98 protein-coding genes, 1 tRNA gene and 4 riboswitches (1 of these 103 only partly in view) are annotated in these 115,343 nt (G+C 63.4%); of the genes, 39 read left to right on the top strand and 60 right to left on the bottom strand.

What is annotated here, in order from left to right; translation table 11 throughout:
- The 9 genes from BLW08_RS00715 to BLW08_RS00675 all read right to left on the bottom strand — a co-directional run.
- A protein-coding gene (locus tag BLW08_RS00715; RefSeq protein ID WP_254779606.1) for a DUF5107 domain-containing protein crosses the window boundary here: on the bottom strand, positions 1-124 show its start. Its footprint begins 1,814 nt before the window's first position; only the first 124 of its 1,938 coding nucleotides appear in the window; its start codon is at positions 122-124; the stop codon falls past the left edge of the window.
- Positions 125-126: 2 nt separating this feature from the next.
- Positions 127-3,162, bottom strand: a complete 3,036-nt coding sequence (locus tag BLW08_RS00710; protein WP_091322790.1) for a glycoside hydrolase domain-containing protein — start codon at positions 3,160-3,162, stop codon at positions 127-129.
- A 150-nt stretch (positions 3,163-3,312) separates the two neighbouring features.
- A complete protein-coding gene (locus tag BLW08_RS00705; RefSeq protein WP_091322789.1) occupies positions 3,313-4,071 on the bottom strand; it encodes a copper homeostasis protein CutC in 759 nt (252 codons plus the stop codon).
- Between the two features lie 35 nt (positions 4,072-4,106).
- The gene (locus tag BLW08_RS00700) at positions 4,107-4,523 is read right to left on the bottom strand and encodes an acyl-CoA thioesterase (protein ID WP_091323279.1); all 417 of its coding nucleotides are present in this window, start codon (positions 4,521-4,523) and stop codon (positions 4,107-4,109) included.
- A gap of 74 nt (positions 4,524-4,597) precedes the next feature.
- Positions 4,598-6,676 (bottom strand): ABC transporter ATP-binding protein, encoded by a 2,079-nt coding sequence (locus BLW08_RS00695; protein WP_091322788.1) that lies wholly within the window; start codon positions 6,674-6,676, stop codon positions 4,598-4,600.
- Entirely contained in the window at positions 6,673-8,406 is a 1,734-nt protein-coding gene (locus tag BLW08_RS00690) for an ABC transporter ATP-binding protein (RefSeq protein ID WP_090820325.1), read from the bottom strand. Before BLW08_RS00690 ends, BLW08_RS00695 begins: the two co-directional genes overlap by 4 nt.
- 227 nt (positions 8,407-8,633) lie before the next feature.
- Complete coding sequence (locus tag BLW08_RS00685) at positions 8,634-10,745, bottom strand: MDR family MFS transporter (protein ID WP_091322786.1); 2,112 nt, start codon at positions 10,743-10,745, stop codon at positions 8,634-8,636.
- Positions 10,746-10,754: 9 nt separating this feature from the next.
- A complete protein-coding gene (locus tag BLW08_RS00680) occupies positions 10,755-11,237 on the bottom strand; it encodes a MarR family winged helix-turn-helix transcriptional regulator (RefSeq protein WP_090820329.1) in 483 nt (160 codons plus the stop codon).
- A 173-nt stretch (positions 11,238-11,410) separates the two neighbouring features.
- Positions 11,411-12,310, bottom strand: a complete 900-nt coding sequence (locus BLW08_RS00675) for a LysR family transcriptional regulator (RefSeq protein ID WP_091322784.1) — start codon at positions 12,308-12,310, stop codon at positions 11,411-11,413.
- Between the two features lie 94 nt (positions 12,311-12,404).
- Here BLW08_RS00675 and BLW08_RS00670 point away from each other — a divergent pair, with 94 nt between their 5' ends.
- Entirely contained in the window at positions 12,405-13,433 is a 1,029-nt protein-coding gene (locus BLW08_RS00670) for an MBL fold metallo-hydrolase (RefSeq protein ID WP_090820333.1), read from the top strand.
- A gap of 34 nt (positions 13,434-13,467) precedes the next feature.
- Entirely contained in the window at positions 13,468-14,802 is a 1,335-nt protein-coding gene (locus BLW08_RS00665) for an MFS transporter (RefSeq protein WP_091322782.1), read from the top strand.
- A gap of 63 nt (positions 14,803-14,865) precedes the next feature.
- On the opposite strand, the gene BLW08_RS00660 is transcribed toward BLW08_RS00665, so the two are convergent.
- Both BLW08_RS00660 and speB read right to left on the bottom strand, forming a co-directional pair.
- Complete coding sequence (locus tag BLW08_RS00660) at positions 14,866-16,569, bottom strand: thiamine pyrophosphate-binding protein (RefSeq protein WP_091322781.1); 1,704 nt, start codon at positions 16,567-16,569, stop codon at positions 14,866-14,868.
- Positions 16,566-17,636 carry an agmatinase gene (speB, locus tag BLW08_RS00655; protein ID WP_091323277.1) on the bottom strand — a complete coding sequence of 357 codons (1,071 nt, stop codon included), beginning with the start codon at positions 17,634-17,636 and terminating at the stop codon, positions 16,566-16,568. Before speB ends, BLW08_RS00660 begins: the two co-directional genes overlap by 4 nt.
- A 229-nt stretch (positions 17,637-17,865) precedes the next feature.
- Here speB and BLW08_RS00650 point away from each other — a divergent pair, with 229 nt between their 5' ends.
- Both BLW08_RS00650 and BLW08_RS00645 read left to right on the top strand, forming a co-directional pair.
- Positions 17,866-19,839 (top strand): APC family permease, encoded by a 1,974-nt coding sequence (locus tag BLW08_RS00650; RefSeq protein WP_091322778.1) that lies wholly within the window; start codon positions 17,866-17,868, stop codon positions 19,837-19,839.
- 205 nt (positions 19,840-20,044) lie between these two features.
- A complete protein-coding gene (locus tag BLW08_RS00645) occupies positions 20,045-20,950 on the top strand; it encodes a DUF559 domain-containing protein (protein WP_091322777.1) in 906 nt (301 codons plus the stop codon).
- A gap of 23 nt (positions 20,951-20,973) precedes the next feature.
- Here BLW08_RS00645 and BLW08_RS00640 read toward each other — a convergent pair whose 3' ends face one another.
- Entirely contained in the window at positions 20,974-21,549 is a 576-nt protein-coding gene (locus BLW08_RS00640; protein ID WP_024819844.1) for a helix-turn-helix domain-containing protein, read from the bottom strand.
- Between the two features lie 266 nt (positions 21,550-21,815).
- Here BLW08_RS00640 and BLW08_RS00635 point away from each other — a divergent pair, with 266 nt between their 5' ends.
- Both BLW08_RS00635 and BLW08_RS00630 read left to right on the top strand, forming a co-directional pair.
- Positions 21,816-23,351 carry a sodium:solute symporter family protein gene (locus tag BLW08_RS00635; RefSeq protein ID WP_175538530.1) on the top strand — a complete coding sequence of 512 codons (1,536 nt, stop codon included), beginning with the start codon at positions 21,816-21,818 and terminating at the stop codon, positions 23,349-23,351.
- Positions 23,352-24,197: 846 nt separating this feature from the next.
- A riboswitch (SAM riboswitch) is annotated at positions 24,198-24,317 on the top strand.
- Positions 24,318-24,334: 17 nt separating this feature from the next.
- Entirely contained in the window at positions 24,335-24,634 is a 300-nt protein-coding gene (locus BLW08_RS00630; RefSeq protein WP_091322775.1) for a hypothetical protein, read from the top strand.
- Here BLW08_RS00630 and BLW08_RS00625 read toward each other — a convergent pair.
- The gene (locus BLW08_RS00625; RefSeq protein ID WP_090820347.1) at positions 24,631-24,816 is read right to left on the bottom strand and encodes a hypothetical protein; all 186 of its coding nucleotides are present in this window, start codon (positions 24,814-24,816) and stop codon (positions 24,631-24,633) included. The two genes, BLW08_RS00630 and BLW08_RS00625, sit on opposite strands and share 4 nt — an antisense overlap.
- 230 nt (positions 24,817-25,046) lie before the next feature.
- On the opposite strand from BLW08_RS00625, the gene BLW08_RS00620 reads away from it, so the two are divergent.
- The 3 genes from BLW08_RS00620 to BLW08_RS00610 all read left to right on the top strand — a co-directional run bounded on the left by BLW08_RS00620 (position 25,047) and on the right by BLW08_RS00610 (position 28,285).
- Entirely contained in the window at positions 25,047-26,249 is a 1,203-nt protein-coding gene (locus tag BLW08_RS00620; protein ID WP_091322773.1) for a VIT1/CCC1 transporter family protein, read from the top strand.
- An 84-nt stretch (positions 26,250-26,333) separates the two neighbouring features.
- A complete protein-coding gene (locus BLW08_RS00615; protein ID WP_175538529.1) occupies positions 26,334-27,227 on the top strand; it encodes a matrixin family metalloprotease in 894 nt (297 codons plus the stop codon).
- 122 nt (positions 27,228-27,349) lie between these two features.
- Positions 27,350-28,285, top strand: a complete 936-nt coding sequence (locus BLW08_RS00610) for a matrixin family metalloprotease (RefSeq protein ID WP_091322770.1) — start codon at positions 27,350-27,352, stop codon at positions 28,283-28,285.
- Here BLW08_RS00610 and BLW08_RS00605 read toward each other — a convergent pair.
- The gene (locus BLW08_RS00605; RefSeq protein ID WP_175538528.1) at positions 28,282-29,427 is read right to left on the bottom strand and encodes an LOG family protein; all 1,146 of its coding nucleotides are present in this window, start codon (positions 29,425-29,427) and stop codon (positions 28,282-28,284) included. The genes BLW08_RS00610 and BLW08_RS00605 overlap by 4 nt on opposite strands.
- A gap of 70 nt (positions 29,428-29,497) precedes the next feature.
- On the opposite strand from BLW08_RS00605, the gene BLW08_RS00600 reads away from it, so the two are divergent.
- Positions 29,498-30,289: a gamma-glutamyl-gamma-aminobutyrate hydrolase family protein gene (locus tag BLW08_RS00600; protein ID WP_091322768.1), complete on the top strand. Its 792-nt coding sequence runs from the start codon at positions 29,498-29,500 to the stop codon at positions 30,287-30,289.
- A gap of 122 nt (positions 30,290-30,411) precedes the next feature.
- Entirely contained in the window at positions 30,412-33,351 is a 2,940-nt protein-coding gene (locus BLW08_RS00595) for a chitobiase/beta-hexosaminidase C-terminal domain-containing protein (RefSeq protein ID WP_091322767.1), read from the top strand.
- A gap of 137 nt (positions 33,352-33,488) precedes the next feature.
- On the opposite strand, the gene sucD is transcribed toward BLW08_RS00595, so the two are convergent.
- The 6 genes from sucD to BLW08_RS00565 form a co-directional block, all read right to left on the bottom strand.
- Entirely contained in the window at positions 33,489-34,391 is a 903-nt protein-coding gene (gene sucD, locus BLW08_RS00590) for a succinate--CoA ligase subunit alpha (protein WP_090820359.1), read from the bottom strand.
- 12 nt (positions 34,392-34,403) lie between these two features.
- On the bottom strand, positions 34,404-35,573 hold the full coding sequence (sucC, locus tag BLW08_RS00585) for an ADP-forming succinate--CoA ligase subunit beta (RefSeq protein ID WP_090820361.1): 1,170 nt from the start codon (positions 35,571-35,573) through the stop codon (positions 34,404-34,406).
- 274 nt (positions 35,574-35,847) lie between these two features.
- Positions 35,848-36,537 carry a hypothetical protein gene (locus BLW08_RS00580; protein WP_090820363.1) on the bottom strand — a complete coding sequence of 230 codons (690 nt, stop codon included), beginning with the start codon at positions 36,535-36,537 and terminating at the stop codon, positions 35,848-35,850.
- An 8-nt stretch (positions 36,538-36,545) separates the two neighbouring features.
- Positions 36,546-38,009 (bottom strand): putative Ig domain-containing protein, encoded by a 1,464-nt coding sequence (locus tag BLW08_RS00575; protein ID WP_175538527.1) that lies wholly within the window; start codon positions 38,007-38,009, stop codon positions 36,546-36,548.
- Positions 38,010-38,206: 197 nt separating this feature from the next.
- A complete protein-coding gene (gene pcrA / locus BLW08_RS00570; RefSeq protein WP_090820367.1) occupies positions 38,207-40,750 on the bottom strand; it encodes a DNA helicase PcrA in 2,544 nt (847 codons plus the stop codon).
- Between the two features lie 69 nt (positions 40,751-40,819).
- On the bottom strand, positions 40,820-41,473 hold the full coding sequence (locus BLW08_RS00565) for a response regulator transcription factor (protein WP_175538526.1): 654 nt from the start codon (positions 41,471-41,473) through the stop codon (positions 40,820-40,822).
- Between the two features lie 86 nt (positions 41,474-41,559).
- Here BLW08_RS00565 and BLW08_RS00560 point away from each other — a divergent pair, with 86 nt between their 5' ends.
- Genes BLW08_RS00560 through BLW08_RS00550 form a run of 3 tightly spaced genes read left to right on the top strand, consistent with a single transcriptional unit; the run spans position 41,560 to position 44,563 of the window.
- Positions 41,560-42,786 (top strand): sensor histidine kinase, encoded by a 1,227-nt coding sequence (locus tag BLW08_RS00560; protein WP_091322763.1) that lies wholly within the window; start codon positions 41,560-41,562, stop codon positions 42,784-42,786.
- Positions 42,783-43,928 carry a hypothetical protein gene (locus tag BLW08_RS00555; protein ID WP_090820373.1) on the top strand — a complete coding sequence of 382 codons (1,146 nt, stop codon included), beginning with the start codon at positions 42,783-42,785 and terminating at the stop codon, positions 43,926-43,928. Before BLW08_RS00560 ends, BLW08_RS00555 begins: the two co-directional genes overlap by 4 nt.
- On the top strand, positions 43,922-44,563 hold the full coding sequence (locus BLW08_RS00550) for a response regulator transcription factor (protein ID WP_091322761.1): 642 nt from the start codon (positions 43,922-43,924) through the stop codon (positions 44,561-44,563). The genes BLW08_RS00555 and BLW08_RS00550 overlap by 7 nt, the downstream gene beginning before the upstream one ends.
- On the opposite strand, the gene BLW08_RS00545 is transcribed toward BLW08_RS00550, so the two are convergent.
- From BLW08_RS00545 to BLW08_RS00515, 7 genes are all read right to left on the bottom strand, one after another.
- On the bottom strand, positions 44,537-46,201 hold the full coding sequence (locus BLW08_RS00545) for a glycan biosynthesis hexose transferase WsfD (RefSeq protein ID WP_091322759.1): 1,665 nt from the start codon (positions 46,199-46,201) through the stop codon (positions 44,537-44,539). The two genes, BLW08_RS00550 and BLW08_RS00545, sit on opposite strands and share 27 nt — an antisense overlap.
- Positions 46,194-47,075 carry a septum formation family protein gene (locus BLW08_RS00540; protein ID WP_091322757.1) on the bottom strand — a complete coding sequence of 294 codons (882 nt, stop codon included), beginning with the start codon at positions 47,073-47,075 and terminating at the stop codon, positions 46,194-46,196. Before BLW08_RS00540 ends, BLW08_RS00545 begins: the two co-directional genes overlap by 8 nt.
- Complete coding sequence (gene xrtS / locus BLW08_RS00535) at positions 47,065-47,655, bottom strand: exosortase S (RefSeq protein WP_175538525.1); 591 nt, start codon at positions 47,653-47,655, stop codon at positions 47,065-47,067. Before xrtS ends, BLW08_RS00540 begins: the two co-directional genes overlap by 11 nt.
- A 5-nt stretch (positions 47,656-47,660) precedes the next feature.
- A complete protein-coding gene (locus BLW08_RS00530; RefSeq protein ID WP_091322753.1) occupies positions 47,661-49,022 on the bottom strand; it encodes a glycosyltransferase family 2 protein in 1,362 nt (453 codons plus the stop codon).
- A gap of 91 nt (positions 49,023-49,113) precedes the next feature.
- Positions 49,114-49,296: a hypothetical protein gene (locus tag BLW08_RS00525; protein ID WP_090820384.1), complete on the bottom strand. Its 183-nt coding sequence runs from the start codon at positions 49,294-49,296 to the stop codon at positions 49,114-49,116.
- A 42-nt stretch (positions 49,297-49,338) separates the two neighbouring features.
- The gene (locus BLW08_RS00520; RefSeq protein WP_091322751.1) at positions 49,339-50,655 is read right to left on the bottom strand and encodes a PVV-CTERM domain-containing choice-of-anchor G protein; all 1,317 of its coding nucleotides are present in this window, start codon (positions 50,653-50,655) and stop codon (positions 49,339-49,341) included.
- A 142-nt stretch (positions 50,656-50,797) separates the two neighbouring features.
- Complete coding sequence (locus tag BLW08_RS00515; RefSeq protein WP_090820387.1) at positions 50,798-51,643, bottom strand: inositol monophosphatase family protein; 846 nt, start codon at positions 51,641-51,643, stop codon at positions 50,798-50,800.
- Between the two features lie 33 nt (positions 51,644-51,676).
- Here BLW08_RS00515 and BLW08_RS00510 point away from each other — a divergent pair, with 33 nt between their 5' ends.
- Positions 51,677-52,303: a hypothetical protein gene (locus tag BLW08_RS00510; RefSeq protein ID WP_090820389.1), complete on the top strand. Its 627-nt coding sequence runs from the start codon at positions 51,677-51,679 to the stop codon at positions 52,301-52,303.
- On the opposite strand, the gene BLW08_RS00505 is transcribed toward BLW08_RS00510, so the two are convergent.
- Positions 52,242-53,069 carry a DUF998 domain-containing protein gene (locus BLW08_RS00505; protein WP_091322749.1) on the bottom strand — a complete coding sequence of 276 codons (828 nt, stop codon included), beginning with the start codon at positions 53,067-53,069 and terminating at the stop codon, positions 52,242-52,244. The genes BLW08_RS00510 and BLW08_RS00505 overlap by 62 nt on opposite strands.
- 51 nt (positions 53,070-53,120) lie before the next feature.
- Positions 53,121-53,930: a DUF998 domain-containing protein gene (locus BLW08_RS00500; protein ID WP_091322747.1), complete on the bottom strand. Its 810-nt coding sequence runs from the start codon at positions 53,928-53,930 to the stop codon at positions 53,121-53,123.
- A gap of 107 nt (positions 53,931-54,037) precedes the next feature.
- Between BLW08_RS00500 and BLW08_RS00495 the strand changes: the two genes are divergently transcribed.
- The 3 genes from BLW08_RS00495 (at position 54,038) to BLW08_RS00485 (ending at position 54,971) form a co-directional block, all read left to right on the top strand.
- Positions 54,038-54,110 (top strand) — tRNA-Arg (locus BLW08_RS00495).
- A gap of 1 nt (position 54,111) precedes the next feature.
- Positions 54,112-54,570 carry a DUF6314 family protein gene (locus BLW08_RS00490; RefSeq protein WP_090820395.1) on the top strand — a complete coding sequence of 153 codons (459 nt, stop codon included), beginning with the start codon at positions 54,112-54,114 and terminating at the stop codon, positions 54,568-54,570.
- The gene (locus tag BLW08_RS00485; protein WP_091322744.1) at positions 54,567-54,971 is read left to right on the top strand and encodes an NUDIX hydrolase; all 405 of its coding nucleotides are present in this window, start codon (positions 54,567-54,569) and stop codon (positions 54,969-54,971) included. Before BLW08_RS00490 ends, BLW08_RS00485 begins: the two co-directional genes overlap by 4 nt.
- Here the strand turns inward: BLW08_RS00485 and BLW08_RS00480 are convergent.
- Both BLW08_RS00480 and BLW08_RS00475 read right to left on the bottom strand, forming a co-directional pair.
- On the bottom strand, positions 54,968-56,881 hold the full coding sequence (locus tag BLW08_RS00480; RefSeq protein WP_091322741.1) for an ABC transporter ATP-binding protein: 1,914 nt from the start codon (positions 56,879-56,881) through the stop codon (positions 54,968-54,970). The two genes, BLW08_RS00485 and BLW08_RS00480, sit on opposite strands and share 4 nt — an antisense overlap.
- Positions 56,882-56,883: 2 nt before the next feature.
- Positions 56,884-58,545 (bottom strand): ABC-F family ATP-binding cassette domain-containing protein, encoded by a 1,662-nt coding sequence (locus BLW08_RS00475; RefSeq protein ID WP_091322739.1) that lies wholly within the window; start codon positions 58,543-58,545, stop codon positions 56,884-56,886.
- A 210-nt stretch (positions 58,546-58,755) separates the two neighbouring features.
- Here BLW08_RS00475 and BLW08_RS00470 point away from each other — a divergent pair, with 210 nt between their 5' ends.
- From BLW08_RS00470 to BLW08_RS00440, 7 genes are all read left to right on the top strand, one after another.
- The gene (locus tag BLW08_RS00470) at positions 58,756-59,478 is read left to right on the top strand and encodes a hypothetical protein (RefSeq protein WP_091322737.1); all 723 of its coding nucleotides are present in this window, start codon (positions 58,756-58,758) and stop codon (positions 59,476-59,478) included.
- Entirely contained in the window at positions 59,475-60,182 is a 708-nt protein-coding gene (locus tag BLW08_RS00465) for a hypothetical protein (RefSeq protein ID WP_090820403.1), read from the top strand. Before BLW08_RS00470 ends, BLW08_RS00465 begins: the two co-directional genes overlap by 4 nt.
- Before the next feature lie 240 nt (positions 60,183-60,422).
- A complete protein-coding gene (locus BLW08_RS00460) occupies positions 60,423-61,238 on the top strand; it encodes an amino acid ABC transporter substrate-binding protein (protein ID WP_091322734.1) in 816 nt (271 codons plus the stop codon).
- Positions 61,239-61,898, top strand: coding sequence for an amino acid ABC transporter permease (locus BLW08_RS00455; RefSeq protein ID WP_090820407.1), 660 nt, complete (start codon positions 61,239-61,241; stop codon positions 61,896-61,898).
- Positions 61,885-62,688, top strand: coding sequence for an amino acid ABC transporter ATP-binding protein (locus tag BLW08_RS00450; protein ID WP_091322730.1), 804 nt, complete (start codon positions 61,885-61,887; stop codon positions 62,686-62,688). Before BLW08_RS00455 ends, BLW08_RS00450 begins: the two co-directional genes overlap by 14 nt.
- Before the next feature lie 28 nt (positions 62,689-62,716).
- Positions 62,717-63,625, top strand: coding sequence for a flagellar basal body-associated FliL family protein (locus BLW08_RS00445; protein ID WP_091322728.1), 909 nt, complete (start codon positions 62,717-62,719; stop codon positions 63,623-63,625).
- A gap of 3 nt (positions 63,626-63,628) precedes the next feature.
- The gene (locus BLW08_RS00440) at positions 63,629-64,702 is read left to right on the top strand and encodes a hypothetical protein (protein WP_254779605.1); all 1,074 of its coding nucleotides are present in this window, start codon (positions 63,629-63,631) and stop codon (positions 64,700-64,702) included.
- An 85-nt stretch (positions 64,703-64,787) separates the two neighbouring features.
- Here BLW08_RS00440 and BLW08_RS00435 read toward each other — a convergent pair whose 3' ends face one another.
- From BLW08_RS00435 to BLW08_RS00390, 10 genes are all read right to left on the bottom strand, one after another.
- On the bottom strand, positions 64,788-67,814 hold the full coding sequence (locus tag BLW08_RS00435) for an alpha-mannosidase (protein WP_091322726.1): 3,027 nt from the start codon (positions 67,812-67,814) through the stop codon (positions 64,788-64,790).
- 127 nt (positions 67,815-67,941) lie between these two features.
- Positions 67,942-68,853 carry a formate dehydrogenase accessory sulfurtransferase FdhD gene (gene fdhD, locus BLW08_RS00430; RefSeq protein ID WP_090820415.1) on the bottom strand — a complete coding sequence of 304 codons (912 nt, stop codon included), beginning with the start codon at positions 68,851-68,853 and terminating at the stop codon, positions 67,942-67,944.
- 1 nt (position 68,854) lies between these two features.
- Complete coding sequence (locus tag BLW08_RS00425) at positions 68,855-71,167, bottom strand: FdhF/YdeP family oxidoreductase (RefSeq protein ID WP_091322723.1); 2,313 nt, start codon at positions 71,165-71,167, stop codon at positions 68,855-68,857.
- A gap of 51 nt (positions 71,168-71,218) precedes the next feature.
- Entirely contained in the window at positions 71,219-72,565 is a 1,347-nt protein-coding gene (locus BLW08_RS00420) for a molybdopterin molybdotransferase MoeA (RefSeq protein WP_091322721.1), read from the bottom strand.
- The gene (locus tag BLW08_RS00415; protein ID WP_091322720.1) at positions 72,562-73,458 is read right to left on the bottom strand and encodes an NTP transferase domain-containing protein; all 897 of its coding nucleotides are present in this window, start codon (positions 73,456-73,458) and stop codon (positions 72,562-72,564) included. The genes BLW08_RS00420 and BLW08_RS00415 overlap by 4 nt, the downstream gene beginning before the upstream one ends.
- A 42-nt stretch (positions 73,459-73,500) precedes the next feature.
- Complete coding sequence (locus tag BLW08_RS00410; RefSeq protein WP_014920921.1) at positions 73,501-74,001, bottom strand: HNH endonuclease; 501 nt, start codon at positions 73,999-74,001, stop codon at positions 73,501-73,503.
- A 217-nt stretch (positions 74,002-74,218) separates the two neighbouring features.
- A complete protein-coding gene (locus tag BLW08_RS00405) occupies positions 74,219-74,992 on the bottom strand; it encodes an NlpC/P60 family protein (protein ID WP_090820422.1) in 774 nt (257 codons plus the stop codon).
- A 100-nt stretch (positions 74,993-75,092) separates the two neighbouring features.
- A complete protein-coding gene (locus BLW08_RS00400) occupies positions 75,093-75,773 on the bottom strand; it encodes a C40 family peptidase (protein ID WP_175538550.1) in 681 nt (226 codons plus the stop codon).
- Between the two features lie 70 nt (positions 75,774-75,843).
- Positions 75,844-76,011: riboswitch (cyclic di-AMP (ydaO/yuaA leader) on the bottom strand.
- Positions 76,012-76,149: 138 nt separating this feature from the next.
- Positions 76,150-76,980, bottom strand: coding sequence for a M23 family metallopeptidase (locus BLW08_RS00395; RefSeq protein WP_090820427.1), 831 nt, complete (start codon positions 76,978-76,980; stop codon positions 76,150-76,152).
- 4 nt (positions 76,981-76,984) lie between these two features.
- A riboswitch (cyclic di-AMP (ydaO/yuaA leader) is annotated at positions 76,985-77,226 on the bottom strand.
- Between the two features lie 195 nt (positions 77,227-77,421).
- Complete coding sequence (locus BLW08_RS00390) at positions 77,422-78,117, bottom strand: iron-dependent transcriptional repressor DtxR (RefSeq protein ID WP_091322717.1); 696 nt, start codon at positions 78,115-78,117, stop codon at positions 77,422-77,424.
- Between the two features lie 304 nt (positions 78,118-78,421).
- Between BLW08_RS00390 and serC the strand changes: the two genes are divergently transcribed.
- Positions 78,422-79,552, top strand: a complete 1,131-nt coding sequence (gene serC, locus BLW08_RS00385) for a phosphoserine transaminase (protein ID WP_090820431.1) — start codon at positions 78,422-78,424, stop codon at positions 79,550-79,552.
- A gap of 130 nt (positions 79,553-79,682) precedes the next feature.
- On the opposite strand, the gene BLW08_RS00380 is transcribed toward serC, so the two are convergent.
- The gene (locus tag BLW08_RS00380) at positions 79,683-80,276 is read right to left on the bottom strand and encodes a DUF3027 domain-containing protein (protein WP_091322716.1); all 594 of its coding nucleotides are present in this window, start codon (positions 80,274-80,276) and stop codon (positions 79,683-79,685) included.
- A gap of 4 nt (positions 80,277-80,280) precedes the next feature.
- Positions 80,281-80,664 (bottom strand): cold-shock protein, encoded by a 384-nt coding sequence (locus BLW08_RS00375; RefSeq protein WP_090820714.1) that lies wholly within the window; start codon positions 80,662-80,664, stop codon positions 80,281-80,283.
- Between the two features lie 225 nt (positions 80,665-80,889).
- On the opposite strand from BLW08_RS00375, the gene BLW08_RS00370 reads away from it, so the two are divergent.
- From BLW08_RS00370 to BLW08_RS00350, 5 genes are all read left to right on the top strand, one after another.
- Entirely contained in the window at positions 80,890-81,105 is a 216-nt protein-coding gene (locus tag BLW08_RS00370; RefSeq protein WP_091322715.1) for a hypothetical protein, read from the top strand.
- Between the two features lie 53 nt (positions 81,106-81,158).
- Positions 81,159-83,630, top strand: a complete 2,472-nt coding sequence (locus tag BLW08_RS00365) for a helicase-associated domain-containing protein (protein ID WP_090820437.1) — start codon at positions 81,159-81,161, stop codon at positions 83,628-83,630.
- Positions 83,627-85,285, top strand: coding sequence for a DNA repair helicase XPB (locus BLW08_RS00360; protein ID WP_091322713.1), 1,659 nt, complete (start codon positions 83,627-83,629; stop codon positions 85,283-85,285). The genes BLW08_RS00365 and BLW08_RS00360 overlap by 4 nt, the downstream gene beginning before the upstream one ends.
- A 203-nt stretch (positions 85,286-85,488) precedes the next feature.
- Positions 85,489-85,962, top strand: coding sequence for a hypothetical protein (locus BLW08_RS00355; protein WP_091322711.1), 474 nt, complete (start codon positions 85,489-85,491; stop codon positions 85,960-85,962).
- A 12-nt stretch (positions 85,963-85,974) separates the two neighbouring features.
- Positions 85,975-88,077, top strand: coding sequence for a multicopper oxidase family protein (locus tag BLW08_RS00350; RefSeq protein ID WP_091322709.1), 2,103 nt, complete (start codon positions 85,975-85,977; stop codon positions 88,075-88,077).
- Between the two features lie 51 nt (positions 88,078-88,128).
- Here BLW08_RS00350 and BLW08_RS00345 read toward each other — a convergent pair whose 3' ends face one another.
- Complete coding sequence (locus tag BLW08_RS00345) at positions 88,129-88,350, bottom strand: hypothetical protein (RefSeq protein WP_091322707.1); 222 nt, start codon at positions 88,348-88,350, stop codon at positions 88,129-88,131.
- A gap of 59 nt (positions 88,351-88,409) precedes the next feature.
- On the bottom strand, positions 88,410-89,345 hold the full coding sequence (locus BLW08_RS00340; protein ID WP_091322705.1) for a LysR family transcriptional regulator ArgP: 936 nt from the start codon (positions 89,343-89,345) through the stop codon (positions 88,410-88,412).
- Between the two features lie 68 nt (positions 89,346-89,413).
- Between BLW08_RS00340 and BLW08_RS00335 the strand changes: the two genes are divergently transcribed.
- From BLW08_RS00335 to BLW08_RS00320, 4 genes are all read left to right on the top strand, one after another.
- Complete coding sequence (locus BLW08_RS00335) at positions 89,414-90,049, top strand: LysE/ArgO family amino acid transporter (RefSeq protein WP_091322704.1); 636 nt, start codon at positions 89,414-89,416, stop codon at positions 90,047-90,049.
- Positions 90,050-90,170: 121 nt separating this feature from the next.
- Positions 90,171-90,881: a response regulator transcription factor gene (locus BLW08_RS00330; protein WP_026543233.1), complete on the top strand. Its 711-nt coding sequence runs from the start codon at positions 90,171-90,173 to the stop codon at positions 90,879-90,881.
- Positions 90,882-90,883: 2 nt separating this feature from the next.
- Complete coding sequence (locus BLW08_RS00325) at positions 90,884-92,347, top strand: sensor histidine kinase (RefSeq protein WP_090820450.1); 1,464 nt, start codon at positions 90,884-90,886, stop codon at positions 92,345-92,347.
- Between the two features lie 156 nt (positions 92,348-92,503).
- Entirely contained in the window at positions 92,504-92,794 is a 291-nt protein-coding gene (locus BLW08_RS00320) for a WXG100 family type VII secretion target (RefSeq protein WP_091322702.1), read from the top strand.
- Between the two features lie 230 nt (positions 92,795-93,024).
- On the opposite strand, the gene BLW08_RS00315 is transcribed toward BLW08_RS00320, so the two are convergent.
- From BLW08_RS00315 to BLW08_RS00295, 5 genes are all read right to left on the bottom strand, one after another.
- Positions 93,025-94,137: a ribonuclease HI family protein gene (locus BLW08_RS00315; protein ID WP_091322701.1), complete on the bottom strand. Its 1,113-nt coding sequence runs from the start codon at positions 94,135-94,137 to the stop codon at positions 93,025-93,027.
- 210 nt (positions 94,138-94,347) lie between these two features.
- Positions 94,348-95,973 carry a chaperonin GroEL gene (gene groL / locus BLW08_RS00310; protein WP_091322699.1) on the bottom strand — a complete coding sequence of 542 codons (1,626 nt, stop codon included), beginning with the start codon at positions 95,971-95,973 and terminating at the stop codon, positions 94,348-94,350.
- Between the two features lie 326 nt (positions 95,974-96,299).
- Positions 96,300-96,503 (bottom strand): cold-shock protein, encoded by a 204-nt coding sequence (locus BLW08_RS00305; RefSeq protein ID WP_011773737.1) that lies wholly within the window; start codon positions 96,501-96,503, stop codon positions 96,300-96,302.
- 173 nt (positions 96,504-96,676) lie between these two features.
- Positions 96,677-97,291 carry a LytR C-terminal domain-containing protein gene (locus tag BLW08_RS00300; protein WP_091322698.1) on the bottom strand — a complete coding sequence of 205 codons (615 nt, stop codon included), beginning with the start codon at positions 97,289-97,291 and terminating at the stop codon, positions 96,677-96,679.
- A gap of 49 nt (positions 97,292-97,340) precedes the next feature.
- Positions 97,341-97,652, bottom strand: a complete 312-nt coding sequence (locus BLW08_RS00295) for a DUF3263 domain-containing protein (protein WP_175538549.1) — start codon at positions 97,650-97,652, stop codon at positions 97,341-97,343.
- A gap of 130 nt (positions 97,653-97,782) precedes the next feature.
- Here BLW08_RS00295 and BLW08_RS00290 point away from each other — a divergent pair, with 130 nt between their 5' ends.
- Entirely contained in the window at positions 97,783-98,553 is a 771-nt protein-coding gene (locus tag BLW08_RS00290) for a uracil-DNA glycosylase (protein ID WP_090820460.1), read from the top strand.
- 186 nt (positions 98,554-98,739) lie between these two features.
- Positions 98,740-99,579 carry a siderophore-interacting protein gene (locus BLW08_RS00285; RefSeq protein ID WP_091322696.1) on the top strand — a complete coding sequence of 280 codons (840 nt, stop codon included), beginning with the start codon at positions 98,740-98,742 and terminating at the stop codon, positions 99,577-99,579.
- A gap of 59 nt (positions 99,580-99,638) precedes the next feature.
- On the opposite strand, the gene BLW08_RS00280 is transcribed toward BLW08_RS00285, so the two are convergent.
- The 9 genes from BLW08_RS00280 to BLW08_RS00240 all read right to left on the bottom strand — a co-directional run bounded on the left by BLW08_RS00280 (position 99,639) and on the right by BLW08_RS00240 (position 111,926).
- Positions 99,639-101,126: a threonine/serine exporter family protein gene (locus BLW08_RS00280; RefSeq protein ID WP_090820464.1), complete on the bottom strand. Its 1,488-nt coding sequence runs from the start codon at positions 101,124-101,126 to the stop codon at positions 99,639-99,641.
- 27 nt (positions 101,127-101,153) lie between these two features.
- Positions 101,154-102,470: a peptidoglycan bridge formation glycyltransferase FemA/FemB family protein gene (locus tag BLW08_RS00275; protein ID WP_091322695.1), complete on the bottom strand. Its 1,317-nt coding sequence runs from the start codon at positions 102,468-102,470 to the stop codon at positions 101,154-101,156.
- 111 nt (positions 102,471-102,581) lie between these two features.
- A complete protein-coding gene (locus BLW08_RS00270; protein ID WP_091322693.1) occupies positions 102,582-103,670 on the bottom strand; it encodes a lipid II:glycine glycyltransferase FemX in 1,089 nt (362 codons plus the stop codon).
- Positions 103,671-103,789: 119 nt separating this feature from the next.
- Entirely contained in the window at positions 103,790-104,611 is an 822-nt protein-coding gene (locus tag BLW08_RS00265; RefSeq protein WP_091322692.1) for a DNA/RNA non-specific endonuclease, read from the bottom strand.
- Between the two features lie 38 nt (positions 104,612-104,649).
- Positions 104,650-106,062 carry an L-serine ammonia-lyase gene (locus BLW08_RS00260; protein ID WP_091322690.1) on the bottom strand — a complete coding sequence of 471 codons (1,413 nt, stop codon included), beginning with the start codon at positions 106,060-106,062 and terminating at the stop codon, positions 104,650-104,652.
- 291 nt (positions 106,063-106,353) lie between these two features.
- A complete protein-coding gene (gcvH, locus tag BLW08_RS00255) occupies positions 106,354-106,740 on the bottom strand; it encodes a glycine cleavage system protein GcvH (protein WP_090820475.1) in 387 nt (128 codons plus the stop codon).
- Positions 106,741-107,027: 287 nt separating this feature from the next.
- On the bottom strand, positions 107,028-108,176 hold the full coding sequence (gcvT, locus tag BLW08_RS00250) for a glycine cleavage system aminomethyltransferase GcvT (RefSeq protein ID WP_090820477.1): 1,149 nt from the start codon (positions 108,174-108,176) through the stop codon (positions 107,028-107,030).
- A gap of 9 nt (positions 108,177-108,185) precedes the next feature.
- A complete protein-coding gene (gene gcvP / locus BLW08_RS00245) occupies positions 108,186-111,032 on the bottom strand; it encodes an aminomethyl-transferring glycine dehydrogenase (protein WP_091322688.1) in 2,847 nt (948 codons plus the stop codon).
- Positions 111,033-111,195: 163 nt separating this feature from the next.
- Positions 111,196-111,293: riboswitch (glycine riboswitch) on the bottom strand.
- A 93-nt stretch (positions 111,294-111,386) separates the two neighbouring features.
- On the bottom strand, positions 111,387-111,926 hold the full coding sequence (locus BLW08_RS00240; RefSeq protein ID WP_090820481.1) for a TetR/AcrR family transcriptional regulator: 540 nt from the start codon (positions 111,924-111,926) through the stop codon (positions 111,387-111,389).
- Between the two features lie 72 nt (positions 111,927-111,998).
- Here BLW08_RS00240 and BLW08_RS00235 point away from each other — a divergent pair, with 72 nt between their 5' ends.
- Complete coding sequence (locus tag BLW08_RS00235; protein ID WP_091322687.1) at positions 111,999-113,549, top strand: MFS transporter; 1,551 nt, start codon at positions 111,999-112,001, stop codon at positions 113,547-113,549.
- Between the two features lie 88 nt (positions 113,550-113,637).
- Here BLW08_RS00235 and BLW08_RS00230 read toward each other — a convergent pair whose 3' ends face one another.
- Positions 113,638-114,453 (bottom strand): sigma-70 family RNA polymerase sigma factor, encoded by an 816-nt coding sequence (locus BLW08_RS00230; protein ID WP_090820485.1) that lies wholly within the window; start codon positions 114,451-114,453, stop codon positions 113,638-113,640.
- Positions 114,454-114,666: 213 nt separating this feature from the next.
- Between BLW08_RS00230 and BLW08_RS00225 the strand changes: the two genes are divergently transcribed.
- Complete coding sequence (locus BLW08_RS00225; RefSeq protein WP_139244841.1) at positions 114,667-115,290, top strand: hypothetical protein; 624 nt, start codon at positions 114,667-114,669, stop codon at positions 115,288-115,290.
- Positions 115,291-115,343 lie beyond the last annotated feature (53 nt).

The following is a 115,343-nucleotide window of genomic DNA, read 5'->3' as shown; positions in this document are numbered from 1 at the left end:
CGCCCACGGTGTAGGGCTGGTCCAACTCGGCGGCCACCACCGGCAGGGGGTTCAACGGCCCGACGTCCGCCATGGTCAAGGAGATGGTAGTGACGGCGAGGTTGGAGGTTGCTGTGTCTGCCACGTTCAGAATCCGATCACGAGAAGGAGGCCGCGCTGCGGCGCGAGGGTCATGGGGTGGCCCGGCGCATAGGCCGCGGCTGATTGGAAGCCGCGGATTGCCGGGGCGTCCATGCGGGTGGCGGCAGCTTCGTCGTCGAATATCAACGTCACGTCCTCAGTGTGCTCGGCCCATGACGCCAGCGCCACAACCATTCCGCGGTCAGTCATCCAGGTAGTGGCAAGGACGTCCGGGTGGCTGGTCCGCACTGGTGCTTGGGGGTCCCAGAAGCCAATCATCTGAGCATGCTCAAGGTCATTGGCTGCCCAGAACTCCCATAGAGGGCGGTTGTCCACGGCGGGCGCCCGGCCAGTCATGCCAAACACCATGCCCCGCCACGGGTTGCCTCCGCCCTCCAACATCTCGCCCATGAGGCCAAAGGGAATGCCGGACAACTCCACCAACCAATAGTCGGGATCCGTGGTGTCATAGTCGAAGTACTCCCCCAGCCACAGCCTGTCCACATAGGGCAGCTGTTCCATGTACAGATTGGCCGACGACGCGTACCCGTCGTGGGCTGTGAACTGGTTGGCTGAGTGGAGGTCGATCTCAGGGCCGTCCACCCCGCGCTCCACGCAGGCACGCTCAAGGACCTTGCGGACGCGCAGCATGGCGTGCCGGTCATAGGCAACGTCATCCAGGTAGATGCCGTCGATCCCGTTCTCACCCGTGGCCAGTTCCTGCAGGCTGCGTACATAGAAGTTCTCCCAGCGGGATTCGCCCGTGGTGACCACGGCTATGTCCTCCACATTGGGAGCGAACCACGCGGACACGTAACCGCTGCCGGCATGTTCCTGCAACCAAATGTGGCCTGCCCCTGGACCGTCGCTGAAGATCTCGTGGTCCAGTTGGAGCAACGGCAGCAGCTCCGGGCTATGGAACGTCAGCTCGCGGACCGTGTTGTAGATCTTGGCCCTGAGTCCTTGCCGATGGCACCTCGCTACATACTCCTTCAACGAATCCTGAGAAAGCAGGGGGTCGTTGATGTACGGCGCCGGGGCTGTGGCGTGGTGGATATTGACCACTGTGGCGCCCGCGGTCTTGATGATGGCCGGGTGGGCGGGCTCATGGAAGTAGCGCTTGGACAGATGCTTGCCGGGTTCGATCGGTTTGAAAGGAGTCAGCAGCAGACGGAAGGTGAAGTCCAGGGTCTCTCCCGCAGGGAGGGTTCGGGCACCGCTGAAGGCATGCAGCGTCACGGCGTCCTCCGTGGTCTGTAACGTAACGCCTCCCCGGACCCCGTCCTCCTGTCGATGAGCCCACGATTTTGGTTCCACCAGCGGCTTCTCCCGGTAGAAATTGGTATTCAGCGGCCGCTGGTAACTGTCATCCCGCAACGACAACTGAAGTCCGGCGTTCACCCCGCCCAACCAGAGCGCATCCTGGTTCTTGCTGGCAACGTCCCAGGCCCAGTGGAGGGTTTCGGGCCGACGCCCGCCCGGAACGCCCAAGCCCATGGCCAGGGGAACCGCGGACTTAAGGAACCTAAGATGCAAGCCGACGTCGTTCACGTCAAGAGTCTTCCCAGGCACCAGGCGGAGAGCGTACGTAACTGCGCCATCGGCGTCGAGGACTCCCGTCAACTCCAGCGCCACCGCCGCGGCACCGTCCCGCCAGCCAGTCCAATGGCAGCGCCACGTCACCCGCGCCGGACCGTCAACGGTGAACCCGATCGGCGAGAATTCCCAAGCGATCCCGTCGATGTCCAGCTTCATTGGAGTGTCAAAAAGCTCGACGGCGGGACCATCCGTGGAGGTCACAGCTGCCGTGAACGTGGACGTCACCTGGGCCGGAAGCCCCGATTCCGCCAGCCGCAGGGTCCTGCCCAGGATTCCCAGCGTTGCGGACGATTCATCCACCGTAATGGCGGTGAACGGCGCCACAAGCTCCGCATCCTGGGCCACAGCCGAGTCCAGCCATGCAAGGCGCCGCAGGAATCGGGGATCGCCGAAGCCACCTTCAAGAATCGCCGGATCTGAATCTTCGCCGGCCTCCACGTCCAGCGTGACGTCGATGGTCCGGGGCGGCTCCCCCGCTGCATGGATGGTGACCACCGTTGAGTACGTGGTTCCTGCCGCGTCCCGCGGGACCGGGAGGACCACGTAAAGGGCCCGCACCGTTCCGGCCGGAACGCTCAAGGCCCTGCGCCAGGGTTGGCCCAAGCGGTCCACTCCGTCAGTGTTGATGCAGTGCCCGCCCTCCGGGGAGTCCACCTCGACGCAGATGCCATGAAGTTCCTTCTGCGCATACAGTCCCAGCTGAACCACATAGTCCTCGCCGGCCTGTGCAGTCCCGTGGAACGTGTCCGAGGGGCCGCCAATCACCCAGTGCGCCGGCAGGTCCGACTGCATCGACACTGCATTCAGGCGGTCTTCGGGGAACACCAGGAATGCTTCCTCAGAATGATCCGCCTGGAGTCTTTCCAGTTCGTCCACGCGGGCCGTGAAGTTCATCGGTGCGAAGGAGTCGCGCTCGCTGGCGGCCTCGTAACGGAGGACCGTTGCTTCGGGCAGCCCGGCTTGCCCTGCAGGTGCCCAGGGAGAACGGCCGACGGCGGCGGCCCATGCAGGGTCCGCGGCCGGGCGTTGCGGGAGGTACTGCGCCTGGGGATAGTGGGGCTTCCCCAGCATCGCGTAGGGCAGGTAGTAGGCGAAATAGATTCCGGGGCCGTCTATGGCTTGGAAGACGAGGGTTCCGGACTCCTTGGTGGCCCGTTCCACAACGACGTTCCGGACCCTGGTTCCTGAGCTTTCGGAGACAACAATGACCTCCACCGCTGCAGGATCCTTGTCCTGCCGCCGCCATGGCAGCACCACGCTGTGGGCTTGACCCACTCCGGCCCCCTCACCCAGGACTTCCATGACGAACCGGTGGTTTCCGTAGAGCAGTTTGTCCCACTCTCCGATACCGCAGGCCACCTCCGGATGGCCTGTTGTCCTGCTGTTTTGGGTACGAGGTGGAGGGAACATGACGGCCGGTGAAACCGGCGAGGGCAGCGGCATCGCTGGGACTCCTGAAGGTAGCTTCCGGGGCTTTCCACCGAGTTGGTGAATCCTTACATCATCCCGGCGTTCCACGGAATCGTAAAGGGTCATTACGATGCGTACTCACTGGCATTTGCCCGCCCTTTTGACTGGACGGGGAGGGTTGTTTCAGCGTGCCAGATTCAGGGCGTTCACCATCGCCCTGGCGGCCCGGACAACCTCGCGGTCGGTGACTGTGTAGGCCGTGGGATCGCTGCCGTCCTGCGCTCCGAGGGAGATGGCTCCTTCCCCGAGGGTGGAAACGGTCTTCTTGGCGGAAAGGTGCACCGCCGAGAGGCCCGCACGGTGCATGGCCGGGATGTCGTCCAGGGATAGCCCGCCTCCGGCCATGATCTGCAGGGCACTTCCGGCGCGCTCTGCCATGGTGGTCAACGCAGGCAATCCGGCCCCTGCCGTGGCTGCGTGTCCCGAGGTGAGCACCCTGGTGAAGCCGAGCTCGAGCAACTGATCCAGGGAAGCCATGGCGTCTCTTGACTGGTCAATGGCCCGGTGAAAGGTCAATTGGGCTTCCGGGTTGGTGTTCCGGGCGGAATCAACCAAGCGTCGAACGGCCGGAACATCCACGTCTCCTGCCGGAGTGAGGGCTCCCACTACCACCCCGTGGGCTCCTTGGGCCAGCAGGTGCCGGATTTCATGCGCCATGGTGTCCACGTCGGATGCGGAGTACTGGAAATCGCCGGGCCTGGAGCGAATGAGTGGATGGATTTCCAAACGTCCGTCCACGTGCTCCATGCTGGCTTCCATGAGACCTTGACTGGGTGTAATGCCGCCCAGTTCAAGGCTGCTGCACAGTTCGATGCGGTTGGCTCCCTCGGCGGCGGCAGTACCCGCACCGGCAGCGCTGACGACGGCGATTTCAAGTTTCATGCTGAAACTCTACGGGCAACTCGATAGGAGCCGAGCTACCCGCGGTACTGCTCCAGCTTTTCCTTTTGCTCGGGTGAGAGCCGCAGGACCCGACCCGTGGCTTCGGCAACGAAGGCCAGATGCGTACTGGCTTTGACGCAGTCCTCCCGGGTCACCGGGTCCTTGATGACGTAGTGGAGATCGAAGCTGGCGCCCTTGATGGCGCCTACCCAGATCTCCACGGCGGCCGGAATGTTGCGGTACTCAAGCGTCCGGACATAGCGGACCTTATGCTCCACCACGAGGGTCATGGTGCCCTCTTCAACATCGTTGAACAGGGCGGCCGGTGGTTCCACACCGGGAAGGCCCGCGCCGCGCGGTGGCCCGAAGGCTGCGATGCGGGCTTCCTCCAGCATGCGGACGATCTGCACGTTATTGATGTGTCCATAGGCATCCATGTCACCCCAGCGCATGGGCACCAGTACCTCTATGCGCCGGGGTGCCATGGATTCGTGGACGTTCACTCCGGTGCTCAGTGAATCCGAGCTCAGCTGTGCACCGCCGTCGAATCGTCAACGGCCGTTTCTTCCTCACCCGCGAACTGGGACATGTACAAGCGGTAGTACGCGCCCTGCAGGGTCAGCAAGTGGGCGTGGTTGCCCTGCTCCACGATCTTGCCGTTTTCCATCACCAGGATGGTATCCGCGTCCCGGATGGTGGAGAGACGGTGGGCGATCACGAAGCTTGTCCGGTCCGTACGGAGGGCAGCCATGGCCTTCTGCAGCAACAGCTCGGTACGGGTATCCACGGAGCTCGTAGCTTCGTCCAGGATCAGCAACGAAGGATCTGAGACGAAAGCACGGGCGATGGTGATGAGCTGCTTTTCACCGGCACTGACGTTGTTGCCTTCTTCGTCAATGATGGTCTGGTAGCCGTCCGGCAGTGCACGCACAAACCGGTCCACGTAGGTGGCCTTGGCCGCCTCCATGATCTGTTCTTCTGTGGCATCCAGCTTGCCGTACTTGATGTTGTCGTAGATGGTCCCGCCGAACAGCCAGGCATCCTGTAGCACCATGCCCACCTTGGACCGCAGTTCAGCGCGGCTGAGGTCCTTGATGTCCACGCCGTCCAAGGTGATCCGTCCGGCGTTGAGCTCGTAGAAACGCATCACGAGGTTCACCAGAGTGGTTTTGCCGGCACCCGTGGGGCCAACAATGGCAACCGTGTGGCCCGGTTCCGCGCTGAAGGACAGGTCCTCGATGAGCGGTTTGTCCTCTACGTAGCTGAACGAAACATGATCGAACTCGACGTGGCCGTCGGTTTTGGAGGGCAGGTGTCGCGTTCCGGTCTCCTCAACCTCTTCGTCAGCGTCAAGGAACTCGAAGACGCGCTCAGCAGAGGCAACACCGGACTGCAGCATGTTGGCCATGCCGGCAATCTGGCCCAAAGGCTGGGTGAATTCACGCGAGTACTGGATGAAGGCGGTGGCATCGCCCAGGCTCATGGAGCCGGAGGCAACACGCAAGCCACCCACAACGGCAATGCCGACGTAGGACAGGTAGGACACAAAGTTCATTGCCGGGAAGATCACGCCGGAAACGAACTGTGCACCGAACGAGGCTTTGTACAGTTCGTCGTTCTTCTCGTCGAAGCGCTGCAGCATGTCTGCGTCCCGGCCGAAGACCTTCACGAGGTCGTGACCGGAGAACGATTCCTCGATCTGACCGTTCAGCGCACCGGTGTTCTTCCACTGTGCGGCGAAGAGCTTCTGGCTGCGGGCACCGATCACGCCGGCCACGATTCCAGAGAGCGGCAGGGCGATCAACGCGATCAGCGCCAATTCCCAGGACACGATGAACATCATGACCGTGATGCCCAGAACCGTCAGCACAGAGCTGACCAGTTGCGAGAACGCCTGCTGGAGACCCTGCTGGACGTTGTCGACGTCGTTGGTCACGCGGGACAGGATGTCGCCACGCTGCCGGGTGTCGAAGTAGTTCAAGGGGAGTCGGTTGAGCTTTGCCTGGACATCGTTGCGGAGCTTCTTGATGACCCGCATGACGATCCTGTTGAGCAACCAGCCCTGGGCCCACAGGAAGATGTTGGCCACGAAGTACATCAGGAGCACGATCGAAATCAGGAACGTCAACTTGGAGAAGTTGATCCCGTTGGTGAGCTCCATCTTGGACACCATGTCCGCAAAGTTGCCCTGGCCCTGCTGGCGCATGAGCTCCACGAACTGTTCCTGGGAGACCCCTTCAGGGATCTGCTTACCCATGACGCCGCCGAAGATCACGTCCATGGCGCTGCCCAGAACCTTGGGAGCGATGACGTTGAGGACCACGGATACCACCACGAGGCCGATGACGATGTACACGCCAACGCTTTCCGGCTTCAACAGGCCCATGAGTCGCTTGGCCGATGGCCAGAACGCCTTTGCCTTCTTGGCCGGAACATCGCCGAACATGCCGCCATCGGCTTCTGTGGGGACGTATTCCTCTTCTACGAAGTCTTCGTCCTCAAGCAGCTCGGTTGCGACCTCTGCCTCGGCCGTAGCCTTGGCGTCCTTGGCGGCCTCTGCCTTGGCAGCCCAGCCACGCTTCTTCTGCTGGTTCTGCTCGCTCATGCCACTTCCTCCACGCTCAGCTGGGATTCAACGATTTCCTGGTACGTGGGTGACGTTTCCAGGAGTTCGTCGTGCGTTCCGCGGTCAACAATTCTGCCGTTATCCAGGACAAGGATTTCGTCGGCATCCGCGATGGTAGAGACGCGCTGGGCAACGATGATGACCGTGGCGTCCCGGGTTTTGGCCTTCAGGGCCTTTCTGAGCCTGGCGTCTGTAGCAACGTCCAAAGCGGAGAACGAGTCATCAAACAGATAGACATTCGGTTTGGTCACCAACGCCCGGGCAATGGACAGCCTCTGGCGCTGACCACCGGATACATTGGTGCCTCCCTGGGCGATACGGCGGTTCAGGCCAGAGGATTTTTCCTCAACGAAGCCCTTGGCCTGTGCTGTTTCCAGCGCATCCCACAGTTCCTCATCCGTGGCGTCGGGCTTGCCGAAGCGCAGGTTGTGCTCAATGGTTCCGGAGAAAAGGTACGGCTTCTGCGGAACAGCCGAGACGCGGCTGGTGATCTCCGACGCGTCCATCTTGGTGACGGGAACGCCGTCGAGCAGGACGTCACCGGAGGCGACGTCGTAAAGCCGCGGCAGCAGAGAGACCAAGGTGGTCTTGCCGGCGCCCGTGGAGCCAATAATGGCCAGCGTCTTGCCGGGCTCTGCGGTGAAGGAGATGTTGCTCAGCACCGGCGCCTCGGCACCGGGGTACTTGAAGGTCACGTCCCGGAACTCCACGCGTCCCTTCTTTTCTGCCGGCACCACCGGGGAGGACGGATTGTGGATGGAAGGCTCGACGTCCAGCACTTCGCCAATGCGGTCTGCACACACGGAAGCGCGCGGAATCATCATGGCCATGAAGGTGCCCATCATGACGGCCATCAGGATCTGCAGCAGGTACTGGAGGAAGGCCGTGAGCGCACCCACCTGCATGTCGCCGGAGTCCACCCGCTGGCCGCCAAACCACAGCACTGCTGCAGTAGAGAGGTGCAGGATCATGCCGATGGCGGGGAACATCAGGACGAAAAGGTTGCCGATCTTCACGGAGACAGCCGTAAGGTCCTCATTGGCGTCTCCGAAGCGCTTCGCTTCGTGGGGTTCACGCACAAACGCGCGGACCACGCGGATGCCGATGATCTGCTCACGCAGCACGCCGTTGATGGCGTCAATCTTGGTCTGCATGGACCGGAACAGCGGCATCAGTCGGACTACGAGGTAGCCCACAACGGCCACCAGCACCGGCACCGAAACCCAGACGAGCCACGAGAGGCTCAGGTCCTCGCGGAGCGCCATGATGATGCCACCCACGCACATGATGGGGGTTGAAACCATGAAGTTCAGGCCCATCAGCACCAGCATCTGTACCTGCTGGACATCATTGGTGCCGCGGGTGATCAGCGTAGGGGCGCCAAAACGGTTGACGTCCTGGGCCGAGAAGCTGCTGACCTGGCGGTAAACGCTGCGTCGCAGGTCCCGGCCGATGGCCATGGCAACGCGCGCGCCGAAATACACGGCGATGATTGCGGCAAGCACCTGTCCCAGGGCGACAGCGAGCATGAGTGCACCGGTTTGCCAGATGAAATCAGTGTCCCCGCGGGAAACTCCCTCATCAATGATTCTGGCGTTGAGGCTGGGAAGGTAGAGCGTGGCGATGGTGGACGCCAGCTGAAAGATCAGCACGGCCACAATCTGCGGCAAATACGGCTTGGAGTAGCGCCGTATAAGGGTGACAAGCATGCCCACGGGTCCTTAGAAAGAGTGCGTGAATGAGATAAGAGAAGTGTCGCAGCCGGGGCTGACAGTATTAGCCTCCCTACTCTACGAAATCCGTTGCCCCGACGAAACAACTTACGGAAAAGATCATCCCAGCGGAGTAGTTCATGTGCTGTGGATGCTCCCGTTGGAGCAGGCAGCACAGCAAAGCGCCGGCTGGTTTCCCAACCGGCGCTTCACCGTACGTGGACTTAGCCCGCGTGCTTGCCGTGGTCCGGCCTGGCTTCAACGCCCTGGAGGAGCAGCAGCGCCATGCGTTCCTGCTGCCTGCGTTCGCGTTTGAGTTCTTTGCGGATCGCGGCCAGCTCCCCGGCAGTCTTCGCCTGCTGCTCCGCGATGGTTTGCTGCTCCCGCAACCGGGCCTGCAGTTCCACGTTGGCGCGGCTGAGCTGCAACTGCTGTTCGGCCAGAACGTACTGGGTCCGGGAGAGTTGCTCCTGCACTTCCTTCACGTCAGCCGTGGCGTGCGGACGTTCCTGCGTGAGAATCCGGGCGAACTCCAGGTCAAGGTCGGATCCGGAATCCTGCTTCGGAGCCGGACGTTCGGCACTCGGAGCCGGACGTTCGGCACCCGCACCCCGAGGTTCGGCACCCGCACCCCGAGGTTCGGCGCTCGGAACCTGACGCCCGGCACCCAACGGGCGTGCGTCGTCGTCGTGCGTCCTGACCGCGTCCAGGGACGAAGTGTCCAGTGACATTCCGGCATCGCCGGAGGCCGTGGCGATGAGTTCCTTCTCAGGTGCTGCATCCACCGTGCGGCGCAGCGGACGTTCCTTGATGAACAGCACAGCCAAGAGGGCCACCACGCTGATGATCGCGGAGATCAGGAAGATCTGTGCCGTGGCGTCGCCGTAAGCAGCACGCATGATGTCAGCGATGGGCGCGGGCATATCGGCAAGGTCCATGCTGGCTCCGGACGCGCCTCCTTGGACGGGAATCCCGGCAGCGGCCATGCCTTCGACAGCGAGGTCCTTCACGTGGTTGGACATGATGGCACCCAAAACGGAGACACCGATTGCGCCACCTACGGAGCGGAAGAACGCCACGGAAGCACTCGCGGTTCCGATGTCCTTGGCCTGAACAGTGTTCTGGACGGCGAGCACCAGGTTCTGCATGAGCATGCCTAAGCCGAGCCCAAACACACCGGTGTAGATCGCCACGATCCACAATTCAGTGGTGTGATCCATGGTTCCTGCGAATGCCAGGCCGCCGATCAGGAGTACGGAGCCTGCAATCAGGAACCTCTTCCACTTTCCGAAGCGGCTGATCAGGATGCCCGAAGCCACGGAACCGATCAGGTTGCCCGCGATCATGGGCAGCGTCAGCAGGCCTGCCTCAGTGGGAGTGGCGCCGCGGGCCACCTGGAAGTACTGGCCCAGGAAGGTTGAGGAGCCGAACATGGCGATACCGACAGCAACCGAGGCAATGATCGCCAGGGCCGTGGTGCGCTCGGAGATGATCTTGAGCGGGATGATCGGCTGGGCAACCTTGGTTTCAACAAAGACCAGGACTGCCAGCAGCGCTACGCCGCCGCCAACCATCAGCGCGGACTGCCAGGAGAACCAGTCGTAGTAGTCGGGGTTGCCTGCGAAGGAAACCCAGATCAGGAGCAGGCTGACGCCCGAGGTCAAGAGGATGGAACCGAGCCAGTCGATCTTGGCGGGGCGCTTGATGTGTTGGATCTTCAACGTCACCTGGAGCAGGATGAGCGCGACGACGGCCAAGGGGACGCAGACGAAGAACGTCCAGCGCCAGCCCAGCGGGCTGTCAACGATGAAGCCACCCAGCAACGGGCCACCGGCGGTACCGACGGCCATGACGGCGCCCATGTACCCGGAGTACTTTCCGCGATCACGCGGCGGGATCATGGAACCGATGATGGCCTGCGCCAAGGCGGTGAGACCACCCATGGCCACACCTTGGATGACGCGTGCGGTCAGCAGCAGCGGAATGGTTTCGGAGAGCCCGGCCATGACAGAACCGGCCACAAAGATAATGATGCTCAGCTGGACCAGGAGCTTCTTGTCGAAGAGGTCCGCTAGCTTGCCCCAGATGGGCGTGGTTGCAGCGTTGGCCAGCAACGCGGCCGTGATGACCCACGCGAAGTCGGTTTGCGTGCCCTTGAGTTCGGACATGATGGTGGGCAGTGCGTTGGCGACGATGGTGCTGCTGAGGATCGCCGTAAAGAACGCCGCGAGGAGCCCGGTGAGGGCTTCCATGATCTGACGGTGAGTCATGGGCGCGGCAGCCTTGTTAACTGAGGCGTCCACCGCCTTGGTGTTGTGTACTGCTGGTGTGGCCATGCTTGGCTCCTAAGCTGTCTGGTTTGTTGTGATGGAGCCGGCCGCCGTTGCCCGGATTGAGTCCTTGAGGGACTCCGTGAGTTTGTTGATCACCTGGGAGGCCTCGAGGGCGTCCGCCTCGCTCCAATCCGCCAGGTAATCCCGCAGTCTCACGCTGCGTTGTTCTTCGAATTCGCGCAGTTTCGCCGCGCCCCTCTCCGTGAGGGCAAGGAGCTGGGCTCTGCCGTCCGCGGGATCTGGCCGCCTGACCACAAAGCCGAGTTCCTCGAGTTCGGTGACGTGCCGGCTCAGGACTGGGGCGCTGACACCCAGGCGCGTGGCCAACTGCGTGGCGCGGGTCTCCCCCTCGCCGATGAAACGCATCACCCCTTGCACGGCCATTCCGACGTCGGGAACTCGGGCCATGTGGGCGGTGACCACACAGCGCAGCGTGCGCTGAAGATCGAAAATCTGATGCACAAGATCGGTCGCTGTGGCAGAACCGACGGACATGATAGACACCCCTTTTTTGTTTGCCTAAAGCAACTATAGCTCAAACTGATTGCTTTGGGAAACTAAAGATGAGGTAATGGGCGTCCGCCACCGAGAACGCGGGAAGAGTGTCAGACCGCCGGGGAACTCCGGCGAATTCGACGGTTTCCCGCGAACCCGGCGAAGATCCAGCGCTATCCGGCCAGGTGAATAGCCGCCCGAATGACCTCGTTCACCCGGCGGGGCCGTTCGATCCCCGGCGGCACGGCAGCCACGAGCCAACTCTCAGGGAGTTCATCCTCAATGGGCACCAGAACAACTTTGGCGTCTGCATATACCGGAGCAACCCCCGGCCATGCATGGGTCACGGAGATGGCCCGCCCACTGGCCACAACTCCGCGTATGGTCTGCGCCACCACGCTTTTCCAGCGGACGTTCGGTTCGATGCCCGCTGCGAGGAACATGGCCGTGACCCGTTCCGCGCTGGGTGGCACATTGAAGAGGATCACGTCCTCGCCCGCGAGGTCGGCGAAGCTCAGTGATGCCCTTCCCGCCAGGGGGTGGCCCGCCGCCAGCATGAACTGGGGACGCGATTCCACTACTTTGACGACGTCGACCCCCGGAACCACCTGAGGGGAGTAAACAAAGGCCAGGTCCAGCTCCCCCTCCCCTACCCCCTTCTGCAGATCTTCAGCGGCGCCCTCCACAAAGTCGAGCTCCACCTCGGGCCACTTCTCGGCAAAATAGCCAATGAGTTCCGGGATCACCCGGGGCGAGATGGCCACCATGCAGCCAATGGAAACCCGGCCGCGCATCTCTTCATGGGAGCCCAGCAGTGCTCCACCGCGCAGGTCGGCGGTTTCCCTGAGGATCCGCCGGGCACGGACGCCGAGTTCAAGTCCGGCAACTGTGGGCTCAACCCTCTTGGCCCGGGTGCGGATCAGCAGGTCCAGGCCAAGGCTCTTTTCCAACTGTGCAATCGCCATGGAGGCGGCGGCCTGGGAGATGTTGCTCTCGCTGGCAGCTTTGGTCAGGGCTCCGTGATCGAGCACGGCCACAAAATACTCGAGCTGGCGCAGGGTGAACTCAGCCATCAGTTCTCCTTATGAACTTCTTTGAATTGATTGATTATACAAGTGAAGTGAGCCGGGCCACTATGGAGGAAAGCCGAAGTCGAAGGAGACACCCGTGACATTGACGTCATCCCTGAAACCGCACATCGTCACCCTGGGCACCGCAGGCGGTCCCCGATGGTGGGCGGCCGCGGACTCCGGCGAGCGCACAGGAATAGCCACCGCAGTGGTGGTGGGAGATGCCTTCTATCTGGTGGACTTCGGCCAAGGCGCCGGACGCCGGCTCAGCCAGTCAGGCTTGGAGCTTAAGGACTTGAGGGCGCTCTTCATCACGCACCTGCACTCAGACCACGTCTACGACCTCGCCGGGCTTGGCATCTTCGGCCTGTACGCCCTCGCAGACCGTGCCACCAACCCGGTGAGGATCCTTGGACCCGGCAACCGTGGTGAGCTGCCCCCGGTGTCGCCCCGCGCCGTCGTCGATCCTCTTCCGCTGGCCCCGGAGAACCCGACGCCGGGCACCCGCCAGATGTTCGAACAGCTGATGGCCGCCCACGCTACGGACCTCAATGACCGCATCCTGGACAGCCTGAAGCCCAGCCCCCTGGACATCTTCGCAGCCGAAGACATCCGGATCCCGGCGACATCCGGCTATCACCCCAACAACAACCCGACGCCGGCCATGGAACCGTTCCAGATCTACCGCGACGAATTGGTGACGGTGACCGCCATCCTGGTGGAACACCCTCCCGTGGCACCGGCTTTCGCCTTCCGCTTCGATACCGCTGAAGGTTCCGTCACCATCTCCGGAGACACCGCCTACACAGAAAACATGATCACGCTGGCCACGGGCACGGACTTGTTGCTGCACGAGGCCATCGACTTCGACTGGGTGGAATCCCTCTACGCAGACAAAACCGACGACAGCAGCCGGGCCGCACGTGACCACCACTACAAGTCACATACGAGTGTCCGCGAAGCAGCCAAGCTGGCCGATGCCGCCGGCGCCAGGCACCTTGCCCTTCATCACCTGGTGCCCGGCCACGCATCCACGTCTGTGTGGCTCGAAGCCGAAGAGCACTTCAGCGGAAAGTTCACCGTTCCCAACGATCTAGACGTCATCCCGTTCGCACGCCAGCGCTGATGCGCGAACCCCATCACCGGAACTGAGGAAGCACATGAGCTCAGCACCATCCCAGGACACCCTGCCTGAAACCACCGGCAGCGTGCCTGAACATTCCATGAAGTCCAAGGACATGCGCCGCATCCTGGCGTCCAGTTTCATCGGAAGTGCCATCGAGTACTACGACTTCATGCTGTACGCCACTGCCGCCAGCCTGGTCTTCAACAAGGTGTTTTTCGCCAACCTTGGCCCCGGCTTCGCGCTTTTCGCATCCTTCGTAACGCTCGCCGTGGGGTATGTTGCGCGCCCCTTGGGTGGCCTGATCTTCGGGCACTTCGGGGACAGGGTTGGCCGCAAGAAAATGTTGGTCCTCTCCATGCTCATCATGGGCTTCGGGACCACCATGATCGGTTTGCTGCCCACAACAGCACAGATTGGGATTGCCGCACCTATCGCGTTGGTAGTCCTCAGGCTGGTTCAAGGTGTGGCGGTTGGCGGGGAATGGGGCGGCGCCGCCCTCATGGCCATAGAGCACGCCCCCAAAAAGCACCGGGGATTTGCGGCAGCTTTCGCCAACGCAGGCGGTCCTGCGGGAGCGATTCTGGGCACACTGGCGCTGTCCCTGTTCGCAGCACTGTCCGGTGACGATTTCCTGGCATGGGGGTGGCGTATACCTTTCCTCCTGAGCGCCGCGTTGATCGCCGTGGGAATGGTCATCCGACTCAAAGTGTCTGAAACACCGGCTTTCCAAAGGCTTGAAGCCGAGGGATCCAAACGGCGGGTGCCGCTTCTCGATGTCCTCCAGCACAATCGCCGCGCGGTGGTGCTGGGGCTGCTCGCCACTACAGCTTTCTACGTGTGCCAATCGATGACCACGGTGTGGGGCGTATCCGTGGCCGTGGAAAACGGGGCAGACAAGAACGGCGTGCTCAACATCAAGGCTTTCGCGGCACTGCTGACCTTGATCATCTGCTTCTATTCGGCCCGCCTCAGCGACAGGATCGGCCGACGCCGGGTGCTGATCGGCGCATCCTTGCTGGGCGCCGTCCTCGCATACCCCATCCTGCTGCTGATCAACGACGGCGGGCTATGGGCATTTGCCCTCGCGATCGTGCTGGGCAATGGACTGGTGCAAGGCTTCCTCTACGGCCCCATTGCAGCGTACGTGGCCGAACAATTTCCCACCCGCAACCGCTACACGGGGGCTTCGTTGTCCTATCAAGGGGCATCGATGATCGGCGCCGGCTTCACACCGATGATCGTCGCCGGCCTCAGCCTCGCTGCCGGCGGTGGCTTGTGGCTCATTGCGGTGTTCTGGATCGTTGCGATGCTGGCCGCGGTTGTCGCCGTGAAGCTCACCCCCGAAGGCACACAGCGGGATCTCGATTAATCGCTGCAAAAGCAGTCAGCCCCCGCGCGGTATTCCGTGCGGGGGCTGCTTGTTTTTGCGTACTTAGTCGTCCAAGTGGGTGGGGCCGAACATTTTCAAAAGCGTTTCAACCACGACGACGTTGGGTCCGTCCGCTTCGAAGGACGCTTTGAGAGCGTCCCCCACTTCCTCCGGGGCAACCCGGCGGGCCGGGACGCCGAAGGACTCGGCCAGCTTCACAAAATCCGGGCGGGCGAGCTCTGTGGCTGTGGCCTGGCCGAACGCGCCCACCATGTATTCGCGCAGGATGCCGTAGCCGCCGTCGTCCACGATCAGCCAAGTGACCGGAACGTTGTGCTGCTTGGCGGTGGCGAGTTCGGAGATGGAGTACATGGAGGAACCGTCACCGGACACAGCAAGTACCCGGCTCGGTTTGCCCGTGGTTTCCAGGCCCACGGCTCCGCCGATTGCTGCAGGGAAACCGTAGCCGAGGCCACCGGCGCCCTGGGCAGAGTGGAACTGACCCTGACGGGCGTCCCAGCAGCTCCAGCCCCAGTAAGCAGAGATGGTCATGTCCCAGAACGTCTGCATGTCGGCCGGGACAGCCTCGCGGATGTCGGCCATGAACTTCAGTTCCTTGGCCAGGTCCTGTGATTCCAACCGGGCCTTGACCTTGGCCAGGGATTCCTTGACCACGTCTTCCGGACTGGTGCCATGCCAGGATCGCTGTGTCGTGTCCGCTGCCCCTGCTGCTGCGAGGGCTTCGTCGAGGGCTGCGAGTGCCTGGCCGGCGTCGGCACGGATGCCCAGGCCAGGCCTGTTGGATTCGAGGACGCGGGGTTCTGCGTCGATCTGGATGATGCGGCCGCGGGGTTCGAAGGTGAAGTAATTGGAGGTCACTTCACCCAGCGACGAACCAATGACGATCAGGACATCGGCGTCTTCGAGGACATCGGTCATGTACCGGTCTTCGATCCAGGACTGCAGGGACAGCTCGTGCGTCCACGGGAACGCACCGTTGCCACCGGGAGTACATATCACCGGCGCGCGCAGTTGCTCGGCGATCGAGAGCAACGACTTCTCAGCCCGGCCACGACGCGTACCGCCGCCAGCGATGATCGCCGGACGTTCCGCCGTCGAAAGCCACTTCACGGCTTCGCGGATCAGCTCGACGCGCGGCGGGTTGTCCGCTGCTTCGGCGAGGGCGTCCTCCACAGGAGGAACCATGATCGGGTCCAGCAGGACGTTCTGCGGGATTTCGATCCACACAGGACCCTGCGGGGAGGAAATCGCTTCGGTCCAGGCATCCTGGATGGCGGACGGGATGCCCGAGGCGTGCTGGATCAGTCGCTGGCTCTTGGTGACGTTCGCGGCCGAAGCCTTCTGGTCATCGAGCTGGTGCAGCATGCCCTTGCGACGCGCACCCAGGCCGTCAAGCGGGATCTGGCTGGCGACAACCACCATGGGAACACCGGTGGCGTAAGCCTCCTGCAAACCGGCGAGGGACGTCAGCGCCCCCGGACCGGTAGACAGGAACAACACACCCACCTCACCGGTGGCGCGGGAGTAGCCGTCCGCCGCGAAAGCCGAGTTGTTCTCCACCCGGGAAGACACGAAATGCAGATTGCCGCGGCCCATGGCGTCGAACAGCCCGAGAGCGTGCTGGCCCGGGATGCCGAAAACAGTCTTCGCACCTAGCGCCTCGAGGGTCTCGACGACGAGGTCCCCACCGTTGCGCTGGTTTGTCCCCTTCGTGGGAGCTGCTGTGCCGGGATCGAAATCGATCATCGCTGGTCACCGGATGTTCCGGGAGCCTGTGCGAGCTCCGCGATGCGGGCACCGAGGGCCTGCTGCGCGTAGCCGTTCGGGGCGCCGAGTCGGTCGCCTTCGACGGCGTTGTCCGCCATGAGGGTCACGAGTTCGTAGGCTACGTGGCTGCCTGCGACGCCAGTAATCTCTGCGTGGTCGTAGGCCGGAGCAACTTCCACGATGTCCGCGCCAACGAGGTTCATGCCGCGGAAGCCACGGATGATTTCCAGGAGTTCGCGGCTGCTGATACCGCCGGCCTCGGGGGTGCCGGTGCCGGGTGCGTGCGCCGGATCCAGGACGTCGATGTCCACGGAGATGTACAGCGGACGGTTGCCGATGCGGTCACGGATCTTCGCCACCGTCTCCAGAACGCCTTGGTAGTAGACGTCAGCGGAGGTGACGATTCCGAAGCCAAAGCGGTGGTCGTCGTCGAGGTCCTTCTTGCCGTACAGCGGGCCGCGGGTACCCACATGGCTGATGGCTTCCGTGTCCAGGATGCCTTCTTCCACTGCCCGACGGAACGGGGTGCCGTGGGTGTACTCGGCACCAAAGTAGGTGTCCCAGGTGTCCAGGTGTGCGTCGAAGTGGAGCATGGCGATGGGTTCGCCGGCACGCTCTGCCGCTGCGCGGAGGAGGGGCAGCGCAATGGTGTGGTCGCCACCGAGGGTAACCAGCTTGCTGCCGTTGGCGGTGAGGTCCAGGGCGTTCTGCTGGATGGTCTCGATTGCCTCGTTGATGTTGAACGGGTTCACGGCCATGTCGCCAGCGTCGGAAACCTGGATGTTCTCAAACGGGCTGACGTCCCATGCCGGGTTGTACGGGCGCAGCAGGCGGCTGGCCTCACGCACGTGATTGGCGCCGAAGCGCGCGCCGGGACGGTAGGAAACGCCAGAGTCGAAGGGAACGCCAACTACCGTGACGTCGGCCTTGGAGACCTGGTCCAGACGGGGCAGTCGGGCGTAGGTGGCGGCACCGGCGTAGCGCGGGATGCGGGATGAATCGATGGGTCCGAGGTTCCCGTTGGCTTCAATACGGAGCTCTTCCAAAATATGCCACTCCTTGTCATCGTTGGGGGATTGGATCACTGGCTGTGACACCCATCATACACTCGAAGTTGCCTAATATGCATCACCTGTTTACAAATAAGATTTGATGCGCGCGGCGTGAGATCCCGGTCACAGCGCGCGTAAAGATTCCATAAAAACCGGGGTCCCGGCGTCGAACGCGGCCATACGCTCCTTGCGGAAGCAGTACCGTGCTGCGCGAAAGGACACCGTGACCACCCTGACGAGGCCTCCGGCCGACCCGGCCGACCGGCCCAAGCACTCCTTCAACCTCAAATCGTGGCTGCTCGAAGGAATGCCGGACACCTCAGGCAAGCGCCAGGGACCGCACGGGAAGCCTGCCGACTCCCACAAGCCGCAGGCTTGGTGGAAGGTCATGTGCCTCACAGGCTTGGACTACTTCTCCACCCTCGGCTACCAGCCGGCCATCGCCGCACTTGCCGCAGGACTCCTCTCCCCCTTGGCTACCCTGCTCCTGGTGGTTGCAACCCTGGCAGGCGCGCTGCCTGTGTATCGGCGTGTTGCCAAGGAAAGCCCCCGCGGCGAAGGCTCCATCGCCATGCTGGAACGCCTGCTTCCTCGGTGGGGAGGCAAACTGTTCGTTCTGGCCCTCCTCGGATTCGCCGCCACGGACTTCATGATCACCATTACCCTTTCGGCCGCAGACGCCACGGCCCACCTCATCGAGAACCCCTTCGCCCCGCACTTCCTCGAAGGCCAGCAAGTGGTCATTACCATTGCGCTCATCGCAGGCCTGGGCATCGTCTTCCTGCGCGGATTCAAGGAAGCCATCAACGTAGCCGTCGTTCTGGTGGGCGCGTTCCTCGCACTGAACCTCGTGGTCATTGCCGTCTCCATCAGCCATCTCTTCACGGAATCCCGCGTCATCACTGATTGGTGGACGGCGCTGACCACCTCCCACGGGGATCCGATCATGATGATCGCCTTGGCACTGCTGGTCTTCCCCCGCTTGGCGCTGGGCCTGTCCGGATTTGAAACCGGGGTGGCCGTCATGCCGCAGATCAAGGGGCACGCAACAGACACCGACGCCAAGCCAACTGGCCGAATCAAGGGCGCTCACAAGCTCCTTACCACCGCAGCCATCATCATGAGCTCATTCCTCATTACCTCCAGCTTCACCACCGTCATGCTGATCCCCGCGGCCGAGTTCGAATCAGGCGGAAAGGCCGAGGGACGCGCGCTTGCCTTTCTGGCCCACAAATTCCTGGGCGACGGCTTCGGAACCGTTTATGACATCAGCACCATCGCCATCCTCTGGTTTGCCGGCGCTTCCGCCATGGCAGGCTTGCTGAACCTGGTACCGAGGTACCTCCCCCGGTACGGCATGGCCCCGGCATGGGCACGGGCCCTGCGTCCACTGGTCCTGGTATTCACCGTCATCGCCTTCATCGTGACCATCATTTTCCAGGCCGACGTCAACGCCCAGGGCGGCGCCTACGCCACCGGCGTTCTGGTGCTTATTACCTCCGCCTCGATCGCGGTAACCCTGTCCGCACGGCGCCGGAAACAACGCGCCCAGGTGATCGGCTTCGGGCTGATCTCCTTGGTGTTCATCTACACCACGGTGGTCAACTCGATAGAGCGCCCGGACGGCCTGAAGATTGCCGCCCTCTTCATCCTGGGCATCATGGTTGTCAGCTTCATCTCCCGCATGCGGCGCGCGTTTGAGCTCCGGGCCACGCACATCAAAATGGACGAGAAAGCCTTGGAGTTCACCGCCAATGCCGCCGACGGCCCGGTCCGCATCATCGCCCACGAGCCCAAGCATCTCAGCGCCAGCCGGTACCGCGACAAGCTCCAGCACGCCCAGCAGGCCAACCACCTGCCAGTGGACTGCGACGCCGTGTTCATCGAAGTGATCGTGGACGACAGCTCGGACTTTGAGCAGGAACTCCAGGTTGTGGGCAAGCTCCGGCACGGGTTCAAGATCCTGGAAGTGCACAGCAACAACGTGCCGAACACTGTGGCGGCTGTGCTCCTCCATATCCGCGACGTCACAGGTTTCATGCCGCACATCTACTTCCGCTGGACAGAGGGCAACCCGATCTCCAACCTCAGCAAGTTCCTGTTCTTCGGCGAAGGCGAAATCGCGCCGGTAACCCGTGAAGTGCTGAGGGAGGCCGAGCCGGACATCACCCGGCGCCCATGGGTCCACGTGGGCTAACCGCCCGAATCCGTTCGCCGCGCTCCTCCCCAGTTGGTGACCTACCTTGTGACCATCGCGCATCGTTAGCCCACGGATTTCCAGGGCCAGCGAGCCCAGGCTGCTCACGGAAAGGTCAGCAACTGGGGAGGACCGCATTTGCCACTTACCCACATAAGGGAAACGGACCGTTCCTGCAGCTGCCCAGCGTGGGTGAACTGGCCTCATGGACATCTATCTATACCTTCAAGAGGTGGGCGGAGTGGCCCGGACCGGACAACTCCTCAGCGCAGGCTTCTCCCGGTCAGACGTCGCTTCGTTGTTATCCCGGGGAGCTAACCGCCCGCGACGGGGCGTGTACATGCTCAATGATCACAAGCCGGAGTTCGCCGCTGCCATCCGGTACAACGCGCTTGTGTCCTGCGCAAGCGCTGCAAAACACTTCGGGCTTTGGCTAAGAACCGCTCCAAGCCAACATCATCGGGCCTGCGATCATGGGCACGGCAGCGGGTTTATCCGGCACAGGACGGCCCGGTTCGAGGCACACCCCACCCTGCCCGTGGCGGCGCTGGAGGACGTAGTGCTTCACGCGATGACATGCCTGGAACCCCCGGCATCCACAGCCATGGCCACGTCGGCCATTCGCCTGCACGGCGTGCCGCTGGCATTGCTCAAGGAGCAGCTCCGCGGGGACAGATCCAGACCGGTACTGACGGCACTGCATGAGCTCGATCTCCGTGCAGAGTCGATCGTTGAGGTAGACGCGCAGCACTTACTCCGCACACATGGAATCGCTTTCGAGGCGCAGGTTTCCATACCTGGAATCGGTCGCGTGGACTTTCTTCTCGAAGAATTCCTCATCGTTGAAGTGGATGGCTTCGCGTTTCACTCCAACAGAAAGGCTCTGCGGAACGACTTGGCACGAAACAACGCCTCTACCGTCAACGGCTATTCCGTGCTGAGGTACCCGCCGGAGGTGATTTGGTTCGAGCCGGAGCGGGTGATTGCGGAGATTCAGGCGGTTCTCGCGTTGCGTCGCGACGCTCCCTCCCAGTTTGTGGGCAACTTTGCACCTCTGAGCCCCGGGGTTCAAGGGTTCAGCCCACTCCCCCGGCTCCTGAACCGGAAGTAACTGGGAGGGAGCGCGCCCCGGTACTAGCGGCTGGCTGCAGGAACCAGTACCCACAGAACCTCGACGGTTTCATCCGTGGGGTTGATCCAGGTGTGGGGTTCACGGCCCGGGAAGGAGAGGGTGTCCCCTTCTTCGAGGTCGTATTCCTCATTGGTCAGGATGAGCTTGATCCGCCCCTTAACCACATGCAGGACATCGACGTCGCAGTCCACCGCGTACAACTCGTTCTCGCCACGGCCACGCGGTTCTATGGTGGCCTGCAGTATCTGCAAACGACGCTCTGAGCGCGCCGTGAGCAGGCGCTCCACTATGCCTTGGCCACCCAGGGAAATGCGGGGGCCGTCGTCGCGTTTGGTCAGATGGGTCTCCGGAGCCGCAAACAAATCACCCACGGACACGGACAGAACCTGGCACAGCGTGACCAGTGACGCGACCGACGGCGATGTCAGGTCCCGCTCCACGCGGCTGAGGAAGCCCTTGGTCAGTCCGGTAGCATCCGCTACTTGCTCGATGGTGAGGCGCTGCGCCTGCCGGGCTGCGCGGATTCTGGAACCGATGGCAACGGGAACATTGCTCGGTTCAACGGGTAGAGCCTTCATTCACGAACCTTTCAGGCCTGTCATGTGGCCCTGTCATTGGAGCAATAGTAGCCGGGAGACAGGCCAAGAACGCCAGAATACGCGGAAGCATGACCAAAGGATCTTGACTGTTACTCCCATCACAACATATCCTCATAGGCAACAAGTGTTGTCTGTGAGGCACACAACACATCCCCAATCTCAAATCATCAGCACAGAGACTTCGACGCTTCGCAGGAGTATCGTCGAAAACCCCAACCTCCGTGCATCAGCTACAAGGACCGTTCATGGAATCTTCGGCTATTAACATCGCAATCGTGGTGGTGTACCTGCTCGCCATGCTGGCATTCGGTTGGTGGGGCAAGTCCCGCACCAAGAACAACAGCGACTTCCTGGTGGCCGGCCGCCGCCTGGGACCCTTCCTTTACACCGGCACCATGGCCGCAGTGGTCCTCGGTGGCGCATCCACCGTTGGCGGCGTCGGCCTCGGCTACAAGTTCGGCATCTCCGGCATGTGGCTGGTAGTGGCCATCGGCTCGGGCGTGCTGCTGCTCAGCCTCCTGTTCGCCGGCACCATCCAGCGTCTGAAGATCTACACGGTCTCCCAAATGCTGAGCCTTCGCTACGGCAGCAAGGCCACCCAGACCTCCGGAATAGTGATGCTGGCCTACACGCTGATGCTGTGCGCCACGTCCACCGGCGCCTACGCCACCATCTTCGTTGTGCTGTTTGACTGGGAGCGTTGGCTGGCCATCGCCGTTGGCGGCGCAATCGTGCTGGTCTACTCCACCATCGGCGGCATGTGGTCCATCACCCTGGCCGACCAGGTCCAGTTCATCATCAAGACTGTTGGCATCTTCTTCCTGATGCTCCCCTTCGTCATGAACGCAGCGGGCGGCATGGACGGCATCCGTGAACGCCTCGACGCGAGCTTCTTCCAGATCGACGGCATCGGCGTCCAGACGATCATCACCTACTTCGTGGTCTACACACTGGGTCTCCTGATCGGCCAGGACATCTGGCAGCGCGTCTTCACCGCCAAGACCCCCACGGTTGCCCGTTGGGGCGGCGCCACTGCCGGCGTCTACTGCATCCTTTACGGCATCGCCGGCGCCTTGATCGGCCTCGCTGCCCGCGTTGCCCTGCCTGACATCGACGTCGCCAACCTCGGCAAGGACGTGGTCTACGCAGAGGTAGCAACGCACATCCTGCCCGTAGGCATTGGCGGCTTGGTCATGGCCGCGGCTGTCGCAGCCATGATGTCCACCGCTTCGGGTGCCCTGATCGCAGCCGCAACGGTGGCACGCGCCGACGTCGTGCCGTTCGTGGCCAGCTGGTTCGGCAAGACCATCAACACTGATGACACCGAAAACCCGGAGCACGACGTCAAAGCCAACCGTTACTGGGTCCTGGGCCTGGGCATCGTTGCCGTACTGATCTCCATGGCGGCGCAGGACGTGGTGGTTGCCCTCACCATTGCCTACGACATCCTGGTGGGTGGCCTCCTGGTTGCCATTCTGGGTGGCCTCGTGTGGAAGCGCGGCACGGGCATTGCCGCCGCGTGGTCCATGGCGGTGGGTTCAGTCCTGACGCTCACCCTGCTGATTCTCTTCGCCGTGGGAGCCATCCCCAGCGCGGACGGCGTCTACGCCAACGAGCCGATCTACTTCGGCCTGGCAGCCTCGTTCATCGCGTACGTGGTGATTTCGCTGCTCACTCCGCCTACGGACCCTGCCGTTCGTGAGGCTTGGGACAAGCGGGTTGCCGGTGCTGTTTCAGACGAATTGCCGCCTGAAGTCCACCCGGTCAGCAGCCACAAGTAACCAGCTACCAACAGAACGTTCGACGGCGGCGCTCCCCTTTTCGGGGCAGCGCCGCCGTTGTTGTGTCCCCCGGGAAGTGCACGTTTGCGGGGCCCACACTGCGCCCCAAAACCCCACCCAAACACGCACACCAGGCCCCACAACAAACACCCCCCGTTTGCGGGGCCCACACTGCGCCCCTCAGCCAAGGAAAAGGGCGCAAACCAGGCCACACAACAAACACCCCCCACATGCGGGGCCCACACTGCGCGCCTCAGCCAAGGGAAGGGGCGCAAACCAGGCCCCACAACAAACACGCACACCAGGCCCCACAACACACACCCCCCGTTTGCGAGGCCCACACTGCGCCCCTCAGCCAAGGCAAGGGGCGTAAAACGGGCCCCACAACAAACACCCCCCACATGCGGGGCCCACTCGGCGCCCCAAAACGCCACCCAAACACGCACACCAGACCCCACAACACCCCCTTGCGGGGCCCACACAGCGCGCCTCAACCAAGGGAAAGGGCGTAAAACGGGCCCCACAACACACACCCCCCGTTTGCGAGGCCCACACAGCGCGCCTCAACCAAGGGAAAGGGCGTAAAACGGGCCCCACAACACACCCCCCACCTTTGCGGGGCCCACACTGCGCCCCTCAGCCAAGGCAAGGGGCGTAAAACGGGCCCCACAACACACACCCCCCGTTTGCGAGGCCCACACTGCGCACCAAAACCCCACCCAAACACGCACACCAGACCCCACAACAAACACCCCCACATGCGAGGCCCACACTGCGCGCCTCAGCCAAGGGAAGGGGCGTAAATCGGGCCTCACACCAGGAGCGCCTGAGGTAGGGTTGTCACAGCTTCAAGAGATGTGGTGCCAAGCTCCGACTGGCCACACACCAACCCCATGTTCACGGGTGGTTCGGATGAGGAAGCGGCCCGCCCCGGACCAGAGACAACCGAGCGGGCAAGAGCACTCTCCCCGAGGAGCAGTCCCTTGCCGTACCAAGGCGATACCACCCACGCACCCAGCACCCCGGCCCTCCCCGCCGCCCGAACGGTGAGGGTGATTCCCGCCGTCGACCTCTTCCTGGGCGCCGTGACCTTTCCGGCCGGGAACGGCACCAAGCACTTCAGGTATCCTGAGCCGCGGCTGATCGCGCAGGCGCTGGCCCAGGCTGTCCGGCCAACGCAATGGTGCGAGGCTTCAGCGACGCTGACGGTGACAGTCGCCGCGGCCGGGAAACGCGAGGGCGTAGCGCGGCACTTTGCCCTCTGCCACGTAGAACCCGCCTAGCTTTCCTCTTCCCCGCGGAATTCCTCGGTGTCATCGAGAGGGACTACGCGTTCGTCGTCCTCAGGAGCATCCACGTCCTCCACCCAGGCTTCATCAACCTCCTGGTCCTCGGCGTAGTCATAGGCTGGGTCCGACTCGATGGTTGCCCTCGGGTGGCTGGCGTGTGATTCGGTGGTGTCCATGATGCAACCTCCGTCTCGTGGGCCGGTCAAAGCCCGGTAACCGGAATGCGGGGAGCTCCCGCCCCTGTCCTTCCATCTGAGCACCGGCCCAGTCGAGGGTCAAGGGTGGCCGAATTTACGGTGCACCGAACATTCCAGCTAAGGAATACCGGCCAAAAAACCGCGGAAATAAGCGGTAGTGTGGTGCGTGCAATGGGGCCGCAACTACCCCACCCAGCACAGGAGAGAAAGTGCAAAAGCACCAGGAATCCCACAGTTCGTCGAGCCCTGCTCCGGACTCCACCCCCGAAAAAACCACCCCCGAAGAATTCGTCCCCGGAAACGCCGCGCCTGACACCACCGACGTGCTGCCGGCTGCCCCCACGTCCTCGGATATCAGGCGTTGGCGGCAGTATCTGGCCGACGAACGCGCCGAAGCCGCGGTGTACCGCGAACTCGCCCAACGGCGGGACGGCGAAGAACGGCAAATCCTGCTCGCCCTGGCCGAGGCTGAGGGCCGGCACGAGGCACACTGGCTCAAACTCCTTGGCGAGCACGCCGGCATGCCTAAGGCCGCCTCTGCCCGGAGCCAGTTCCTGGGCTTCCTGGCCCGCAACTTCGGCTCCGTCTTTGTGCTTGCGTTGGCACAACGTGCGGAAGGCCGCTCCCCGTACGGCACCGAGCCCGCTGCGACGCCGGCCATGGTGGCTGACGAGCAGATCCACGAAGAAGTAGTCCGGGGCTTGGCGACGCGGGGCCGCAACAGGCTTTCCGGTACCTTCCGGGCTGCTGTCTTTGGGGCCAACGATGGCCTGGTGAGCAACTTGTCACTGGTGATGGGCATGGCAGCAACCGGTGTGCCCAGCCCTGTGGTGCTCATGAGTGGCGTGGCAGGTTTGTTGGCCGGCGCCTTGTCCATGGGCGCAGGCGAGTACGTTTCAGTACGCTCGCAAAGGGAACTGCTCAACGCCACCCTGCCCACGCAAGCAACTCTTACGGCAGCACCGTCGTTGGACATCGAACACAACGAACTGGTCCTGGTGTACCTGGCCCGCGGCATGACGCGCAAGGCCGCTGAACACCGCGCGGCCGAACGCATGGGAGTGTTCAGCTGCGACTGCGACCCCAGCCTCTCCTTGCAGCCGGAAAAGCCGGCCACGGACGACCACGAATCCGTTGGCTCGGCATGGGGCGCCGCGCTGTCCAGCTTCTGCTTCTTCGCGTCGGGTGCCATCGTGCCCATCCTGCCGTTCATTTTCGGCATGACGGGAGTGGCTGCCTTGCTGGTGGCCGGGGTGCTGGTGGGCATCGCGCTGCTGGCGACCGGCGCCGTCGTCGGCTTGTTGTCCGGAACCTCGCCGCTGAGCCGCGGGCTGCGGCAGCTTGCCATTGGCCTCGGAGCTGCAGCGGCCACCTACGGGTTGGGCTTGTTGTTCGGGGCTGCGATCGTCTGAGTTTGGACGGCTCTGCCCACAGCCCGTAATGTTGGGTCGTCCTCCGCGCTGCCCCGCGTGACTGGGCGTGAGGAATGGAGAACCGTGGACCCGGAGCGGGAAACATCGCGTGTGCCAAGGCACCGAAGCACGGCAACGGCGTGGCGGGTTGCCCGAGGCATCCTCATGGCCTGCGTCGCGGCGGTAGTAGCAGTGGTGGTCAGCGGGTTCCTGCACGGAGACCCCCGCATCACGTCCCTGTTCCCCGGAATCAACCTTCCCGGTGAACCGCAGAACGGGCAAAGCCAGGCAAAACCTGCGCGCGCGCTGGACGCGCCACCCCCGGGACATGAGGAGGCGGACGCACCGCTGGCCTCACCTCCGGCGCCGGCGGTCACCAATGATTCGTACAAGTTCCTGGCCACCAACGACGACGGCACGCCGGTGGGCTACTCGCCCTGCCGGCCGCTGCACTACGTGGTGAACAACGCGTCGGCACCCGTGGGCTCCGATGAACTCCTTGCCACGGCCATTGCCAACGTCTCCGCAGCATCAGGCATCCAGTTCGTGAACGATGGCACCACGGACGAGCTTCCGGTGGAGCGGCGCGAACCGTACCAGCCATCGAAGTACGGAGAACGGTGGGCTCCCCTGCTGATCTCGTGGACCACGCCTGAGGCAGCACCGGCCCTGGCGGACAAGGTGATCGGCACAGGTGGCAGCACCATGTATTCGCTCAACAAGGGCCCCAAGAGCTACATCACCGGCAGCTTGGAACTGGACACTCCGCAGGTATCCGAGCTCCTGGCTGACCCGGAAGGTGCCGACTACGTCCTGGCCGTCATGCAGCATGAACTGGGGCACGTGATGGGTCTGGACCACGTGGAGGATCCGGTCCAGCTCATGTACCCGGAAATCGGCGCCCCGGACGGCCTCGCCGCGGGCGATCTGACGGGCCTGCACCTTCTCTCCTCAGCACCCTGCCGCAAGGACATCTGAGCACAGCCCGGGGGCCGGGACAGTTCCGGCATGGACTCACGGCGGCGCCGGACTTATGCTGACCACACACTGCCGACGGCGGCGCCCCAGCTCCCGTCGCAGCCTCCACGTCAGGGGGTTCCATGGAACCTTACGGGCCGCCCCAGGGGCCGGATCCGGATCCCCCTCGGCCAAATTTTCTTCCGGTCAGTTCGCAGCCACCGGATCCCCCAACGCCGCGGCCACCCATCAAGCACAGCAGCATCGCGGCCATACTCTTCCTGTTCAGCGTCCTGGGCCTGGTCATTGCGGGAGCGTACTTCAGCGGGGACCTGCAGCAATTCCTCTACGGATCCAGCGCTACCCAAAGCCAGCAGCCGCGGCCTGGCCTGGTGCCGTTCGGCCAGCGCCAGGATCCGCTCCCTGGTCGGGAAGAAGCTGATGCTCCCCTTGGCACACCGGCCCCGGTGAATCGGCCCAGCAGCTCGTACAAATTCCTGGCGGTCAAGGATGATGGATCTCCGCTGGCCTACTCACCATGCAGGCCGATCCACTACGTGGTGAATTCCGATCTGGCATCCGCTTCCTGGCAGCCCCTGGTGGACGAAGCGGTCCGGCGTGCCAGTGTGGCCACCGGATTGAAATTCATCTTTGACGGTCCAAGCTCCGAGGTCCCCTCTACCAACAGGGCCGGATACCAGCCCTCCCGGTACGGGGACCGGTGGGCTCCTGTGCTCATTGCGTGGAGCACTCCTGAGCAAGTGCCGCGACTGACGGGCCAAACCGTGGGCTTGGGCGGGAGTTCCTCGATTGGCCTGAGCAACGGCTACAAGGCGTACGTGACGGGCACCGTGTCTTTGGATGCACCCCAGTTCGCCGGAATTGTGGACACACCCAACGGCCAGGAGATCGGCGTGGCGGTGATCATGCACGAGCTGGGACACCTGCTGGGACTGGACCACGTGGATGATCCCCGGCAGCTCATGTATGACCAGGCGTCCTGGGTCCGGGACTACGCTGCCGGCGACCGGACCGGCTTGGCCCGGCTAGGCACTGGCCCGTGCAGCAAGGACTTCTAGCCAGGGCCCCTGCCTGACACCACGGCGAGCGCTTCTTCCACCGTATCCACAAGGAAGATCTTGTCCTCCATGGGTTTTCCTGCGGCGAGGCTTTGCAGCATGGGCCAGGCGGGAAACGTTCTTTCCCAGTGCTCGCGGCCCACCAGCACCATGGGGGTGATGGTTTGCGGGGCTCCGTAATAGTTCTCGCAGGCGTCCTGGAAGATCTCCTGCACGGTTCCGGCGGCTCCCGGGAGGAAGACTATTCCGCCATTGCAGAGCTCCAGCAGGATGGCTTCGCGAACAGCGTTGGCGAAGTATTTGGCGATGTGCGTCGCGAACAGGTTGGGCGGTTCGTGCCCGTAAAACCACGTGGGGATCCCCAGGGTGGGGGTGCCTTCCGGATAACGTTCAACGACGGCCGCTGCCTGGCGGGCCCACGCCGACACTGAGGGCCTGAACCCGGGCACTGCGGCGAGCTGCTCGACGGCGGCCGTGGAGTCGGCGTCGGGCAGTCCACTCAAGTAGGCGCCCATGTTGGCGGCTTCCATGGCCCCGGGTCCGCCGCCGGTGGCGACGGCAAATCCGGCTTGGGCGAGCAACCGGCCAAGCCGCGCTGCCTCCGCGAATTCCGTGGTCCCGCGCTGGGCGGCGTGTCCTCCCATCACCCCTACCAGCTTGGCCTTTGCGAGCGCGCCATGGTCAAGCACATCGTCCAGGGCAGCGCCGATCGCATGGTCGTGAAGGGCTGCGGCGAGGGTGGCGTCCAGGCTGGCCCGCTGCCCGGGGAGAATGCTCCACTGGTAGACCTGTGCGTCCAGCGTGGATTCGTAGTCTGTTGAGGAGATGTCTTCGTAAAGCTCTGCGGCGGTGTAGAGCCGGCCCCGGTAGGGATCGAACGGAACTCCTTGGAGCTTGGGGAAGATGAGTGCCCCGCGGCGTCGCAAACTTTCTTCCACGCCGTCGTCGAACGTACACCCCAGGAAGATCGCGCCTTGGGGATCCAGGGCCTTGAGGGTTCGTGCGTGGCCCCGCAGGTCCAGCGACTGTGCGTGCCAGCCGTTCATGGACCCCGCTCCGGCGCTGACCAGCCGGTCGAAGTGGACCACGCTGTTGACGTCCAGTGTTCGCGGACTCGGGTTCAAGGCTGCGGTGCGGTTCATGGTTTCAGCGTAGTGCGGGACTATGACCACCCGTTTGCGCACGGCGGTGCATTCAGGTGCATCATGAAGCATGAAGAGCCCCAAAGATGTTCGGCCACGTGTTGGCGTTCCCGTCCGTCTGAGCAGTTCGGACACCCCGGATGCCCGCGTGGGCGAGGCCAACCAGCTCTTCACGTTCATCGTGGACCTGCTGCGCGAGGCGGGTGCGGATCCGGTACTGCTGACCCCGGTTTCGGCGGACAGTGCCGGTCGGCTGGCCAAAGAGATGGAAAGGCTGGACGGCGTGTTGCTGCCGGGTGGGGGCGATATCAATCCCCGCCTTTATGGACAGGATCCCGACGAGTCCCTTTACGACGTGAACCCCGAGCAGGACCATCTGGACATGGATGTGGCCCGGGCGACCATCGACGCCGGGCTGCCGCTGTTGGGTGTCTGCCGTGGCCATCAGTTGTTGAATGTGCTGTACGGCGGAACGCTCTTCCAGGACATGGCGCCGTCCACAGTGAACCACAATGGCTTGGACCCGCAAGATCCTGCCGCCAGCGAATGGGCGTGGCACGACGTATTGGTCAGTGCTGGTTCCAAGGCCGCGGCACTGTACGGTTCCGCAGGGGCCACCACCGTGAAGATCGCCTCGGGACACCATCAGGCGGTGGACCGTGTGGGCGAGGGCCTCCTGGTGACAGCCGTTGCCGACGACGGAACAGTGGAGGCCTTGGAAGACCCCTCACGGTGGGTCGTTTCTGTGCAATGGCACCCTGAGGCGTCCCAGCTTCCCGACGCTGATCGGTTGATGCCCTTCAGGAACTTCGTAGACGTGTGCCGGAACCCTACCCAGGCCCGGCCCGAAGGAGTACAGTAGCGCTCACTGCATCGCTTTCCGTTCCATCGAAAGCTCGGCAAGAGCCTAATTTCATTCGAAATGACGTCCTGGGGGCGTCGTAAGTTTGCCGGCTGGGGGGCCCAACATCTGCTCAAAGGAGCATGGTTGTGGACCGTCCAAAATACGTCAGTCGTCCCTTTCGTCCGGATAGCCGGCCCCGTTCTTTCACCCCCCGTTCCTTCACGCAACGCCTGATCAGCCTGCTCTTGGGGCCTGCTTTGGTTGTGGGTGGCTTAGTCCTGGGCACTGCGTCTCCAGCGGCCGCTGCTGTTCCGCCGTGTGCTGGTACGGGCGGAGCATTGCAGATAGTTGCCCACACGGATGACGACCTGCTCTTCCTGAGCCCGGATTTCATGAGGGACATCCAAGCCAAGCGGTGCGTCCAAACCGTGTTCACCACAGCCGGCGAGGCAGGCGAGGGAGCGTCGTATTGGAGGGGTCTTGAAGCCGGTATTAGGGCCAGCTATTCGAAAATGGCGGGCGTAGCGGACTCATGGACAACCTCGGACGCCGGGGTGCCCAACAGGCCCCTGACCATGCAGACGCTGAACGGGGCGCCCAATATCTCCGTGGTGTTCATGCGGCTCCCGGATGGCTTCCCCGACGGTGACGGCAGCGCGGCCTACAACGACCAGAGCATCCTGAAACTTTGGGATGGGCGGCTCTCTTCCATCAGGCCGGTGGACAATGCTGCCACGTTCACCAAATCCCAGTTTCAAACGGCGTTGAACCGCCTGGTGGCCAACTTCCAGCCCACCACTTTCCGCACCCAGGACTGGACCGGAAACTTCAACAACCCGTACGACCACAGCGATCACTGGGCCACCGCCAAATTTGCGCAACTGGCAACCCGCAGCTACACGGGCCCCCACACTTCGCTGGCATACGACGCCTACGTCATTGATGAGTATCCGCAGAACGTCACAGGTGCCGAGCTGACCACGAAAGTGGACACGTTCGTGCGGTTCGCTGATTTTGACATGTACATCTGTAGCAGCCCGGGCGAAGGATGCCCGGATTCCCCCTACGATGAATGGCTCAAACGGCAATACATCACGGCCATCGAGTGGACGGGCAACGGCGCCAAGTCCGCTGGAACCACGGTGACCGCGTCGTCGCAGAAGGCCGCGGCGCAAAGCCCGGAGAAGGCCCGTGACGGCTACTTCTGGGGCGCCCCCATGGATGCGGCCCGGGAATGGGTCACCGCGGGTGAGAAGGCCGGAAGCTGGATCCAATACAGCTACTCCCCTACAAAGACCATCAACTCCGTGACTCTCTCTGACCGGCCACTCCTCACCGATCAGGTCACCGGCGGGACCCTTCAGTTCTCCGATGGAAGCACTGTCCCTGTTCCAGCCCTCCCGAACAACGGGTCCGGCCTCACCATCAACTTCCCCGCCAAGACGGTCAGCTCCGTCCGGTTCACCATCACGTCGGTGAGCGCCGGGACCACCAACGCCGGTCTGGCGGAGTTTGAGACCTACCTCGGTACGGACAACGTGGCACCCGTGGTCACCCCCACGCCTCCGGGAGGAACCTACGCCGTGGGACAGACGGTCACCCTCAAGTCCAACGAGACCGCCACTATCTACTACACAACCAACGGCAGCACCCCCACCACGGCCAGCAGCACATACAACACGCCGCTGACGCTGAGTGGCCCGCTGACCCTGAAGTACTTCGCCGTAGACAGCGCCGGCAACAGCTCGGCCGTGGTCACCCAGACGTACTCCACCGGCCCGGATGTCACCAAACCTGTGGTGACAGCCACTCCACCGGGAGGCGAGTACGCGCCGGGCACCACCATCACTTTGGCTGCCAATGAGCCTGCCGGGATCCGTTACACCACCGACGGCACTGACCCGCTCACAGCAGGCCTGGCGTACAGCGCGCCTATCCCCTTCAATGGCCCCGCCCCGATGACGTTGAAGTACTTCGCCCGTGACACCGCCGGAAACGCCTCCGACGTCGTCACGCAGACGTACACGGTTCCGCCGGACACCACGGCTCCCACCGTCACGGCCAACCCCACCGGCCGGGCCCTGGCCAGCGGTGCCACCATCGCACTGACGGCCAACGAGCCAGGCGCCATCTACTACACCACCAATGGCAGCACGCCGACGGCCACCGAGTCAGCCACCAATATCAAGTACGACGCCGCATCCCCCATCGTTATGGGAAGCTCCACCCTGGTGCTCAAGTACATCGGCGTGGATACTGCGGGCAACACCTCCCCTGTGGGCACCCAAAGCTACACCGTGCCCGCAGCCGGACCGCCGTCGGCCCATGACTTCAACGGTGACGGACGCGCTGACGTCCTGGCCGCTGACACCGCCGGGAACTTGTACCTGTACCCGGGCAACGGCTCAGGTGGGCTCTTGCCACGGCAGCTGGCCCTGGCCGCTCCGGCATGGTCCACCATCACGGATACCATCACTCCCGGCGATTTCAACAAGGATGGCAAGCCTGACCTCCTGGCCAGGGCCGGCGACGTCCTGTGGTTCTACCCCGGTGACGGCGCAGGGAGCTTCGGGGCCCGGAAGCAGGTCAGCACAGGCTGGAGCACCATGACGCAACTCTTCTCCCCCGGCGACTTCAGCGGCGACGGCATCCCCGATTTCATCGGCCGGCGCAGTAACGGCGAGCTCCGGCTCTACGAAGGAAACGGGACCGGAGGACAACGTACTCCCTACACCGTTGGCTGGGGTTGGGACGTGATGAACGCCATCTTCAGCACCGGAGATTTCAATGGTGACGGCAAGGGAGATGTACTGGCGCGGCGCGCGGACACAGGCGCATTATGGCTATATCCGGGCAATGGTTCCGGGGGCTGGCTGCAGTGGACGCAGATTGGGACCGGCTGGGGAACCCGGACTGCGATGGCCGGGCCACGGGACCTTGACGGCGACGGCAAGAACGACGTCGTGGGCCGCATCGGAGACACCTTGTGGCTGTATCCCGGATCGGGAGGCGGAGCGCTCAGCAACGTTCCGCCGATCAGCCTCGGCACCGGCTGGCAGGCCATGAAAGTCATCGCCTAGCCAGCCCCATGAACCTGGCGCGGGTCGGAGTTTTCCCCCAGACTCTTCGGCCCGCGTCAGCTGCTTAAAGAACGACGACGGCCCGTCACCTTCCGTGGGGAAGGTGACGGGGCGGCGTCGTGGTTTAGCTGTAAAAGCTAGAGCGTCGCGAAAACTTCGCGCAGCAGCTTGGCGGTTTCGGACGGCGTCTTGCCGACCTTCACGCCTGCAGCTTCGAGAGCTTCCTTCTTGGCCTGTGCCGTGCCCGCGGAGCCGGAGACGATGGCGCCGGCGTGGCCCATGGTCTTGCCTTCGGGAGCGGTGAAGCCGGCAACGTAGCCAACAACCGGCTTGGTGACGTTGGCCTTGATGAAGTCGGCTGCGCGCTCTTCAGCGTCGCCACCAATTTCACCGATCATGACAATTGCCTTGGTCTCGGGGTCGGCCTCGAACGCAGCCAGGGCGTCGATGTGGGTGGTGCCGATGATGGGGTCGCCACCGATGCCGATCGCGGTGGAGAAACCGAGGTCGCGGAGTTCGTACATCATCTGGTAGGTCAAGGTACCGGACTTGGACACCAGGCCGATGGGGCCCTTGCCCGTGATGTTCGCCGGGGTGATGCCAACCAGGGCTTCGCCGGGGGTGATGATGCCGGGGCAGTTCGGTCCGATGATGCGGGTGATCTGCTTGCCGTCAGCGTCCACCTTGGACTGGGCGAGTGCCCAGAATTCGGCGGAGTCCTGAACCGGAACGCCTTCGGTGATGACCACTACGAGGCCGATGCCGGCTTCGATGGCTTCAACAACGGCGTCCTTGGTGAATGCCGGCGGAACGAAGACGATGGAGACGTCGGCGCCGGTTTCGGCAATGGCTTCCTTGACGGTGCCAAAGACGTTGATTTCCTTGTCCCCGTGCAGGACCGTGGTGCCGGCCTTGCGGGCGTTGACGCCACCAACAATGTTGGTGCCGGCCTTGAGCATCAGTGCGGTGTGCTTGGTGCCCTCGCCGCCGGTGATGCCCTGAACGATGACTTTGGAGTCCTTGTTGAGGTAGATAGACATTGTCGCGTCCCTTTACTTAGCTGCGTTGGCGAGCTCGGCGGCCTTGTCGGCGCCCTCGTCCATGGTGGCGGCCAGGGTAACCAGCGGGTGGTTGGCCTCGGTCAGGATGCGGCGGCCTTCCTCAACGTTGTTGCCGTCGAGGCGAACTACCAGCGGCTTGTTCGCGGAGGAACCGAGCTCAGCCAGTGCACCGACGATGCCCTTGGCCACGGCGTCACACGCGGTGATGCCACCGAAGACGTTCACGAACACGCTCTTGACCTGGGAGTCGCCCAGGATGACGTCGAGGCCGTTGGCCATGACCTCAGCGGAAGCTCCACCGCCGATGTCCAGGAAGTTGGCGGGCTTGACGTTGCCGTGGTTTTCGCCGGCGTAAGCAACGACGTCGAGGGTGGACATCACAAGACCGGCGCCGTTGCCGATGATGCCTACTTCGCCGTCCAGCTTGACGTAGTTGAGGTCCTGGGCCTTGGCCTTGGCCTCCAGCGGGTCAGCTGCGTCCTTGTCCTCCAGCGTGGAGTGGTGCACGTGGCGGAAGTCAGCGTTCTCGTCCAGGGAAACCTTGCCGTCCAGGGCAACGATGTCGCCTGCGCCGGTACGGACCAGCGGGTTGACCTCAACCAGGGTTGCGTCTTCCTTCTTGAAGACATCCCAGAGCTTCAGAATGACGTCGGCCACTTTGCCGCGCAGTTCTTCAGCAAAACCTGCAGCTGCGACGATCTCGTCAGCCTTGGCCTGGTCGATGCCCACAGCGGGGTCGATGGCGATCTTGGCCAGGGCCTCGGGACGCTCCACAGCAAGCTGTTCGATTTCCATGCCGCCCTCTACCGAGCACATGGCCAGGTAGTTGCGGTTTGCGCGGTCCAGGAGGACCGAGAAGTAGAATTCCTCGGCGATGTCAGCACCCTGGGCGATCATCACCTTGTTGACGGTGTGGCCCTTGATGTCCATGCCCAGGATGTTGGTGGAGTGCTCAAGTGCCTCTTCGGCAGACTTGGCAACCTTGACGCCGCCAGCCTTGCCGCGGCCACCAACCTTAACCTGTGCCTTGACGACAGTTACGCCGCCGATCTTCTCGGCAGCTGCCTTTGCTTCTTCAGGAGTGTGCGCCACGATGCCGGCGAGCACGGGTACACCGTGCGCCTCGAACATATCGCGCGCCTGATATTCAAACAGGTCCACGGTTTAGTGTCCTTCTACGTCGAAGTAGTTTTCTGTTCAGCCGGGAACCGCGATGACCGCGATAGCCAGCTGCGGAAAGTACGCGGTGAATAACCGGGATTGAAGCCGGTCACATTGCGTAAGGTCCTCTCGGAACTTTAGCCCTTTGAGGAGTCCCGCCAGCTACACACTACCCGTTAAGTGAGTAACCTTACACTTCTATCGGATGTAGAAAAACCGCATACTGACGCGGTTTTTGGGCTGTTCGACGTCTGCTGAAGGCCCGCCAGGAGGGTTACTTCAGTGTCCCGCGGACCGTTTTGCCGCCGTCGGAAATCAACTGGTACCCATCCCGCGTCACGAAGAACGCCACGCCACCCGAGACGTTTCCGCAGGCGACCCCGCCGTTGTACGCCGAGCACCGGAGTCCGTTCCGTTCGATGTTCTGCCCGTCGGCCAACTGACGCAACTTGGCGATGGGCCCGTTTTTGCTGCCCTTGGGCCCGAACTCGGACTCCATTTGTGTTACGCCGGAACGACATGCGCCGTACACCGCCTTGTCCGGGGACAGGAGCACGGTACCGCCGAGATAACCCAGCCCGGTGCCTGCGCAGTCATCGGCGATGTCAGCCGGGTCCGGTGTGGCGTATTTGGCCAGTTCGCAGTGCACCACCGGAACAACGGCGAATTTGTTGTTGGCCGCATCCGAGTATGAGTTGGCCTCATAAGGCAGGTTGAGGTGGCCACCCTTGGAGGACGTCATGGCACACACGATGTTCCGGTCTTCAGTGACGAACGCGGTGACATCCTCGCCCGCAGACAGGGTGGTCTGCTCCGTGACCGGAACCTGTTGAAGCTGTTCCAAGGGCGGCAACGGCGCCGGTGGAACGTAGTCCGGATCCTTGGTGGCGAAGGAGCACCCAGTAGCCACCATCAGAAGCAAGGCGGCAAGAATCCCCAACATAGTCCGTCGCATGCCACCCATTATGCCCGTCAGGCGCTGCTCCGCCCGCCCCCAAACCGTCGGCGGCCCGCTGCGGTCAACGCCGCTCCGAGCGTGAAGAGGCCCGCCACGGACCACATGATGGTGGGAAGGCTTCCGGACTGCAGCCCGGTGGCCGCGAGTTCAACGCCCGACGTCGACGCCAACGTCCCGGCCGGAGTCACCGCCGCTGGAGGTGCCGCCGCTGGAGGTGCCGCCACGTCGACAGCAGGAGGCGGATCCACCACGGCCGGCGGCTGTTCGACCACGGGTGGCCGGGTTGGGAGAACGGTCACCACGGTGGTGAAGATTCCTTGGTTGTACAAGCCCGAGTCACTGAAGTACACCCAGATCTGGAAACTTCCGGCACGGGTGGGGGTACCTTGCAACACACCATTGGCGTCGATGGTGAGCCCGTCCGGTCCCGGATCATGCCACCACAGGCTGCCGGCCATATGGCGCGGCGTCGCCCACCAGAAGCGATAGGGTGCCACGCCTCCGGTGACAGAGGCGATCTTCGCAGAATACGGCTCACCCAGCACTGCGGCCGGCACGGCGAAGCCCGTTGTCTGTGGCCTCGAAGCCCGAACAGTCAACGTAAACTCCGCATCGGTGGATTCATAGGAATCTGAGAACCGCACAGTGAATTTGTACGTTCCCGCGGCAGTCGGAGTGCCGGAAGCGGCGTTCTGCCCCCACGACATCCCCGGCGGAAGAGCACCTGAAACCACAGCCGTGCTGTATGGCTGGCCACCCACTGTCCAGACCAAGATGCTCTCGCTGTACCAGGCTCCAACGACGCCGTCAGTGAACTTCTCCGTGCCTGTCACGGTTCTGAATTGTGGAGGTGCGTAGTCGTAGAAGTCCACGGCGACCTCCTGGGCCGCTGATTGCGCGGGTTCCGAGGAGTCCAGCACCGTCACCTGCATGCGGAAGTAGCCCTCTTGCGTGGGCATGCCGGTGAACCTGAGGCTCGCGGGGTCGAATGTCAGACCTGGCGGGACGTCACTGACAGTGGCGGTGTACGGTGCAGTTCCTCCGGAAATCACCAACGGCGCGTCGTACGCCTTGGTGAGGTAACCCCTGTCCACATAGGACCGCACGGCCAGTGGATCAACGGCTTCCACGGTGGCCAGCGGATCAGTGACGGGTAGTTGCGCGGCGGGAGGCTGCGTTGCCGCAGGGCTTGCACTCGGCGCCGGTTCCGCGGCCGGAGTCTCGTCGGCGCTCGGCGCCGGGTCCGCACTCGGGGACGGGCTTGCACTCGGAGTCGAGTCCGCGTCCGGGGAAGCGTTGGCGCTCGTGGACGGGTCCGCACTCGGAGTCGGGCTTGCACTCGGAGTCGGGCTTGCACTCGGAGTCGGGCTGGCCGTTGCTGCCGGCTCACCCGGAGGCACTGACGGCTCCGCATCAGCCGATCCAGGTGGGGCGAACTGGAGAGCCAAGGCACCGGCCAAGGCCACAGCCAGCATCATTCTCGCGGCCTTGCCAATTGGTCCACGTTTCCCAACACTCGCGCGCATACGCGTCCTTCCCCCACAGGAATGCAACGATTCGGCGCCGCGCGGTTGGGGACACAGACAGCATCGGCCCCAGCGCAACGCTCGGTCAGTCTAGGGGTGTGGTGAGCCCATGACAATAGCTGGCGGCCTGCACCCGGGGCGAGGCGTGCTCAGGCATCAAGCTTGGTCAACGGCGCGTACCTCAACAGCAGGCGCTTCTCACCGACGTCGAACTTCACCTTGGCCACCGTCTTGTCCCCCGCGCCTTCGACGCCCAGCACCACGCCGTTGCCGAAGCTCGTGTGATTGACTTTGTCCCCCACCACCACGGAAATGACTTCCTTTTGTGGCTGCACCCTGTTGCGTGCGACGGCGGCCGGAACGTCGGCATCGAAGCCTGCGGTGGGACTGGCGGCAACGCCGCGGGAGGTGCCTGCTCCCCAGAACGAGCCACCGTAACGGTTGGACCCGATGGGGGCGCTCCCCCAGCCGCCTGCCTGGCGGCTCATGCCTTCGCGCTTCCAGTCCACCAGTTCGGAGGGGATCTCCTCCAGGAACTGGCTGGCGGGGTTGTACTGGCTCTGGCCCCACATGCTGCGGACTTCCGAGCGGGTGACATAAAGCCGTTTGCGGGCACGGGTGAGGCCGACGTAGGCCAGCCTGCGTTCCTCTGCGAGCTCTTTGGGATCCGTGGCTGAGCGCTGGTGCGGGAAGATTCCGTGTTCCATACCGGTCAGGAACACCACAGGGAATTCCAGGCCCTTGGCGGTGTGCAACGTCATCAGCGTGACCACACCCATGCGCTTGGCCTCGGCCACAGCGGCATCAATATCGGCTCCCGGGGCATCCGGGATCTGGTCGGCATCTGCAACCAGGGAAACCTGCTCAAGGAACTCTCCGAGCGTGCCCTCCGGGTTGTCGCGCTCGTACTCGCGGACCACAGCCACCAGTTCGGCGAGGTTCTCCACCCGGGATTCGTCCTGAGGATCGTTGCTGGCACGCAGGCCGGCCAGGTATCCGGTCTGCTCCAGGACAGCTTCCAACGCGGCGGCTGCGCCTGAGCCGGATGCCACCTCAGCGAGGTCGTCCAACAATTTCACGAACCCGAGCACCGCGTTGACGGAGCGGGTGGCCATGCCGGGAGCCTGGTCAGCACGACGGGCCGCTGCCATGAAGGAGGTCCGTTCCCGCTCGGCCAAAGCGGCAACAGCGCCCTCGGCGCGGTCGCCGATCCCACGCTTGGGTTCGTTCAGGACACGGCGGAGATTGACGTCGTCGTCCGGGTTCACCAGAACGCGCAGGTAGGCCAGGGCATCCTTGATTTCCTTGCGCTCATAGAAGCGCGTGCCGCCAACAACCTTGTACGGCAGGCCCACCCGGACCAGCACATCTTCTATGGAGCGTGACTGTGCGTTGGTCCGGTAGAAGATGGCGACGTCGCCCGGACGCAAGCCGTCCTCGTCCTGCAAGCGGTCTATTTCCTTGGCAATGAACTGGGCTTCGTCGTGTTCGTTCTCCCCCACGTAGCCAACAATCTTCTCGCCATCGCCCTCTGCGGTCCACAGCCGCTTTTCCTGACGGTTGGGGTTGCGGGAAATCACGGAGTTTGCCGCCGTGAGGATGTTTTGCGTGGAGCGGTAATTCTGCTCCAGTTTGATGGTCCGGGCGTTCGGGTAATCGGCCTCGAACTCCACAATGTTCCGGATGTCTGCGCCGCGGAAGGCATAGATGGACTGATCCGAGTCACCCACCACTGTCAATTCGCTGGGTTGGACATCCGTGTCCGTTCCCAGACCCACGATCTCCCTGACAAGGGCGTACTGGGCGTGGTTGGTGTCCTGGTATTCGTCCACCAGGACGTGCCGGAACCGGCGCCGGTAGGATTCCGCAAGCGCCGGGAAGGCCCGGAACATGTAAACGGTCTCCGCGATGAGGTCATCGAAGTCCATGGCGTTGGCCTGGCGGAGTCGCTGTGTGTAGCCCTTGAAAACCTCGGCGACTGCTGTTTCAAAGGGGTCGTTGTAATTCGCGGATGACGAGTATGAGTCGGCGTCGACCAGTTCGTTCTTGAGGGCGGAGATTTTGTGCTGGATGGCCTTGGGCGCGAACTTCTTGGGATCAAGGTCCAGGTTCTTGGACACCAGGGTGATCAGGCGCAGCGAGTCCGCGGAGTCGTAGATCGAGAAATTCGAGTTCAGGCCAACGTTCGCGGCCTCCCGCCGCAGGATCCGGACACAGGATGAGTGGAAGGTGGAAATCCACATGCTTTTGGCCCGGCCGCCCACCAGGGCTTCGATGCGTTCGCGCATTTCCGCCGCTGCCTTGTTGGTGAAGGTAATGGCCAGGATTTCCCCGTGGTGGGCCCGCTTGGTGGCGATGAGGTAGGCGATCCTGTTACTGAGGACGCGGGTCTTTCCGGACCCTGCACCCGCCACGATCAGCAAGGGGCTGCCCGCGTGCTTTACTGCCTCTTCCTGCTGGGGGTTCAGTCCCTGGAGCAGGGCGTCAGCAGATGGCAACCCGGATCCGCCGTGGCCGCCCCAGCCGCCTGATGCCGGTCCTTGGGGAGCGCCCGATGACCCGCCGCTGCCCGCCTGGAGACGGGCACCGGCCGCTCCTCCACCCGAGGGGGAAAGCTCCGGGGCAGCCTTGACTGCGGCTTTGGTGCCAGCTTTGAAGGGTCCGTCTGCGTAGGGGTCAAACAACATATCCATGGTGCCTACCAGTCTAGGCGGTGCCCCCGACACTCAAAGGCGCGGTGTCCACAGCCCCGGAAATTGCGGCTACTGGCCGGGGTCTTCGAGCAGCCAGCCACGTGTCACCAAACGGTCCCTCAGGGCAAGCCGCGTCAAAGGTTCCTGGCCGTCCTGAAATTTTCGCCGCACCGAGGCGAGGTGTTTCTTCACGCCGTCAACGGAAATTCCCAGAATGTGCGCAGTCTCCGCGAGGGTTCCCGCACCGCCGCCCAGATAGACGGAGACTACCTGGTGTTCCCTGGCGGATAACTGCGGTCCGGACTGCTGGTCCTCCAGGGCAGCGTCGACTTCATCCGTAATATATGAGAGCCCTTGGGCAGCGTGTCGGATCGCGGTCTCCACTACTCCGGCAGGGGCGGTCTTGGGTATGTAGGCCAGCGCCCCGGCCCCCATCGCCTGACGCATCACTGCTGGATCCACCACCGAGCTGCAGACCACAACGTGGGGTCCGGCGGAGACGATTGCCTGGATCTTGGCCCGAAGTGGCACTTGGTCACCCAGCAGGACATCAAGCACCACGACGTCTGACAAGGCGCGCAGGTTTGCGGCAGCTTCAGCCCATGAGCCAAACCGTCCAACCACACGGATTCCGGTGGCATTGGCTTCCAGCCATTGGGCCAGCCCTTCACGCAGGACAGCGTGGTCTTCCACGATGTCCACTTCGATCCTGGGTTGGGACACCGGGTATCGCAACAACTGGCCCCTCCCCACATATGATTTGGAAATGTCGTCACTATTTTAGGTGACACGTTTCGGGGGAGACATTCATGGGGGCATGGATTACCCGGCTGCAAGCAGGCTGGCCGGGGGAGGGTCGCTCGGACCCGTTGGCTCGTGGCGGAGCCGTGGCGAGCTTCGTGTTTGTCGCGGCTTCCTGGATCTACCTGGAGCCCACCATGAGTGGACCACCATGGCACGGCACCGTTGCGGCCGTGCTGATGGTGATCCTGGTTGTTTGCCTCTCGGCGATGTGGTGGACCGATGTGTGGCCGCTTCGGATGGCGATCATTCTGGCCCTGATTACCCTCTCCGAGCTGCTGGCCGGCGTCAGTTACCGCCAAGACTCCGACTCCTTGCTCCTGGCGCACAGCATGGTGCTGGCCGCGAGTTCACCGCTGGTATTGTCCCTGCGTGCTACCTGGCGGTCGGCCGTCTTTACAGGGTTGCTGGCAGTGCTGGTTCTTGGGCACACGCTGATGTCTTCCGCTGTTCATGGCCTGGGTCCCACTACATTGCTGATAGTCGCCGGCGCCTGGTACGTCATGTTCGTGGTCCGGTACACCGCTCCCAAAGCACTGGAATCGTGGTGGAAGGACCAGGAGGTCCGGGCCGAATCAGCGGCTGCCCAAGCTGTGGCACGTGCCAGGATCGATGCCAGCGCCGCGGAGGCGCGGGTGCTGCATGACACGGTGTTGCGGTCGCTGACACTCCTTGCCCGCGGCGGAGTGGGGGCGGCACCGGATGAATTGCGGGACATGCTCACGGCCAACGCGTACGACGCCGGCGGGCCGGGTTTGCGGACGACGTCCAGCGACGCCGGCGCACAGACGGGGAGGGAACCCGGAGAAGCTCCCGCGGGCACCCAAGGTGCCCCTGCCGCCGTCGAACCTTGCAGTGAACTGGCCGTCCTGCTCACTGACAGGGCCCGCCATCATTGCCGGAACGGGTTCGTGGTGGACGTTTTCGGTGAAGCCGGAACCCTGCCGCCGGCAACGCAATGGGCGATCATCGATGCCGCCGAGGAATGCATGGTCAACGCCGCACGGCACGCAGGAACTGACCACGTTGACGTGCTGGTTTCCCGTTCCGGTTCGGTGGTGACGGTGCTGGTCAGCGATGCCGGGCGCGGATTCGATCCCGCCACCATCCCTGCGGAACGGTTTGGGGTGCGGAACTCGGTGGTGGAGCGGATGGGCGGCGTGGGTGGCCGGGCCAAGGTGATGTCCGCGGTGGGCCGTGGAACCACCATAGTGCTCGAGGCGGACGCGGCATGAGCCTCGCCCACCTCAGCGCGGCACGCGGAGTGGGTCCTCTTTTTGTTTCCCGTGCTGTCCTGGTCGTCGCCAGCCTGACTGTCTGGGCCATGTCCCTTGCCATCAATACTGCCTCGCTGGACGGCAGCCGCCTGGACAATGTGAGGTTTGGGGCGCTGGCTTTCGACCTTCTGGGATTCGCCATGGCGAGCATCGCATCGGATCCAAAGACACCCCGGCGGCAGCTGCCGTATCTTCGGCTGATCTGGCTGGCCTCGTCCATTGCCTCCGGCACCATGACGGCCCAGTCCGTGACGCTCACTTCCGGATACCTTTCCCTTGCTCTGAACGTCCTGCTGGGCACCGCTTTGGTATTCCTTGTGTCGATGCGCTGGGACCTCCTTGGATTTCTTCTCCTGGTGGCTGCCAATTCAGTCCTCAGTGGCGCCTACTACGCCACCACTCCGCGCTTCGGTTCAGGAGAAGGGCTCCTGATCTTCTTCATCACGCTGCTTCCAGGGCTCTTGGGTGGGCTCTGGGTCTTTATCCTGCACAGCCACGTGAACGGCACCATGGAGCGCCGAACGTTGGAAGCCCTCAACACCCTTACCGAACAGGCCCATACCCGGGACTCGCGGCGGGCAGAGGGCCTGGCGGAGACCCACCAGCAGATACAGGAACTCTTTGCCAAGGTCGCTTCGTCGCAGGGAGTCCCCCTGGATCCTGACCTTTCGGAGCAGGCCCAAGCCCTGGCCGGGCAGCTGCGGAGCCAACTGATGCTCTCCCAATCCACCAATTGGCTCACAGAGTCGTTGGCGCTGGCCGGGTTGGAGTCCACCGTGCTGGTGGTGGCAGAAGCTGACCTCGTGGACCGGATCCCGCACGCCTCACGCTCCGCCGCGTTGGCCGCCACCATGTTGCTGGCCGCGCCCGTCAGCAATACCGGAAACGCCATGGATCACCGGCCGCGGCGAATCCACATCTTCGTGGAACCGGACGTGGAACCCACCGTTTTAGTGACGTGGCGGGTCACCAACCTGAACCCTAACCGCTGCACCCCAGCATTGTGGAACGAACTCGAATCATTGGGTACACCCCGCGTACACACCGATCCAGGAGGCGCCAGCATCATGGTCCCCGTCAAGGCTCCGAAAACATGGTGACCCGTGTCTTGGTGGTGGATCACCATCAGCTGATGATCGACACCCTGGACGCCTGGTTGCGCTGCAACGCCCCGGACCTGGTGGTTGCCGCCGGACTCAACTCAATCCAACCGGGCCTGCAACCTGCAGGTGTCAGGGAACAGGACATAGGCGTTGCCGTCCTGGGCACACTGGACCACCACACTGAGCTGATTCCTGCCGTCCGTTGCCTCGTGGACGCCGGCCTCCGGGTGGTGGTCCTGGCCACCACCCTGGACGGATGGGAAGCAGGAGCATCCCACGCCGCGGGCGCCCTAGGCTATGTCCCGAAGGCCGCAGGACCGGCTCATATAGAGACAGCTGTCCGGGCCGCAGCGGCCGGAGAGCAGTACGTGCATCCCGACGCCGCCGCCGTCATGGTGGACACGGCTCCGGTACGGATCAAGCTGTCACCCCGTGAACAACGGCTCGCGGAACTCTACTTGGGAAGCGAAGCCCTTCCTGTCCGCGGCGTGGCGGACACGATGGGAATCAGCGAACAAACAGTCAAAGCCCACCTGCACCGGATCAGGCAGCGCTACTCAGCTGCCGGGATCAAGCTCAGCAACGTGATCAGCCTGCGGAAGCAGCTAAGCGCTGATGGCTGGATCACGTAGGGTGGCGGTGTTTTGCTCTGACAGCGGAAGTTCGGGCGACTGCTGGACCAGCTTCCGTGGTTCCGACGCAAGGATGCTGATCAGGGCAACCAGCAGTGGCACGCACAGGGCGGCAAGGAATCCCGTCAGCAGGAGTTGCCGGTAGATCTCAGGCTGTCCCGAACCCAGCATGACTACCCAGAACTGCAGCCACCCGGCCACCACAACCACCACTGCCAGCCGGCCCACGGCCGCCTTCTTGCGGAAAGCGACGGCGAAGCCCAGCAGAAGCGTTAGCAGTTGCAGGGCAACCAAGGCCACTGGTACCGCTTTCAGGGCGGTGAAGAGTCCCAGCACCACAGGGAACCGGCGGTCCTTGTCGAACGGCTGATGCCCCTGCCCTTCCATGAACGAGCCGATGTACCCCAGCTCCGGCGTGAGCATGGCAGTGACTCCGCGTTCCCCCATCCCGATCAGCCGTTCAGGATGAGTGAGGTAGAAGGCAGCCAACTTCGCCGGCCCCACCTGTTCCTGGAATTCCTGGAACTTCGGATTGAACGCTGCTGACCGTGGCGATGCCACGGTGGTGCCACTCGCGGCAAGGAAGCCCGGATCAAGCCCCAGCCACTTGAGATCATCCTCAGGAACGGGACTGTGCGGCAGGAGCTCGGCGAAGACCGCGTTGTAGACGTTCAGGTCATGGGTGCGCTTTGGTTGGGCTGCAAGGAACGCCACCGCGAACGCTGCAATGCCCACGATCGCCGCACACGGCACCACCCGTTGCCGCCACCAGTTGTTTTCCGGCGCCCGCCGGCCCGAACGTCGCTGCGGAACATGCGGCAGCCACAAAAGCGCCAGGCCGACCACCGGCAGCCAGGACACCATCTCCGGCTTGGCAGCCACGGTGAACATAGTTGCCCCGACCACCCCCAGGAGGGCCAACCAGCGGTTTCCACGGCCGTTCCAGTAGTGCAACAGGGCCACCAGCACGGCCAGTGTTCCCAGGAACGCGGCGGGCTCGGGATAGGGGGAGATGAAGAAATCGGCAAAGACGCCGTCCGCCATCACCGCGGTTACCAGCGCCGCGATGAGGATCCGGAAGCTGACGCGGCCGGGGAGCACGGCAACCAACGCGGCAATCAAGAGACCAAAAACCAGGCAGCAGACAATCCCAACGGCACGCATGTCCACCCCGGAACCCCACCCAAACAGCGGGGTGATCAGCTTGCCCAACCACAGGAACGCAAGCTGCGACGAGTACACAGCTTCCCCGGAGCCAACTGCGCCGCACGCCTCACCAGCGAAATCGTGCGGGGACCAGCTTGGATAGATGAACCTGGTGAATTCCGAATAGTCCCACGGCCGGTCATTGCTGACCCCGAGGGAACAGACCAGCCCATGTCCGTCTCCTTGGTCTCCCATGCCCACGGGGCCGGGAACGAACAACCTCACCATCATGGCGGCCGCGGACGCCACACCCGCAAGGATGGCGGGGGCGCGAAAACCTCCGAGCGTCAGTTCTCCGGGTCCGAAGACGCGTGCGAGGAACGATGCAAGCCTGCGAAGCGGCCCGGGCTGGGGGCTCTTGCCCGAACGCACGGGAACGGGCGCAAACTCCTCCGTCTCCGGCTTCTTCGTGCCGGATTCGGTCTCAACCATTAGCCACTCCCCCATTCGCAGTTCCGCCCAAGGGGGCAAGTGTTCCAGTCCACGGTTCCGGGCTGGCCTGCAGCGGCGCTACGCCGCAGCGGACCGCACGGGCACCGCCGTCGATCCGGACTATCGGCCGTACTTCCACATTGGCCGGCAGGGCGTCGACTTCAAGGAAGTCAAGGACAAACGGCAGGCACTTTTCCTGCTGGGCCGCAAGACTGACCAGCGAGGCATCCTGACCGAACCAGGCGCTCACGTCTTCTGTGGTGTGCGGCTCTGAGCAGGTGGTGTCCGTGCCTTCGGCGCTGAGCACGCCGTCTTTGATGTCCTGGGCGTAGCAAAGACGGATCTGTGCCGAGTGCGGCCCGGCGAGCGCGCCCTTCAGGTCAAGGGTGGTTTCCCGGGGAGCCTGTCCCGGCGAGGCCAGCAGCACATCGCAGCGGACGCTCCTGCTTCCGGCGGCCCACTCGGAGCGGCTGGGGTAATAGCCCGTGATCGCCATGCCTTCGGTGGCGTCCCGGTCGGTGCCGGCAAGGTACTTGCGCAACTCGGCCGCAGAGCACAGCCGGTTGGTGAGGTTTTGAAGCTGCTCGTGGAGTGGGCGTTCAGCCTGGCCCATGAGGGGCTGCGGAACAGTGGTCACCAAAAACGTTTGTGAAGTGTGCGGCTCGGAACAGGCAAGTGGTGGGCGTGAGTCACTGCTGGCACTGAATTCCTCGGGTGTGGTGATCAAGTGGCACTGGCCCACCGTGGGGCTGTCCACGGAGACAGTGGATGAGTCGCCGTCGGAGGACGCGGTGGCATCTGTGGATGCGCAGGCGGACACTGTGAGCGCAAGGGCCACCAACGCCGTGAACAGGGTGGGGAGTTTATGACGCACGCCGGCCCTTGCGGTTTGATGCGGTGCGGTCTTTGCGCACGACGGCGGCCCGCACCAGGACGATGATTGCTGCCACGAAGCCCAGGATCACCACGAAGGATCCGAAGAAGTGGTGCATGAGGTCGAAGCCCTGCTGCCCCCAGGTCTGTTGGGCGGCGGCGATCATGAAGTACCGGATCGCGTTGCTGACGGACACCATGACCAAGGCTGTGATGGCAGCGGGCATGAGCCGCGCCACCGGGATGCGGCCCATGAGGAAAAGGACTCCGGCCAAACCGGCAATGGGCGTCAGCAGCACAGCGCTGGAGCACAGCCCGGTGACCATGAGGGCGTAGGGCTGGCCTCCGCCCACGTTGTGGAAGATGATGTCATCCACACTGTAGGAGGCACCACCAAGGATGCCGTCAAATACGGTGGCCATGAGCCAGGCTTCGGCTGCCCTGATGTGCTCCTGCTGCAGCATGGCCACGGCGGCCGCTGCAAGGAAAAGCAGCCCTATGACGCCACCTCCCCGGCCCTTCCGCACTGGCAGGGCGCGAGGTCCCCGGGGGACGCTGATGTCGCTGATATCGGCGCTCATTGCCATTAGGCTTCCTTCGCTAGGAGTTTGACGTCGGACTCATGGTTGCGGCGGGTCTTGGCCCACCCTTGGCGGCCGGTGATGAGGCGGTAGGTCGCCCGAAGCACCGTCACGTAGTTCTGGTACATGTAAAGCCAGTAGCCAAGGCCCCACACCACGCCCAGCATAAAGTTCTTTTCAGGGGTGACCTGCCGCCTGTACACGAGTCCCCACAGGGCGAACGGCAGCACGCCCGTGGCGAAGATCAGCGGAATGATGAACCACGCCGCGGAGATCCAGGCCGCGAAGCTTCCCATGGTCAAGGCGCCTTGCGCCACCATGGTGACAAACAGCGTGGGCCAGAGGACCAGGCCAACAATCTGGATGAACGGCTGAATCAGGAAGTAGCTGGACTCGATCGCCCCCACGTTGCTGAAATACGGCGATTCGAAGATCCGCTTCAGGTAGGTGCTGCACTGCATTCCCCCATGGCACCAGCGTGTCCGCTGGGTCAGGAGGCGGCGCAGGTCAGGGAGGGCTTCCTGGGCCACATGCGTGTCATGCATGTACACGGTTTTGTAGCCGCCCAGCATGATGTGGATGGCCAGTTCATAGTCCTCCAGGAGGGCGCCGTGCCACGGCTGCCCCGACGTCCTGGCGATGGCATCCAAAGCGGACAGCCGGGTGAACTGGCCGTTCCCACCCAGGCCAACGGTCAGCGTGTGGCGCCGCAGGGACTGCATGGCGGCGATGGTGGTGCGGAACTCCATGTCCTGCATCAGGACCAGGTAGCGGCCAAACGCCCGCTTGATGCGTTCACGCCCTTGGCCGCCCGTCAGTGCGGGGTCCTCAAGGTTGGACATCCAGACGGCGGTCTGCGCGGCACCCACTTCAGGGTCGCCGAAGGCGAGCGGACCAGCCGCTTGCCGGAAGGCGTTGTCCGCAAGGTGGCCGTCGGCGTCGACCACCAGGACGATTACCGAAGAACGGTCGACGGCGGCGGGCAGCCAGCCGTCCAGGGTCCGGTAGGCGGCGTTGAGGGCGTCTCCCTTGCCGGTTCGGGCGAGTGGCCGTCTGCGGCGCACCAGGTGAATCATGCTGTCGCGGTCCGAGGCGGCCTGGACGATGCCCGCAGTTGCGTCATCACTGTCGTCATCGACTACCCAGACGTGGGCTTCCGGAAACTTTTCCCGGAGCAGTTCAAGGGTCTTTCCGATCACCACTTCCTCGTCCCGGCACGGGATGAACACATGCCAGGAGAAAGTGCCGGGATCGCCCTCAGGATCAGGCTTGCGCCGCAGGAACGGCACCAGGATGACGAGGATATACGACAGAAAAACCACCAGGAGCACGAAAGCCAGCGCCTGTGCGGATTCGAGTACCGACATGTACGTCCGATGCTTGGGCAAGGCCGAAGGGCCTGTTCGAAAAAGTTGGGGTGGCGGGGCGGCTCTTGCAGGAGCCGCCCCGCCGGTGGTGCTACGGGTTGGGGCCCGTTTCCCGCTTCGCAGCCTTGAGCCTGCTGTTACGCAGGACCACGAAGCCGGTTATCAGCAGGGCAACACCTACCAGGATGACCCAACCAAGGGTTGGGGCACCGGTGACAGCGAGGGCGGTACCGCCGGCTGCCGTGCCGCCTGCAGTCCAGTTATGGCCGTACATAAGGCGTTCTCCTTTCGCTGTTGCGTGACGCGCTCAAGGCGATCAGGCAGCAACTACCGCAGACCGGCGGCGCGAGCGGACGAACAGCCAGGTGAGCAGTGCCAGGAGGGCCACGCCACCACTGATGGCCATGGTGTCGGTGTTGACCAGCGGGATCGCCGCTGCGTCAAGGTTCGGGCCAACAGTGGCGTTGGCGAGGTTGACGGTGGCGATGCTGCCGCCGGCAATTCCCACCTGCAGGGCGCGCTGGGTGAAGGCGCCTGACGGTGCGGTTTCCTGGATGTTGACCTTCGCCGAGACCAGGGCGGTCAGCGCGTTGCCCAGCGGGGTGACGAGGTTGGCTGCGAGGCCGCCGACGACGCCGTTGATGGCCGTCTCCAGGGTGGTGACGGCAAGCAGGGCCGTCGTCTTCGCGACGTTGGGCAGGTTCAGCGGCGGAAGCGTGTCCGGCAAAGCCTGAACTGCGGCCCGTGTGCTGGCCAGGGTGGTGGCCAGGATGCTCTGGATCTTGGTGGACACAGCAGCAGGCAGGAAGGACACAAGGTCCGTACCTGCTGGCAGCGAGTTCAGATCGGCAACACCGGCGGCAGCCAGGAGATCGGCCTCGGTGATCTCGATGACGCCGCTGGCCAGCGGGTTGGTGATGGGCAGACCCACAGCAGTCAACGCCACGTTGGCAGTGTTGAGCAGCGGGTTGATGGTGTCCGCCACGCCCTCGACCAATGTGCCGCCAACCTGGGCCGAAACACCGGCAACAGAGTAGGCACCCTGCGGTGCTGCACCCTGGTCCTTCTTGGCTGCTGCCGCGAGGGTGGTGATGTCCAGCGTGACGTTGGCCAGGTCGGCACCGCCCAGGATGGCAGCAGTGCCGGCAGTGATCCGGGCTGCCGGGATGGCCGGGTCGCCCGAGGTGGGCAGGCCTGCGGGCAGGGTCACCAGGCCGGGAGCGCCGCTCACGGTACCGGAGAACGCTTCCGAGGAGCCGTCGTTGACGGCCTTGCCGTACTGGCTGACGGCGCCAACCTGGATGATGCCGTTGTTCTGCAGGAGCGGGATGTTGCCCGCGCCGACGTTAACGACGCCGAAGACAGCGCTGAGGTCCAGCGGGTCGGTGTTTTCGATGATGGCCGGGCCCGTCGGCGGAGTGCCGATCTGCTCGGCCGTGGCTGCGCCGTTGGCTGCGAGGCCGGCGAAGTTCGGGATGGCCAGGACTGAGCCATCAATGATCTGGCCACTGCCGACGGAAATCACGTCAGTGGGTGCTGCGTTTGCTGCAGGTGCGGCCACGAGGCCGATTGCCAAAGCCGAGACGGCGGTAACGCCGACGGCTGTGGGCCACAGCTTGCTCTTGCTGTTCAAGTACTTCCCCCTTGCGAACGCTGCAGAACAGGGCTGTTCTGCAGCTGAGACCGTGGAGGCAATCGCCTCCCGGTGCAAAATAACAAGGGCAAACCGTGCAGCTTCGCGGGGGTACCCGAAGGGGTTAACGCCGCGTCAGGAGCTAAGCAAACTGCGGAACAGAGGTGAGGGCGGCGCTTAACTCGCGCACCGCCGTCGGGCCTCCCGCAACGAACCAGTTCATACCGTTGACCTTCACGACGGCGGTGTCCCCGCCGGCCGCACGGACAATCGCCTTCCCGGGCAGCCAGTCCCATTCGGGGCAGCTGTGCTGGAACCAGCACCCCAGTTCGCCATCGGCCACGCGGCCCAGATCGCAGGAGCCGGAGCCGAACATGCGCAGTGACGCTGCGGACACGGCGGCGGCGTGCCAGGGCATGGCCGTGCGGGGATCAGCCAACCAGGTGGGGTGGATGTATGTGGCTGCGCAGATGTCGGCAACGGAGCGGTCCCCGGAACCGGAGATGGGCTCACCGTTCAGTGTGGCGGTGTGTTCCTGTCCGCCCAGCCACAGTTTGTCCAGCTCCGGTTGGTAGATGGCCCCGAGCAATACTTCAGGGTCAACCACCGGGTTGCCCCCATGGTCCGAATCGTCCCGTTTGAGGGCGATGGCCGAGCACCAGTACGTGGAGCCGTGCAGGAAGTTGTACGTGCCGTCCACGGGGTCGATCACCCAGGTGCGGCCACTGGTCCCGGCAACGGAGGCACCTTCCTCGCCCAGGATGCCGTCGTCAGGACGGCACCGCCGCAACTGTTCCAAGACGTACGCCTCTGCTGCGTGATCGGCTGCAGTGACGACGTCGGACACTGAGGTTTTGCGTTCGCCCTGCAGGCCGCCCATCCGCATGAGCAGCGCCAGTTGGCCTGCTTCGCGGACCAGAGCGCTGGCCAGTTGGTAATCGTCGAGTGCGGGATCAAGTTCAGTCGCTGTGTGCCTGCCGGTGGTCATGGTTCCAGCTTAGGTGGCGGGATAATGAATCACATGGCCAAGACACCAGCCCAGCGCATCAAGAAGCACGGAGCAAAGGCAGTGGTTCCTGATCACTCGCTGCCTCCCGTGATCAACACCACTACGCAGCGCACCCCGCAGAAGGCGCAGAGCAACTCCAAGCTCATAGTCGTCGCAGGAGTGGTGGCCAGCCTGTTCCTGTTTTGGTACCTGCACCTGCTCACCCTGAACCAGATGACGCAGCTTTCGGGCGGCCTGGCCATGCCGGATTCGTTGATCGGCGGATTCTCCCAGGACTATGTTTCGCAGCTCCGCGATGCCATGGACGAGTCCGCCCGTGGCCAGTTGAACTATGTCCACAAGACGGCTGGCACGCTGTTCCCGCTGATCTTCGGCTTCAGCTGGCTTCTGCTGATCGGCACCAACGTAGCCCGTAAGTCATGGCGCTGGGCCATGTGGGCCGCTCCCCTGTTGTTCGCGGTGGCCCACCTATGGTCCAACGTCGCCATTGATTCGATGCTGGCCGCGGAAACGCCCGACGCCGGTTCGGTGGCTTTGGCGTCCGGCCTCACCATCGCGTCGTGGGTGCTGTTCCTTGTCAGCCTCCTGTGCGGCGTGGCTGCGGTGTTCCTGGGACGGAAGACCGCGAAGCAGCCCTGACTGCTTTCCGTTGCCGGGCCACGCGCCGTGCCACCACCAGGCCCACCATGGATAACCCCATGATGATGGGATAGGCCATGGTGCGTTCGATCGCGCCGGGCTCCTCCACACGCAATCCCACGGCGAGGATGTAGATGGTGGTTCCCAGGGACACCGCACCGCACACCAGGACGAACCAGGACATCTGCGTGTGCCTGCGCCACACGACGCCAAGGATCGCCAGAGACAGGGGGCCGGCGATGAAGTACATGCCGGCGCCCACCAAATGCAGTGAAAGGTCCGTGTCCTCCGGAACCAGGCCCACCATGGCCTGGCCAACGCCTGCTATGAACACCAGCACCCTCACGGCCGCGGACGCAATCCAGGGAAATGATTCGGTGGACCTGAGGCCTCCTGCGGCCATCCGCGGGCTGATGACGCGGGCACCGGGCTGGGCTGCGATGGACAGCACAGCCGTATTCACCAGCACTGCTCCAAGAATCATGGCCACACCCTGGAGCACGAACGAGGCATTCATCAGCCAGTTGAGCGGGGAACATACCTGGTACCCGTTGAAGGGTCCGCAGTAGGCCGCGCCGAGATCGCTGATGACATGCTCCCGGCGCTCATAGCCCGGGCTGCCCAGCCACGCAGCGATGGCCACGGCTTCCACCACGAAGTAGTGGATGGGCGTGATCGCTGCCCAACCCCCAACCAGCTCGCGTCGCCCAGCGAGGTCAGGCAGAAGTCCGCGGTCACCGCCGCGCGGACCAGCCGCCGTCGTCATAGCGACAGGATAGACCCCGGTACTTTCCGGCGCAGCAGTTTCAGCCGCGGATCACTGGTGTCCACGGGTGAGCCTCTGGGTAGCCCTGAGTTCTTTGCGTTCCGTGTGGACGCGCTGGGCGATCACCAGGCCCGCAGCAGCCAGGCCGATGGTCACCGGGTAACCCATGAGCCGTTCAAGCGTTCCTGGCTGGGGCACGTCCATTCCTGTGAGTCCGCCAACAATCAGTGCGCCGATACACAGCAAACCGCACGCTGTGAGGAACCAACTGACGGGTGTCTGCCGGAACCACAGGACACCCAGCAGAAGCAGTGCGAACCCGCCGCCAATGAAGAACATCAGCGCGCCGGCGAAATGCCACGGAGAACCCAGGTCCTCCGGCACCAGCCCCACAAGGACGGTTCCACCACCGGCCACTCCGGTCAGGATGCGGATGGCAACGGCCAGGATCCACGGCACAGTCAGCACGCGCGTCGGCAACGATTCATCGGCCACCGCGCGGAAACGCCGCGCCGCCGCCCCGGGCCGGGCCGCCACGCACAGGAGCCCCGCGGTGAGGAACACCGCACCAAGGATCAAGCCCAGGCCCTGAACCACAAATGAAGCGTTCATGAGCCAGTGCAGCGGCGAACAAACAGCCCTGTCCTCATATACGCCGCAGGACACCGCTCCGAGGTCACTGATGTACCCGGTGGCCCTGCTGTAGGGCTCCGGGCCAGCCCACGCCTCAATAACGGCGGCCTCGGCTACGAAGTACTGGACCACGCTCAGCTGCGCCCACCCGCCAATGTTGGCCCTGATGCTCCGGACGTCGGGGAAGAAGGAACCGGCCGGTGCCGCTGCAGTCACGTGCCCTTTCATGCTGGCCAGCCTAGCCGTGTTCGGGCAGCGCCCCGGCAGCTTGTATGCTTGTAGTCGTGTCCGGGCCCTCGAGCTCCAGCAATGGAAGGTGAGCCGTGGACACACAGGCCCTCGTAGCTCAGTGGATAGAGCACGGCTCTCCTAAAGCCGGTGTCGTTGGTTCGATTCCAATCGAGGGCACTTGAACCACCAGCAGCCCACCCAGGACTTGCGGGCCTACTTGGCCGGCAGCTGGACTGTGGAGCGGACCCTCCTGGACCGCGCCTCCGGCACCCGCGGTACCTTTACCGGCGTCGTGCGCTATTCCCTGAACCCCGACGGCGGCCTGGACTACCGCGAAGACGGCACCATGCACTGGCCCAGCCATTCCGGCCCGGCCTTCCGCGAATACCTCTTCATGCCCGGCAGCGACGCAGCATCCATGGACGTGTTCTTCCCTGACGGCAGGCCGTTCCACGTGATGAGCTTCTCCGAGCAGGGCCATGAGGACAAGCACTGGTGTGACCCCGACGATTACCGGGTCAGCTACAGCTACGAGGGGCCCGATTCGTTCAGCTTCGCCTGGGATGTCCACGGGCCAGCCAAGGATTTGCTCCTTGAATCGCATCTGGTCCGTATCAACGCCGGGAGGCAAGAGTGACTGCCACGGACCTCATCGTTGTCAGCGCCGTCTGCGTCTATAACCGCCAAGGCCACTTGTTGACCGTTCGCAAGCGTGGGACGGACAAATTCATGCACCCCGGCGGCAAGCCCGAGCCCGGCGAGACCGCCGCTGAAGCTGCTGCCCGGGAGCTGTCCGAGGAAGTCGGCATCGAGGTATCCCCGGAGCAGCTGGAGCCTCTGGGCGTCTGGCTGGCGGTGGCCGCCAATGAGGCAGCCACGAACATTGAAGCCACTGTGTTCACCGCGCCCGGGACCTGGGAAGCCCACCCCTCGGCGGAGATCGCGGAGATCCGCTGGCTGGACCTCACTGCGTCCCTGCCCACGGACTTGGCGCCGCTGCTGACCCACCACGTCATCCCGCTGCTCACCTGGGGCTAGAGCTCCGGTACCACTTCCTGCGCCACGGCGGTGGCCTCGGCGAACTGGGTTTGGTACAGCTCGGCGTACCGGCCGTCCGCGGCCAGCAACTCAGTGTGCGTACCCCGCTCCACAATCCTGCCGTCCTCCACCACCAAAATGGCGTCTGCCGCACGGATGGTGGACAAGCGGTGGGCAATCACGACGGCGGTGCGCCCCTCCAGCGCTTCGCCCAAGGCCGCCTGGACGGCGGCTTCGTTGGTGGAGTCCAACGCGGCCGTGGCTTCATCGAGGATCACAACCTTGGGCTGCTTGATGAGCAGCCGGGCGATGGTGAGCCGTTGGCGCTCACCACCGGAGAGCCGGTAGCCCCGCTCCCCCACCACGGTTTCCAGCCCATCCGGCAGGGACCGGATCATCGGCTCCAGCCGTGCCCGCCGGAGCACGTCCCACATGTCGTCTTCGGTAGCGTCCGGCCGGGCGAGCCGCAAATTGGAGGCGATGGTTTCGTGGAACAAATGACCGTCCTGGGTCACCATGCCCAGGGTGTCGCGCAGGGAATCGAAACGGACATCCCGCACATCGACGCCCGTGCCGGGACCATGCCCACCCAGACGCACTGCTCCGGAATCGACGTCATACAAACGGGACAGCAATTGGGCCACCGTGGACTTACCTGCCCCGGACGAGCCCACCAGGGCTACGGTCTGGCCCGGCTCAACCCGGAAGCTGACACCATGCAGGACTTCCTCGCCACCGCGGGTGTCCAGGGTTGCCACCTCTTCCAGGGAAGCCAGGGACACCTTGTCCGCAGAGGGGTAGGAGAAGCGGACGTCGTCGAATTCCACGGCCACGGGCCCGGCCGGAACGGACACGGCGTCGGGCTTCTGGCTGATGAGCGGCTTCAAGTCCAGGACTTCGAACACACGCTCAAAGCTGACCAAAGCACTCATGATTTCCACCCGGGCGTTGGACAGGGCTGTCAGCGGAGCGTAAAGGCGGGTCAGGAGGAGTGCCAGGACCACCACATCGCCGGGTGCCAATTGGCCGCCCAGGGCCAGCCAACCGCCCAGGCCGTAGACCAAAGCCAAGGCCAGCGCTGACACCAGGGTCAGTGCCGTGACGAACGTGAACTGCAGCATGGCCGTCCGGATGCCAATGTCGCGGACACGGCCCGCCCTGGCGGCGAACTCACGAGATTCCTCGTCTGGCCGCCCGAACAGCTTCACCAAAGTGGCACCCGGCGCGGAGAACCTCTCGGTCATCTGCGTGCCCATCGCAGCGTTATGCACTGCTGCTTCACGGCGGAGGTCCGCCAGTTTGGAACCCATCCGCCGGGCCGGAATCAGGAAGATCGGCAGCAACACCATAGCCAGCACGGTCACAAGCCATGACGTGTTCAGCATGACCACCAGGGTCAGGGCCAACGCCACCACGTTGCTGACCACACCGGACAGCGTGCCGGCGAAGGCCGACTGCGCTCCGATGACGTCGTTGTTCAGGCGGCTGACCAGGGCACCGGTACGGGTCCGGGTGAAGAACGCGATGGGCATGCGCTGTACATGGTCAAATACCTTGGTGCGCAGGTCCACGATCACGCCCTCGCCAATAATGGAGGACAGCCAGCGGGTCAGCAGGCCAACGCCCGCTTCGCCCACAGCAACGAGGGCGATCAGCACGGCCAGCCAGATCACCGTGCCCACACCGGCATTGGCGATGATGGCATCCACCACCTGGCCTGCAAGCACAGGTGTGGCGACGGCCAGGAACGCCCCGGCGATGGAGGCAATGACGAAGGCAATGAGCTTGCCCTTATGCGGGGCAGCGAAAGCCATGACCCGCTTCAGGGTTTCCTTGGAGAAAGGCTTGGAGCCGCTCTTCGCAGTGGTGATGTTGTACAGCGAGCTCCAGGCCACGCGGTCCATGCTCATGGTTATTTCTCCTGGCTTGGGATGTGGTGAAGTTCCTGGACCTGGCCGTTGTCCAAGTGCCAGCGCGAATCAAGGCGAACGTTCTCCAACAGCCGGCGGTCGTGGGTAACCAGCAGGAGGGCGCCTTCATAGCTCTCCAGCGCCTCTTCCAGTTGCTCGATCGCGGGAAGGTCCAAATGGTTGGTGGGCTCATCAAGTACCAACAGGTTCACTCCACGGGCCTGCAGGAGAGCCAGGGCTGCCCGTGTCCGCTCCCCCGGGGACAACGAATCCACCGTCCGCGACGTGTGATCCGCCTTCAGTCCGAACTTGGCAAGGAGCGTGCGGACGTCGGCACTGTTCCAGTCCACCAGCACGGCCTCGACGGCGTCGCCCAGCTGCTGCCCGCCGTCGAGCAGTCCGCGGGCCTGGTCGATTTCACCAATCGCCACAGAGGCACCCATGGAGGCATCGCCGTCGTCCGGTTCCTGCGTCCCCAGCAAGAGGCGCAGGAGCGTCGACTTGCCGGCACCGTTGGGTCCCGTGATGCCGATGCGTTCGCCACCGTTGAGCTGCAGGTTCACCGGACCCAGCGTGAAGTCACCTTGGCGTGCCACAACGTTGCGCAACGTTGCGACGACGGCACTTGAGCGGGGTGCCTGGCCGATGCTGAACTGCAGCTGCCACTCCTTGCGCGGCTCCTCCACCTCCGTGAGCCGGGCGATGCGGGACTCCATCTGGCGGACCTTCTGCGCCTGCTTCTCGGACGATTCGCTGCTCGCCGCGCGCCGGATCTTGTCATTGTCCGGGTTCTTCTTCATGGCATTCCGGACGCCCTGTGAACTCCACTCGCGTTGGGTGCGCGCCCGGGAAACGAGGTCGGCCTTGGTATTGGCGAACTCCTCGTACCGTTCGCGGGCGTGACGCTTGGCCACGGCACGCTCCTCCAGGAAGGCCTCGTAGCCGCCGTCGTATACGGCAACGGAATTCTGGGCGAGGTCCAACTCCACCACCGTGGTGACGCAGCGTGCCAGGAATTCGCGGTCATGGGAAACCAGCACCACACCGCCCCGCAGGCCTTGGACGAAGGCCTCAAGCCTGGCCAGCCCATCGAGGTCGAGGTCATTGGTGGGTTCATCCAGGAGGACCACGTCGAAGCGGCTCAGCAGCAGTGCGGCCAGCGCGACACGGGCAGCCTGCCCGCCGGAGAGCCCCGTCATGAGGGCCTCCGCACCAAGGTCCAAGCCGAGATCTGCCAGGACGGCCGGGATGCGGTCCTCAAGGTCTGCCGCGCCGGATGCCATCCAGCGGTCGAAAGCCAGGGAGTACGCGTCATCCGATCCTGGTGCCCCGGAGCCGAGGGCCTCCGCGGTGGACTCCATCTCCATGGTTGCCTGCGCACAACCGGTACGGCGGGCAATATAGGCAGCGATGGTCTCGCCCTGCGTACGCTCGTGTTCCTGCGGCAACCAGCCCACAAAGGCGTCCGACGGCGCCAGGCTGACGGTTCCAGCCTGTGGTTGATCCACTCCCGCGAGGATGCGCAACAGCGTGGACTTGCCCGCACCATTCGCGCCCACAACGCCCACCACATCGCCGGGCGCAACGGTCAGCGAAAGGTCCGAAAAAAGGGTGCGGTGGCCGTGGCCACCGGCAAGATCCTTGGCCACCAAAGTTGCAGTCATTGTGTCTATCCTCCAGCAAGGGAACGCAGGAAATCAGGCCGCGATTCCCGCAGGCATGGAAAAACCCGCTGGTCCGGACTTGGGGGGTGTACGGACCAGCGGGTTCAAGCATCAAGCATAATTCAATGTGGCGTCGGCGTAAAATCGATTCGTACTCCCACTTAGGGTCCGCCCCGGTCCTGACCCGATACTCTTCCCGGAAAGCTCCACATGCCCTTACAATCCAAGGCGTTCCAGCGCTGGCTTCATGGCGTTGCGCCCGATGCCAGCACGGCTGACGTCTGCAGGATCGCCGGCATCAAACGGACAACCCTGGCCCAGCAGTTGGTCCGCGGCAAGGTGGCCGAGTCCACCCTGGTAAGCATCAGCCGCGGCTTCCACCTGAACCCGGTGGAAGCCCTGTCCACCTTTGACCTCTACTCGGATCTTCGTGGCGCCGCCGTGCCGCCCACGGGTTGCGAACTCGTCAGCCAGATCGCCACCATCGATTTGCTCCGGTCAGTGGTGGAGCGTAGTGAACCCGGTTCTGCCCCCGCCGCTTCCCTTTCCGAACCGCCGCACCCTACGTCGGTGCGGAACTGGGTGGACGCGATCGACGACGGCGAGTTGCGTCACCGGGTCAGTGACGCCACCGGGATCGCCCCACAGAATTTCTCTGCGCATCTGACCGCCAACAGGCTCCCGCCAGAGCTGGCCATCGCCACGTCGCGCGCTGGAGGAGTGGGGCCGGCCGGAGGGCTCGTGGCGGGAGGCCTCATTACAGAGGCCGAGGCCGGGTGGCCGCCGAATGCCCGCCGGGAAGCCTTGGACCGGATGTCCCAGAGCGAACTGGTAACCCTGGCCGGCGAACGGCTCCTGGCACTGGGCAAGACCCTCCGCCGGCAAGAACAAGACCACGAACGAACTGAACGAATTTGGGAGAACCTCGGATGACAGCTGTCCTGCCCTGGGTAACGCTGGCTGTTTGCCTGGCAATTACGATTGCCAGGGTCCCGAGTCTCATCCGGGGTGAGAACCGGGTGGTTTTCTACATCTTCGCGTTGATCACCTTGGACATCCTCCTCAGCATTGAGGGGCCCTACCTTGCCATCGACGCACTCTTGGGCGGAATCAACGTCACAAACCTGATCCTGCGGTTCCTGCTCTACGGAACGTTTCTGCTCATGGGTATCAAGATCGCCATGGGCTTCGGCTCGCAGTCCGCCGTCCGCGCCATACGCGGCCCCTGGGGGCTGACCGTCCTGGGTTTTACCGTGGCGCTGACCATCTTCTTCTTCGTCATCACGGACACGCGCGGTTCCACCGTGGGCATGACGGGGCTGACGTGGGGACCTTCAATGGAGGCCTACGCGGCCTTGGGCCGCTTTTATCCCGGCTATGTGTCAGCGTGCTTGTTGCCTGCGATCTGGCGGACCATCGTGGGGCGCTACCCTGCCTTGCTGAGGGGCGCCTCGGCCCTGCTCTTCCTCGGCCTGGCCTTGCTGTTGATCTCCCAGTTCTTCCCCCTGATCCCGCTGGTCCACCTGTGGTTGCGTTCGCTGATCAACTACTCCGCAGTGCTGGCCACAGCCATTGGACTGGCCGGAATTTGGTTCTCCAAGGCCTATTCGCGGCGAAAACGACGTCTCTCAGCGTAAGACTTTCACAAAACCATTAGATCGTGGCACAATCATGAATGTGTGAACGCGGCTGCAGCCTGACACCGGAATCAGAGAACGGGTTTCCGGTGGATGTGGCGCCCACGTGATCACAATTGGGGGGATGAGTGGTGGCGGGCTGTTGGGGACCGCCCCCACTCAGCCTTTTTAACGGCACTTTTGTTGCCTACCGCAAGCCGCTCAGAAGGCTGGGTTCCTTGCCGTGACTAAGATGGCTCCATGACCAGCCTTCGCACCCGTCGCTCTGTCCTCGCCGCCACCCTGGCATCAGCCGCCCTTGCACTTTCTGCGTGCGGCGGCGGATCGGCGCCCGCCCAGTCCGGCGGCGACACTTCCCTGTCCGATGTGAAGTCCAAGGGCGAACTCGTCATCGCCACCGAAGGCACTTACCGGCCTTTCAGCTTCCACGCTGAAGGTGCGGGCGAACTCACGGGATTCGACGTCGAGATTGCGCAGGCCGTGGCCGGGAAACTCGGTGTGAAGGCCACCTTCCAGGAGACCCAGTTCGATGGCATCTTCGCCGGCCTTGATGCCAAGCGGTTCGATACCATCGCCAACCAGATCTCCATCAATGACGAGCGGAAGGCCAAGTACGACTTCTCCACTCCGTACACCATTTCCACGGGTGTTGTTGTGACAAAGTCGGACAACACCAGCATCAACAGCTTCGCCGATCTCAAGGGCAAGACCACCGCCCAGTCTTTGACCAGCAACTTCTACAAAATGGCCGTTGAGGCCGGTGCCAACGTCCAATCGGTGGAAGGCTGGGCCCAGTCCGCCACTTTGGTGCAGCAGGGACGCGTGGATGCCACGGTGAACGACAAACTCACCTACCTCGACTATGCAAAGACCACCCCGGATTCCGGACTGAAGGTCGCTGCCGAGGCACCTGACAAGACGGAGAGCGCCCTGGTGTTCCGCAAGGGTTCCACCGAGCTCACCGCGGCAGTAGACAAAGCCCTTGCCGACCTCACGGCGGACGGCACCCTGGCAAAGATCTCCGATAAGTACTTCGGCGCGGACGTCACCAAGTAGATGAACTGGGACCTCATCTGGAGTTCCTTCGGTCCGCTCATCACCGGTGCCGTCACGGGGACCATCCCCCTTACGCTGGCTTCCTTTGCCTTCGGCTTGATCCTGGCGTTGGTAGTAGCCCTGATGAGGCTCAGTTCCAACTGGCTGCTCTCCGGAATCGGCCGGTTCTACGTCTCGGTGATCCGCGGCACTCCCCTGTTGGTGCAGCTGTTTGTGATCTTCTTTGGCCTGCCCAGCATTGGTATCCGGCTTGATCCGTGGCCCAGCGCCATCATCGCGTTCTCACTGAATGTTGGCGGGTACGCGGCGGAGATCATTCGGGCAGCCATTCTGTCTGTTCCCAAGGGCCAGTGGGAGGCCGGCCACACCATCGGCATGTCCCGTCCCCAGACCCTGGTGCGCATCATCCTCCCCCAGGCGGCACGCGTGTCCGTTCCACCGTTGTCCAACACCTTCATCTCGCTGGTGAAGGACACGTCCCTCGCCTCCCTGATCCTGGTCACCGAACTGTTCCGCAATGCCCAGCAGATCGCCGCCTTCAGCCAGGAGTTCATGGCCCTGTACCTGCAGGCGGCCTTGGTCTACTGGGTCATCTGCCTGGTCCTTTCCACTGCGCAGTCCGCCGTGGAAAGGAGATTGGACCGCTATGTCGCCCACTAACAGCCCGGAGCCACGTGTCACGTCGGTTCTCAAAGCCAGGAACCTCGCCAAGGCCTTCGGCAACAACAAGGTGCTGCGGGACATCGACATCGATATCCACCGCGGACAGGTAGTTGCTTTGATCGGACCGTCAGGTTCAGGCAAGACCACCGTCCTGCGATCGCTCAACGGCTTGGAAGTTCCCGACGGCGGCACCGTCACCTTTGGGGACAACGGCGGCGATTCGGGCGGCCTCGCCATCGATTTCGGCGCCAAGGTTGGCAAGAAGGACATCGCGGCCCTGCGTGACCGCAGCGCGATGGTTTTCCAGCACTACAACCTTTTCCCGCATATGACCGTTCTGAAGAACATCATCGAGGGTCCGGTCCAGGTCCAGAAACGTCCCAAAGCCGAGGCCGTCGCCGAGGCCGAACGGTTGCTGGAACGCGTTGGCCTGTCCGACAAGCGCGATGCCTACCCGTTCGAGCTCTCAGGTGGCCAGCAGCAGCGCGTGGGAATCGTGCGGGCTCTGGCGCTCAAGCCACAGCTGCTCCTGTTCGACGAGCCCACGTCAGCGTTGGACCCCGAACTGGTGGGCGACGTCCTGGGCGTTATCAAGGAACTCGCCGAAGAGGGCTGGACCATGGTGATCGTGACCCACGAACTCGCCTTCGCCCAGCATGTGGCAGATGAAGTCATCTTCATGGACGGCGGCGTAGTGGTGGAGCGTGGTCCCGCGGCCGAGGTGTTGCGGGCACCCCGGCAGGAACGGACCAAACTTTTCGTAAAACGCCTTCAGCACGACGTCTAACAGCACAGCTCAAGAGGAGTACAGCTACATGGGGGAAGAGACTTTGGACGCACCGGCCGGTCCAGACCGCAAAAGATCCAGTCGCACCATCATCATTGTCTCTGCGGTGGTCATCGCCATCGTGGCCGGAGGAATCGGCACATGGTTTGCCCTGTCCCGCCCTGCCGGGATCCAGCGGGCAGATGTTGTCCGTTTGGACAAGGAACGCGTGATACTGGACAACTCGATGAACCTCTACGATCCCCTGTACAACCAGTTTTCTGCCCGCTACTCAAGCGTGATGTCAGAGGACGCCGAGCAGCAGGAGAAGGACGCGGTCCTCAACCAGGATGGTGACCGCCTGAAACGCGAGTCACGGACAAATCTGGACCGGCTGGAGCGGATGGGGTCCTCGTCGGCGATGCAGGAAAAAGAGATCAGCGACGCTTTCAACCGCTTCAAGGAAAATTACGGTGCCGTGATTTCCTATAACGATCAGCTGGTGGTCAACACCGCAAACATCACCCAATCCATTGGCGGTCCCTGTGCGCCGTTGCATTCAACCCTGAACGTAGGAGCTGAATCGTATTCCGAAGACTACGTTAAGGCTGCCGATGCTTGCCTCGCCTCAATTGGCACTGCGAAAGCCACTACAGATGCTGAAACAACCGAGCTGCTGACCTCCGTGGAAGGCATTATTCGCGGGCAGCGGGATAAGCAACAAGAAGTCCTGGACGGCAAAGACGAATTTGAGCGGCTGACCAAACGTACACTCGCAGGTCTGGCAATGTTGGATATCAACCAGGCCTTGTCGGCCGCCGAAGAGAAGTATGAGAGCGCCGCGAAGGACAAGTACAACCAGCTGGTCACCAAGGCGAATGACTCCAACAAAACGTTCGAAAGTGCCCTCAAGAAACGCACGGACCAGTTTGATGCTGCGGCCAAGGGCGGGGAGTAGGCCATGACTTTCGAAACCAACCCGGCGCAACAACCTGAGCCAAGGCACCAACCCGATCCAGCGCAACAGCCTGTTGAAACACAACAGCCCCGTTCCACAAAGCGGTTGGCGTTGATCCTGGTCTCCAGTGCTGTTGTCCTGTTGCTGATCGCCGCAGCCGCTGTGGTGGCTGTGACCCAATCCGCCGCCCAGCAGCGCAAGGAAGGCCTCGAGCTCCTCAAGGGGGACCAGGTCAACGCGCTGGTCGACGCCAGGGGCAAGCTCCAACCTGCTGCCAATGCGTACCTAGCCGCCTACAAGAAGGCACGCAACGCCCCCGCCTCGCAAGAGGAAGCCGAGAAGAACTCCGCAAAGGAGCGGGAAGAGTTCCAGCGAGCGGCAGAGGCGGCCCGTACCGCGCTCAAGAGCGTGCAGCTTGCCCATGATTCGGGCGAGGACGGAATTGGAGTTGCCGCCGGGCAACTCGCAGAGTCGTATCAGGGCTTCATTGACCACATGGAGGGCCTGGTGGACTCCTACCCGGAATTCGAAGGCCTCTTCCGGGAAGATGGCGCAGGCTGCAACGGCTTGTTCGTCGGTTCCAAGGCGGCCAACCTGCGGGAGCGCCAAACGTTGCTGACGCAGGCTGCAAAGCCCTGCCGGGAAGCCGCGGAGCAACTCAAGCAATCCAGGAACATTGCGTATGTGGAATTTGCCCGCACCTTTGATAACCGGGTGGCACAGCTCGAATCAAACGCCGGGATCACGGCAGAATCCGAAGAGAAGTACAACGAGTTCGTCCAGCTCAAGGACCAGTTGGTCCGGAAGACGGATGAAGCAACCGCACGCAACGCCTCTGATGAGGAATTGTTGGCGATTGCCGACGAAGCCAAGGCCCTCAACACCCGCATCAGGAACAACAGGTCAGAGTTTGATTTCGCTGCCAAACGCTACCTGTCTGGAGTGAAGGATATGCCTGTCCTGGTGGAGGAAGTCTTCTCCAAGAAGATCCCCACGGAAATCAAGGGTTATGACTCGGTGATTCCTCTGCGGGTACAGATACTCAAGGACGCAGTGGACATCGAATTGGTCGAATAGGCCGCCCCCACTCCCCACTCCCCAAACGCCAACGGCACTGCGCGGTTTCGCGCAGTGCCGTTGGCGTTTGCTCTGGGTTAATATCTCAGCGCGCGAAGCGTAGGGTCACCAACTGGAACGGGCGGAGCGTCAGTTTCGCCACCGGGCCTTCCACAGCCACGCCATTGGCCTCTACGGTTCGTTCCAGCAGGTCCGTGGCCACCACGCCACCAGCCTCGAAATCAACCGTTACAGTGGCCGCTGAGCGCTCTCCCAGGGATTCGTACAACCTGACGATCACGTCGCCCGAACCATCTTCGGCCAGCTTCACAGCTTCCACCACAACGGCGGGGTTGGACACCGAAAGCAACGGAGCCACGGCATGGCCGCCCGAGACATACCTGGGTTTCAGGTTGGTGCGGTAGCCCTCCTCCACGGCGTCGGCAATTCCGGCGCCCGGCCTGATGGACAGCTCCAGCGTGTGCTCCCCGCGGTCTGCTTCCGGGTCCGGGAACCGGGCCGAACGCAGCAACGAGTTGCGCACCGTCGTCGTGGTTCCGCCGTCGCTGCGAACAGCCCTGGTGACGTCGTGTCCGTAGCTGGACGAGTTGCTGACGGCCACGCCATAACCGGGTTCGGCGACGTGGATCCAGCGATGCGCGCAAATCTCGAACTTTGCCGCTTCCCAGGACGTGTTGGTGTGGGTGGGCCGGAAGACGTGTCCAAACTGCGTCTCAGACGCCGAACGATCCGCCCTCACATCCAGCGGGAAGGCGATCTTCAGCATCTTTTCGCGCTCCTGCCAGTCCACCGTGGTGGAGATGCCCAGCGACTTGGCGCCGGCGTCGAGCGTGATGCGCTGCGTGATGGTCGAGGCGCCTATCTTGCGTTTGACCACCACGACGACGCCCGCCGGGGTTCGCTCAAGATCGACGGCGTCCGCCCGGGTCAACGGAGTGACGTTGCGGCGGTAGAACTCCTCGATGTCCCAGGCATCCCATTCATTGGGGGTGTCCCGGAACAACTCCAGCAAGTTGCCGGCTTCTCCCGGGGCGATGGCGTCGCGGCCACTGACGTGATCCACCAAGGAGGTGAGCAATCCGTCGGTGTCCAGGCCGGCGCGGATGATGCCGTTGTCCAGCACCACCCCGGCGCTGGTTTCTTCCACGCGGACGGCAGTATCCGGTCCGCTGGCCTCAGCGGCGCCCAGGGCAGGTACACCGTTGCGCTCGTGCGGAGCTGCGTTCAGCAGGAACTGCTTGTCCCCGGCCCCCACCAAGGCTTGGGCCGCGTGGTTGATGATCGCCTCGAGGTCGCGGGCAATGGCCTGGTAGTTCCGCTCGGCGTCCTGGTGTACCCAGGCGATGGAGCTGCCCGGCAGGATGTCGTGGAACTGCTGCAGGAGGACCAGCCGCCAGAGGCGCTTCAGCTCGTCCTGGGGATACGCGTAATCCTTGCCCTGACGGACAGCAGCGGTGGAGCACCACAGCTCTGCTTCCCGCAGAAGGTGTTCACTGCGCCGGTTGCCGCGCTTGGTCTTGGCCTGGCTGGTGTAGGTTCCCCTGTGCATCTCCAGGTACATCTCCCCCACCCAGACCGGGAGGTTGGTGTACTCGGCCTCGGCCTTGGTGAAGAAGTCCTTGGCGGTTCCCATACGGACCTTCGGTGATCCTTCCAGGTCTGCCGTGCGGTGCGCGGCAGCCACCATTTCGCGCGTAGGTCCGCCGCCGCCGTCGCCATATCCGAACGGCACCAGGGACATGGTGCCGCGGCCGTGATCGCGGAAGTTGCGCTCCGCGTGGGCAAGCTCGCGGCCGTGCAGCTCCGAGTTGTAGGTGTCCACGGGCGGGAAGTGCGTAAACAGCCGGGTGCCGTCGATGCCCTCCCAGTTGAAGGTGTGGTGCGGCATCCGGTTGACTTTGTTCCACGAAATCTTCTGTGTCAGGAACCAGCGCGAACCGGCTTCCTTGACGATTTGCGGGATGGCCCCGGAGTAGCCGAAGGAGTCGGGCAGCCAGGCTTCCTGGCACTCGACGTCGAACTCATTCAGGAAGAAGCTCTTGCCTTCCACGAACTGGCGGGCCATGGCTTCACCGCCGGGCATGTTGGTGTCCGATTCCACCCACATGCCGCCCACAGGAACGAACTGACCGGCCTTGACCTTTTCCCTGATCCGGACAAAGAGCTCGGGGAAGAATTCCTTCATCCATGCCAGCTGTTGGGCTGAGGAGCAGGAGAAGACGAAGTCCGGGTCCTCATCCATAAGGGCCACCACGTTGGAGAACGTCCGGGCGCACTTGCGCATCGTTTCCCGGACGGGCCACAGCCACGCGGAATCGATGTGTGCGTGACCGGTGGCCAGAAGTTCGTGGGCGGACGCATACGCGGGACGGCCAAGGACCGTTCTGAGGGCCTCCCGGCCAGCCGCAGCGGTTCCAGCTACGTCGTCCGGGTCCATGATGTCCAGCATCTGTTCCAGCGCGCGCAGGATCTCGTGGCGCCGGGGCAGTTCCGTGGGAAGTTCGTGCATCAGGCCGCTCAGGGTCCAGATGTCCTGATTGAGCTCCCAGACTGTTTCGTTCAGCTCTGCTATGGCAATCCGGCCCAAGCGGTACCGGGGTTCATCGCCGGACGTTGCCTTGTCCCCCAGCGGAGTTGGCGCGAAGGACCAGCCTTGGGCAACATCCGGGTTGGCCGCGGCCTCGACGTAGAAATCTACGGACTGCCCTCCGCCAAGAAGCTTAAGGGGGACGTGATAGTTGCGGGGTGAGATTGCTTTGATGATGCTGCCATCGGCACGCCAGGCAGTTCCCTCGCATTGGAATCCCGGGGCATCGCTGTTGAAACCCAGGTCCACGATGATTTCCACGGATGTGGAGTCCGCCATGCCCCAGTCCTGCGGCACTTCGCCCTGCAGCCGCAGCCATTTGGTGCTCCAGGCCTTGCCCCACGGCGCGCCGTGCTCTTGCGGGGTGAAGAGCTGGCGCATGGCTTCGGCGGCAGGCACAGGCTCACCGGGAGCGTCCCAGCTGCTGAGTTCCAGGGGTATGGCCCTGCCGTAAATGGCCGGAAGAATACGTTCCCGAACAAATCGATCGAGGCGCTGTTCAGTGATCCGGCGGTCGTCGTGCAATGAGTTCCCCTTAGGAGTCGGCTGGTTGGCATGGCTCAGTATCCAGGCCCCAGCGTTCTGGGTTTAGGACGGCGGTTCTGGGTTCGCCGTGTTTCCAATCGATGGATAAAATCTACGTTGTTCCAGCTCAATAGCCAAGTGATTGACTGCTCTCCCCAGCCGTTTGCGGAGCCAGTCCGGGCTGGTCACCAACAATCCTGTCCCGCCCCGCATACACGTTGAGGCTCTGGCCCCGGCTAAACCCGGCCAGGGTAATACCGGCTTCCTCGGCGAGTTCCACGGCAAGGCTGGACGGCGCGCTGACCGCAGCCAGAACCGGGATTCCAGCCATGGCTGCCTTTTGGACAAGTTCAAAAGATGCCCTGCCTGAAACCTGCAGCACCGTGCCTTTCAACGGCAGCAGGCCGGACCGCAACGCCCAGCCCACCACTTTGTCCACCGCGTTGTGCCTCCCCACGTCTTCGCGTAAACAGAGCAGCTCTGTAGAGCCGTCGTCGTGAATCCGGAAGAGTCCGGCAGCATGAACGCCGCCAGTCTTGTCGAACACCGCCTGCGCCTCGCGGAGGCGGTCCGGGAGGGCTGCGAGCGCCCTGACCGGAAGGGTGACGTCGTCCTCCCTGGGGCTGTGCCGGGAGGACTTACGGACGGCCTCAATGGAGTCCGTTCCACAAATTCCGCACGAACTGGAAGTGTAGACGTTGCGGCCGGTATCCGGCCTTTCCACATCCGGACGCAGTTGCGCATCCACCACGTTGAACGTCTGCACGCCGTCCTGGTCCTCCCCTGAGCAGAAACGCTCGGAGATCAGCTGCGACGGTTCCCAGATGATTCCCTCCGAAACGAGGAATCCCGCAACAAGGTCGAAGTCGTCCCCGGGGGTCCGCATGGTCACGGAGAAGGACAGCTCGCCCAGACGTATCTCCAACGGCTCTTCCACCGCCAGCACGTCCTCCTTGAACCGGACGGGGTGTTCCACGGCTTGGGGCGAGCCGTCCAGGACAAATTTGTGCACCTTGCGGCGCTGCGTCACGCGTCCCATATCAGGATCCGCCTTCCAGGTTGGCATGCTTCTCGAAGCGCACGGTCATGGCCTTGTAGCCGGGAGTATTGGATTCCCTGGCCACCAGTTCGCGGTGCACCAAGGCGTTGGCTTCCGGGAAATAGGCTGCGGCGCACCCCTTTGCCGTGGGGTAGCCAATGAGGCGGAATCTGTTGGCCCGCCGTTCGGTTCCCGCGAACGTGGAGATCACATCTACCAGTTCGCGGTCCTGGAAGCCAAGTTCCTCCAGGTCTCCGGGGTGCACCAGGATGACCCGGCGGCCGTCGGAGACACCGCGGTAGCGATCGTCCAGGCCGTAGAAAGTGGTGTTGTATTGGTCGTGGCTGCGGACCGTTTGCAGGATCAGGTGGCCCTTGGGCGCTTCAAGGTATTCCAGGGGGCGCACAGAGAACCGTCCCTTGCCGATGTCCGTGGCGAAGGTGCGGGTGTCCCGGGGCGGGTTGGGCAGCACGAAACCATTTTTGGTGCGGACTCTGGCGTTGAAATCCTCAAAGCCGGGAATAACGCGGGAAATATGGTCGCGGATCACGTCGTAGTCCTCGGCCATGGCCCGCCAATCCACGCCGTGGTCATCACCCAGGGTGGCTTGCGCCATGCGGGCCACGATCACCGGTTCACTGAGCAAGTGCTCCGAGACCGGTTCCAGCCTTCCTTGCGTCTTGTGGATGACGGACATGGAGTCCTCCACGGACAGGAACTGTTTTCCCTTGGGATGTTTGTCGTCAGTGTCCGTGCGGCCCAGCGTGGGCAGGATCAACGACGTCTTGCCATGGACAATGTGGGCGCGGTTGGGCTTGGTGGAAATGTGGACGGTCAGCCCCGCCTTCCTGAGGCCCTCTTCCAGCGCTGCTGTGTCAGATCCGGCGGCTGCAAAGTTGCCGCCCATGGACACGAAGACATCCACTTCTCCCTTTTCCAAAGCGTGCTGGGTTTCCACAGAGTCGAAGCCGTGGTCCCGCGGCATCCGGAAGCCAAATTCGTGATCCAACGCGGCGAGGAACGATTCCTTGGGCTTCTCCCAGATACCCATGGTGCGGTCACCCTGCACATTCGAATGGCCACGGACCGGGCAGGCCCCTGCTCCACGTTTGCCGAAGTTGCCTTGGAGCAACAGCAGGTTGATGATTTCCCGCAAGGTATCCACCGAGTGCGGTTGCTGTGTCAGTCCCAGCGCCCAGCAGATGATGGTCGCCTTGGACGCCGCCATCATCCCGGCGGCGTTGGTGATTTCTTCCCGGGTGAGGCCCGTGGCCCGCTCGGTTTGGTCCCAGTCCAGCACCGAACGGGCTTCTTTATACGCTGCAAACCCTTCGGTCTGTTGCTCAATGAAGGAATGGTCGACGACGGTGCCCGGGTTGCGCTTCTCTTCCTCCAGGAGCAGGTGGCCCAGCGCCTGGAACAGCGCGAGGTCGCCGCCCACTTTGATCTGCAGGAATTCATCCGCGATGGTGGTGCCGCCGCCGATCACCCCGTTGAGGGACTGCGGATCCTTGAAGTTCAGCAGGCCTGCCTCTGGAAGTGGGTTGACGGCGATGATTTTGCCGCCGTTGTTCTTGCAGTCACGGAGGGCGGACAGCATGCGTGGGTGATTGGTTCCGGGGTTCTGGCCCACCACCAGGACCAACTGCGCGTGGTGAATGTCCTCCAGGGAGACAGTTCCCTTGCCGATCCCGATGGTGGGGTTGAGTGCACTGCCGGAGGATTCGTGGCACATGTTGGAGCAATCGGGGAGGTTGTTGGTGCCCAGGCTGCGCGCAAACAATTGGTACATGAAGGCGGTCTCGTTGGCCGTCCGCCCGGAAGTGTAGAACACGCACTTGTCAGGCGTGGTGGCGTTGATGTGTTCACCAATCAGGGCGAAAGCCTCAGTCCAGCTGATCGGCGAGTAGTGGGTGTCACCTGGTTTGATGACCACCGGCTCCGAGATCCTGCCCCGGTTTCCCAGCCAGTACTCCGTTTTGTTGTCAAGGTCAGCCAGTGAGTGCTCCGCCCAAAAAGCGGCCCCCACGGTCCGTGTGGTGCTTTCCTCAGCGATTGCCTTGGCACCGTTCTCGCAGAACTCGGCGGGACTGCGCCTGCCGGTGATGGATTCAGGCCACGCACACCCCGGGCAGTCGAAGCCGTCGTGCTGGTTGACCCGGAGCATGGAACGGACCGTCCGGGCCACGCCTGCCTGGGCATAGCCGCGTTCAAGGGCAACGGTGACGGCTTTAACGCCTGCCGCGGCTCGTTTTGGCGGGTGGACTTGCAGGTCATCTTCGTTGATGTCCTGTTCGGGAGCATGCCTGTTCATGAGTCCATCATTGCACTTTGTCCGCACCGGCCACGGCGGCCTGCCCGGCCCTCAGGCGTCCAGTGCGCTCCAGTCCACCGGGCCTGCCGGGGCCTTCTTCGTTTGCCTTGCCGGCGTCTTTCGAGGCTTATCCTCCGCGGACTTGGGCACCGGCAGCGGCTTGCCCCACGGCAGCGCGAAAGCCGGAACCAGCTCCCCCATCTGGGCTCCGTGGGGCGGCACCACCATGACACCATCCGCATGGGCCAGGCCGCGCATCATTCCAGGGCCTGCATGCTGCGTGGGTGAAGCCAGGCCGTACACCAGCTTGAACGGCATGAGGCGGGTCCGCCCGGGATCGGCATCGATCATTGCGCCGCAGGGAACTTCACGCACGTCCTCCAGGCTTGCGTGGCCCAGGGCAGCAAGCAACGGAGCGCCCACGGTGAACAGTGCCATCATCGCGGCCAACGGATTCCCCGGCAGCCCCAGCACAAACCGGCCATCCGGCAGTTCTGCGAGCACGGCGGGATGCCCCGGACGCATGGCGATGCCGTCAATCAGCAGACGGCCACCCAACTCTGCCACCGACTTCCGGAAGTGGTCAGTACCTGAGCGACCAGTACCACCGGTAGTAATAACGACGTCGGCCGGCGGCTCCATCTCCACGTTTGGCTCGTCCCCGGTGGGCTCAGTGTCCTGGAGCGCGGTAATCCATTCCCCGTAGCTGTCCCCCACCCGGAGCTGCTCTCCTGCGATTCCTCCCAGGAGTTCCACCACCGCACCCAATTGCGGTCCGAAGGTATCCCGGACCTGCCCCGGCAGGGGAACGCCCTGGGCCACTACCTCGGCACCCGTCAGCAGGAACCTGACCAATGGCTTGCCCAGAACATCCAGATGATCCAGGCCGGCAAGCGCTGCCAACGCAATGTGCGCCGGGTTCAACACCGTGCCGGCTTTGAGCAGCACCTCCCCTTCAGCGGCCTCTTCGGCAGCCCTGCGGATGTGTTGTCCGTTGCGGGGCTCCCCTGGCTTGGCGGCGCCACCCAGCGCAAGGACCGGCAGGCCGTCGTCGTCCGTCGTGATGGTGCCGCTTTCACTGCGCAGAACGGCCTTGGCTCCGGGAGGTATCAGCCCGCCAGTAACAATGGGACTGGCTTGGTGCGGTGCGAGGCGCTGCCCGGGCTCACTGAGAATCCACGGACCGCTGCCGTTGACGGCCCAGCCGTCCATGGCAGAGGAGGCATAGTGGGGCATGTCCTGCACTGCCACTGCGTCCGACGCCAAGGTGCGGCCCACCGCTGCGCTGAGCTGCACCGGGCCCGGCGGAATGGGAGTGGCAACCTCAAACGCACGCTCCCGGGCCTCATGCCACGTGTGTGCCGCGTGGTGGCCGCCCTTGCCGGGGGCCTCCGTCATTCGGCGTCAGTCCCATTCTCCGCGTAGTCCTTGGCAACTTTGCGGGCCAGTTCCAAGGCAGCATTCATGGACGCATCATCGCTTGCCTGGCCGATGCCGCGCGCCATGCCGGCGGCATATCCGGCGATGAACGTGGTCAGCGGCGCCGCGGGCCGCACTACCGAATGCGCAGCGACTCCCGCCACGGCCAGGACCTGGTTGACGTCCACGTCAACGCCCTCAAGCTCGAAGGCCTGCAGCAGTGTGCGGCACCATTCCTCGAGTGTCTCTTCCTGGCTCTTCACGTCCGCCTCCAACTCGTAGTCAATGCCCAGGGCCGCAGCGTCTTCCCACGTATCCACGTCAGCCGTGGAGCCTGCGGGGACAGCTACGTCCAGCACGTTCAGCCTAGCAAGCAGCCGGAACACTGAAGAGTTCGTTAACCCGGAACCTTCTGAAGCTACGGCCACTTCCCGTTCCAGGGCAGCCGTACTGTAGGCCCCCAGGAGCGGCTGCTTGCGCCCGTCTACGGAAACCGCCATGGCCCCCTCGCTGCCAGGGTGTACTGCAAGTGCATCCCTCAGAAGCGCCACTCCCCGGGAGGCATGAGGCATGTCGCAGGCCAGGACCAGCGTCCATGGAGCACCCGGACCGCCGGCCTTCAGCGCAGCCATTCCCGCCGCTATCGCAGCGGCCGGCCCCGCGAAGGGCGGGTCCTCCCGCGCCTGCAGAACGCCTTGCGGCAACGGCTCGTCCGGTGACCTTGGCCCCACAACGACTACCGCTGAGGCACCCCGGACTGCCTTAAGGGCATGCGAAAGGAGCGTGGCGCCGTCGTACATCAGCGATGGCTTGGGCACGCCACCGAGGCGGGTGGCCCGGCCACCCGCCAGAATGACGGCGTTGAACTCCATCCGCCCAGATTACCCGGGCATCCGGGGCTCAGCAGAAATCGATCAGGCAGCGGATTCCGGCAAAAGGAACGGGTCCCAGTCCGGCGCAGGTTTCTCGAGTTCTTTGATCTGCCACATGGTTCCCTGGGGCACGCCTGGCTTGAAACGGAGTTTCCAACCCATTTCAGCCAACGTATGGTCGCTCTTGGCGTTGTTGCATTTCAAGCACGCCGCAACCAGGTTTTCCCAGGAATCCGCGCCGCCCCTGGATTTGGGGTGGACGTGGTCTATGGTGTGGGCTGTTTTCCCGCAGTAGGCGCAGCGGTGACCGTCGCGGCGAAGCACTCCGCGGCGACTCACGGCTGTAATCCTGTTGTATCTGGGGCGGATGTAGCGGTTAAGGAGGATCACGGATGGTCGTCCGAGAATCTCCTGTGGCCCGACGACAGGCTCGTCGCCTTCGGCCACTACGCTTGCTTTCCCAGTCAGCACAAGGACCAGCGCCCGGCGGAATGTTATTACCGCCAGCGGTTCATATCCAGCATTCAGAACGAGTGTGCGCATGCACGTACCTCTTCACGGCCGCACCCGTCAGGGGCACGAGGGCCGGCTGCCCTCTGCTTGTACGGGCTGTGGATCGACACCATAAGGGTAAGCACTTGTATGCCGTATCAACGAATTTTTCTGTCGTTTCGCTCACAGTGTCGGCAAGTGTTCATGCGTGGTTAAAGCAGAACACCCCGCCGGCATCAGCCTGCGGGGTGTTTCTGAAAGTGTTGAATCAGCCGTTGACTCGAATGAAAACCGGGCCGGAGCCGACGTTTACGCTGAACAGTGCCGTGGTGGATCCGTTCCATCCACCGTGGACTGCCATGCCGTTGCCGACGTAAACAGCGATGTGAGCCTGTCCGGCCAAACCACCATTGGCGTAGTAGGCGAGGTCACCGGGCTGCGCTTCTGCTGCACTGACCGTACGGCCGAGGGAGAGGTAGCCGGCCGGCCAGTCGTGGAAGTTGATGCCGACGGCGGCCAGGGAGTTGGTCACCAGCATGGTGCAGTCCTGGGTTACGCCGAGCTGGGCGTAGGCGGCGGCGGCAATTGCTGCGCCGAGGCCGCTGGAGGCTGCGGGGGCTTTGGCTGCCGGGGCTGCGGTGTTGACGGCAAGAGTCGCGTTGCCGGCGGTCGCCGTGCTCTCCGCTGCCTTAGTGGTTTCAACCTTGGCAGCTGCCTTCTTCACCACGGGAGCCGGGGCTTCCACCGTGGTAACCACGGGGCGCTCGTAAGAAATGGCAACCGTGGAATCCGCGGCGATGGTGGACTGGACTACCGACTGAACGTCCAGCGCTGTGGTGGACGTGGATTCGCGGTCCACGTTGGTGTCCGCAGCGTTGGCGGCTACGGAACCGGTCAGAACCAGGCCCGAAGCTGCGGCAATAACTGCAGCCTGGCGGCCAACGCCACCGGCGTTGTCGCTGACGGCCTTGGCAATGACGGCAAGCGAGCTGGTCTTGGGAGCCTCAGCGCGATGCCGTGCAACCTTGTGTGCACTGGTCATGATTTTCTCTTTTCGTATCCGCGTGCAGTTGGGGTACACGCGGCTGATCGGTGCGCCAGCACTTGGGGGGCATGCTGGCGAACCTCGAACCGGATAGTTTCTAGCGGAGGGTGAAGAAGGAGGACGTGCCCGTGGAGGCCGCCGAGTGCAGGAGCGTGCCCTGGCTGGGGTTCAAAGCGCTGATCATCATGCCGTTGCCGACGTAGATTCCCACGTGGGCTCCGCCGTTCTGCATGACCAGGTCACCGGGGGCAGGCGTGCTGGTGGGCTTCATCGCCGTCCAGGCGTTGACGCGGGGGATGCTGATGCCGGCCTGGGCGTAGACCCACTGCGTGAAGCCGGAGCAATCCCAGCCGTTGGGTGTGGTGCCGCCCCAAACGTACGGGTGGCCGATGCCGGTGTAAGCGATGGCAGCGAGGCCGGAAGCTGCGGCGCTTGCTGCAGAATCCTTGGCTTCGGAGGACTTCGCTGTAACAGCGCCTGCGGTTTCCTGCGTGCCGTTAGCCGTGGACCGCTGGGTGGTCTGCGATGCACGCTGGACAACCTTGGGGGCTTCCTTGGTAGCCACGACGGGGCTCTCAAAGGAAACGGTGGCTGTGGGCTCCGCGGTGACGACGGCGGTGGTGACCATCTGCTGGGTGCTGGAGGCTTCCGACTTGGAGACGTCGGTGTCGGCTGCCTGTGCGGGCAAACCAACGCTGAGGACGAGGCCTGAGGCTGCTGCCAGAACGACGGCCTGACGGCCAACGGTACCGGCGTTTGATGAAACAGCCTTGGACAGAGTGTTCAAGGGGTTCGTACGAACCGATTCAGCGCGGTGGCGCGCAGGGGTAGTGCGTGATGACACGTAGGTAGCCTCTCCCAATGCCTGCGAGGTGAGCTGTCGGATTCGGATGGGAGTCATCCGGCCGCGCTGCTTCAAGGAAGCTTTGCGACTTAACCCCAAGGCCTTCTTTCGAAGACCAGAAGTGGTTCCCCCGCCCCTGCCAGACGATTTATGCGAACGGACCTTGAGCGGTGGCAGAGCTAGGCAATCCACTCAAGTGCACCGGCCCCCTAAAAAGCCGATGCGCTTTGTACGGTACAACAGTTGGACGCGAATGTCACATTCAGGTCACGGGGTGTGTCACGAATGCGAGAGACAACCATCAACTGGCTTAGAGCCAGCCCATGGGATCGACAACTTCGCCGTTGACCTGGACCTCAAAGTGGAGGTGGCAGCCGGTGGAAGCGCCCGTGGTGCCGCTCAGCGCGACGGTATCGCCACGGCTGACAGTCTGGCCCACCTTGACGGTGAAGGACGACAGGTGGTTGTACGTGGTCTCCAGGCCGTTGCCGTGGTCTACCACCACGCGGTTGCCTCCGCCGTACTCGTGCCATCCCGCAAAGGTGACTTTTCCGCTGGCGGCTGCATGGACGGCCGTGCCGCACTGGGCAACGAAGTCCTGGCCACGGTGGAAGTCCCCGGCACCGCCGGTGAGGGGGCTGACGCGGTAGCCAAAGGGTGAAGCCGTGGTCAGCGTGTCAAGGGGGCTGGCCATGGTGCCTGCCGATGATGCCCGCTGAATGCTGCCCGCGGACTGCGCGCTGAGCAGCTGCTTCAGCTTGCCGTCGGGATCTGCGGCAGTAGCCACCGCGGCACGGCTGAAGTCGATTTTGGCCGATGCAGCCGCGGAAACCTCGGGCTGGCTGCCACCGGTGACCGCAAGAGCGGATTCGGTCTGGCCCAGTTCAGAAGTGGCCATAACGGGGCTCGTGGCCGGCAGACCGACAGTCAGGGCGAGCCCGGTGGCGGCAAGCGCAACTCCGGCCTTCTGCCCTACACCACTGGCTGCGGCGAAGTCGGCTACCTGGCGCAACGGGCTCTTACGGCGGCGCACCTGGCGTTCGGTGTCGCGTGGCCGGATCTCCGATACGACGCGGGCTGGCCGCAGCTCAGCAGCGGGGCCGGACGCGCGGCGGCGGCCCCTGACGTTCTGCGATGTCAAACTCTGTTCCTCTCTAAAAAGCCTGCGAAGTTAGCTGTCGGATTCGGGTCAGAGAGTTCAAAGACCCGGTCCGCACGAGGCGCTCACGACACACAGGTATCCCAGGAGGGACTAGCGTAAGTGGGCACTTCTGCTGCGGACTTCACCCCAAGGCTGCTTCTTTAGACAGCCGCTTGTGGTTCCCCCGCCTCTGCCAGTGGTGGATGACACACCTGATCCGCTGGCAGAGCTCGGCTCCGGATCAGGTAACGCTTTGGTATCGGCGCTAGTAGATAACTATAGGGGATTAAAGCCCTTAGTAATAAATTCGTTATCAACAGAAACGCGGATGTACTGAGAGGCCCTTATCATCATTTGCGGAAAACCGCAGGTCACACGCGCGCCAAGGGCGCAAAAGTGAGATATGCCACGACGCGGCAGTAGGGGTAAGCCGGAAACCCGTCAGCCGACAGAGACGAAGACGTGGGCAGCTACCTCGGGAGGCAGCTCCAAAGCACCTTCGATGCCGGGAACCCGCACGGAGATGTACTCCCCCACGCGTTCCAGCGAAACCGAGGCGCCGGGCCGGATTCCGCCTTCATCCAATTGGGTGAGGAGTTCAGGTTCCACCTGGATGGGTTCCGCCAGGCGGGTGACCGCCACGCGGGAATCGGTGGCATAGCCTTCCATGGCCTGCAGCAGGTTGACGTCCAGCCGGGGAAACGCCTGGCTGGCAAGGCCACCGAGGGCTTCCAGTCCCGGGATGGGGTTGCCGTAAGGAGATTCAGTGGGGTGCTCCAGGAGTTCATACAGCCGGCGCTCCACCCGCTCGCTCATCACGTGCTCCCAGCGACACGCTTCATCGTGGACATAGGCCCAGTCCAGTCCGATCACGTCAGCCAGCAGGCGCTCGGCAAGGCGGTGCTTACGCATGACCTCGGTGGCGCGCTTCCGCCCAACCTCAGTCAATTCCAGGTGTCGATCGTTCGAGACGATCACCAGGCCGTCGCGTTCCATGCGTCCGATGGTCTGCGAGACTGTGGGGCCGGAGTGGCGCAGGCGCTCGGCGATGCGGGCCCTGAGTGCCACAATGTTCTCTTCTTCAAGCTCCAAAATGGTCCGAAGATACATCTCAGTGGTATCGATCAGATCCGTCATCCAGCTCAGCTCTCCTCGAACGCAGTTCCTTGCGTAATCTCCACCGTACAGCGTCCTCTGCCGGGGAGGCCGGTGTGCACCGCCGCCCCATGAACGCCAACCCCCAGCCTAGCTTATTTGGAATTACTCTGGATAATTCCGGTCGCATATGGTTCGTATCCTGAGCGGAGACGTTCCACGTAGCGGACTATGAAGGCCGCAGGTTCCTGCGCGCGGGCCGTGTCAGGCAGAATTGGGGTGTCGAAGGGGCAGTTGATGCCCCATGCCACCTCCCATCTCTAGCCGACACCCATTGGAGCGCCACGTGAGCGACAACAGCATCACCATTCCCGCCGATCTCCTGCCCAAGGACGGACGCTTCGGCGCTGGACCGTCCAAGGTTCGCCCGGAACAGATCGAGGCGCTGTCTGCAGCATCGTCCACTATTCTCGGCACTTCCCACCGCCAGGCTCCCGTCAAGAACCTGGTGGGTTCGGTCCGTGAAGGACTCAGCGAGTTCTTCCGTGCTCCCGAAGGCTACGAGGTAGTCCTGGGCGTCGGGGGATCCACCGCTTTCTGGGACGTCGCCGCATTCGGCCTGGTGGAAAAAAAGGCACAGCACCTTTCCTTCGGCGAGTTTGGTTCGAAGTTTGCCGCCGCCACCAACAAGGCACCGTTCCTGGACGCGTCCTCCATCATCAAAGCCGAGCCCGGCACCCGCCCGGTGGCGCAGGCCGAAGCCGGTGTTGACGTTTACGCCTGGCCCCAGAACGAAACGTCAACTGGCGTCGCCGCTCCCGTGAAGCGGGTCCAGGGTGCTGACGAAGGCTCCCTCGTCCTGGTGGACGCCACCTCAGCGGCCGGTGGCCTGGACGTGGACGTTGCGGAGTCGGACGTCTACTACTTCGCTCCGCAGAAGAACTTCGCCTCCGATGGCGGCCTGTGGCTTGGCCTCTTCTCCCCTGCCGCGCTGGAACGCGCTGCACGCGTCAAGGCAAGTGGCCGCTGGATTCCGGACTTCCTGGATCTGCAGACCGCAATCGACAACTCCAAACTGAACCAGACGTACAACACGCCTTCGCTGTCCACGCTGGTAACGCTGGACGCCCAGGTGCAGTGGCTCAACAGCAATGGCGGGCTGGACTTCGCGAGCAAGCGCACGGCAGACTCCGCCAACCGGATCTACTCCTGGGCTGAGGCTTCGGAGTACGCAACGCCGTTCGTTGCCAAGGCCGAGGACCGCTCCAACGTCATTGCCACCATTGACTTTGATGACTCCATTGACGCCGCGGCCATCGCAAAGGTCCTGCGCGCCAACGGTGTGGTGGATACCGAGCCTTACCGCAAGCTTGGCCGTAACCAACTGCGCATCGCAACGTTTGTGGCCATCGAGCCGGACGACGTTTCCGCTCTGCTTGCCAGCATCGACTACGTGGTGGGCGAACTGAAGAAGTAGCGCCGGGCGCGGCTTCCGCGCGTGGTTTGGGTCGGCGTCGTTCGGGTATTTCTCCGAACGGCGCCGACGCCGTTTAAGCTGCGTGGCGGATTACGACGCCGGCCGCCGGACCGATGCAACCGGAGGGCTGCTACTTAGCCCCGGCCTGGTCAGCGTCATCGCTTTCATCGGCTTCTTCATCATCCTCTGACCCAGCGGGCTCGGTGGCCTCGTCTTCGGCGGCCTGCACGGACTCTTCCGTGACGTCCCCGACCGTCTCCTCCACCAAAGGTGTTTCATCCTCGGGACGGACTCGCTTGGCCCACGGCACCCATTCCGGGGCCAGGATGGATTCTTCGGACGGGAGCAGGCCGAGCTCGCTCACTGTCACGATTTTGGAGCGTGAATTGCGCGTCACCACGGCGTACCACTGCCAGCCGCCGTAGCCGGCAAGCCTGGACTCGAAGAGATGGGTGACCACGCGATCACCCTCCGATTTGGCACCGAGGTGCGCCCCGACTTCGCCCGGGTTGGCGATGCCTTCAACTGCTTCCCTGGCAACATCGACGGCGGCCGCGAGGAAGGCGTCCGGCTTACCGGTGCGCCACACGGGCAAGCCGGCGCGCGACTTGGCCGCCACCGGCTTCCGCGCGGGGATTCCCCCGTTTTCAGGAGCCTGGGCAGCGTCAGGGCCAGCCTGCGCGTCCCTTCCGGCCTTTGTGTCCTGTGCGGATTCCGATGTCATGGTCCTAGGCTTCCAGCTCGTCGGCAACCTTGCGCAGCGCCATGCTGATGGCCTTGGCCTTGTTTCCGTCGGGGTACTTGCCGGAGGACAGCGAACCGGAGAGGTTATCCAGTACGGTCACCAGGTCCTGCACCATGGGTGCCAGGTCCTTGGCGTTCATGCGCTTGGCTTTGGCGATGGACGGCGTCTTTTCCAGGACACGCAACCCCAGCGCCTGGGCTCCGCGGCGGCCATCGGCCACGCCGAACTCCACGCGGGTCCCAGCTTTGAGCTCCGTTACTCCTGCGGGCAGGGACGTTTTGGGCAGGAATACTTCCTGGCCGTCCTCAGCCGCGAGGAATCCGAAGCCTTTTTCCTTGTCATACCACTTGACCTTGCCGGTAGGCACGTAATCAACCTTCTTCGTTCTTGCTGTGGGAGACACGTCGGGCCGGTCACCGCATCCGCAGGGTTCTGCGGGATCGAGAGTGACAGCCCGGTCCGTGTTGGTCTGTTCCTTCAAGGTTATCCTGCCGGACCCCCTATTCCCGCTTTGTCGCCACCACGCAGTACCCGAAGCACACCAGCGGCCAGCCGTGCATCCCCTTCGGGTGCTGCTGCTAGCGTTGTGGGCATGACTTCCCCGGGTTACCGCCGCCCCCTCATGATCATTGCCGCCGTCATCGCCGCCATGTCGTTGGCCGCAGTTGCGGCGGTCATGGTGGTTGCCCTCAGCGGCGGCGCAACGCCGGCCTGGGTTACCTCCACAGCTCTCTACGGCCTGCCCGTCGCCTTCATGCTCGCGGCAATCCTGGTGCTGGACGCCATCCGCCAGCGCCGCCGGCAGTAACCACCCGCCCCACGGACAGGCACGAGCGGCCGCGGGGCGGTAACGTTGGATTGATGTCCCTTATTCGCGCGCTCAGCAAGGAACTGGAAGCGCGCAGCGACAATTCGCTGCGGGCTTTGTTTGCCGCGCGACCGGACCTCATCTCCCCCATGGCACCGGACTTTGCAGCTTTGGCTGCCCGGGCGAGCGCCCGCGTCAGTGTCCAGCGGGCCCTGGAACGCCTGAACAAGCCGGAAATGCAGGTCCTGGAGACACTCCATCTGTGTACCAATGCGGATACCGGCCACAGCATTTCTGCGGCCGGGCTGAAGAAGGTCATTGCAGGATCCACCCTGTCGGCGTTGGACCCGATCCTGGCCAAGCTGCAGGAATTGGCGCTGATACACCGGGCTGATCCACCCGCGGGTTCCCCCGCTACGTCGTCCCGTCAGCGCTTTTACCTTCCAGTGGGCAGCCTCAAGGACGTCATCGGCATCTACCCGGCCGGCCTCGGCAGGAGCTATACGGAACTGGTCAGGCTGCAGCCGGCCTTCGCCCAGCGGGTAGTACAACTGGTGGCTGAACTCCATCAGAGCGGCGCCGGCATCCACCCCGCCAGCACGCCGATGGATGCCGCCTTGGCACTCCAACGCTGGACGTCCACTCCCGAAAACCTGCGCACCATCCTGGCCTCGGCACCGGAACGGACCATTGGACTGCTGGATAAGTTCGGCAGCTGGGCCATGGGCGCAGTACCCCAAGCCCAGCGGCGGGCGTCCGTCACCCACGAGAGCAACGACGTCGGACCCATCGACTGGCTGCTGGCGCGCGGCCTGCTGGTTCCCCTGGACGCCGGCCATGTTGAACTGCCACACAGCGTGGGGCTCGCCCTGCGTGGCGGCGCAATAGTGGATGACTTCACGCTGGCCCCACCCGTTCCTGAGCTCGGACACACGAGTGCCGCCCTGCGCCGCAACGCCGCCATGGGCGCCATTGCCGAGATCCTGCGACTGACCGGTGAGCTGCTGTTCGCGGTGCGGGAACAGCCCCTCGCTACGCTCAGGAGCGGCGGCGTAGGCGTGCGCGAGCTGCGGCGCCTGGCCGAATCCATCCGTTTGGGCGCGCATGAGACGGCTGTCCTCCTTGAGCTGTGTGCCATGGCAGGGCTGTTGCGCCTGGACGTCGACAACTCCACCTGGGTGCAGCCGCCGTCTCTTGAATGGCTCACCCTGCCCCGGCAGGAGCAGTGGCTGTGGCTGGTCAATGCGTGGCTGGCCAGCGAGCGCGCGCCGTCTCTGGTGGGCCAGCCGCTGACGGGGCCGGCGTCGTCGGCCGCGCACCAGGGTGCCGCCGGTACCACCATCAACGCGTTGTCCGCCGAGGCGCAGAGGCCCGATGCCCCTGTGGTCCGCCGGAGGGTCCTGGAAATCCTGAACGAGCTGACGGTGGAAGCCGCCGCCCCGGACGGCAAAGCACCGGTCCTGGACGCCCGGGCCGTCCTGCAGCGGGCCGAATGGGCACAGCCGCGGATGTCGCGCCGATTCAGTTCACTGGTCCGCGGCATCCTCGAGGAAGCCACGCTTCTGGGCCTGATGGGCTCCGGTGCCCTGACCCAATTGGGTTCGGCCATTGCCGATGCGCAGCCTGATCAAGCCATCACCATCCTGGGTGAGCATTTGCCCGCCGCTGTGAACCACATCCTGCTGCAGGCCGACCTCACGGCAGTGGCGCCCGGGTACTTGGCGCCGGAACTCAGCGAAACGCTGCTCCTGATGGCCGACGCCGAAGGCCAGGGCCCAGCCTCGATCTACCGGTTCTCAGCCGGCACCATCCGCAGGGCGCTCGACGCCGGACAGGATGCGGAGTCGCTGTTGGCGTTCCTCCGTGAGCATTCCGCTACGGACGTGCCCCAGCCCTTGGCCTACCTCATCCAGGACACCTCGTCCCGGCATGGCCGGCTCCGGATCAGCACGAGTGCCAGCTACATCCAAAGTGATGACGAAACCGCCATCAGCGACCTCTTGAACGAGGCCCGTACGTCGGCTTTGAGCCTGGTGCGCATCGCGCCCACCGTGCTGACCTCTTCGGCCAGCCCCCGCGAAACTGCGCGCGTCCTGCGTGAGCTGGGACTGTCGCCTGCCGTACAGGAGGCCGAGCCCGCCGTCGTGCGTTTCAAGCGGACCACAGCCGCCCCGGGGAGCGCCCGCCCGGTATATACCGCGCCGCGGACGGCTCCGCCGGACGACGACGTCGAGGCACAGCTTTCAGTCTTGCGGCAGCACCGCGGCGTCCCGGCCGAAGCGACGGGCGAAGCGTCAACGCAACTGGGCCTTGAGACGCTGCAAACGGCGATCCGGCTCAAACAGGCCGTCACCATGAATGTGGTGGATAGCCTGGGGAATTCCAATACTGAAACTGTTGTTCCTGTATCCGTGTCCGGTGGACGCGTCAGGGTATTCGATCCCGCCAAGGATACCGAGCGGGTGTTGTCGATTCACAGGATCATCGATGTGGAACCCGCAGGAGAAGTGAGGATTCAACAGTGACCGACGGTCCGCTGATCGTACAAAGTGACAAAACCATCCTGCTGGAAGTCGACCACGAGCTCGCCACAGAAGCACGGCATGCCATCGCTGCGTTCGCGGAACTGGAACGCGCTCCGGAACACATGCACAGCTACCGGCTGACCCCGTTGGGGCTCTGGAATGCCCGGGCCGCAGGGCTGGATGCCGAGCAGGTGCTGGACACCTTGCTGAAGTACTCCCGCTTTCCGGTGCCGCACGCCCTGCTGATCGACATCGAAGAAACAATGTCCCGCTATGGCCGCCTGCGGCTTGAGAAGGATCCCAAGCACGGACTGGTGATGCGGACCGACGACTACCCCGTGCTGGAGGAGGTCATCCGCGCCAAGAAAATCGCCCCGCTGCTGGGGCCCCGGATCGATGGCGAAACCGTGGTGGTCCATTCCTCCCAGCGCGGGCAGCTGAAACAGTTGCTCCTGAAATTGGGGTGGCCGGCCGAAGACTTGGCCGGTTACGTCGACGGGCAGCCGCACCTGATCATGCTGGACGAAAGCGGCTGGCAGTTGCGTCCCTACCAAAAACTGGCCACGGAGAACTTCTGGGCCGGCGGCAGCGGGGTCGTCGTGCTTCCCTGCGGCGCCGGCAAGACGCTGGTGGGTGCGGCAGCCATGGCCACGTCCTCCACCACCACCCTGATCCTGGTCACCAATACCGTCTCTGCGCGGCAGTGGAAGGACGAACTGCTCAAGCGGACATCGTTGAGCGAGGACGAGATTGGCGAATACTCCGGAGCCGTCAAGGAAGTCCGGCCCGTCACCATTGCCACGTACCAGGTCCTGACCACCAAGCGGGGTGGGCTCTACCCGCACCTGGAACTCGTGGACGGACATGACTGGGGACTCATCATCTACGACGAAGTCCACCTTCTGCCCGCCCCGATCTTCCGGATGACCGCGGACCTGCAGGCCCGGCGTCGGCTCGGCCTTACGGCCACCTTGGTGCGGGAGGACGGCCGGGAAGGCGAAGTGTTCAGCCTGATCGGACCCAAGCGGTACGACGCACCGTGGAAGGACATCGAAGCACAGGGCTACATCGCTCCCGCGGACTGTGTGGAAGTCCGCGTGGACCTCCCCAGGGACGAGCGCGTTGCCTACGCCATGGCCGACGACGCCGACAAGTACCGGCTCTGTGCTACCTCCGAAACCAAAACACATTTGGTGGAGCAGTTGGTGGCCGTCCACAAGGGTGAGCAATTGCTGGTGATTGGCCAGTACATCGACCAGCTCGACGAGATCGCAGAGCGGCTGGACGCTCCCCTCATCAAGGGCGAAACCAGCGTCAAGGCACGGCAGAAACTCTTCGATGCCTTCCGCAAGGGCGAGATCCACACTCTGGTGGTGTCCAAGGTGGCCAACTTCTCCATCGACCTTCCCGAAGCCTCTGTGGCCATCCAGGTATCGGGCTCCTTCGGCTCACGCCAGGAGGAGGCCCAACGACTTGGACGGCTCCTGCGGCCCAAGAAGGACGGGCGTGCGGCCAGGTTCTATTCCCTGGTTGCCCGCGACACCTTGGACCAGGACTTTGCTGCCAAGCGCCAACGCTTCCTGGCCGAACAGGGTTACGCCTACCGGATCATGGATGCCAAGGATGTGGGTAAGGACGTCGAGCACGAACAGTAGGCCCGAACCCGCAACTTTTAACGTCAGGACCCTTGCAGTTAATGTCCAGCAACTTTACGATTCCTAGTGAAGCTCTCCGCCCTTTTGGTTGCCCCTGGTCCAGGCAATCCGGCGGCCAGCCGTCGGCGGTGGGGGAATCCCGCAGCCAGGGAGCCGACGGTTTGAAGGCCTAGATACTGTGCATCTTCATCAGAGGATTCCTCATGCGCAAAGTTCTCCTGGTCCTCTCCGCGATCGTCCTGCTGTCAGCACTGGCACAGCTGTTTTTCGCTGGATACTTCCACTTTCAGAACACCATCGAAGCCCAGCGTGAAGCGGGCGTTTTCCACGCAGTCAACGGACAGTATGTACTCCGCTATTCGGCTCTGCTGGCCGCCATCGTCGCCGCGATCGCCCGGGTGGGATCCCGGACAATCTGGCTGGCGGCAGGAATATTCCTGCTGACGTGGGTCCAATTGTTCATTTTCATCATTGGCGGCATGCTGACCGGTTCCTCGCCGGAATTCATCACACCGTCCGGCTCGTGGGTTGTCTCGATCCACCCCATCGTCGGTGTGCTGATGATCTTCATGTCCTACTGGCTGTTCAACCGCGCCCGGGCGGTGGCCCTGAATCCACAACCGCTGCCACCCAAGGCCGCATCCCCGGATGCTTCCGCCTCGCCCAGCACGGCCTGACCAAAGGCAGCTGTGAACACCTCGCAGCTGCTGGCGGTGGATCTGGTGCTGTCCGTCCTCGCGGCAGGCGGCTGGATCACCGCCGTTTGGTTGACCGTTGCGTCAACCGCTGGAATTCCCAGCGGGGATCCGTCCAGCAGCGCGGTGCCCTGGTTCCGTTCCCTTGACCTGGCATTGCTGCTGACAGGCATTGCCGTCGCAGCCACTGCGGCACGTTACGCCTTGCTTCCTGCTTTGGTGGCGGGCAGTTGGTGGTTTGCCAGCGAACGCACAACCATCAACCTGCCTCTGACCGCCATCCCCGCGGCTTGGGCCGCGATGGCCGGTGTTCCGTTCTTGCTGAGGAGGCGGAACACCGGCTTCAAACCTGCCGGAAGGGCCGGGGCACGCTCCGGACCATCCCGGGAGTGGGCTGTGTTGTCCCTCGTGGCTGCCGCGGCATCATCCCTGGCGTCCCTTGTGCTGGCCCTCGTGCTTGGACCGTTCCCCGCCCCGTGGACCCTTGCCGTGCTGCTGTTCATGGTGGCCGGGAGCGTGCTGCTCGCAAGGCTGGCACTGTTCGGTCGCGGGCCTGCCATGCGTGAGGGCGGCACGTCTCGCTTGGGCAGGCGTCCGACGGCGGCTGCCGCCGTCGCCGGGCTGATGGCCTGTACCGTCCTGGGCTCCGGAGTCTTTGCCTGGCTCGGGAGCCGGTCCGCCGACGGCGCGGTGATCAGCGCCGCCGTCGGGCATCACGACAGTACCAACGCCGCCACCACCATGGCGGATACAACCCCGGTGACCAGCCTGCTGGGCACCTCCCCCGCGGACGCCGTGGTCCGGCGGTATGAACTGACCGCCCGGGTAGAGCACGTAACGCTTCCGTCCGGCCAGACGACGGAAGCCTGGACGTTCGGCAGCGTCCCCGGCCCTGCGTTGGAGGCCCATCTGGGGGAAGTCCTGGAGGTGGAGCTTACAAACCGCGATGTCGCCGCCGGCGTCACGCTGCACTGGCATGGATACGACGTCCCCAACGCCATGGACGGGGTGGCGGGAGCGACGCAGGACGCCCTGATGCCGGGACAGTCCATGACCTACCGCTTTACCGCAGCGCAGTCCGGCACCTACTGGTACCACACGCACCAGGATTCGGCCGAGGGCGTCCGCAAGGGCCTCTACGGCACATTCGTCGTGCACGACCCCGCACTGCCCCGTGCTGACACGGACATAGTGGTGGCCGGACACGACCTCAGCGGTCTGGGGTTGCTGGGCTCCTCAGACCGCCGCAGTCCACACGCAGCCGCACCCGGCTCGAGCGTGCGGATGCGTCTGATAAACACCGATTCCCTGCCGCAGCGTTACGTGGTGGAGGGCACCCCCTTCAAGGCCGTCGCGGTGGACGGAACGGAAGTGAACCAGCCGGGCGACGTTTCGGGCAAACTGGTGCGCCTTGGTGCCGGAGGGCGCGTGGACATCGCTTTCACCATGCCCGGAACGCTGGTGACGCTACGCTCCGATGCCGCGGCCAGCGCCGTCGTCGTGGTGGTCCCATCAGGGCATGACGCCCCGGAAGCTTCGGCTGGTGTGCCGGAGAAAGCGCCCGCCGGCGTGTTCGCCACAACCCCCGTGCTCGACCTGTTGGACTATGGCAAACCCATGGTGGGGACCCGTGCCGGCCAGCCGCTTCCGCAAGCAACGACGATCACGCGCGAGGAGGTGCTGGTGCTGGACCGGCAGTTCCGTTTTGTGGACGGTGTTCCGCGTTATGCCTTCACCGTCAACGGTGCTGCATACCCTCTGGTCCCGTCCATCGACGTGGCTGAAGGCGACACCGTCAAAGTCACGGTAGTGAACCGCACCGCCGAACCTCATCCCATGCATCCCCACGGACACCACGTGCAGGTGCTGAGCAGGAACGGAACGGCTCCCGGAGGATCGCCCTTGGTCCTGGACACTGTGGACGTGTTGCCCGGCGAAGTATGGGAACTGCTGCTTCACGCCGACAATCCCGGTATCTGGATGGATCATTGCCACAACCTGGATCATGCGGCCGAAGGAATGATGATGCTGCTCAAATACCAGGGCGTGTCATCGCCCTTCGTTCACGGCGGCCATGCCCACAACAAGCCGGAATGACCCGGACAGAACAGGGTTGTGGTGCCCCGGTACTGCAGGGTGCTTGGGTTCCTAGGCGACCATTCGACTGGCTGCCGGGATCTTGACGTGGTCCACCACGGCCCAGCCATCCTCGTCGCGGAGTTGGGCACTGGCAAAGCGTTCCGCCGCGGCCAGGTCAAGGAAATCCTCGCGTCGGATATGGCCGGTGTCAGTATCCAGGTACGTCACATGGAACTCGACATCGACGTGGAGGTGCTGGTGAATGCTTGCGGGAGCTGCTGTGTTTGCCATGTTTTAAGTGTGGAACGGGGCACCGACATTATTGGAAGCATCCGCGGGCGTGTTCGTATTTAGGAGCTCGGTACCGGTCTGGTCAGGTACTGCGCTGATACCTCGCGCACCGTGTCGCTGAGCACGTCCAGGACCCGCGACGCGGTCTTCCATCGCTGCCAGTAGAGCGGCACGTCGAAGGGCCGTTCCGGGGCCAGTTCGATCAGCCGGCCTTCCGCGATGTCCGGTCCGCACTGGACCTCCGGAATCAATCCCCAGCCAAGGCCCAAACGGATCGCGTCGCCGAAGTCCTGCGAGGCCGGGACGTAGTGGCGGGGCCCTTTTCGTTCCGGAGCACTTGCCCGGTCATCGCCTGGCCACGACTGCACGAAGGCCCACTGGTACGTGTCCTTGCGGTCGAAGTCAACGGTGGGTGCTGCGTTGAGCGTTGATTTCTCCAGGCCGTCCGGGAACTCCGGAAACCACCGTTCCATGTAGCCGGGTGCTGCCACTGCCCGGTACCGCATGACGCCCAGGCTTTCCACGCGGCAGCCCTGCACAGGCTCGGGCGTCGCGGTGACAGCCGCCATCACCGTCCCGGAGCGCAGCAGCGACGTGGAATGTTGTTCGTCGTCCCGGTGGAGTTCGAAGGTGACATTAAGGTCGCCGGGAACGCGGGCCAGCGCTTGCAGGAACCACACCGCCAACGAATCCGCGTTGACCACGATCGGCACGGCCAGCTGCGCCGCGTCTGCACCCAAACCGAGTTCCCTCCCTGCGTCGGCCTCAAGCTGCGCGATTTGTCGGGCCAAACGCAGAACAACTTCACCGGCCGTCGTTGCCCTGGCGGGGTTACTGCGCTGCAGCAGCACCTGGCCTGCCGATTGTTCCAACGCTTTGAGCCTCTGCGACACCGCCGACGGCGTGATGTGAAGCAGCTGTGCCGCTGCATCCAGCGTGCCCTCGGAAAGCACCGTGGCGAACGTCAACAATTGCTCGGAAGGAAACTGAGGCATAAGAACATCTTATGTGGCATCAAAATCTTTAGCTGGTCTAAAGGAATCGCCGACCGTAGTTTCAAAAGGTGACCTACATCGACTTCTTCCATTCCGCAGGCCTCGGCCTGGCCACGGGCCTGGCCCTGATCGTCGCCATCGGGGCCCAAAACGCCTTCGTGCTCCGGCAAGGAATCCGCGGCGAACACATCGTCCCCATAGTGATTGTCTGCGCGTTGTCCGACGCCGTATTGATCGCTGCCGGTGTCCTTGGCACCGGTGCCCTCCTGACGGCGGCGCCCACCGCCGTCGTCGTCCTCCGTTACGTTGGCGCGGCATTCCTGGTGACGTACGGCCTGATGGCCGCCCGCAGGGCCCTTCGGCCGCAAGCGCTGACTACCGCCGAAGGAACACGGAACGACGGCGGCGCCAAGCGCGGCATCGCCGCAGCTGTCACCACCGTCCTCGCCCTCACGTGGCTCAACCCCCACGTCTACCTGGACATTGCCCTTCTTGGCTCAATTGCCAGCGCCCAAGGCACCCAACTCCAGTGGTGGTTCGGCGCAGGGGCCATGCTGGGCAGCATCCTCTGGTTCTGCTCGCTGGGATTCGGCGCCCGTTTCCTCCGCGGCTTCTTTGCGCGGCCCTCGTCGTGGCGATTCCTGGATGGTGGCATCGCAGTGACCATGGTGGCGCTCGGGACGGGGTTGGTGCTGGGCGCTTGAGGCTTCAGGGACTCCGCGCAGGCGCCGTAGTCCGGGCGCGCAGGCGCCATGGTCCGGCCGCGCAGTCCGCTCACATGCAGCATCCAGACAACTCCCAGTTTCTGGGAGCATCATGGATGTCATGAAAAAGAACGGCCCCGAAGCCAAGCTCCTTGTCGTCGATGACGAACCCAACATCCGCGAGCTGCTCTCCACGTCCCTGCGCTTTGCAGGTTTCGAGGTCGTGGCCGCATCCAATGGTCGCGAAGCCCTCGCGGCAGCGGACCTTCATGCTCCTGACCTCGCAGTCCTGGACGTCATGCTCCCGGATATGGACGGCTTCACGGTGACGCGCCGCCTCCGTGCCGCAGGCAAGCACTTCCCCGTGCTGTTCCTCACCGCGAAGGACGACACCGAGGACAAAGTCACCGGTTTGACCGTCGGCGGGGACGACTACGTCACCAAGCCCTTCAGCCTGGACGAAGTGGTGGCGCGCATCCGCGCCGTTCTCCGCCGCACCCAACCGCTGGAAGATGACGACGCCGTGATCCGCGTCGACGATCTTGAACTCGACGACGACGCCCACGAGGTCCGCCGCGGCGGTACCGTCATTGAGTTGTCCCCCACCGAGTTCAAGCTCTTGCGCTACCTCATGCTGAACCCCAACCGCGTGCTTTCCAAAGCCCAGATCCTGGACCACGTCTGGGAGTACGACTTCAACGGTGATGCCTCGATCGTTGAGTCCTACATTTCCTACCTGCGCCGCAAAGTGGACATCGATCCTGATGCCGCAGCCCTGATTCAGACCAAGCGCGGCGTGGGCTACGTGCTGCGAACGGCAGAGAAGCGCTGACCTTGCTGCAACGCTGGAAATCGGCGTCCCTGAGGTCCCAGCTCGTCGCCATCATCATGGGCCTGCTCCTGCTGGCCCTGGTGGCGACAGGCTCGGGCACCCTGACGCTGGTCAAGAGCTACCTGCAAGGCCAGGTAGATGACAAACTCAAGGCCGCTGTTGCCTTGGCCCAGGACCAGCAGTCCTTCGACAAGCTGTCCCAGCCCAACCCCACTACACCTAATGACTCCGCCGTCCCCACGGACTACTCACTGACCCTGTACGTGCCAGGCCTGGATCCGTATCCCTTTGGGGGCAGCCAGAGTGACCGGCCCGCGATCGCCAACATCAGCTCAGCGGAAGCGAAGCAGCGCGGAAACGCCCCGTTCCAAGTCAAGGGCACAGCAGGCACCAACTGGCGCGTCGTGGCAGTGGGTGTTGTTGCCAACGGGCAAAACGGCGTAGTCATCATCGGACTGCCGCTGACGCCCGTGGACAAAGTCATGGAGCATGCCGTCCTGGTGGTGGTTGGCGTCGGACTCCTCACCATGGTGTTGACGTTCTTTATTGCCACCTGGACCGTGGCCCGCTCCTTCCGACCCTTGGCCAAGGTGGAAAAGACCGCTGCTGCCATCGCCGCCGGCGACCTCTCCCGCCGTGTGGAAATCGACAACCCCCACACCGAAGTGGGCCGGCTGGGTGGCTCCTTGAACGCCATGCTCGCGCACATCGAAGCCTCCTTTGCTGCGCGCGCGGCATCCGAGGGGCGCATGCGCCGCTTTGCTGCCGACGCTTCCCACGAACTGCGGACACCGCTGGTAACCATTCGCGGCTTCTCGGAGCTGTACCGGCACGGCGCCCTCACCTCTGAAGAGGACATTGCAATGGCCATGGGCAGGATCGAAAGCGAGGCCAAACGGATGGGCTCCATGGTGGAGGACCTGCTGATGCTGGCCCGCCTGGATGAGCAGCGCCCGCTGCAACTCAAACCCGTGGACCTCCAGCTCCTCGCCCACGACGCCATGGTGGACACCAAAGCCTCCTCCGGCGACCGCGCCATCACCCTTACCGGGTTGGACGACACGACTCCAACCGCTGCTCCCGTCCAAGGCGATGAAGCCAAGCTGCGGCAGGTCATCGGCAACCTGGTGGGCAATGCGCTGCGGTACACACCGGAAGGAAGTCCCATTGAACTCGCAGTCGGTGTTCGCAACACACCTGCGGGTTCAGTCTCAGTGATCGAGATCCGTGATCACGGTCCCGGCATTCCGGAGGCGGAAACCAACAAGATCTTCGAACGCTTTTATCGGGCGGATACTTCGCGGACCCGCGAAACGGGCGGCAGTGGCCTGGGCTTGGCGATCGTTGCGGCCATTGTGGGCTCCCACGGCGGTACGGTCCGGGTTTCAGAGACCGACGGCGGCGGCGCAACGTTGGTGGTCAGCCTTCCGTTCCACGACGAACCTGCGGAGCTTGTAGCCACATAGCGGCGTTCTCCACATAGGGACGTTCTCCACATAGCAACGTTCTCCACATAGCGGCGAAACTCTGTTTCCCGGTTCAAGGCGGCTGCCTAGGCTCAATGTTGTGGCCCACGCTTCCCGCCGCGAACCGCGGAACATCTTCGTCGAAAGGCATCACCCATGAGCGTCATCTCCGTCGACACCGAGTTGCTTCAACTCAAGTCAGCCAGTGTCAAAGGAACCGTTGATCGCATCAGTTCAGATGTACTGGCCATGACCCGGGGCCTGGAGGAACTTCAGGCAACCTGGCGCGGATCGGCTGCCACCAACTTCCAGGCACTCGTTGTGGAGTGGTCCCTCACGCAGAGCAAGGTTGAGGCCTCGCTCGCCTCCATCACCATGGCCCTGTCCTCGGCCGCCACCAGCTATCTGGAGGTGGAACAGGGTAACACCCAGCGCTTCATGTACTAGGCGTCACCTCACCCTGAGCTCACACCATGAACTCCTGCAGGGCCGGCTACTTTCCCCCTGTGCATCCGGTCCTGCAGGTCATGGGCTCATGGGCATTGTTGAACCCGCGTCTGATCCATTGGTGCAGGTTCCCCGCGCCAGCTCAGGGATCTTGCCAGCTCAGGGATCCTGCGCCAGCTCAAGTCTCTTGCACCAGCTCAAGTCTCTTGCACCAGCTCAGGGATCCTGGGTCAGCTCTGGTTTTCCAGCGTCCCTTGATGAAACCGCAGACGCCATTGGCCCCGGTCCAGCATCCAGACTGAACTGCGGAGAGCTGAGCCAGTGTGCGCCAGGCTGCGGTAGTTCAAGAGAATGGTATTGTCGCTGAGCCTGTCGGCGCTGAGCAGCTCCAGATCGGTGGGTTCACCAGGGTCTTCCTCAAGGGCCATCATCATGGCGTCCCTGGTCCAGAATCGGCCCGAGCTGCCGATCTCCGCAAAATCGGGGTGAAGCAGTACGCCAATCCTGCCAATGTCCGCCCGCACATCCGGGCGAAGCAGTTCGCGTTCCAGGGCGAGCACCGTGTCCTCGGCGGATAGCTCCTGGGTGGAGGCTTCATCCTCCAGTTCACTGAAAAGATCGGCCTGGCCGAAGATGCCCGACTCTCCAAACAGTGTGGGTTCGAAAGGTGCCCGGGCACTCCAATCGACCTTCGCAGCGCCGGAGCCTGCCTTGCCCGACGATGCAGGGCCTGCACCGGCCCGGGCGGCTAGTGGCTCGGAGTTTCGCGGAAGCGTCTGAGTGACTGCCTGCGACTCGCTATCAGCCCTCGCCTGGCCAGCACCCCGGTCGGAACCGCGGCCCGCGCCTCGGCCCGGCTCCGGGGCTACCCCTCCGGCTCCGGGGAACCCAGGCCCTTCCCGGTGCGCGACGCCCTGCTGGAAAGCTGTCGCGGCTGCCCTGGCACGCTCGTCAGCAGCCTCGTTCAGATCGTGACCGGCGTGGCCCTTGACCCATTCGAAGGTGTACTTGCGGCCAACGATCGCTTGGTCGATGTCCTTGAGGAGATCAACGTTCAGCACTGGCTTGCCGTCGGCTTTCCGCCAGCCCTTCCGTTTCCACCCAGGCATCCATTTGCTGATGCAGTTGATGACGTACTGGCTGTCGCAAAGGATCAGCAGTTCTTCCTGGGGCACATGGGCCGTGGACCGGAACAGGTCCAATACGGCCATCAATTCACCCTGGTTGTTGGTACCGTGCGGCCAACCTCCTGCGCGCCAACAGGAGTCATCAACGTACCAGGCCCAACCGGCCGGTCCAGGATTACCGAGGGCGGACCCATCGGCGGCAGCAATAATCGTCATACCGTTAATCCTGCCAGACCCCACCGACACTGAATCCGTGGTAGCACCCAACCAGGCGGCAGCATTTGTCGCTGCGAGTGCCCGCAGGAGCATGATCTGTCCCCAAATGGGCGCCGACGCAAACGACGACGGCCCCCACCACAAGGTGAGGACCGCCGTCGTTTGCTCTAAAGCGTGATGCTTGGCGCTGTATCTCTACAGCAGGGAGGCTTAGAAACCGCCCATGCCGCCCATGTCGTCGCCACCGGCAGCCGGAGCGTTCTTCTCAGGCTTGTCGGCAACTACGGCCTCGGTGGTCAGGAAGAGACCAGCGATGGAAGCAGCGTTCTGGAGAGCCGAGCGGGTGACCTTTACGGGGTCGTTGACGCCGGCAGCCAGAAGGTCTTCGTAGACGCCCGTGGCAGCGTTCAGGCCGTGGCCGGAAGGCAGGCCGCGAACCTTGTCCACAACAACGCCCGGCTCAAGGCCAGCGTTGAAGGCGATCTGCTTCAGCGGAGCATCGATGGCAACCTTGACGATGTTGGCGCCGGTTGCTTCGTCACCCTGCAGGGTCAGGTTTGCGAATGCCTTGGCACCGGCCTGGATGAGGGCAACGCCACCACCGGCAACGATGCCTTCTTCAACGGCAGCCTTTGCGTTGCGGACAGCGTCCTCAATGCGGTGCTTGCGTTCCTTGAGCTCAACTTCGGTTGCGGCACCGGCCTTGATGACTGCAACGCCGCCGGCCAGCTTGGCCAGGCGCTCTTGCAGCTTCTCGCGGTCGTAGTCGGAATCGGAGTTCTCGATCTCGGCGCGGATCTGGGCCACGCGGCCTGCGATCTGCTCGGCGTCGCCGGCACCTTCAACGATGGTGGTCTCGTCCTTGGTGACAACAACCTTGCGGGCGGTGCCGAGGAGTTCCAGGCCAGCGTTCTCGAGCTTGAGACCAACTTCTTCGGAGATGACCTGGCCACCGGTGAGGATGGCGATGTCGGCGAGCTGTGCCTTGCGGCGGTCACCGAAGCCCGGAGCCTTGACGGCAACGGACTTGAAGGTGCCACGGATCTTGTTGACGATCAGGGTGGCCAGGGCCTCGCCCTCGATGTCTTCGGCGATGATCAGCAGCGGCTTGTTGGACTGCATGACCTTCTCCAGAACCGTGACGAGTTCCTTCACGTTGGAGATCTTGGAGTTCACGATCAGGATGTACGGGTCTTCAAGAACCGTTTCCTGACGCTCTGCGTCAGTGACGAAGTAAGCGGAGATGTAGCCCTTGTCGAAGCGCATGCCTTCGGTGAGTTCGAGCTCCAGGCCGAAGGTGTTGGATTCCTCGACCGTAATGACGCCTTCCTTGCCCACCTTGTCCAGGGCTTCGGCGATCAGGCTGCCGATTTCCGGGTCACCGGCGGAGATGGAAGCCGTGGCTGCGATCTCTTCCTTGGTTTCGATTTCCTTGGCGGAGGCCAGCAGTTCGTTGATGACTGCTTCAACAGCCTTCTCGATGCCGCGCTTGAGGGACAGCGGGTCGGCGCCGGCGGCAACGTTGCGGAGGCCTTCCTTCACCAGTGCCTGGGCGAGGACGGTTGCAGTGGTCGTACCGTCGCCAGCGACGTCATCCGTCTTCTTGGCAACTTCCTTGACCAGTTCTGCACCGATCTTCTCGTAAGGATCGTCCAGCTCGATCTCCTTGGCGATGGACACGCCATCGTTGGTGATCGTGGGGGCGCCCCACTTCTTTTCGAGGACGACGTTGCGTCCACGCGGGCCGAGGGTGACCTTGACGGCGTCGGCGAGGATGTTCAGGCCCCGCTCGAGGCCGCGGCGTGCCTCTTCATCAAATGCAATGATCTTGGCCATAACGGCGGTAGTCCTTTCGGGACAGTCGTTAAGAAGGTACCTGTCAGATAGGGTGCCCGCGACGGACGGTTCTTCGCTTGCGGCCTATGTATGCCCCGCGCTCCGAACCTCACCCCACCAAGGTGTTTCTTGATCCTCCAGCGGTTCGGCAGCAGTCCATCACCGGCGTTAACCGGGCTGGACTTAGCAGTCGAACAGCAGGAGTGCTAAATCAATAATTAGCACTCGACCGGGGAGAGTGCAAGCAGGGATGCCACTTTGCTCTATAAACAAAGGGGTTTCAGCCGAGGGCTGACGGGAACAGGGATAAGGTGTCGCTTTTCGAGTCAGGCGACGCGGACACCTTCAGCCTGCGGACCCTTCTGGCCCTCCCCCAATTCGAACTCAACCCGCTGGCCCTCCTCAAGGGCCCGGAATCCGTCCATCTGAATGGCGGACCAGTGTACAAAGACGTCGTCGCCGGATTCATCCACAGTGATGAAGCCGTAGCCTTTTTCGGCGTTGAACCATTTGACGGTTCCCAATGCCATGATGCCCACACTTTCGCAGTAGCCAAGACCGGTTGCCGGGATCTCCGTACCGGAATCAATCCACTGTAACCACTGTCACTATCTCCGCGCTCCCATGGAAGGCGCGGGGGTGACTTTTGTTATTGAGGCTTAACCGAGTTGGAGCATTCCGGGCACGTTCCGGGCCGGGCGGGCTACTGGAAACCAGGTCCTGCCACAACCACCAGGGGCTGCTGAACCTCAGGGGATTCAACGATCGACTGAATACCCAGCAGCGCACCCAAGGCCTCAGCGTTGACCTTCTGTTCCGGGGCGTTGTAGAAGATCACGGAGGTCTGCTGCGGCAGGCCACCCCAGTTGCCCACAGTACTCAGGGTCCAGCCATCCCCTTGGACAAGACCGGCCACCCGGCCAGCCAAGCCAGCCGTCCCTGCGCCGTTGTAGACGGCCACAGGCGTGGTCTTGTCCACCGGAGCCGCGGACGTCGTCGCAGATGGAACGTCCGACGGCGAGGTGCCCGGGCTGGGTTCGCCGGACGGTGCACTGCTGGACTCGCTCGGGGCCGCAGATGGCGAGGCGTCAGTTTGCTGGGGCGCCGGCGTCGAGACGCTTGAGGACGCGTTGGGCGCCACCAGCCCAAGGTTCGGGAGGATCAAGTACGCCGCCAGGCCAAGCACCAAGGCAACGGCACCAACAGTCAGGACCGGCCACAAAGTGGGGCGCGCGGTGTCCTGGGCGTCGCGGTGGACGCCCTGCCGGGAAGTGTTCTGCGGGACCTGGTCGAATTCGTCCCTGGCATATTTGGTCATGGTGAAGCGTTGTCCTTGCTGGTTGCTGCTGACAGATCAGCCTGGCGATTTACGCGTCGGACCCCAAGCGACGTGCCGTCCGCGCACGCTGGCGGGACGTACGTAGTCTACGCAATCTCTTGACGAGCATGGGATCGTGAGCCAACGCGTCCTCGGTGTCGATCAGCGCGTTCAGTATCTGGTAATAGTGTGTGGCGGAGAGATCGAACAGCTCACGGATGGCCTGTTCCTTGGCGCCGGCGTACTTCCACCATTGCCGTTCCAACGCCAGCATTTGCTGGTCCCGTTCGCTGAGCGGCGAGTCGCTGCGCGTCCCGGCCGCAAGGTCTTCGAGCGCAAAACCGGTTGCCTGCGGCGCCATCGGTTCCGGTGCTGGTTCTGCCACGGTACACTCCTTCGACGCTTGGTGGGGGAAAATGTCCTACCCCCATGTTACGGGCGAATAACAACGCTGTCATTCGGCGTGCCGACTCCGTGCGGGAGACAATGACGTGGTGACTGGCGAGGATGCACTTTTTGATCTTGAACCCGCGGATGCCAACCAAGGGGACTTTGCCGCCCTTGTGGAGCGCCCGCTGGACGAACTCATGGCTCCGGACTGGGCAGCTGCCCTGCGCCCCGTGGAGGCCCACCTTCGTGAGGCATTGGCGTTTGTTTCGGCTCAGGCCGGCAGCGGGACCCAGGTGCTTCCGGCCGCCCACAACATGCTGCGCGCCTTCAAGCAACCCCTGGCCGACGTCAAAGTACTGATTCTGGGCCAGGACCCGTACCCAACGCCGGGACACGCCGTCGGGCTTTCCTTTGCCGTGTCGCGGCAGACGCGACCCATCCCGCGAAGCCTTGCAAATATTTACCGGGAGCTTCACGACGACCTCGGCCTGCCACCCCGGGTGCACGGCGATCTCAGCGCCTGGACGGATCAAGGGGTGCTGCTGCTCAACCGGGTCCTCAGCGTCTCAGCCGGGAGCGCCGGTTCACATCGGGGCAAAGGCTGGGAGGCGATCACGACGGCGGCCGTCACCGCCGTCGCCCATCGCACCGACGCTGCGGGCCGGCAGAGCCCATTGGTCGCCATTCTGTGGGGCAAGGATGCCGAAGGCGTACAGCCGCTGCTGGACGGTGCGCCGGCGATCGTGTCGGTCCACCCCAGTCCCTTGTCGGCCTCGCGGGGCTTCTTTGGTTCCAAGCCCTTCAGCCGAACCAACGAGCTACTGAAGGCGCAAGGCGCAGATCCGATCGATTGGGAACTCCCGGTCCTGTAGCCCTCCAACCACCCCCTCCCACGAACCCCCTCTCACCAAACCACCCCCTCCCACAAACCCTCTCTCACCAAACGACGAACGGTGAGAGAGCATCCGCCCAAACCCGACGAACGGTGAGAGAGCGTTGGTTGTAACGTTCGACTCATACCCAGCAGTCGTTCAGCGAATTAGCTTAGGCTTACCTATATGACTGCCCTCCCCGTCACCTCGTCCGCCACACGCAAAACACGCCCGCAGGTCAATCTGACAGTGCTGCGCAAGGAACGCCTCTCGCCGCATATGGTGCGGATCGTTGCCGGCGGGCCTGGATTCAGCGACTATGCGAACAACGAGTACGTGGACCGCTACGTCAAGGTCGTTTTCCCGCAGCCGGGCGTCGATTACCAGCATCCTTTGGACCTGTGGGCCATCCGCGAGACCATGCCGCGCGAGCAGTGGCCCCACACCCGCACTTACACCATCCGCTGGGTGGACCTGGAAGCGCAGGAACTGGCCATCGACTTCGTGGTCCATGGCGATGAAGGCCTGGCGGGCCCTTGGGCGGCAGCAGCCGAACCCGGCGACTCACTGATCTTCACCGGACCTGGCGGCGCCTACAACCCGGCGCCCGACGCCGATTGGTACCTGTTCGCCGGCGACGACGCCGCTATCCCGGCCATTGCGGCCTGCGTGGAAACACTCGCGGCCGATGCCCGCGGTACGGTCTTCCTCGAGGTGGACAGCGAGGCGGACATTCTTCCCGTTTCCGCACCGGAAGGCGTTGAACTGCACTGGCTGCTGCGCAGCGGAGTGCCCGCCGGTTCCAGTGACCTCCTGCTTGAAGCCTTGCGCACCACCGAATGGCTGGATGGTCGCGTAGACGTCTTTGCCCACGGCGAGCGTGGCTACATGAAGGGTCTCCGTGAGATCTTCTTCAGGCAGCGTGGCCTGGAGCGTGCACAGGTTTCGTTGTCCGGATACTGGGCCCAGGGCCGCGTGGAGGAAGTCTTCCAGGCCGAGAAGAAGCTGCCCGTAGGACAAATCTAGCTTTCGTTCTTAAAGCCGAACGGCGCCGCCCACGTGGCGGCGCCGTTCGGCTTTTGTCGTTAGCGTCTGCGTACTCTCCGGCGTTCGTTGCTGGAGAGACCCTTCGTCAGCGGCCTGGCCAGGTTGTCGCCCAGCACAATTCCCGCGGCCACACCCATGACGATCGCTGCAGCATTGAGCATGCCGCCGGCGCCCACCAGAATGTCTCCCTCTTCGACGGTCAAAACATACATCGAACGGAATATAGTGAGGCCCGGCAGGAGGATCAAGGCTGCCGGAACGGCAACCACCAGCTGCGGGGCACCCAGTTTGAGCGCCACGACGCGGCCCAGCAGACCGATGACCACGGCCGCGACGGCGGGCGACAAACGGTCGCCAAGCCCGGCTGCCCCGGCCCCCCACAAAACGAAGAAGCCCACAATGCCGACCGCCGCCGTCGGAAGTAACAGACGCATTTGCGTTTGTTCGGTGACGCCGATGGCCACCACCGCTATGGCGATGAGGATCGCGCGGCCCCAGAGAGGATACGCGTCCGGGAATGTGTCCGTGACGTCCAGAACTGCGCTGCCCATCAATGTTCCGACGACGACGGCCACACCAATACCAGCCACGATGGCACCGAAGGTGAGCGCGGTGGAAAGGAACCGGCCGGCCGCGGTGACCGGGAAGCCGTTGATCGCATCCTGCACCGAGGACACGAGCCGTCCAGTGGGGAGGAGCAGCAGGATTCCGCCAGCCACCACAATGGACGGAGCGATGTCCACACCCGCCCAGCGGAGCATCAAGGCTATAAAGGTGACAAGGAACGCACACGCCATGGTGTTGAAGAAGTCCGCTGTCCGCCACCTGGCGAGTTGGCGGGAGAGCAGGCTGATCAGGATGTTCGAGCCAAAGGCCACGGCCGACGCGCCAAGCCCACCGCCCAGGACGCCGACGAAGACCGCAGAAAAGATACCGAAGGCGATGGTAACCATCCAGCGCGGGAACGGTTTGGCGCTGCGGATGATTTCATTCAACCGGCGCACGGCCTCGTCCCTGCCCACTCCCCCGGCCACAATGTCCGTGACCAGTTGGTGTACCTGGGCAAGACCAGCGTAGTTGTTGGTCCAGGAACGGACTACGCGAAGCAGCGTGATGGGAGTTTGATCCTTCGGCGCGTAGTTGATGGCCACCGACTGGTTGGTGATGTCCACTTCAACGTTCTTCAGGCCAAGGGCTGCTGTGACCGCAATCATGCTGGTTTCAACCTCAAGGGCGCCTGCACCGTAGCGGAACATGACTTCAGCCAAATGCAGGGCGAAGTCAATGGTCTTGCGGGCCGAGGCGTCCACACCCACCACTTGAATGGTGGGGTTGGCATAGGGACTTCCGGCCAACCGATCCACGATGTTCATGGGGGCCGTGGGCGGACTATCGCCTTGAACCAGCCGCATCAGCATGCGTTTGGCGTTGACGTTCTGCCGGACCTGCGACGGACGCAACGGTTGGGTCTTGGGTAAACCGTCAGTGTGGGGCCTGCTGGCGGACCCCTCGGGGCGTTCAGTCACGCGGTGATCCTCCCTTGGCTTGTTTGATTAGCGGTTCCCCCGAAGTTTTCCTACTACAGGCAATTTCTCAAGGGGCAATCGTCCCAGTACTGTCTGGGCGGCCCCTGCGAGCTTCCTGACCACGCGGTAGGCGTTGAAGACGAGCGGGTTTACCGGTGCCACGAAGTCGCCCACCAGTTGGACTACCTCGCCGCCGAAGCCCTTCTTGAACTCGTAGCCGCCGTGGCCGGTCTCGTCCTGGCCTTGGATGCCAAACGTGCCATAGAAGTTGTAGCGGGAGTACCCGTTATTGAGTGCGTGCAGCATCATGCCCCAGTACAGGGACGTGGCGCCGTTGAAGTAGATATAGTCCTGGACGGTGCCGCCGATGACGCACACCAGTTCCTCACCCGAGCAGGCAAAGTGGATAGCTGCCACGGTTGCTACGCCTACGGAGTCAGGGAAACGCTCAATGTCCTTCAGGCTGCGCTCGTAGCTGTCCACGAGGTCCTGGACCACCTTGACGCGGTTGGCCTTCTTCTTGCTGCCGCTCTCCTCGACCTCGCGCTTCAGATCGGCCAGGGTTTTGGACTCAGCATCAAGGCGCTCCGTGATGGAGGCCCGGTACTCGGGGATGTTGATCTTGGCCATCATGAGCTTGGTGAACTCATCGGAGGTGTTCCGCAGGAGTTGCTCGTAGTACTCGCGTTCGCGGTACGTGAAGCCCTTTTCGTCACCGGCGGTGCTCAGCGCGTTGTAGAACTCATCCAGCGTCTCCAGCGTGGCCTGTTCCAGGTAGACGCCGTTCTTTTCGGCCTTCCGGATGGCTTTGCGGGTGCGGTAGTTCATGCCCATGATGAGCTCTTCGGAATCGGCGATCCCGTCGAGCTGCTTGATGAACATCCAGTTGATGTTGGCGAAGTTCATGTCGAAGCCCTGGTGCTTGAAGCCCAGGCCTTCGAACTCCTTCAGCAGCGGACGATTGTCCTCTACCTCGGGATGCTCGGCCCCTTCTTCGTCGCGTGCGATGTAGCGGATGTTGGGCGAAATGCGCAGCTCAGCGACTTTCTTCGAAGCCGCGTGCTTCTTCAACTGCTCGACGACGAAGCTCACCGCTGAGGGGTCGCTGTAGTCCATCAGTGGTCCCTTGGCGCAGTCGGCGATTTTGTACCCGATGCGGTTGGACGTGTAGACGAGCTTTCCCGCGGCAATGAGGCTGCCGTTTTGCATCACTCCAAAGAGCTCGACTTCCTGCCCCCGTGCACGCTGGAAACGTGTGAGATCGAGGGATTGGATGAAGCTGCCTTGGGGGTGTCCCTTGGCGAATGTCTCGAAATCAGCGTCACTGAGAATCACGAATTCCATGTCGGTTCCAGCCTCAATCGGAGTCAAAGAAAATACCTCACCTAACAGTAGATTTGCACCCGTTGGTGGCCGGGGCGGGCCTGAAGTTGGCTTGCTGGTTGTGGCCGGCCGTCAGTAGAACTGGCCGCCGGTGCGCATGGTTTCGAGTCGACGGAAGATGCGCTCCGCACCTTTGAGCCACAGCTTGTGGCGGACTGGACCCAGCACGAGGTCGTAGCAACCCACAAAATCCGTGACGGCCTTGGTAAAACTCGTCTTGAACGAACCCAGGCCATGGAGCGGGTGGGCCTTGTCCTTGATCCTTGCAGCCGGCGGTGTTCCGCAGAAGTCGTATTCCACGCACCCCAATTCCTGCATACGCTGGATGGCCGCCCATTGGACCAGATGAGAGTCGCCGTACTGCTGACGGTTCTGGGTTGACCCGCCGTCCTTGTACGTGGCTTTGGAGCCGTAGTTGATGACGAAAGCACCAACGCTGGGTGCGCCGTCCTCGTAGACAAAGAAGAAATGGCCCTGCCCGCGGCTGCAGAATTCTTCCCAGAACGTGGAGTAGTACTCGAAGCTCCGCAGCGGCATGGCACCCTTGGCGTTCATGGTGTTCTGCATGAGGGAATAGAGCTTGCGGTAGCTGTCCTCGCCCGGCTCTGCCTGCCTTACCTCGCAGCCTTCACGCTCAGCCCTGCGGACTGCGTTGCGGGCACGGGAAGAAATGCTGCGGAGAACTTCATTGGCCGGCGCCGATATGTCCAGCAGCGCCGTGGAATCGTTGGACTGGATGTTGGGGGCTTTCACCAATCCGGCGGCCGTCAACTGGGACGTTGCCTCGGCATACTCCACTACATCAGGTTCGATCTTGATGCTGAAGACGTTCATCTTCTTCTCGCGAGCCAGCGCGGCGACTGCTGTGAGGGCAGGCTGAATATCACTGACATCTGCGACGTCCGGCCCCTTGATCAGATACCAGAGCCGACCCAGCACAGGGAACTTCTTCTCCAGGAGCAGGTTGTAGCTGGAGTACTCCTGAGTCTCGACGACGAGCCGCCGGACCAGCCAGCCGTTTCCGTCCTTGACTGCCGCGTAGGCATCCGACTGCAGCATGTTGCCGCCATTCGGATTCGCCGTGACGTGCTTGTCCCAGTTATCGATTTCCTCGGCGGTGGCAAAGCGGGCGGTAAATTCTCGCAAGGTGGCCGTGTCCAATCTCAGGGTTTTGGTGCAGTGTTCAAAAGCGTAGTGCGCATGCGGACATGCAGTTCCAAGTCTATCGGGCCAGGAAAAATCGGCGCGTTGGGGAGCCGCCGGGCACCCTCGTGGACGGTTTACAAACGGATCTGGTCCGTGCTCTCCAGCTGAATCGCTTTGGGCTGCCTGCCGAGTTCGCGCTGGCCGCTGACAAGGCGGTCCGCGTTGGTGAGCCTGCTGAGACTCAATCCCGTGAGGTCGGCGATCTGCCCAATAGGAACCTGGAACGTCCGGAATGGTCCCAGTGGCGGCGGTTCGCCTTCCAAGAGTCGCTCCGTAATGGCCTTCTTGAGGTCAACCTTGCCCAGCAACGGCGATTGGTCCAGGACGAACCCGACGGCGGCAAGCTTGGCATCGTTGGTCCACGCCGCAATCTTCCAGAACTTCCGCGGAATCTGGACGCCACGGTAGGGCTGATCATCATCGAGGAAGACCGGGCCGGTGAAGACACTGAGCTTGGCGTCGTGGGCATCGGCGTGTCCCAGCACGTGGTCCTCCAGCCCCACCCACAGCTCCTTGCCCTGGTTGAAGTCGTCCACTTGCGGCGCAGCATTGGTGAAAGCAAAGGTGTCCTGGTTGGCTTTCTTGGCGGTTGCCGCATCACCCCAGACCGGATCCAGACGCCGTACCAAGTGCCCGCGATCGAAGGCGTTGTTCTTGTAGACGTCCGGGCCCGCCTGCTGTTCTTTGGGGATCCTGTCATCGAAATGCCAGGTTCCCTCACGTGCCAGGGGGTTCAGTTCCGCGCCACTGATGTTGACGCCCACGATCGCCGCGAGCTTCCGGGCAGCCCGGAAACGCACGGAAAAGTGGATGTAGTCCAACAGAATCGTCGTTGCCGACGGACTGGGCAGCTCAAGGCGTGCCCGCAAAAAATCCCTGTCGTATCCCCCGCTCATGGATACAGCATGGCACTAGGGACTGACAGTAAAAAGACTCAGCATTCGACGACGTTGACGGCCAGGCCGCCCATCGCGGTTTCCTTGTACTTATGGGACATGTCCTTGCCCGTCTCGCGCATGGTCACGATCACCTCATCGAGGGAGACCCGGTGCGTCCCGTCCCCCCACAACGCCATCTTCGCCGCGTTGATCGCCTTCGCCGCCGCGATCGCGTTCCGCTCAATACACGGAATCTGCACCAACCCGCCAATCGGATCACACGTGAGCCCCAGGTTATGTTCCATCGCGATCTCCGCAGCGTTCTCCACCTGACCCGGCGTACCACCCATCACCTCGGCCAAACCAGCGGCAGCCATCGACGACGCCGAACCCACCTCACCCTGACACCCCACCTCAGCACCCGAAATGGACGCCTGCTCCTTATACAACACACCCACCGCACCGGCGGCGAGCAGGAACTTCACCACCACATCATCCCGGTCCGCCTGGGTGGCCTTGTCCATGCCCGGCGCATAATTCAACGCGTAATACAACACCGCCGGAATAATCCCCGCCGCACCATTGGTCGGAGCCGTCACCACCCGGCCACCAGTCGCGTTCTCCTCGTTCACCGCCAGGGCGATCAGGTTCACCCACTCCTGCCAATACTTCGGATCGTTCCGGTCCTTGTCCTCCTTCAGAAGCCGCTCCAACCAGTCCGGAGCACGACGACGGACCTTCAACCCACCCGGCAGCACGCCTTCACGCTTCAACGAGGTCTCAACACAGGCTTCCATCACAGCCCAGATATGCAGGAGACCCTCGCGGATCTCCTCCTCAGACCGGGACGCCCGCTCGTTGATGAACATGATGTCGGAAATCCCCAAACCCTTGGACGCGCACCGGCCCATCAACTCCGCCGCCGTCCTGAACGGCAACGGCAACTCCTTCTTCGACTCCTCAAGCTCCTCCCGGGCCGCGTCCTCCTCGCCCTCCCGGACAATGAACCCACCACCCACCGAAAAGAACGTCGCCTCCCGCAACACGTTGCCCTGGGCGTCAGAGACAGCAAACTTCATCCCGTTCGTATGCCGCGGCAACACCGTCAACGGGTGCAAAATCATGTCTTCCACCGCGTAGGGCAGCTCCACACCCTCACCGGACGCACCCGCAAGATTCAGCACACCCGTCTCGGCGATCGCGGCCAACCGCTCTTCCACTTCATCGGGAAGGATCAGCTCGGGGTGATACCCCTCCAAGCCCAGCAACGTAGCCGTCATGGTCCCATGCCCACGGCCCGTCGCGGCCAACGACCCGTACAAATCAACCCGCAACGACGCCACCGAGCCCAGGACACCAGCGTCCTTCAACTCACCAGCAAACACCGCCCCAGCACGCATCGGCCCCACAGTATGCGAACTCGACGGACCAATACCCACGGAAAACAGATCGAAAACACCAACAGCCATGGCCGGGATCCCTTAATACAGCTTGAAACGGTCCGGCAGATGGTCCTGCCGGATGGCCTCCACCGCTTGTGGCGGTAGTCGACCGAAGCACGACGCCGGATGGCCCCCAAAGGCGGCAACCCGGCGTCGCAATACTATTCAGTTCTACAATCCACGCTACGCCACAGTGTGCGTGCGTGGGTGGCCCGATGGAACGGATGCCATTCCCCGATTCGGGGATTCCCTGCCAAGCATGCCGTGCGCACGGCACATCCAGCAGCGAACCCCCGAAATGGACTCGGGCGCAGGGAGTTAGGAGAGGTCTCCGCCATTCTTGGAGGCGTACTCCTCGGCCGAGAGCAAGGGGCCCTCGGACTCAGCGGCGACCTTGAACAGCCAGCCAGCGCCGTAAGGATCGTTGTTGATCAGGGCGGGGTCGGATACAACGGCGTCGTTGATTTCGGTGACCTCACCAGTAACCGGCGAGTACAGGTCCGAAACGGACTTGGTGGACTCAACTTCGCCGCAGGTCTCGCCTGCTGTGACAGTCGAACCGACCTCGGGAAGGTCAACGTACACGATGTCACCCAGTGCGTCGGTGGCAACTTCGGAGATACCAACGGACACGGAGTTCCCGTCTCCGCGTGAAACCCACTCGTGCTCGTCGGAGTACTGAAGTTCGGGCGCTACTTTGGGCATTCTGTTTCCTTACTATGGTTGGTCAAAACTATGGCTGGGATGGTGGGGCACCGAATTCCTCCGCGTGCTGCTCCTTCGTCGCTTTGACGCACGCTTCCGGAATCCGCTCCCCCACCGCACGGCCACGCGAGTCCGGCCCCCGGCAGCATGCGTCCAAGGGAGCATCGCGTCCGCTCAGCGGACGCACATGCGACGGGGGCCACGCCGTCCGGGTTCCCTGGCCGAGCTTGCGAGGCGGGGGGACGGTGGGGAGCATGCAGAGGTCGCCAGGCTCGAAAACCCAGAACCTACTTTTGGCGCTTGTAGAACGGCAGTGCGACGACTTCGAACGGCTCGCTCTTACCCCGCAGGTCAATGTCCAGCGCAGTCCCCTGCTCGGCAAATTCGACGTCGACATACGCCAACGCTACCGGGTAGCCGAGCGTGGGGCTGGGCTGACCGGACGTGACTTCGCCAACCACTGCGCCGTCCTTGAGGACCGGGTAGTGGCCGCGTCCGGCACGGCGGCCGAGGCCTTTGAGGCCAACGAGCTTGCGCCCGCTGGTGGCACCAGCGCCGTCAGCCTTCAGGGCAGCGAGTGCGTCCTTGCCCACGAAGTCGCCTTCCTTGGACAGCGCCACCACGGGTCCCAGCCCTGCATCGAAGGGGTTGCCTTCGCGGGAGAGTTCGTTGCCGTAGAGGGGCATACCGGCTTCCAGCCGCAGGGAATCGCGCGATGCCAGCCCGGCCGGGATCAGCTCGCCCTCTTCTGCGGCGTCGGCAATGGCCTGCCACAGGGCTGCTGCGGATTCGTTGGCCACGAAGATTTCGAAGCCGTCTTCGCCGGTGTACCCGGTGCGGGCCAGCAGCAGGTCTTGAGTGCCGCCGTCGAACGTGAACGGGACGTCAACCGCCGCGTAGTACTTCAGTTCGGTGACCAGTGCGTGCTGCCCGGCCGGGACAAGGCGAAGGAGGATTGCTTCCGAGAGGGGCCCCTGAACGGCGATCAGCGAGGTCTCCGCGGAAGCGTCTTCCACCACGACGTCGAAACCAGCCGCGCGCTCCAACAGCGCTGCGGCAACAACGGCAGCATTGCCAGCGTTCGGCACCACCAGGAACTTGTCAGTGCCTTCTTCGGTGGAGGGGCGACGGTACGTGATGAGGTCGTCGATGATGCCGCCGTCTTCCTGGCAGATCAGCGAGTACTTGGCTTTACCGATGGCCATGGCGGAGATCTTGCCCACCAGTGCGTAGTCGAGGAATGCGGCAGCCTCGGGACCGCTGACCCAGACTTCGCCCATGTGGGAGAGGTCGAACAGGCCGGCGGTCTTGCGGACGGCGTGGTGCTCAGCCAACTCCGAGGAGTACTTGAGGGGCATCTGCCAGCCACCGAAGTCGGTGAAGGACGCGCCGAGCTTCTTGTGCTCTTCGTAAAGAGCGGTGTGGTTCTCAGTCATGACCAGTCCTTAGTTTTCGAAGTCTTCGATCGGAGGGCAGGAGCAGACCAGGTTGCGGTCTCCGGCTGCGCCGTCGATGCGGCCAACGGGCGGGAAGTACTTGTCCTGCTTGAGGTGGTGGACCGGGAAGGCGGCCTGCTCGCGCGGGTACGCGCGGTCCCAATCGGAACTTACGACGGCGGCAGCCGTGTGGGGTGCGCGGCGGAGCGGGGAATCCTGCACGGAGAAGTCACCGTTGGCCACCTGGTCGATTTCCTTGCGGATGGTGATCATGGCTTCGATGAAGCGGTCGATCTCCACGAGGTCTTCGGACTCGGTGGGCTCCACCATCAAGGTGCCGGCCACCGGGAAGGCCAGCGTGGGCGCGTGGAAGCCGAAGTCGATGAGGCGCTTGGCAACGTCTTCAGCGGTGACGCCGGTCTTGGCCGTCAGCTCGCGGAGGTCCAGGATGCACTCGTGTGCCACCAGTCCGCCTTCGCCGGTGTAGAGCACCGGGAAGTGATCGTTGAGGCGGGAAGCGATGTAGTTAGCAGCGAGCAACGCAGACTTGGTGGCTTCGGTGAGGCCTTGGCCGCCCATGAGCTTCACGTAGGCCCAGGAGATCGGCAGCACGCCGGCGGAACCGAAACGGGAAGCCGAAATGGGGACGTCGTTGCCTTCGATCCAGGACGCTGCGTCGCCGGGCATGAACGGTGCGAGGTGTGCTTTGGCTGCGACCGGGCCAACGCCGGGTCCGCCGCCGCCGTGCGGGATGCAGAAGGTCTTGTGCAGGTTCAGGTGGGACACGTCGCCGCCGAACTTGCCCGGCTGTGCCAGCCCGACGAGTGCGTTGAGGTTGGCACCGTCGATGTACACCTGGCCGCCGGCCTCGTGAATCGCATCGCACACTTCGCGAACGTCGGCGTCGTAGACACCGTGCGTGGACGGGTAGGTGATCATGATGGCCGAGAGGGCGTCCCGGTGGGCCTCGATCTTGTTCTTGAGGTCAACGTGGTCGATGGTGCCATCGGGTGCGGTGGCCACGACAACGACCTTCATGCCGGCGAGCACTGCTGAGGCCGCGTTGGTGCCGTGGGCTGAAGCAGGGATCAAGCAGACGTTGCGCTGCTCGTCGCCTCGGGACAGGTGGTAGCCGCGGATGGCCAGCAGGCCTGCAAGCTCACCCTGGGAACCGGCGTTGGGCTGGATGGAGACTTGGTCGTAGCCGGTGATCTCGGTCAGCTGGGCTTCGAGGTCCGTGATCAGTTCTCGCCAGCCTGCGGTCTGCGAATCCGGAGCGAACGGGTGGATGGAGGCGAACTCCGGCCAGGAGATGGCTTCCATTTCGGCCGTGGCGTTGAGCTTCATGGTGCATGAACCCAACGGGATCATGGTGCGGTCCAGCGCGAGGTCACGGTCGGAGAGCTTGCGGATGTAACGCAAGAGCTGGGTCTCGGAGCGGTGCGTGTTGAACACCGGGTGCTGCATGAAGTCACTCGAGCGCTCCACGGAGGACTCCAGCGCAAAGCCTTCAGCGGCTTCGGCCACCGAAGCGCCAAAGACCGCTGCGGCGTCGGCGACTACCGCCGTCGTCGTGGTTTCATCAACCGAGATACCCACGGTGTCAGCGTCGATGCCGCGCAGGTTGATGCCCTTTGCTTCGGCAGCGGCGATGATCTCCGCGGCCTTGCCGGGAACGCGGACGGTGATGGTGTCGAAGAACGAACCGTGGAGGACCTCGACGCCGGCAGCCTTCAGGGACGCTGCGAGGGTCCGTGCGTGGCTGTGGGCGGTTTCGGCAATTGCTTTCAGGCCTTCGGGGCCGTGGTAGACGGCGTACATGGAAGCGACGATGGCGAGCAGCGCCTGCGCGGTACAGATGTTGGACGTGGCCTTCTCGCGGCGGATGTGCTGCTCGCGGGTCTGCAGCGCCAAGCGGTAGGCGGGGACACCGGCGTCGTCCTTGGAAACGCCCACCAGACGGCCGGGCATAGAACGCTCCAGACCCTTCTGGACCGCCATGTAGGCAGCGTGCGGGCCGCCGAAGAACAGCGGAACGCCCAGGCGCTGCGCGGAACCAACAGCGATATCGGCGCCCTGCTCACCCGGAGGGGTGATGAGCGTCAGGGACAAAAGGTCGGCCGCAACGGTGACCAAAGCGCCGCGTTCCTTCGCTTCGGCGATCACGGCTGAGTGGTCGAATACGCGGCCGGAGACACCCGGCTGCTGCAGGACGACGCCGTTGATGGCACCTTCGGGGAGACCGAGCGACAGGTCGGCGACTTCAACTTCGAAGCCGAGAGCTTCGGCGCGGCCCTTCACGATGGCGATGGTCTGCGGCAGGCAGTCGGCGTCGAGGACGGTCTTGCCGTCCTGAGCGGCCTTGTTCTTGTTGGCGCGGCGCATCATCAGGACGGCCTCGGCCACAGCCGTTGCTTCGTCCAGGAGGGAAGCATTGGCGATCGGAAGCCCGACGAGGTCCTGAACCATGGTCTGGAAGTTAAGGAGAGCTTCAAGGCGGCCCTGCGAGATTTCCGGCTGATACGGGGTGTAGGCGGTGTACCAGGCCGGGGACTCGAGGATGTTGCGGCGGATCACCGGAGGCGTGACGGTGTCGTAGTAGCCCTGGCCGATCATCTGGACGGCGGTCTTGTTCTTGGAGGCGAGCTTGCGCAGCTCCGCCAGCACCTCCACTTCGCTCAGCGCGTTTTGCAGCGTAAGGGCGACGTCCTGGCGGATGTCGTTCGGAACGGCGGTGTCGACCAGTGAATCAACGGTGTCGTACCCGACGGACTTGAGCATGGTCTCAATGTCGGCCTGGCGGCGGGCGCCGATATGCCGATCAACGAAGGTGGTGGAGGCAGAACTTACCGTCACGAAGGAACTCCAATACTTGGGCGGCGTTTGGGTACGCCACAGCGGCTCGGGTTCCCCCCCGCTCTGTATTGGACCTGAGAGTTTCCGCGCGTAGTTGGACAACCATCGCTTGCACCGTCGGTGAGCACAACGTCCAAGGACGCCTGCTGCTTTCCAGAGTTGCCTCGCCGCGGCGGTGCGTGGGCCTGAGAGATTCCTGGGGAGGGTTTGCTCCTACGGCGCCTGCATCACATGCTTGCAGGACTCTCCCGCCGCAGATCATAGGCAATGTTCAGTTGTGTATGACCCCGTTCAGGGCAGGCCACAAGGGTTAATTGTCCTACGCGGCGGGCGCCGCCGCAAATGGACGACGAGCTACTTCCGCAGCCGGTCCAGGACTCCCAGCAGAATGTCGACGTCGGCCTCACGGCTTGCGTTCCCATCCTGCTGGCCGCCCTCAAACATTGCGTTGAAGTACAGGCCGTCGCCCATGTAGCTGACGGCCTTCGCCACCTCCGGACCAACGTCTTCGGCCAGCACGTCCAGCCACTGCTGCTGGATGCCGGCGAACCTGCGGCGGGTTTCTTCGTGGGCCACTTCGGCCAGGCGGGTGGCGGCCACGAAGGCGCGGTCCATGGGAGTGCCTGCCCAGAGGGAGGAGCGGATGAAGTACGCAGCGGAGCCGTCCGGAGCGGCCTTCATCTGTTCGATGTCCTCCTGGGCCAACTCATCCAGGCGTTCCAGCAGGGCACTGATCAGCGACTCCTTATTGGGGAAGTGATACAGCAGCCCACCCTTGGAGACCCCGGCGCGCTTGGCTACGGCGTCCAGCGTGGCAGCCCGCTCCCCCACTTCAATCAGGAGGGCTTCATAGGCATCCAGGACAGCGTCCCGGGCAACTGGTTTTCGTGGCATGAGTACATCATTCCCTAAAGGCTTGGGGGGTTCCATTTGAAACTGTACCGTCTGGACGGTACAGTTAGTGACATGTTCTCGCCGTCCTCAACCCAAGCACCCCGTTCCGCTCGTCCCGTCGTGGGCCAGGCAGCACCGTGGCGCGACTGGACGGCCCTGGCACTCCTGATGTTCCCGGTGCTGCTGGTTGCCGTCGACAACACCGCGCTCACCTTTGCCCTGCCCGAAATCGCCCGCTCCTTGGATGTGGGCGGCGTGCAACTCCTGTGGATCGTTGACGCGTATCCCCTGGTCCTGGCAGCGTTGTTGGTGTCCATGGGCAACTTGGGCGACAGAATCGGACGACGGCGGCTGCTGCTGATCGGCAGCACAGGCTTCGCTGCGGTGTCGGCTGCTACAGCGTTTGCACCCACCGCGGAATGGCTGATTGCCGGGCGTGCCGGCCTTGGCGTCTTCGGCGCCATGCTGATGCCGTCAACCCTGTCCCTGATCCGGAACATCTTCACCGACCCCAACCGTCGCCGGCTGGCGATCGCCGTGTGGGCTGCCGGGTTCTCCGGTGGCGCCGCCCTCGGCCCGATCTTTGGCGGCTGGCTGGTTGAACACTTCTGGTGGGGTGCCGTCTTCCTGGTGGCAGCATTCCTGCTCCTGCCACTCCTGGCTTTTGGGCGGGTCCTGATTCCGGAGTCCAAGGACTCCAATCCGGGACGCGTGGACGTGCCCAGCATCGTGCTGTCCGTGGTCACCATGGCACCGTTCGTTTACGGCATCAAGGAATTCGCAGTGCACGGCTTCGGCGCTTCGGCTGCAGCCTTCATGGGCTTCGGCGTGGTGATGGGCATTCTCTTCGTCCGCCGCCAGCAGCGGATCGAAAGCCCCATGTTGGATGTCGCGTTGTTCAAGAACAAGGTGTTCAGCACGGCCATCATTGCCAACGTGCTGTCCCTCTTCTCCATGACCGGCTTCATCTACTTCTTTGCCCAGCACCTGCAGCTGGTTGAAGGGCAGTCCCCCATGGAGGCAGGTATCGCGATGATTCCTGCTCTCCTGGCCACGGTCATCGCGGGCCTGTTGGTGGTGCCGCTGGTGAAGCGTGTCCGGCCCGGCTTCGTGGTGGCTGCCGGCCTGACCCTGAGTGCCGTGGGGTACTTGGTAGTGGTGTTTGGCGACCACGGCAGCGGCCCCGTGTTCCTGTTGTCAGCACTGACCGTCCTGGCTGTTGGTGTGGGCGCTGCGGAGACCATCTCCAACGACCTCATCCTGGCTTCAGTACCTGCGGACAAGTCCGGAGCGGCCTCGGCTATCTCCGAAACCGGCTACGAGCTCGGATCGCTCCTGGGTACGGCCGTGCTCGGCTCCATCCTCACGGCCTCCTACCAGCACAACCTGATCATTCCGGACGGCATCTCCGAGCAAGCTGCCGGGAACTCCGGCGAAACGCTCGCCGGCGCAGTTGATGCGGCGGCGGCCCTGCCGGCCCCCTTGTCTGAGGCCTTGACCCACGCCGCCCGGACAGCTTTCGAGTCCGGCGTCCACATCACTGCGGCGATTGGGCTGGTACTGATGGCCGGCGCGGCAGTGCTCGCCGCCGTCGTACTCCGGCGTGTGCCCAAGGCGCAGTGAAAAACACAGCGCCTTAGGCGCAGTAAAAAACACAAAACGGGAAGGCCGGGTCGCTCAGCGGCCCGGCCTTCCTTCTGGCGTGTGCGGTCTAAACCGCGCTGTTGAGTGAGGACCCCAGGCCCAAGCCGCGGGTAATGCCCCCGGTGGTTGCTGTGGCCAGCGCGGAAAGGTAATCATTCCGACGCCGGGCGGTGATACGGGACTCGGGTTCGAACACCTGATCCGGCGTGTCAGCGTAGTGGGCGGCCAATCCGTCGCGCATGAGCCGGATGCCCTCGGCGCGCTGCTGCGATACGGCGGCGTGGGTGGAACCCAGTTCCTCGGCGAGCTCCTTCACGGAACGCCCGGCCAAGTAGATTTCCTGGATCACAAAACGCATCTTTTCCGGCAAGGCCTCGACGGCGGCACGCAGGTACTTGATCCGCTCGTCGGCCAGGACCGAGTGCTCCGGAGACGCCGCGGGCGACGCCACGGTGTCAGCGACCACTTCGTCCAGCGATGAGAGCGTTCGCGCGGCATCCACCAGCGCTGCCTCCACATGGCTGCGTTCCACGCCCAGGGCGGACGCCATCTCGGCAACGCTGGGGCTGCGGCCCAGAACGCCGGTCAAAGTCTCCTGGATGGCCATGGTTTCCTTGATCCGCTTGCGGGCCGAGCGGGTGGCCCAGTCACCAGCCCGCATCTCGTCCGCGAACGCGCCCACGATCCGCCGGCGCGCGAAAGCACCAAAAGGAACGCCCAATTCCGGATCAAAGGAGTCAGCCGATGTAATCAGCGCAACCGAGCCAACAGAAGCAAAATCATCGCGCGACAAGTGCGAGGCGCGCGCGCAAAGGTCAGAGACCAAGTAACCAACGAGCGGAAGGTGCTGCAACACCAGCTCGTTGCGCTGTTCGCGATTCAAAAGTGAGTCCCCCCATGAGACCGGATTATTGAGTTGCAAGAACCTGGAATTACGTGGTTTCAAAACGGCGCCAAGAGACCAATCACAGCGACGATTTGGGACTACGAACAGGTACGTGTTCAGTGAACATACCACCTGAAAACCACTCTGCGTGTACGCTCAACAGAAGTAACCATAAAGCCTGCCAAATCGTGATTTTGGCAGGCCATAAAAATGAAGTGGGGAACCGTGGGGGCGGACGAGCTATCGGCAACGCTGTGGCGCGAGCGGAGGCAACTTGATTTCTTGCTTTTCCTTCTCGAAACGCAGCTCCTGCACCTCCGGGCAGGCAACTGGCACCGGCTGGATTTCACTGCGGCCGAGCTCGAAAAAGTCCTCGAAAACCTCCGGTTTGAATCCCTTGCCCGGGGAGTTGAAACCGCCGGGCTGGCCTCCGAATGGAAGGCGCCGGACCATCTGACGCTTCCCTCCCTCATTTCGATCGCGCCACCGGGAATCTGGCCCGAACTCCTTGAGGACCACCGTCTCGCGATGGCCGCTCTGCTTGCGAAGATTGACGACGCCGTTGCGGCCAATGTCGCGCTGCTGCAGGCAACGCCTTCATTAGGCCGGGCCGCCCGCGAGGTTTCGGAGCTGGACGCTGTTTCGCAGCCGGACGCGGGTTCGCAGCCGGACGCGGGTTTGCAGCCGGACGCGGGTTCGGATCTGGCTGGATCTGATCTGGCCGGTTTCGACGACCTGGCAGTCCTCGCTCGCGACGCGAATGTTCAACGCGCCGTGGCTGCAACGCAGGGTGCCTCGCTTCCAACGCTGCGGGATTACCTGGGGCTGGGCTAAACACCCAGACCCTCTCTCACCCATCGCACCCGTCCGGCCAACCCTCTCTCACC

Origin of the sequence: Arthrobacter sp. cf158 (assembly GCF_900106835.1) — a bacterium.
Taxonomy (GTDB): domain Bacteria; phylum Actinomycetota; class Actinomycetes; order Actinomycetales; family Micrococcaceae; genus Arthrobacter.
Note: the sequence above shows the minus strand (reverse complement) of the source record. Positions and strands in the feature narration are given on the sequence as shown.

Coding starts and splice junctions, on each gene's coding strand:
- BLW08_RS00710 (WP_091322790.1), bottom strand. CDS start 3,162: ATGCCGCTGCCCTCGCCGGTTTCACCGGCCGTCATGTTCCCTCCACCT.
- BLW08_RS00705 (WP_091322789.1), bottom strand. CDS start 4,071: ATGAAACTTGAAATCGCCGTCGTCAGCGCTGCCGGTGCGGGTACTGCC.
- BLW08_RS00700 (WP_091323279.1), bottom strand. CDS start 4,523: ATGCGCTGGGGTGACATGGATGCCTATGGACACATCAATAACGTGCAG.
- BLW08_RS00695 (WP_091322788.1), bottom strand. CDS start 6,676: ATGAGCGAGCAGAACCAGCAGAAGAAGCGTGGCTGGGCTGCCAAGGCA.
- BLW08_RS00690 (WP_090820325.1), bottom strand. CDS start 8,406: ATGCTTGTCACCCTTATACGGCGCTACTCCAAGCCGTATTTGCCGCAG.
- BLW08_RS00685 (WP_091322786.1), bottom strand. CDS start 10,745: ATGGCCACACCAGCAGTACACAACACCAAGGCGGTGGACGCCTCAGTT.
- BLW08_RS00680 (WP_090820329.1), bottom strand. CDS start 11,237: ATGTCCGTCGGTTCTGCCACAGCGACCGATCTTGTGCATCAGATTTTC.
- BLW08_RS00675 (WP_091322784.1), bottom strand. CDS start 12,310: ATGGCTGAGTTCACCCTGCGCCAGCTCGAGTATTTTGTGGCCGTGCTC.
- BLW08_RS00665 (WP_091322782.1), top strand. CDS start 13,468: ATGAGCTCAGCACCATCCCAGGACACCCTGCCTGAAACCACCGGCAGC.
- BLW08_RS00660 (WP_091322781.1), bottom strand. CDS start 16,569: ATGATCGATTTCGATCCCGGCACAGCAGCTCCCACGAAGGGGACAAAC.
- BLW08_RS00645 (WP_091322777.1), top strand. CDS start 20,045: ATGGACATCTATCTATACCTTCAAGAGGTGGGCGGAGTGGCCCGGACC.
- BLW08_RS00640 (WP_024819844.1), bottom strand. CDS start 21,549: ATGAAGGCTCTACCCGTTGAACCGAGCAATGTTCCCGTTGCCATCGGT.
- BLW08_RS00635 (WP_175538530.1), top strand. CDS start 21,816: ATGGAATCTTCGGCTATTAACATCGCAATCGTGGTGGTGTACCTGCTC.
- BLW08_RS00625 (WP_090820347.1), bottom strand. CDS start 24,816: ATGGACACCACCGAATCACACGCCAGCCACCCGAGGGCAACCATCGAG.
- BLW08_RS00610 (WP_091322770.1), top strand. CDS start 27,350: ATGGAACCTTACGGGCCGCCCCAGGGGCCGGATCCGGATCCCCCTCGG.
- BLW08_RS00605 (WP_175538528.1), bottom strand. CDS start 29,427: ATGAACCGCACCGCAGCCTTGAACCCGAGTCCGCGAACACTGGACGTC.
- BLW08_RS00600 (WP_091322768.1), top strand. CDS start 29,498: ATGAAGAGCCCCAAAGATGTTCGGCCACGTGTTGGCGTTCCCGTCCGT.
- BLW08_RS00595 (WP_091322767.1), top strand. CDS start 30,412: ATGGTTGTGGACCGTCCAAAATACGTCAGTCGTCCCTTTCGTCCGGAT.
- sucD (WP_090820359.1), bottom strand. CDS start 34,391: ATGTCTATCTACCTCAACAAGGACTCCAAAGTCATCGTTCAGGGCATC.
- BLW08_RS00580 (WP_090820363.1), bottom strand. CDS start 36,537: ATGGGTGGCATGCGACGGACTATGTTGGGGATTCTTGCCGCCTTGCTT.
- BLW08_RS00575 (WP_175538527.1), bottom strand. CDS start 38,009: ATGATGCTGGCTGTGGCCTTGGCCGGTGCCTTGGCTCTCCAGTTCGCC.
- pcrA (WP_090820367.1), bottom strand. CDS start 40,750: ATGGATATGTTGTTTGACCCCTACGCAGACGGACCCTTCAAAGCTGGC.
- BLW08_RS00560 (WP_091322763.1), top strand. CDS start 41,560: ATGGGGGCATGGATTACCCGGCTGCAAGCAGGCTGGCCGGGGGAGGGT.
- BLW08_RS00555 (WP_090820373.1), top strand. CDS start 42,783: ATGAGCCTCGCCCACCTCAGCGCGGCACGCGGAGTGGGTCCTCTTTTT.
- BLW08_RS00550 (WP_091322761.1), top strand. CDS start 43,922: ATGGTGACCCGTGTCTTGGTGGTGGATCACCATCAGCTGATGATCGAC.
- BLW08_RS00545 (WP_091322759.1), bottom strand. CDS start 46,201: ATGGTTGAGACCGAATCCGGCACGAAGAAGCCGGAGACGGAGGAGTTT.
- xrtS (WP_175538525.1), bottom strand. CDS start 47,655: ATGAGCGCCGATATCAGCGACATCAGCGTCCCCCGGGGACCTCGCGCC.
- BLW08_RS00530 (WP_091322753.1), bottom strand. CDS start 49,022: ATGTCGGTACTCGAATCCGCACAGGCGCTGGCTTTCGTGCTCCTGGTG.
- BLW08_RS00525 (WP_090820384.1), bottom strand. CDS start 49,296: ATGTACGGCCATAACTGGACTGCAGGCGGCACGGCAGCCGGCGGTACC.
- BLW08_RS00515 (WP_090820387.1), bottom strand. CDS start 51,643: ATGACCACCGGCAGGCACACAGCGACTGAACTTGATCCCGCACTCGAC.
- BLW08_RS00510 (WP_090820389.1), top strand. CDS start 51,677: ATGGCCAAGACACCAGCCCAGCGCATCAAGAAGCACGGAGCAAAGGCA.
- BLW08_RS00505 (WP_091322749.1), bottom strand. CDS start 53,069: ATGACGACGGCGGCTGGTCCGCGCGGCGGTGACCGCGGACTTCTGCCT.
- BLW08_RS00500 (WP_091322747.1), bottom strand. CDS start 53,930: ATGAAAGGGCACGTGACTGCAGCGGCACCGGCCGGTTCCTTCTTCCCC.
- BLW08_RS00480 (WP_091322741.1), bottom strand. CDS start 56,881: ATGAGCATGGACCGCGTGGCCTGGAGCTCGCTGTACAACATCACCACT.
- BLW08_RS00475 (WP_091322739.1), bottom strand. CDS start 58,545: ATGACTGCAACTTTGGTGGCCAAGGATCTTGCCGGTGGCCACGGCCAC.
- BLW08_RS00470 (WP_091322737.1), top strand. CDS start 58,756: ATGCCCTTACAATCCAAGGCGTTCCAGCGCTGGCTTCATGGCGTTGCG.
- BLW08_RS00465 (WP_090820403.1), top strand. CDS start 59,475: ATGACAGCTGTCCTGCCCTGGGTAACGCTGGCTGTTTGCCTGGCAATT.
- BLW08_RS00460 (WP_091322734.1), top strand. CDS start 60,423: ATGACCAGCCTTCGCACCCGTCGCTCTGTCCTCGCCGCCACCCTGGCA.
- BLW08_RS00455 (WP_090820407.1), top strand. CDS start 61,239: ATGAACTGGGACCTCATCTGGAGTTCCTTCGGTCCGCTCATCACCGGT.
- BLW08_RS00450 (WP_091322730.1), top strand. CDS start 61,885: ATGTCGCCCACTAACAGCCCGGAGCCACGTGTCACGTCGGTTCTCAAA.
- BLW08_RS00445 (WP_091322728.1), top strand. CDS start 62,717: ATGGGGGAAGAGACTTTGGACGCACCGGCCGGTCCAGACCGCAAAAGA.
- BLW08_RS00440 (WP_254779605.1), top strand. CDS start 63,629: ATGACTTTCGAAACCAACCCGGCGCAACAACCTGAGCCAAGGCACCAA.
- fdhD (WP_090820415.1), bottom strand. CDS start 68,853: ATGGGACGCGTGACGCAGCGCCGCAAGGTGCACAAATTTGTCCTGGAC.
- BLW08_RS00425 (WP_091322723.1), bottom strand. CDS start 71,167: ATGAACAGGCATGCTCCCGAACAGGACATCAACGAAGATGACCTGCAA.
- BLW08_RS00420 (WP_091322721.1), bottom strand. CDS start 72,565: ATGACGGAGGCCCCCGGCAAGGGCGGCCACCACGCGGCACACACGTGG.
- BLW08_RS00415 (WP_091322720.1), bottom strand. CDS start 73,458: ATGGAGTTCAACGCCGTCATTCTGGCGGGTGGCCGGGCCACCCGCCTC.
- BLW08_RS00410 (WP_014920921.1), bottom strand. CDS start 74,001: ATGCGCACACTCGTTCTGAATGCTGGATATGAACCGCTGGCGGTAATA.
- BLW08_RS00405 (WP_090820422.1), bottom strand. CDS start 74,992: ATGACCAGTGCACACAAGGTTGCACGGCATCGCGCTGAGGCTCCCAAG.
- BLW08_RS00390 (WP_091322717.1), bottom strand. CDS start 78,117: ATGACGGATCTGATCGATACCACTGAGATGTATCTTCGGACCATTTTG.
- BLW08_RS00380 (WP_091322716.1), bottom strand. CDS start 80,276: ATGACATCGGAATCCGCACAGGACACAAAGGCCGGAAGGGACGCGCAG.
- BLW08_RS00370 (WP_091322715.1), top strand. CDS start 80,890: ATGACTTCCCCGGGTTACCGCCGCCCCCTCATGATCATTGCCGCCGTC.
- BLW08_RS00365 (WP_090820437.1), top strand. CDS start 81,159: ATGTCCCTTATTCGCGCGCTCAGCAAGGAACTGGAAGCGCGCAGCGAC.
- BLW08_RS00355 (WP_091322711.1), top strand. CDS start 85,489: ATGCGCAAAGTTCTCCTGGTCCTCTCCGCGATCGTCCTGCTGTCAGCA.
- BLW08_RS00345 (WP_091322707.1), bottom strand. CDS start 88,350: ATGGCAAACACAGCAGCTCCCGCAAGCATTCACCAGCACCTCCACGTC.
- BLW08_RS00340 (WP_091322705.1), bottom strand. CDS start 89,345: ATGCCTCAGTTTCCTTCCGAGCAATTGTTGACGTTCGCCACGGTGCTT.
- BLW08_RS00330 (WP_026543233.1), top strand. CDS start 90,171: ATGAAAAAGAACGGCCCCGAAGCCAAGCTCCTTGTCGTCGATGACGAA.
- BLW08_RS00320 (WP_091322702.1), top strand. CDS start 92,504: ATGAGCGTCATCTCCGTCGACACCGAGTTGCTTCAACTCAAGTCAGCC.
- BLW08_RS00315 (WP_091322701.1), bottom strand. CDS start 94,137: ATGACGATTATTGCTGCCGCCGATGGGTCCGCCCTCGGTAATCCTGGA.
- groL (WP_091322699.1), bottom strand. CDS start 95,973: ATGGCCAAGATCATTGCATTTGATGAAGAGGCACGCCGCGGCCTCGAG.
- BLW08_RS00305 (WP_011773737.1), bottom strand. CDS start 96,503: ATGGCATTGGGAACCGTCAAATGGTTCAACGCCGAAAAAGGCTACGGC.
- BLW08_RS00300 (WP_091322698.1), bottom strand. CDS start 97,291: ATGACCAAATATGCCAGGGACGAATTCGACCAGGTCCCGCAGAACACT.
- BLW08_RS00295 (WP_175538549.1), bottom strand. CDS start 97,652: ATGGCGCCGCAGGCAACCGGTTTTGCGCTCGAAGACCTTGCGGCCGGG.
- BLW08_RS00285 (WP_091322696.1), top strand. CDS start 98,740: ATGACTGCCCTCCCCGTCACCTCGTCCGCCACACGCAAAACACGCCCG.
- BLW08_RS00275 (WP_091322695.1), bottom strand. CDS start 102,470: ATGGAATTCGTGATTCTCAGTGACGCTGATTTCGAGACATTCGCCAAG.
- BLW08_RS00265 (WP_091322692.1), bottom strand. CDS start 104,611: ATGAGCGGGGGATACGACAGGGATTTTTTGCGGGCACGCCTTGAGCTG.
- BLW08_RS00260 (WP_091322690.1), bottom strand. CDS start 106,062: ATGGCTGTTGGTGTTTTCGATCTGTTTTCCGTGGGTATTGGTCCGTCG.
- gcvH (WP_090820475.1), bottom strand. CDS start 106,740: ATGCCCAAAGTAGCGCCCGAACTTCAGTACTCCGACGAGCACGAGTGG.
- gcvT (WP_090820477.1), bottom strand. CDS start 108,176: ATGACTGAGAACCACACCGCTCTTTACGAAGAGCACAAGAAGCTCGGC.
- BLW08_RS00240 (WP_090820481.1), bottom strand. CDS start 111,926: ATGCCACGAAAACCAGTTGCCCGGGACGCTGTCCTGGATGCCTATGAA.
- BLW08_RS00235 (WP_091322687.1), top strand. CDS start 111,999: ATGTTCTCGCCGTCCTCAACCCAAGCACCCCGTTCCGCTCGTCCCGTC.
- BLW08_RS00225 (WP_139244841.1), top strand. CDS start 114,667: ATGAAGTGGGGAACCGTGGGGGCGGACGAGCTATCGGCAACGCTGTGG.